86 protein-coding genes and 12 pseudogenes (1 of these 98 only partly in view) are annotated in these 115,343 nt (G+C 58.5%); 40 read left to right on the forward strand and 58 right to left on the reverse strand.

The features are described 5' to 3' along the window. The first annotated feature begins 441 nt into the window (after nucleotides 1-441). Nucleotides 442-924 (forward strand): MarR family winged helix-turn-helix transcriptional regulator, encoded by a 483-nt coding sequence (locus ABID59_RS20965; RefSeq protein WP_354084613.1) that lies wholly within the window; start codon nucleotides 442-444, stop codon nucleotides 922-924. A 23-nt stretch (nucleotides 925-947) separates the two neighbouring features. Here ABID59_RS20965 and ABID59_RS20970 read toward each other — a convergent pair whose 3' ends face one another. Beyond that, nucleotides 948-1,802, reverse strand: coding sequence for an alpha/beta hydrolase family protein (locus ABID59_RS20970; RefSeq protein ID WP_148774842.1), 855 nt, complete (start codon nucleotides 1,800-1,802; stop codon nucleotides 948-950). A 920-nt stretch (nucleotides 1,803-2,722) separates the two neighbouring features. On the opposite strand from ABID59_RS20970, the gene ABID59_RS20975 reads away from it, so the two are divergent. Then, the gene (locus tag ABID59_RS20975; protein WP_246207917.1) at nucleotides 2,723-3,442 is read left to right on the forward strand and encodes an aspartate/glutamate racemase family protein; all 720 of its coding nucleotides are present in this window, start codon (nucleotides 2,723-2,725) and stop codon (nucleotides 3,440-3,442) included. Nucleotides 3,443-3,587: 145 nt separating this feature from the next. Here ABID59_RS20975 and ABID59_RS20980 read toward each other — a convergent pair whose 3' ends face one another. The 5 genes and pseudogenes from ABID59_RS20980 to dapA all read right to left on the reverse strand — a co-directional run bounded on the left by ABID59_RS20980 (nucleotide 3,588) and on the right by dapA (nucleotide 8,473). Further along, nucleotides 3,588-3,845 (reverse strand): M20/M25/M40 family metallo-hydrolase, encoded by a 258-nt coding sequence (locus ABID59_RS20980; RefSeq protein WP_502916819.1) that lies wholly within the window; start codon nucleotides 3,843-3,845, stop codon nucleotides 3,588-3,590. A 57-nt stretch (nucleotides 3,846-3,902) separates the two neighbouring features. After that, a pseudogene (ltrA, locus tag ABID59_RS20985) lies at nucleotides 3,903-5,162 on the reverse strand (group II intron reverse transcriptase/maturase). A 539-nt stretch (nucleotides 5,163-5,701) separates the two neighbouring features. Then, nucleotides 5,702-6,604 (reverse strand): annotated as a pseudogene (locus ABID59_RS20990) (M20/M25/M40 family metallo-hydrolase); the annotation flags it as partial. Nucleotides 6,605-6,897: 293 nt separating this feature from the next. Continuing rightward, nucleotides 6,898-7,458 (reverse strand): cupin domain-containing protein, encoded by a 561-nt coding sequence (locus tag ABID59_RS20995; RefSeq protein ID WP_354084614.1) that lies wholly within the window; start codon nucleotides 7,456-7,458, stop codon nucleotides 6,898-6,900. 121 nt (nucleotides 7,459-7,579) lie between these two features. After that, entirely contained in the window at nucleotides 7,580-8,473 is an 894-nt protein-coding gene (dapA, locus tag ABID59_RS21000; RefSeq protein WP_354084615.1) for a 4-hydroxy-tetrahydrodipicolinate synthase, read from the reverse strand. A 681-nt stretch (nucleotides 8,474-9,154) separates the two neighbouring features. Here dapA and ABID59_RS21005 point away from each other — a divergent pair. Further along, the gene (locus ABID59_RS21005; protein WP_354084616.1) at nucleotides 9,155-10,576 is read left to right on the forward strand and encodes an FAD-binding oxidoreductase; all 1,422 of its coding nucleotides are present in this window, start codon (nucleotides 9,155-9,157) and stop codon (nucleotides 10,574-10,576) included. 266 nt (nucleotides 10,577-10,842) lie between these two features. Here ABID59_RS21005 and ABID59_RS21010 read toward each other — a convergent pair whose 3' ends face one another. From ABID59_RS21010 to ABID59_RS21060, 11 genes and pseudogenes are all read right to left on the reverse strand, one after another. Then, a complete protein-coding gene (locus ABID59_RS21010; protein WP_354084617.1) occupies nucleotides 10,843-13,023 on the reverse strand; it encodes a DUF6259 domain-containing protein in 2,181 nt (726 codons plus the stop codon). An 89-nt stretch (nucleotides 13,024-13,112) separates the two neighbouring features. After that, complete coding sequence (locus tag ABID59_RS21015; protein WP_354084618.1) at nucleotides 13,113-13,943, reverse strand: ABC transporter permease; 831 nt, start codon at nucleotides 13,941-13,943, stop codon at nucleotides 13,113-13,115. A gap of 5 nt (nucleotides 13,944-13,948) precedes the next feature. After that, on the reverse strand, nucleotides 13,949-15,199 hold the full coding sequence (locus tag ABID59_RS21020; RefSeq protein WP_354084619.1) for an ABC transporter permease: 1,251 nt from the start codon (nucleotides 15,197-15,199) through the stop codon (nucleotides 13,949-13,951). A 65-nt stretch (nucleotides 15,200-15,264) separates the two neighbouring features. Further along, nucleotides 15,265-16,329 carry an ABC transporter substrate-binding protein gene (locus tag ABID59_RS21025; protein ID WP_354084620.1) on the reverse strand — a complete coding sequence of 355 codons (1,065 nt, stop codon included), beginning with the start codon at nucleotides 16,327-16,329 and terminating at the stop codon, nucleotides 15,265-15,267. Between the two features lie 119 nt (nucleotides 16,330-16,448). Then, nucleotides 16,449-17,543, reverse strand: a complete 1,095-nt coding sequence (locus tag ABID59_RS21030) for an ABC transporter ATP-binding protein (protein ID WP_354084621.1) — start codon at nucleotides 17,541-17,543, stop codon at nucleotides 16,449-16,451. Between the two features lie 827 nt (nucleotides 17,544-18,370). Beyond that, nucleotides 18,371-19,223 (reverse strand): annotated as a pseudogene (locus tag ABID59_RS21035) (IS256 family transposase); the annotation flags it as partial. Nucleotides 19,224-19,758: 535 nt separating this feature from the next. Beyond that, nucleotides 19,759-21,903 carry an ADP-ribosylglycohydrolase family protein gene (locus tag ABID59_RS21040; RefSeq protein WP_354084622.1) on the reverse strand — a complete coding sequence of 715 codons (2,145 nt, stop codon included), beginning with the start codon at nucleotides 21,901-21,903 and terminating at the stop codon, nucleotides 19,759-19,761. A 388-nt stretch (nucleotides 21,904-22,291) separates the two neighbouring features. Further along, entirely contained in the window at nucleotides 22,292-23,209 is a 918-nt protein-coding gene (locus tag ABID59_RS21045) for a ribokinase (protein WP_354084802.1), read from the reverse strand. Nucleotides 23,210-23,614: 405 nt separating this feature from the next. Further along, on the reverse strand, nucleotides 23,615-24,676 hold the full coding sequence (locus ABID59_RS21050) for an ABC transporter substrate-binding protein (RefSeq protein ID WP_354084623.1): 1,062 nt from the start codon (nucleotides 24,674-24,676) through the stop codon (nucleotides 23,615-23,617). Between the two features lie 319 nt (nucleotides 24,677-24,995). Beyond that, the gene (locus tag ABID59_RS21055) at nucleotides 24,996-26,222 is read right to left on the reverse strand and encodes a RidA family protein (RefSeq protein ID WP_354084624.1); all 1,227 of its coding nucleotides are present in this window, start codon (nucleotides 26,220-26,222) and stop codon (nucleotides 24,996-24,998) included. A gap of 628 nt (nucleotides 26,223-26,850) precedes the next feature. Beyond that, nucleotides 26,851-27,876, reverse strand: a complete 1,026-nt coding sequence (locus ABID59_RS21060; protein WP_354084625.1) for an NAD(P)-dependent oxidoreductase — start codon at nucleotides 27,874-27,876, stop codon at nucleotides 26,851-26,853. 403 nt (nucleotides 27,877-28,279) lie between these two features. On the opposite strand from ABID59_RS21060, the gene ABID59_RS21065 reads away from it, so the two are divergent. The 5 genes and pseudogenes from ABID59_RS21065 to ABID59_RS21085 all read left to right on the forward strand — a co-directional run bounded on the left by ABID59_RS21065 (nucleotide 28,280) and on the right by ABID59_RS21085 (nucleotide 33,235). Further along, a complete protein-coding gene (locus tag ABID59_RS21065) occupies nucleotides 28,280-29,359 on the forward strand; it encodes an ABC transporter substrate-binding protein (RefSeq protein WP_354084626.1) in 1,080 nt (359 codons plus the stop codon). Between the two features lie 46 nt (nucleotides 29,360-29,405). Beyond that, nucleotides 29,406-30,254, forward strand: a complete 849-nt coding sequence (locus ABID59_RS21070; protein ID WP_354084627.1) for an ABC transporter permease — start codon at nucleotides 29,406-29,408, stop codon at nucleotides 30,252-30,254. 7 nt (nucleotides 30,255-30,261) lie between these two features. Further along, nucleotides 30,262-31,152, forward strand: a complete 891-nt coding sequence (locus tag ABID59_RS21075; RefSeq protein ID WP_354084628.1) for an ABC transporter permease — start codon at nucleotides 30,262-30,264, stop codon at nucleotides 31,150-31,152. A gap of 12 nt (nucleotides 31,153-31,164) precedes the next feature. Further along, nucleotides 31,165-32,247 carry an ABC transporter ATP-binding protein gene (locus ABID59_RS21080; protein ID WP_354084629.1) on the forward strand — a complete coding sequence of 361 codons (1,083 nt, stop codon included), beginning with the start codon at nucleotides 31,165-31,167 and terminating at the stop codon, nucleotides 32,245-32,247. Nucleotides 32,248-32,805: 558 nt separating this feature from the next. Then, nucleotides 32,806-33,235, forward strand: a pseudogene (locus ABID59_RS21085) (transposase). Here ABID59_RS21085 and ABID59_RS21090 read toward each other — a convergent pair. Continuing rightward, nucleotides 33,193-34,581: an aminotransferase gene (locus tag ABID59_RS21090; RefSeq protein WP_354084630.1), complete on the reverse strand. Its 1,389-nt coding sequence runs from the start codon at nucleotides 34,579-34,581 to the stop codon at nucleotides 33,193-33,195. The pseudogene ABID59_RS21085 and the gene ABID59_RS21090 overlap by 43 nt on opposite strands. Nucleotides 34,582-34,593: 12 nt before the next feature. Continuing rightward, nucleotides 34,594-36,102: an NAD-dependent succinate-semialdehyde dehydrogenase gene (locus tag ABID59_RS21095; protein ID WP_354084631.1), complete on the reverse strand. Its 1,509-nt coding sequence runs from the start codon at nucleotides 36,100-36,102 to the stop codon at nucleotides 34,594-34,596. Between the two features lie 158 nt (nucleotides 36,103-36,260). Between ABID59_RS21095 and ABID59_RS21100 the strand changes: the two genes are divergently transcribed. Beyond that, complete coding sequence (locus tag ABID59_RS21100; RefSeq protein WP_148774816.1) at nucleotides 36,261-36,737, forward strand: Lrp/AsnC family transcriptional regulator; 477 nt, start codon at nucleotides 36,261-36,263, stop codon at nucleotides 36,735-36,737. A gap of 587 nt (nucleotides 36,738-37,324) precedes the next feature. Then, a complete protein-coding gene (locus tag ABID59_RS21105; RefSeq protein WP_354084632.1) occupies nucleotides 37,325-39,004 on the forward strand; it encodes an MFS transporter in 1,680 nt (559 codons plus the stop codon). Between the two features lie 257 nt (nucleotides 39,005-39,261). Here the strand turns inward: ABID59_RS21105 and ald are convergent, their stop codons facing one another. The 6 genes from ald to ABID59_RS21135 form a co-directional block, all read right to left on the reverse strand. After that, nucleotides 39,262-40,374: an alanine dehydrogenase gene (gene ald, locus ABID59_RS21110; protein ID WP_354084803.1), complete on the reverse strand. Its 1,113-nt coding sequence runs from the start codon at nucleotides 40,372-40,374 to the stop codon at nucleotides 39,262-39,264. A gap of 813 nt (nucleotides 40,375-41,187) precedes the next feature. Further along, a complete protein-coding gene (locus tag ABID59_RS21115) occupies nucleotides 41,188-41,364 on the reverse strand; it encodes an amidase family protein (RefSeq protein ID WP_354084633.1) in 177 nt (58 codons plus the stop codon). A 310-nt stretch (nucleotides 41,365-41,674) separates the two neighbouring features. Further along, nucleotides 41,675-43,090 (reverse strand): amidase, encoded by a 1,416-nt coding sequence (locus tag ABID59_RS21120; protein WP_354084634.1) that lies wholly within the window; start codon nucleotides 43,088-43,090, stop codon nucleotides 41,675-41,677. A 965-nt stretch (nucleotides 43,091-44,055) separates the two neighbouring features. After that, complete coding sequence (locus tag ABID59_RS21125) at nucleotides 44,056-45,447, reverse strand: amidase (RefSeq protein WP_354084635.1); 1,392 nt, start codon at nucleotides 45,445-45,447, stop codon at nucleotides 44,056-44,058. 77 nt (nucleotides 45,448-45,524) lie between these two features. Then, nucleotides 45,525-47,060 (reverse strand): AMP-binding protein, encoded by a 1,536-nt coding sequence (locus ABID59_RS21130; RefSeq protein ID WP_354084636.1) that lies wholly within the window; start codon nucleotides 47,058-47,060, stop codon nucleotides 45,525-45,527. A gap of 504 nt (nucleotides 47,061-47,564) precedes the next feature. Next, nucleotides 47,565-48,239 (reverse strand): GntR family transcriptional regulator, encoded by a 675-nt coding sequence (locus ABID59_RS21135; RefSeq protein WP_354084637.1) that lies wholly within the window; start codon nucleotides 48,237-48,239, stop codon nucleotides 47,565-47,567. A gap of 12 nt (nucleotides 48,240-48,251) precedes the next feature. Here ABID59_RS21135 and ABID59_RS21140 point away from each other — a divergent pair, with 12 nt between their 5' ends. From ABID59_RS21140 to ABID59_RS21160, 5 genes and pseudogenes are all read left to right on the forward strand, one after another. Next, nucleotides 48,252-49,112: an enoyl-CoA hydratase/isomerase family protein gene (locus tag ABID59_RS21140; RefSeq protein ID WP_354084638.1), complete on the forward strand. Its 861-nt coding sequence runs from the start codon at nucleotides 48,252-48,254 to the stop codon at nucleotides 49,110-49,112. Nucleotides 49,113-49,527: 415 nt separating this feature from the next. After that, the gene (locus ABID59_RS21145; protein ID WP_354084639.1) at nucleotides 49,528-50,250 is read left to right on the forward strand and encodes a helix-turn-helix transcriptional regulator; all 723 of its coding nucleotides are present in this window, start codon (nucleotides 49,528-49,530) and stop codon (nucleotides 50,248-50,250) included. Between the two features lie 94 nt (nucleotides 50,251-50,344). Next, a pseudogene (locus ABID59_RS21150) lies at nucleotides 50,345-50,979 on the forward strand (acyl-homoserine-lactone synthase). A 69-nt stretch (nucleotides 50,980-51,048) separates the two neighbouring features. Further along, nucleotides 51,049-51,375 (forward strand): LysR family transcriptional regulator, encoded by a 327-nt coding sequence (locus ABID59_RS21155; RefSeq protein ID WP_354084640.1) that lies wholly within the window; start codon nucleotides 51,049-51,051, stop codon nucleotides 51,373-51,375. Nucleotides 51,376-51,410: 35 nt separating this feature from the next. Continuing rightward, on the forward strand, nucleotides 51,411-51,998 hold the full coding sequence (locus tag ABID59_RS21160; protein ID WP_354084804.1) for a LysR family substrate-binding domain-containing protein: 588 nt from the start codon (nucleotides 51,411-51,413) through the stop codon (nucleotides 51,996-51,998). Here the strand turns inward: ABID59_RS21160 and ABID59_RS21165 are convergent. From ABID59_RS21165 to ABID59_RS21190, 6 genes and pseudogenes are all read right to left on the reverse strand, one after another. Beyond that, a complete protein-coding gene (locus ABID59_RS21165) occupies nucleotides 51,974-52,213 on the reverse strand; it encodes a DUF2274 domain-containing protein (RefSeq protein ID WP_354084641.1) in 240 nt (79 codons plus the stop codon). The two genes, ABID59_RS21160 and ABID59_RS21165, sit on opposite strands and share 25 nt — an antisense overlap. Continuing rightward, nucleotides 52,213-53,097: pseudogene (locus ABID59_RS21170) on the reverse strand (TraB/TrbI/VirB10 family type IV secretion system protein); the annotation flags it as partial. The pseudogene ABID59_RS21170 and the gene ABID59_RS21165, both read right to left, overlap by 1 nt. Nucleotides 53,098-53,220: 123 nt before the next feature. Next, entirely contained in the window at nucleotides 53,221-53,901 is a 681-nt protein-coding gene (gene trbF, locus ABID59_RS21175; RefSeq protein ID WP_354084642.1) for a conjugal transfer protein TrbF, read from the reverse strand. Nucleotides 53,902-54,192: 291 nt separating this feature from the next. After that, a pseudogene (locus ABID59_RS21180) lies at nucleotides 54,193-54,552 on the reverse strand (SAM-dependent methyltransferase); the annotation flags it as partial. A 183-nt stretch (nucleotides 54,553-54,735) separates the two neighbouring features. Beyond that, nucleotides 54,736-56,853 (reverse strand): ParB/RepB/Spo0J family partition protein, encoded by a 2,118-nt coding sequence (locus tag ABID59_RS21185; RefSeq protein ID WP_354084643.1) that lies wholly within the window; start codon nucleotides 56,851-56,853, stop codon nucleotides 54,736-54,738. A 108-nt stretch (nucleotides 56,854-56,961) separates the two neighbouring features. Further along, nucleotides 56,962-57,102, reverse strand: a pseudogene (locus ABID59_RS21190) (antirestriction protein ArdC); the annotation flags it as partial. 144 nt (nucleotides 57,103-57,246) lie between these two features. Between ABID59_RS21190 and ABID59_RS21195 the strand changes: the two are divergent. The 3 genes from ABID59_RS21195 to ABID59_RS21205 are packed head-to-tail and all read left to right on the forward strand — an operon-like array spanning nucleotide 57,247 to nucleotide 60,826. Beyond that, nucleotides 57,247-58,473 (forward strand): site-specific integrase, encoded by a 1,227-nt coding sequence (locus ABID59_RS21195; protein ID WP_354084644.1) that lies wholly within the window; start codon nucleotides 57,247-57,249, stop codon nucleotides 58,471-58,473. Next, complete coding sequence (locus ABID59_RS21200) at nucleotides 58,470-59,825, forward strand: tyrosine-type recombinase/integrase (protein WP_354084645.1); 1,356 nt, start codon at nucleotides 58,470-58,472, stop codon at nucleotides 59,823-59,825. Before ABID59_RS21195 ends, ABID59_RS21200 begins: the two co-directional genes overlap by 4 nt. Further along, the gene (locus ABID59_RS21205; RefSeq protein ID WP_354084646.1) at nucleotides 59,822-60,826 is read left to right on the forward strand and encodes a tyrosine-type recombinase/integrase; all 1,005 of its coding nucleotides are present in this window, start codon (nucleotides 59,822-59,824) and stop codon (nucleotides 60,824-60,826) included. The genes ABID59_RS21200 and ABID59_RS21205 overlap by 4 nt, the downstream gene beginning before the upstream one ends. 115 nt (nucleotides 60,827-60,941) lie before the next feature. Here ABID59_RS21205 and ABID59_RS21210 read toward each other — a convergent pair. From ABID59_RS21210 to ABID59_RS21225, 4 genes and pseudogenes are all read right to left on the reverse strand, one after another. Continuing rightward, a pseudogene (locus tag ABID59_RS21210) lies at nucleotides 60,942-61,764 on the reverse strand (ArdC family protein). A gap of 715 nt (nucleotides 61,765-62,479) precedes the next feature. Beyond that, a complete protein-coding gene (locus tag ABID59_RS21215; protein ID WP_354084647.1) occupies nucleotides 62,480-63,526 on the reverse strand; it encodes an IS110 family RNA-guided transposase in 1,047 nt (348 codons plus the stop codon). A gap of 147 nt (nucleotides 63,527-63,673) precedes the next feature. Continuing rightward, nucleotides 63,674-63,865 carry a hypothetical protein gene (locus ABID59_RS21220; RefSeq protein WP_354084648.1) on the reverse strand — a complete coding sequence of 64 codons (192 nt, stop codon included), beginning with the start codon at nucleotides 63,863-63,865 and terminating at the stop codon, nucleotides 63,674-63,676. Between the two features lie 133 nt (nucleotides 63,866-63,998). Then, nucleotides 63,999-64,520: a thermonuclease family protein gene (locus ABID59_RS21225; RefSeq protein WP_354084649.1), complete on the reverse strand. Its 522-nt coding sequence runs from the start codon at nucleotides 64,518-64,520 to the stop codon at nucleotides 63,999-64,001. 500 nt (nucleotides 64,521-65,020) lie between these two features. Here ABID59_RS21225 and ABID59_RS21230 point away from each other — a divergent pair, with 500 nt between their 5' ends. Further along, nucleotides 65,021-65,287 (forward strand): hypothetical protein, encoded by a 267-nt coding sequence (locus ABID59_RS21230; protein WP_354084650.1) that lies wholly within the window; start codon nucleotides 65,021-65,023, stop codon nucleotides 65,285-65,287. 132 nt (nucleotides 65,288-65,419) lie between these two features. On the opposite strand, the gene ABID59_RS21235 is transcribed toward ABID59_RS21230, so the two are convergent. Next, nucleotides 65,420-65,608 (reverse strand): DUF3606 domain-containing protein, encoded by a 189-nt coding sequence (locus ABID59_RS21235; protein WP_354084651.1) that lies wholly within the window; start codon nucleotides 65,606-65,608, stop codon nucleotides 65,420-65,422. A 109-nt stretch (nucleotides 65,609-65,717) separates the two neighbouring features. On the opposite strand from ABID59_RS21235, the gene ligD (ABID59_RS21240) reads away from it, so the two are divergent. After that, the gene (gene ligD / locus ABID59_RS21240) at nucleotides 65,718-66,638 is read left to right on the forward strand and encodes a non-homologous end-joining DNA ligase (protein ID WP_354084652.1); all 921 of its coding nucleotides are present in this window, start codon (nucleotides 65,718-65,720) and stop codon (nucleotides 66,636-66,638) included. After that, nucleotides 66,638-66,805 (forward strand): hypothetical protein, encoded by a 168-nt coding sequence (locus ABID59_RS21245; RefSeq protein ID WP_354084653.1) that lies wholly within the window; start codon nucleotides 66,638-66,640, stop codon nucleotides 66,803-66,805. The genes ligD (ABID59_RS21240) and ABID59_RS21245 overlap by 1 nt, the downstream gene beginning before the upstream one ends. A 49-nt stretch (nucleotides 66,806-66,854) precedes the next feature. On the opposite strand, the gene ABID59_RS21250 is transcribed toward ABID59_RS21245, so the two are convergent. Continuing rightward, nucleotides 66,855-67,469: a cell envelope biogenesis protein TolA gene (locus tag ABID59_RS21250; protein WP_354084654.1), complete on the reverse strand. Its 615-nt coding sequence runs from the start codon at nucleotides 67,467-67,469 to the stop codon at nucleotides 66,855-66,857. 142 nt (nucleotides 67,470-67,611) lie between these two features. On the opposite strand from ABID59_RS21250, the gene ligD (ABID59_RS21255) reads away from it, so the two are divergent. After that, nucleotides 67,612-68,559, forward strand: a complete 948-nt coding sequence (gene ligD, locus ABID59_RS21255; protein WP_354084655.1) for a non-homologous end-joining DNA ligase — start codon at nucleotides 67,612-67,614, stop codon at nucleotides 68,557-68,559. 84 nt (nucleotides 68,560-68,643) lie between these two features. On the opposite strand, the gene ABID59_RS21260 is transcribed toward ligD (ABID59_RS21255), so the two are convergent. The 3 genes from ABID59_RS21260 to ku all read right to left on the reverse strand — a co-directional run bounded on the left by ABID59_RS21260 (nucleotide 68,644) and on the right by ku (nucleotide 70,608). Next, nucleotides 68,644-69,108, reverse strand: coding sequence for a metallophosphoesterase family protein (locus ABID59_RS21260; protein WP_354084805.1), 465 nt, complete (start codon nucleotides 69,106-69,108; stop codon nucleotides 68,644-68,646). After that, a complete protein-coding gene (locus tag ABID59_RS21265; RefSeq protein ID WP_354084656.1) occupies nucleotides 69,105-69,608 on the reverse strand; it encodes an NUDIX hydrolase in 504 nt (167 codons plus the stop codon). Before ABID59_RS21265 ends, ABID59_RS21260 begins: the two co-directional genes overlap by 4 nt. A gap of 67 nt (nucleotides 69,609-69,675) precedes the next feature. After that, nucleotides 69,676-70,608: a non-homologous end joining protein Ku gene (gene ku, locus ABID59_RS21270; protein WP_354084806.1), complete on the reverse strand. Its 933-nt coding sequence runs from the start codon at nucleotides 70,606-70,608 to the stop codon at nucleotides 69,676-69,678. 148 nt (nucleotides 70,609-70,756) lie between these two features. Between ku and ABID59_RS21275 the strand changes: the two genes are divergently transcribed. Together ABID59_RS21275 and ABID59_RS21280 are read left to right on the forward strand one after the other, a co-directional pair. Further along, on the forward strand, nucleotides 70,757-71,152 hold the full coding sequence (locus ABID59_RS21275) for a hypothetical protein (protein WP_354084657.1): 396 nt from the start codon (nucleotides 70,757-70,759) through the stop codon (nucleotides 71,150-71,152). Nucleotides 71,153-71,199: 47 nt separating this feature from the next. Further along, nucleotides 71,200-71,637 (forward strand): hypothetical protein, encoded by a 438-nt coding sequence (locus tag ABID59_RS21280; protein ID WP_354084807.1) that lies wholly within the window; start codon nucleotides 71,200-71,202, stop codon nucleotides 71,635-71,637. A gap of 111 nt (nucleotides 71,638-71,748) precedes the next feature. Here ABID59_RS21280 and ABID59_RS21285 read toward each other — a convergent pair whose 3' ends face one another. The 5 genes from ABID59_RS21285 to ABID59_RS21305 form a co-directional block, all read right to left on the reverse strand. Further along, nucleotides 71,749-72,738, reverse strand: coding sequence for a tyrosine-type recombinase/integrase (locus ABID59_RS21285; protein ID WP_354037788.1), 990 nt, complete (start codon nucleotides 72,736-72,738; stop codon nucleotides 71,749-71,751). Continuing rightward, complete coding sequence (locus ABID59_RS21290) at nucleotides 72,735-73,658, reverse strand: tyrosine-type recombinase/integrase (protein ID WP_354084658.1); 924 nt, start codon at nucleotides 73,656-73,658, stop codon at nucleotides 72,735-72,737. Before ABID59_RS21290 ends, ABID59_RS21285 begins: the two co-directional genes overlap by 4 nt. After that, complete coding sequence (locus ABID59_RS21295; RefSeq protein WP_354084659.1) at nucleotides 73,655-74,878, reverse strand: site-specific integrase; 1,224 nt, start codon at nucleotides 74,876-74,878, stop codon at nucleotides 73,655-73,657. The genes ABID59_RS21290 and ABID59_RS21295 overlap by 4 nt, the downstream gene beginning before the upstream one ends. A gap of 473 nt (nucleotides 74,879-75,351) precedes the next feature. Next, nucleotides 75,352-76,557, reverse strand: a complete 1,206-nt coding sequence (locus ABID59_RS21300; protein WP_354084660.1) for an IS91 family transposase — start codon at nucleotides 76,555-76,557, stop codon at nucleotides 75,352-75,354. An 11-nt stretch (nucleotides 76,558-76,568) separates the two neighbouring features. Continuing rightward, nucleotides 76,569-77,453: a tyrosine-type recombinase/integrase gene (locus tag ABID59_RS21305; protein ID WP_354084808.1), complete on the reverse strand. Its 885-nt coding sequence runs from the start codon at nucleotides 77,451-77,453 to the stop codon at nucleotides 76,569-76,571. Nucleotides 77,454-77,677: 224 nt separating this feature from the next. Between ABID59_RS21305 and ABID59_RS21310 the strand changes: the two are divergent. The 12 genes and pseudogenes from ABID59_RS21310 to queC all read left to right on the forward strand — a co-directional run. Beyond that, nucleotides 77,678-78,362 (forward strand): annotated as a pseudogene (locus ABID59_RS21310) (SOS response-associated peptidase); the annotation flags it as partial. A gap of 78 nt (nucleotides 78,363-78,440) precedes the next feature. Then, nucleotides 78,441-78,764, forward strand: a pseudogene (locus ABID59_RS21315) (Y-family DNA polymerase); the annotation flags it as partial. Nucleotides 78,765-79,118: 354 nt separating this feature from the next. Beyond that, nucleotides 79,119-80,051 (forward strand): HNH endonuclease, encoded by a 933-nt coding sequence (locus ABID59_RS21320; protein ID WP_354084661.1) that lies wholly within the window; start codon nucleotides 79,119-79,121, stop codon nucleotides 80,049-80,051. Continuing rightward, entirely contained in the window at nucleotides 80,044-81,237 is a 1,194-nt protein-coding gene (locus tag ABID59_RS21325; protein ID WP_354084662.1) for a DGQHR domain-containing protein, read from the forward strand. The genes ABID59_RS21320 and ABID59_RS21325 overlap by 8 nt, the downstream gene beginning before the upstream one ends. A 162-nt stretch (nucleotides 81,238-81,399) precedes the next feature. Then, complete coding sequence (locus ABID59_RS21330) at nucleotides 81,400-82,356, forward strand: hypothetical protein (protein WP_354084663.1); 957 nt, start codon at nucleotides 81,400-81,402, stop codon at nucleotides 82,354-82,356. Nucleotides 82,357-82,977: 621 nt separating this feature from the next. Beyond that, nucleotides 82,978-83,670 carry a hypothetical protein gene (locus tag ABID59_RS21335; RefSeq protein ID WP_354084664.1) on the forward strand — a complete coding sequence of 231 codons (693 nt, stop codon included), beginning with the start codon at nucleotides 82,978-82,980 and terminating at the stop codon, nucleotides 83,668-83,670. Further along, on the forward strand, nucleotides 83,670-84,809 hold the full coding sequence (dbpB, locus tag ABID59_RS21340; RefSeq protein ID WP_354084665.1) for a DGQHR domain-containing protein DpdB: 1,140 nt from the start codon (nucleotides 83,670-83,672) through the stop codon (nucleotides 84,807-84,809). The genes ABID59_RS21335 and dbpB (ABID59_RS21340) overlap by 1 nt, the downstream gene beginning before the upstream one ends. Further along, nucleotides 84,806-86,098 carry a tRNA-guanine transglycosylase DpdA gene (gene dpdA / locus ABID59_RS21345; protein ID WP_354084666.1) on the forward strand — a complete coding sequence of 431 codons (1,293 nt, stop codon included), beginning with the start codon at nucleotides 84,806-84,808 and terminating at the stop codon, nucleotides 86,096-86,098. The genes dbpB (ABID59_RS21340) and dpdA overlap by 4 nt, the downstream gene beginning before the upstream one ends. Further along, nucleotides 86,095-87,183: a DGQHR domain-containing protein DpdB gene (gene dbpB / locus ABID59_RS21350; RefSeq protein ID WP_354084667.1), complete on the forward strand. Its 1,089-nt coding sequence runs from the start codon at nucleotides 86,095-86,097 to the stop codon at nucleotides 87,181-87,183. The genes dpdA and dbpB (ABID59_RS21350) overlap by 4 nt, the downstream gene beginning before the upstream one ends. 4 nt (nucleotides 87,184-87,187) lie before the next feature. Further along, nucleotides 87,188-87,820, forward strand: a complete 633-nt coding sequence (gene queE, locus ABID59_RS21355; protein ID WP_354084668.1) for a 7-carboxy-7-deazaguanine synthase — start codon at nucleotides 87,188-87,190, stop codon at nucleotides 87,818-87,820. After that, nucleotides 87,817-88,191 carry a 6-carboxytetrahydropterin synthase gene (locus ABID59_RS21360; RefSeq protein ID WP_354084669.1) on the forward strand — a complete coding sequence of 125 codons (375 nt, stop codon included), beginning with the start codon at nucleotides 87,817-87,819 and terminating at the stop codon, nucleotides 88,189-88,191. The genes queE and ABID59_RS21360 overlap by 4 nt, the downstream gene beginning before the upstream one ends. Further along, a complete protein-coding gene (gene queC / locus ABID59_RS21365; protein WP_354084670.1) occupies nucleotides 88,191-88,889 on the forward strand; it encodes a 7-cyano-7-deazaguanine synthase QueC in 699 nt (232 codons plus the stop codon). Before ABID59_RS21360 ends, queC begins: the two co-directional genes overlap by 1 nt. A gap of 584 nt (nucleotides 88,890-89,473) precedes the next feature. Here queC and dpdD read toward each other — a convergent pair. From dpdD to ABID59_RS21410, 9 genes are all read right to left on the reverse strand, one after another. Beyond that, entirely contained in the window at nucleotides 89,474-91,648 is a 2,175-nt protein-coding gene (gene dpdD, locus ABID59_RS21370; protein WP_354084671.1) for a protein DpdD, read from the reverse strand. Then, entirely contained in the window at nucleotides 91,645-92,172 is a 528-nt protein-coding gene (gene dpdK, locus ABID59_RS21375; protein ID WP_354084672.1) for a phospholipase D-like domain-containing protein DpdK, read from the reverse strand. Before dpdK ends, dpdD begins: the two co-directional genes overlap by 4 nt. Further along, complete coding sequence (gene dpdJ / locus ABID59_RS21380; protein WP_354084673.1) at nucleotides 92,172-96,713, reverse strand: protein DpdJ; 4,542 nt, start codon at nucleotides 96,711-96,713, stop codon at nucleotides 92,172-92,174. Before dpdJ ends, dpdK begins: the two co-directional genes overlap by 1 nt. A gap of 8 nt (nucleotides 96,714-96,721) precedes the next feature. Continuing rightward, nucleotides 96,722-97,435 carry a hypothetical protein gene (locus ABID59_RS21385; protein WP_354084674.1) on the reverse strand — a complete coding sequence of 238 codons (714 nt, stop codon included), beginning with the start codon at nucleotides 97,433-97,435 and terminating at the stop codon, nucleotides 96,722-96,724. After that, on the reverse strand, nucleotides 97,425-100,487 hold the full coding sequence (dpdH, locus tag ABID59_RS21390) for a protein DpdH (RefSeq protein WP_354084675.1): 3,063 nt from the start codon (nucleotides 100,485-100,487) through the stop codon (nucleotides 97,425-97,427). The genes ABID59_RS21385 and dpdH overlap by 11 nt, the downstream gene beginning before the upstream one ends. A 2-nt stretch (nucleotides 100,488-100,489) precedes the next feature. After that, nucleotides 100,490-101,374 carry a protein DpdG gene (gene dpdG / locus ABID59_RS21395; protein WP_354084676.1) on the reverse strand — a complete coding sequence of 295 codons (885 nt, stop codon included), beginning with the start codon at nucleotides 101,372-101,374 and terminating at the stop codon, nucleotides 100,490-100,492. Further along, nucleotides 101,371-103,869 carry a protein DpdF gene (gene dpdF / locus ABID59_RS21400; protein ID WP_354084677.1) on the reverse strand — a complete coding sequence of 833 codons (2,499 nt, stop codon included), beginning with the start codon at nucleotides 103,867-103,869 and terminating at the stop codon, nucleotides 101,371-101,373. The genes dpdG and dpdF overlap by 4 nt, the downstream gene beginning before the upstream one ends. Next, a complete protein-coding gene (gene dpdE / locus ABID59_RS21405; protein ID WP_354084678.1) occupies nucleotides 103,856-107,017 on the reverse strand; it encodes a protein DpdE in 3,162 nt (1,053 codons plus the stop codon). The genes dpdF and dpdE overlap by 14 nt, the downstream gene beginning before the upstream one ends. 1,043 nt (nucleotides 107,018-108,060) lie before the next feature. Further along, nucleotides 108,061-108,897: a hypothetical protein gene (locus ABID59_RS21410; protein WP_354084679.1), complete on the reverse strand. Its 837-nt coding sequence runs from the start codon at nucleotides 108,895-108,897 to the stop codon at nucleotides 108,061-108,063. Between the two features lie 10 nt (nucleotides 108,898-108,907). Between ABID59_RS21410 and ABID59_RS21415 the strand changes: the two genes are divergently transcribed. Further along, entirely contained in the window at nucleotides 108,908-109,108 is a 201-nt protein-coding gene (locus ABID59_RS21415; RefSeq protein ID WP_354084680.1) for a hypothetical protein, read from the forward strand. Between the two features lie 13 nt (nucleotides 109,109-109,121). On the opposite strand, the gene ABID59_RS21420 is transcribed toward ABID59_RS21415, so the two are convergent. The 4 genes from ABID59_RS21420 to ABID59_RS37440 form a co-directional block, all read right to left on the reverse strand. Continuing rightward, entirely contained in the window at nucleotides 109,122-109,628 is a 507-nt protein-coding gene (locus ABID59_RS21420; protein ID WP_354084681.1) for a YbgC/FadM family acyl-CoA thioesterase, read from the reverse strand. A 219-nt stretch (nucleotides 109,629-109,847) separates the two neighbouring features. Then, nucleotides 109,848-111,437 carry a hypothetical protein gene (locus ABID59_RS21425; RefSeq protein ID WP_354084682.1) on the reverse strand — a complete coding sequence of 530 codons (1,590 nt, stop codon included), beginning with the start codon at nucleotides 111,435-111,437 and terminating at the stop codon, nucleotides 109,848-109,850. After that, a complete protein-coding gene (locus ABID59_RS21430) occupies nucleotides 111,434-112,657 on the reverse strand; it encodes a hypothetical protein (protein WP_354084683.1) in 1,224 nt (407 codons plus the stop codon). The genes ABID59_RS21425 and ABID59_RS21430 overlap by 4 nt, the downstream gene beginning before the upstream one ends. Before the next feature lie 147 nt (nucleotides 112,658-112,804). Further along, the gene (locus ABID59_RS37440; RefSeq protein WP_502916823.1) at nucleotides 112,805-112,981 is read right to left on the reverse strand and encodes a hypothetical protein; all 177 of its coding nucleotides are present in this window, start codon (nucleotides 112,979-112,981) and stop codon (nucleotides 112,805-112,807) included. Between the two features lie 1,389 nt (nucleotides 112,982-114,370). Here ABID59_RS37440 and ABID59_RS21440 point away from each other — a divergent pair. The 3 genes and pseudogenes from ABID59_RS21440 to ABID59_RS21450 form a co-directional block, all read left to right on the forward strand. Further along, nucleotides 114,371-114,670: a hypothetical protein gene (locus ABID59_RS21440; RefSeq protein ID WP_354084684.1), complete on the forward strand. Its 300-nt coding sequence runs from the start codon at nucleotides 114,371-114,373 to the stop codon at nucleotides 114,668-114,670. Further along, complete coding sequence (locus ABID59_RS21445; RefSeq protein ID WP_354084685.1) at nucleotides 114,670-115,092, forward strand: hypothetical protein; 423 nt, start codon at nucleotides 114,670-114,672, stop codon at nucleotides 115,090-115,092. Before ABID59_RS21440 ends, ABID59_RS21445 begins: the two co-directional genes overlap by 1 nt. 240 nt (nucleotides 115,093-115,332) lie before the next feature. After that, nucleotides 115,333-115,343, forward strand: a pseudogene (locus tag ABID59_RS21450) (PAS-domain containing protein); its annotated part runs 145 nt beyond the window's last position; the annotation flags it as partial.

Raw genomic sequence — 115,343 nt, forward strand, 5'->3', positions numbered from 1 at the left:
TCCGTCCTTCAAAGATCCGCCTCAGCCGGCCTCGCGTCTGGCGGGTGCTTGACGGACGACGTCGAGGCGCCCCCTCTCCGTCCGCTCTAGGGATAATTCTGATCATTAATTACTGCAATGAATTACTTTTAGTAAGCTATATTTGGACTCGAACATGTTGCGTGCGAGCAACACGGGCGACGGCGCAATCTCAGAATGTCAAAATAGGCAAAAGAAAAGCCCGTCAGGGGGCATCCCGACGGACTTTCTGGAGATTTGGTATGAAGCTTGAAGAGCCTTCCTCAATCGACTCGAAAAGGCCTACCGTAGTTGATTAAGTTCGTCAATTAATTTCATACATGGTACCTATGTTTTTGGGGACCTTCCCTGCCCCTTCCAAGACAGATACCGCTGTTAGGAAGATGGGCCGAACTGTCACCGGTCCTCTCGCGGGATAGCAGCATGGCTGAAGAACAAAAAACCGACAGATCCATCAGGGACTTCGTTTGGAACATCGTGGAAGTCCATTCTCAGCTGGAAGAGATACACAAAAGCTGGGCGCAACTGCTGGGATTGACTGAGCCGCAATGGCTGATCCTTATGGCCATCGACGAACTGGACGAAGGTCGCGGCGTTTCAGGGATAGGAGTGGCGGGAAAGCTCCGAATCCATCCGCCCTTCGTCACCAATCAAACAAAGCAACTCGAAGCGATGCAGTTGCTGGCCAGGAAGCCTTCTCCAGATGACGCACGATTCGTACAGATGTCATTGACTGAAAAAGCACGCGCGGAAATTTCGAAGCTTTCGAGGCTGAGAGAGGCGTTGAACGCGACTTTGATGGAAGGCCTTGATGAGGCTTCGTTCGAATACCTCAACAAACGACTGACTTCGATTGCCAAGAACTGCCGGCTGGCTTCGCAAAAACTTACGATTGGAGTCTTATAAGCGCCGCAGGGCAGCTAACGGCATCATCGCTTTAGTTTGCGGTCCAGCCAATCGAAAATGCAATCATCTGACATCACGAAGTTCTCGAAGTACTCACCGTGCTCCGCGGAGACAATTTCGGGTAGCATCAGATCCAAAGGGATGCCCTCTGCTGTACAATCGGCGTGAAGTTTGATGGCTTCGGAAACGCTAACGAGACCACGGCCGCCTGCAACTACGAGTGCTGGACAATCTAACCGCCGCGCCACTCGGGAACGCCGTGGCGATACCTCCTCTTCGGTTTCCTCACATGCCGCGCCGGTGATCCAACCGATAGAAGCCAGAGTTCGCGCGGAACTCCAAAGCCCGCCGTCACAAACCGCAGCGGCGACACGTTTATCGAACGCAGCGAAGTTTGTAGCTATCTCCGCTGATAACCCATCACCGTATACACCAATTCGTCTTCTATCGACTTCCGTGCGGGATGACAGATGGTCCAAACATAGAGATAGAAGGATCTTCGATTCACCGGGGGAGTATTTTACAAGCTCCTCGCGGGCGACGATGAGAACGGACATTCCATGCTTGATGGCTAAAGGCAGGAGCCTACCAAGTAGCATCGTCCTTTTGTCTTCATCGCTGCTGAGGCAAATGACAGCGGGGCAACATGATTTCGGAGCGCCTCCAGGCAAGTATAACGCGGACAATATCGTGTGATCGAATCCGACCTCTAAGTTCTCCGCTGCGCCGCCGAGGGATACGCCGAAGCGCTGGATGGCAGCCTCGACCTTACCTTCGACATCTAAGCGGTCTCGATCGTCTTCGAGCAGCCTCCTGGCGACCTCAAACGCAGTCAGCGCACAGAGCAACGCCTCCGTGGCCTCGTCGAAAGCTTGCACCTCTATGTCCAGATGGCTTTTGCGTTGATAATCATCTCCAGTCCTCACCCACGAGCTGGCCCAGTTCTGCCGCCGCGCTGGCGTGCAGTGCTCGAACGTTAGACCGCGGACAAACGAAGAGACGTCGCGCCGAGTAGATGCCAAATTGCTCCACCGGCGAAGCCGAGCACCAGACTCCATCGATTTGACCCCTTCGTGCAACTGAGAAAGCGCCCGATCTGATGCCGATTATGTGCCTTCGCAGCGCAATGGCTTCTCCCGACGAGTCGCCGCTTGTCGCAGCGCGAGACTCTAGGAGTTCCGAGCGCCGGATTCCCTCAATGGAGGTGCGGAAGGGCGCGAAATCCTTTGTCAGCGTCGGATTCTTGGAGTTTTTGTGCGAGCTGCGAGAGGATTAGCTCCAACATATGATTGGCGAGCGCGTTCGCGGTAGTTCATTGGTGCGAAGCGCAGGTCGTCCGGAGACTGCCTATGCAGGGCCGCGGCCCATCGCCGCGACACTTTCGTGAACGGCTTGCATGTTGCTGCCATATTTATTGGGGTCTCACGGGCAGCAACGCTTCGAAGCTGACCAAACGAAAAGGCGCACTCGTGTCTACCAGATTGCAGGACGCCCGTTATGCGTGATGGCCGTCAGTAGTCTCCCTAGCATGTGACTATTTTAGCGGTTGGAAGCCGGCGGAAAACTCCTGCGCTGCTGCCCGCGCGCAGGCCTCCGCTTCGTTTGAGAGATCCATCGCGCGCTTTTCCTTAGTTACCGTCCCGGTCCAGCAACGCCGAGCGAGAGCAGTTCTCGAGCACCTCGATTCATAAACGAGCGAGTCCTGCTCGGTCCGTATTCCTTCAATCGGCGCATATTTTCCAAGGTAAAGAGCGATTTTTTAGCGCGTTTCGGCTTCAAGGCGCGCTAGCATTCAAGCATGACAGCCGAAAATCAACCGTCTCTAGGCCTCCTGCTCCTCGAACGTGGGGCTCAGCCTGCTTCAACACGCCCGCCGCTTCCGGGCTCGCTTGCAAATCCGGCTACTTTCGACTTTCCGGTCATCTCCGAAACTGTTCAAGGAGCCTGGGTCGAGAACGTCGTACGCGGCGACCCAACTCTTGAGTCGCCCTACATCGCAGCCGCCCGACGATTAGTTGAACGAGGGGCGATCGCAGTAACTTCGAACTGCGGCTTCTCTGTTCGGCATCAGGCGGCGGTGGCCGCGTCGGTTGATGTTCCGGTCGTGATGTCGAGCCTGCTCTTGTTACCGGCCCTGCTTCGCCAGATGCCGCGGAATAGGAAGATGGCAGTTCTCACATACGATTCAACCCATTGCGGTGACGAGCTGCTGGGTGTTGAGGAGCCCTCGGAACGAGACAGAATCGTTATTGGAGGCATCGAAGGTGGCAAGTTCTGGCATGACGAATTGAAGCGACCCGCGCCACCGCTTGACGTTCCCGCAATCGAGGCCGATGTCACCGCTTGCATTGCGCGCCTTCGGGCTGCGCACCCTGAAATCGGTCTGCTGTTATTTGAATGCGCCGGATTTCCCGTGGTCGCCGCGGCAGTCCGCCGCTCTGCGAAATTGCCAGTTTACGACATCACCACCCTCTGCCAATTGACCATAGCTTCCGTCATGGCCGGACTAGTGCCTTGAAGCAGAATCCTCGCGCCTAAAGCGGATTGCCCCTACGTCCTTCTTCCAAGTTGGCCATGGCCACATTGGCTTGGACGAGCCGCTCTACGGCGAACAGCCTCATCTACAACAACGCCAAACTCATATCGGCTGGGCGAGGCTGGAGTCAGTCCAGCGTACCGAGCAGTCCCGCCATCAGACGGCCGCGCTCCGCCAGGCTGTTTACTTCGATAAACTCCTCGAGCGTGTGAGCGTTTCCGCCACGCGCGCCGAGGCCGTCGAGAGTCGGGATGCCCAAGGCCCCGGTGAAGTTGCCGTCCGAGCCGCCGCCGGCGCTCACATGCGGCAGATCACTTCCTAGGGACCAGGCAATGCCGCGCGCCTTTTCATAGAGCGCCATCGTTGGCGAGTAGGCCGGTGGAATCTCACCGCCGGCCTCTCATAGATCCCAGCGTGAGACTCTCGCCTCACTGGGCTCCCATCAGGGAAACGAGCCGCGTATGCCGATATTCCAGTGTGCGAACAACCCGGGACGTTCTCGAGATAGTCGTTCGAGAACGCGGCCGGCCTTGGCCTTGCGACCCATAAAGCGTTTGAACTTCCGCATCATCCAAGCCTCGATTGTCTGATTGACGTATCGAAGGATTGGCCCCAGAGCCGCCCGCGTGAATCGACCGTAATACTAAATCCACCCCCGCAGGAGTGGATTGAGCTGCCGAGCGATGTCAGCCATTGGCACATGGGTTCGTCTTCGGAGGTTCAAATCCCGGATTGCCGCCCGCATGGACTTCAGCGCCGAAGCGCTGACCCCAGGCAGAAAACTGCAGAACACCGAGGCGTCTTGCGAGTTCTTTGCCCGTCGGGGCCGGAAGCAGTAGCCAAGGAAGTCAAACTTGACGTTCGAATAGCTCCCCTTCCGCCGGCTGTCCTTACAGTAGACGATCCTGGTTTTGGTGGGGTGCATCTCAAGTCCGCACTCCACCAAGCGAGTTTGTAGCTCGGCCTTTACGGCTTCTGCTTCTTGCTCGCTCCGGCAGTGCACTAGACCATCGTCTGCATACCTACACCATGGGAGGTCAGGGTACGCCCGTCCCATCCAGAGGTCGAAAGTGTAGTGCAGGAAAAGGTTGGATAATATAGGGCTGATCACGCCACCCTGAGGGGTGCCGCGGGTTCGCTCGATAATTATTCCGTCCTTGTCCATAGGTGCCGTCAACCATCGTTCGATGTAGAGCAGCGCCCATTTGCACCTCACGTGCTTCCGGACAGCCCGAAGCAGAAGTTCGTGGTCGATGTTGTCAAACAGACCTTTGATGTCGAACTCGAGAACCCAGTCGTATTTCCAGCACCGCTTGCGCGTGACGCCGATAGCATCGAGTGCCGATTTTCTCGGCCGATAGCCATAGGAGTCTGCCAAAAATATTGGGTCCAAGTCCGGCTCAATGAGTTGTTTGACAACCATCTGGGCCACTCGATCCGCTACGGTTGGCACACCTAAAATCCGCTGGCCTCCAGTCTTTTTGGGAATGGAGACGGCGCGCACCGGTGGCGGAAAGTAGCTTCCTGAGCTCATCCGATTCCAAAGCTTGTAGAGATTGTTCTGCAAGTCGGAGTCGAACTGCTCGATCGTCTGTCGATCCACACCGGCCGAACCCGCATTGGATTTGACCGCTTTGTAAGCGTCGTACACACGTTTCTTATCGATATGAAACGGCTTGTTTGTCGTGATCGTCGTCGTCATCCTGTTTCCAGTTGGTACGTCAATACGATTTGTCCTGACCCGACCCCTTTGCTCCGGCCCGATTACGGGGCCTTCACCGCTAGTACGGGTCGGTCCGCCCCAGGCCCTGGCTTCGGTACTCTCGCCTCGCAGTTTTGGCCGCTTCAGCTTCTCCCTTGGCATCCAGGGACTGGTTCCTGCAGTTCCACACGAAAGCCTGCATCCGATTCACGCCCCCTATACGCCGACTGCTATCTGCCCAGTAGCCAGGTAACCGACAGATTTATCCCAGAGGATGCGAGCGCCTCCGGTTTTGGCAGTGTCTAAAGCCTTTCGGCGCGTCACCGAGGGTTTGCTCACGCTCGTCTCTCGAATGCTCACCTGCCCGAATTTCATTCGGACTTTTGATCCAACGCTCACCACCACGCCTTTTGAACGCAGCAGCTTGGACTGGTTTGGGACCTGCTCCTGAAAGCCGATCCCGAGGGGCCCGCCCTCATCTTTCGCGCAGCTTATCCCCACGGTCAGTTGTTCACTGCAAACCCCCTTCCGTGTGCATCTGCAGCACACCCCGCATCAGGCTCCCACACCGGCCGGGTTACCCCCCGTGTCACCTTGAAGGCGACATCATTCGTGGTGTCCGATAGCGCCAGCATTCTCTCGACGCCGCGGTCGAGATCGGGTTGGCGCTTCGCCATAGAAAGCGCTTCGCCGGTGGCCGTCGTGGCGACGCAATTCACCCACTGTCCCCCATGTACGACCCCGACGGAGAACGTGCAATCGTCCGTCGTCATGGCTTCGATCGCCAGGATCTGCCGCGCCATCTCACGGATCGCCGAGCGGCCCGAAGACAGCGTCGCGCCCGCATGGCTCGGCCGCCCCGTGGCTTCGAGATTGAAGCGCGCGATCGCATAGCGCCCATTGACCACACCGTTGTCGGTGCGTCCCGGCTCGGGTACCAGCACGTATTTGTTCCGGGCGGCCTCCGCCTCAATGATGTCCCGCGTGGAAGGCGTGCCCACTTCCTCGTCCGGAGTGAACAGCACCGTGATCGGCAGCGGTGTGGTGAATGATGCGCGGATCAACTGCCTGATCGCTTCCAGTGAGAGATAATTTCCGCCCTTCATGTCAAAAATGCCAGGCCCGTAGCACTTATTGCCCTCACGGCGCCATGCAAGCTTGTCGATAGTGCCGACGGGGTGCACGGTGTCCAAGTGTCCGGCAATCAAAATGCCCGGGCCGCCTTGCTTAGGATGCGGAAAGCGCGCACGGACAATGCCGCCAAAACCCTTGCGCCCGGCGATGCGCTCGATCGTCGCGCCGATTACGGCCATCTCCCGAGCTGCGAGATCGAGCATACGTTCGACTGCAGTTACGTCCCATGTCGGGCTTTCGCACTCCACCCAGGCGCGCAGCCCCTGCAGCATCACCTCAGAGTCAAAAGGAAGATTGGCTATGTTCACGAGACTATTTCCTTCCGTTGTTTGGGCGTCTGATCAAGACAGCATCCACAACTCATGTTTCGGTGCTATAGGCTATTGCGGGCATCGACCGGCTGAAGCCCTTTTCTCGTTCTAATAGTTCCTACTCTGCTGAGGACGCATCCATGCGCGCGAGCCCCACAACTGAAAACCCATAGATAGAAGAGCTCGTTTGATTCCGACCTCGGCTATTTGTATCCGCGACAATAGTTGCAGCATGATATTGCATTCGCGCATTCGTAGCACTACGGCCAGTTCAGACGATGCACGACCGGTCAGAACGATGGAGGCGAACAGGCGCTTACCACCACGCAGGGCTCGTCCCCGACGCACCTGAATCGATGGGGTAGACTGCTGGAGAAATAATACCCGTCGCCAGGGCTTAGCACACGGCACTGATCTTCGACTGTCACCTCTAAGCGCCCACTTATTACAATTCCCCCCTCCTCGCCGGCATGAACGAGCCGCACTTTTCCAGTATCCGATCCAGGACGGTATGTTTCCTTCAGAATCTGGATTGAACGTCCTACCTTATTCTTTCCAATCTGGAGGTAGGAAATTCCTCCCTTCCCGATCTCGGTGAATTCCTTCTTTCCAAAGAAGATCTGGTCCCTGCCCTGCTCCGTCAGGGAGAAAAATTCCGCCAAGCTGATCGGAATGGCATCTAAAATGCGTTTCAAGGCCCCCACCGAGGGATTAGAATGTCCAGCCTCTATCAACGAGATGGTTGAATTGACGACGCCCGCCTTTTTCGCCAATGCCCTCTGAGACATCCGATTGCGCTGCCTAATTTCACGCAAACGTGCCCCGACATTTTCGTTGACGCCTTCGGGCATATTTCCGGTCCGTCCACCTGCAAGGTGCCAGTTCCTCCTAACGCGCGGAAGACGTTCAATCAGTTGAGACTCGTTTGTAACTTCGTGTCGCTTCGAATCCATTCGATACTCACCGTGGCTGTCAACTTATCAGACTGACGTGCGCCATGGCCGCGACGATTTCAGCCTTCGTATCTCCTCCTACGGGCACCAACGGCAATCTCACAGTCGGTAAACACTTTCCGATCAGCGACAGCGCATGTTTGACCGGCGCTGGGTTGCTTTCAATGAATAGACTAGTGTGCAAAGGCGCGAGCCCGTCTTGTAGTTCGAGCGCTGTCCTGTAGTCACCAGCCAGGCACGCGTTTTGGAAGTCGGCACAAAGGCGCGGAGCGACGTTCGATGTCACGGAAATCCAACCGTGGCCACCATGAGCCATAAAGCCGAGAGCGGTGATATTTTCGCCAGAGAATTGAATAAAGTTTCGTCCCATTGCGGCCCGCTGCTGCGACACGCGCCCCATATCGTTGGTCGCATCTTTTACCCCAGCGATGTTCTTCAATTCGGAAAGCCGGGTCATTGTCTCCAGTGACATGTCGACAGCGCATCGACCGGGGATGTTGTAGATGATTATAGGGATTCCGATTGCATCATTGATCGCCTTGTAGTGCTGGAAAAGACCATCCTGAGTTGGTCTGTTATAGTAAGGAGTAACGATCAACACGGCGTCTGCGCCGACCCTCTCTGCGTGCCTGGCGAGGTCTATTGCTTCGGACGTGGAGTTAGAGCCGGCACCAGCGATTATGGGCACGCGCCCTCTCGCCTGGTCTACGCACCATTGAACGATCTGGTGGTGCTCATTGTGAGAGAGAGTAGGGCTCTCGCCAGTCGTGCCGACGGGCACCAAACCATGGATCCCCTGCGCAATCTGCCATTCTACAAGGTTCCGAAACCTCTCCTCGTCCAGAGCGCCGCTCTCAGCAAAAGGCGTAACCAGAGCAGTAAAGCATCCTCGAAAGCGCGCCTTTTCTATCATCTGCATCTCTTTTTCGCTGGCTATGCACCCGTCTTTCGCCGGACATCAAGAGTTTGCTCGAACTCCTACGGTGCCCGTCGATATGCTCTCCGCGCCGGGATCAACGTTCGACTGGCACAATAAAGAACGCGCCCATATCGATTCCACCGACAACGCCACCAAACGCGCTTAATTTCAGCGCTCCACGGCTTTCCATGAAGATTCTGATCGACGTTCACTTCTCACCGGCGCCCGGGATGAGTCAATGCGTTGCCCGCTGACCGATTGCGAACGAGCATACAGAGCTGCTCCCGGGTGCGGAGCCCGCCGGCTGGGACATCCACTTCATTCGAAATGCCTGCTCGGTTGTTGCAATTGGCTCCCGTTCACCGTTGCAGGAGCGAGGGATAGTTTACGCTGTGCCCCCACATGCGACGGTCCCGCAGGATTGGAACAAGGAATTGCAGGAATTCTGCGCGCAACACGCGTTTTCGCTCAGAACCGGCAGTGTGGCATTCGCTATTGTGTATTCTCGGGAGCGGGTTCGCGGCGGCGGCAGCCTTGGAGGAGGAAGATGACGGCAAAGGATTTGCTGCCATGTTGCCACCCTGCAGCCAGTCGAGTGGCATGTCGTCTCTCGTTGTACGGCAGGAAATGGGGGCTTTGCTCCGTTAGCCGCCATCGTTCCGCGGAGTGAAGACGATGAATCGGGCGAATGATGCAAAGCTTCTAGGCGCCTTACAGCAAGCGCTCGGCGATCAGCTCGTTCTGACCGGCGGGCGAATACCAGCGAAGGCAATGAGTGATCGAAGCCGCACGGGGCACCATCTGCCGATGATCTACATTCGCCCTCGCAGCGTCCAGGACGTGTCAAGCGCGTTGCGGATCTGCAATGCGCACCGCAGCTCGGTCGTCGTCCAGGGCGGCATGACGGGATTGGCAGGGGGCGCTAATCCCGAGTGCGAAGATGTTGTCATCGCGATGGATCTACTTGCCGGTGTTGAGGAGATCGACAGCAACGCCGCGACCATGACGGTACGAGCGGGAACTATTCTGGAGGATGCACAGAAAGCAGCAGAGGATTCCGGCTTTCTCCTTCCGATCGATCTCGGCGCGCGGGGTTCGTGCCAGATCGGCGGCAATCTTGCGACCAACGCGGGCGGTGTCCGTGTCATCAATCATGGTATGACGCGCGACAACGTATTAGGGCTTGAGGCGGTGCTAGCAGACGGAACGGTGATCTCCTCGCTTAATCGCATGCAGAAGAATAATACTGGGTATGACCTTAAGCAGCTTTTCATCGGGTCCGAGGGAACCCTCGGCATCATAACACGCGCAGTGTTGAAGCTGAAGTCACTGCCAGCTTGTCGAGCAACGGCGTTGTGCGGTTTGAGGAGGTATGAGGATGTACTACTCTTGCTCCGCAACGCGGGTAAGCTGATGGGTCTCTCGGCCTTCGAGTTGATGTGGGGAGCGTTCTTCCGCTTCAGCTCTAAGGCGGAGGAGTTCAGAGCGTTTGAGACTGAATACCCCTTTCTGATCATTATTGAGCAGTCTGGCGAGGCTGTAAATCTCGAAGAATTCCTTGCGACAATGTTTGAGGAAGGCCTGATAGCGGATGCGTTGATTGCCAAGTCCGAGAAGGAGCGCGAAAAGTTCTGGAAGGTGCGCGAAGGGCTCTCATTGGGTACCTTGCCAAAGCTGATCGAATACGATGTCAGCCTGCCGATCGGATCGCTCGACTTATATGCGCAGGAGGTGACCACAGCGTTGGCAGCTGAGTTTCCGGGTATTCACGTCTCCGTTTTCGGCCATATCGCAGACAGCAATATTCATCTTTGCGTTTCGGCCGTGCAAGTCGATGCGACCGAGAAGCACCGCATCAACACCATCGTGTATGATAGTGTACGCAACCATCGCGGCTCCATATCTGCCGAGCACGGCATTGGTCTACTTAAGCGCGAATACCTATCATATTCGCGCAGCCCGGAAGAGCTGAACTTGATGCGGCGCCTCAAGAAGACACTAGATCCCCACGGTATACTGAACCCGGAACGGATAATCTGCATCGCGCCAGCAGACTGCGAAAATGAGCAGCTCTCGGTCATGAGAACGTCCAGATGAATTAGCTCGTTACCGAATATAAGGTCAGTCGGCACGCCGCTCGGGCTGCAGTAACGGTCACGCGCACCCGCAGCGCTAATGCGGCTACCCAGAGCAAGGCTGAAACCCGAGCGTGCTCGTATTCAAAATCGTGGCAGTTCAGTTGCCAAAGGCTGACCGTTGGCGACAAGCGGGCCGAAAGGCAGTTCATCTCGGAAGATCCATTCAGAGCGCCCCAGCCGAGAGGATCAAGGTTCGGCGAGTAGCCGCGATCGTGGGTGACGGCATCAGTCGGCGAGGGCGACGGATGCGGTGATTGGGATGAGAACGGCAGCCGACCGCGGTGGGATGGCTAGGTTGCTGTCAACGCGGCGCCACCTGGGATCGTCGACAAGCCGGTACCGCAGGGGCGTAGGTTGACCGTCGACGATCACTGAGAGCTTATCGGTCTGCTGGCCGGAGAAGTTACTTACCACCACCGCAATCTGACCATCCCGGTGCCGAAAGGCGGAGTACGGATGGTGTCGGCTGCCGTCCGATCTACGCACGTCGACGCCCACTGTATCGATGAAGGTGGCATCCCACACCCATTCACGGAGTTCGGTCCGAAGCTGATCCATTCGTGCACCGTAAGCAACGGTATTCAACGCGTCAGAGAGACGGCCTTGGAAATTGAACGGCTCATAACTGATCACGTAGCGGTAGAGCAGGCATTGGTTGATCATGTTACGGTCGTCGAAGCCGGTAACTGCCGTCATCAAGATAGCGTCGGGCCTAAGATAGCGGCTCACGGGCGAATGGTTCGGATGTTCGCTCCTGTGATAACCGAGCTGGTATGCATCCAGCTGCCAGTCGTAGGGCGCCTCGCAGGCGAATAGGAAGTTATCGCCAACCCCGCATTCCTTGCGGAATCTAGTAACAATCTCGCGATCGTTCGCTGATACCGGCGCAGCACGCCGATGGTTGTGGGAACCGTCGAAGCATACAAGCGCCGGCACGTGACTCCACGCCTGGTCATGTAGGATGCCGTCGGCATTCAGAAGTACAATCTTGGCGAATTCCTCCTGACAAATCTTCAAGTACCGCTCGCTCAGGAAGCACATCGGGACTAGCCGTTTTGTGTTGATATCCAGCAATTGCGTGATCGTGTCGAAACGGTAACCCGGGTGCATGTAATAGTCGCCATACGGGTCCTTGACAGCCTCGTTAGCAAGTTCGCGGTGGAACCACTCTGTGGAGCGGTCTGCCTTGATGAATTCGGTAAATAGCACGATTTTCACCCCGAGTTGCTGACAGCGCGCAATCGCAGTGCGCAGCGCCTCACTCCCGCCGAGTTCCTGGTCAGGGTCGCATGAGGGGTAGCTCTGATCCATGCCGCCTTCCTGCCAGCCGCTGAGTTGGATCGCGGCGACTCCGTGCTTGGCGCACTCCGCGGCAATTTCGGGCAGCTGTGCGAAACTGACCCGACGACGATGCCCCTCTCCTGTTTTAAGACATAGTTGAAGCCAAGAATGCGGCTCGGAGGCCCAACTCGGCGGAAGCGCGGTATCCAAACCCCACGCGGCACGGCGCTGCTTGTAGCGGTCGACACCAGCATGCCAGTCGCCCTTATACGCCGCCATGGCAATTGGCGTCAGGGCACGGTGCTCACCGGGCCCAATGTAGGGTACGTGGACCGCTGCGAACCGCACCGCGACCGTATGCGCGGCGGTCTCGGCCGCACGTGCACCCGACGGTGTTTCCGCGTCGAGCGAGTCACCGTAACCTGGAGTGAGCTCGGCCAACCACGTCACCAGTTCGACGGACGGCTCGTCCACTCCGACGTAGACGCCCATCGCGCCATCCTCAAGGAGGATCCATGGGACCGTGGGAATACTGCCGCCGAGACTGAAGGGGTGGCTGTGACTCCAGTAGCCTATCCCGAGCGTCGTCCAGCGGTGCGCATCGCTTTTGAAATTTGGCCAGATGCTGGAGCGTCTTCCCGTGGCGTACGAGTATGCAAAATAATCTAAGTGGCCGCTTGGCGGCGGCTGGATGTCACCAAGTTCAGGGAAGTACACATTCTCGATAACGTGGTCGCTCTTGTTGTTCAGTTCGACAGCAAAGACAATCCGGTCTTCCTGCGCAGTGATCCTTGTCTGCACGTTAATAGGGTGTCTGTTGCCGTGGTCGTCCACGACGCCGTCCCACGAACAGATTACGGTATGACCGTCGTCGGTTATCGAGCTGGTGGGGTCGTCTTGCTGCCAGCCCTCGACATAATTTGAGCGTCGGTCGGGCAAGGGCACCAGCAAACGGAAGGATCGGCCGAGCTCGGTGCGGTCTAGCAGGCTCCATTCTCCGTGCCGCATTCCGGTCACGGCTCCGGTTTCGATGCTGATGGCTACCGCTAGATCTCCTGCTCGCAGCCAGTGGGCTGCCGCACATTCGCATCGTGTCATCGTTTTCAGCTCTCGTCCGGCGGGCATTGAATCTCAAGCTAAACGGATGAGCCGGGCTTTCCGACAACCTGAGGAGCACTGGAAGCACCAGCGCTTGGCTAGAAAATAGATAGATCTCAGCTGCTGCGAACGCCCCGAAGCCGCTCAGACCGCCTGCGCAGAAGTTCTGCTGCGGCAAGTACTACAATCGATATAAATGTCAAAACCGTAGCAGCGGCAATGATAGTCGGACTGATTTCCTCGCGTATGCCTGCGAACATAACTTTGGGCAAGGTACGCTGCTCTGCTCCGGCCACAAAAAGAGCGATCACTACCTCGTCAAAAGAGGAGAGAAAGGCGAAGAGCGCGCCCGAAATCATGCCGGGCATGATCAAGGGCAGCGTCACTTTGAAAAACACGGTCATTGGTGCAGCACCGAGGCTGGCTGCCGCGCGCGCCAGCGAGTAGTCGAAGCCGCTTAGAGTCGCGGTCACGATGATGACGACGAAGGGCGTAGCGATGCTCGTATGCGCCAGGATCAATCCGGCATAGCTGTTTAGCAGCCCGACGTCGGCATAAAAAAAATAGACCCCTACTGCGGTAATCACGGCCGGAACGATCATGGGCGAGATTAGCAGGCTCATTACCGTCGTGCGCCACGGAAAATTCGGTCGACTCAGACCGAGTGCGGCGACGGTTCCCAATGCGGTGGATAGCAAAGTTACTGTGACCGCGACGATCATCGAATTTTGCAGCGCGTACTGCCATCGGTCCGTCAGGAAAAATTCCTCATACCAGCGCAACGAAAAGCCGGGCATGGGATAGCTGAAGAACGGCACAGAATTAAACGACAACGGGAAGGTGACGAGTATCGGCGCAATGAGAAACAACAGCACTGCCCCGCAGAACAACCGGTGCAGATAGTACCAAGCCTTCTCCAGTGGAGAAGCATACGCAAGAGTAGACATCGTTCTCAACCTAATTTCATGCGGTCGGTGCCGACTAGCTTGTTGAAGACATAGTAGAGGATCAGGGTAGCCGTCAGAAGGATGGCGCCCAGGGCAGAGGCCATTCCCCAGTTGAGTTCCTCATTGGTGTAGTGGGCAACGAAATAACTGACCATCTGGTCCTTCGGGCCGCCGACAAGAGCGGGTGTGATGTAGTAGCCGAGGCAGAGGATAAACGTCAGTAGGCACCCAGCAGCAATCCCTGGCAGCGTCTGCGGGAAATAGACCTTCCAGAAGGCGTAGAATGGCCCCGCGCCAAGTGAGCGGGCGGCGCGAACGTAAGTCGGCGAGATCGTCTTCATCACGCTGTAGATTGGCAGAAGCGTGAACGGCAGCTGTATATGGGTCATTGCCACGATCGTTCCGACCCGGTTGAATATGAGCTCGGCAGGCTGAGAAAGGATGTGCAGCGCCATCAACGCCTCGTTGACAAGTCCATGCTGCTGCAGAAGCACGACCCAGGCGATAGTGCGTACCAGCACGGAGGTCCAGAACGGCAGCACGACCATGATCATTAGGAGATTGGTGTACTTGGCCGGTAATGACGCGAGAAGGTAGGCGACGGGAAAGCCTAGAACGAGGGTAGCGAACGTTACGCTGATGCTTATGCCGAGCGTAAGCAAAAAGATGTTACGGAAGATTGCGTTCTCTGGTGGCGAGGCGACGATCTGACTATCCGGCCCGTACTGCAAATCGACGGAGCGCAAGAGATAATACGCTGTGTAGGCGGAGCTTCCACGCTTCAGAAGACTCCAGACCTCGTGGCGTGCCCAGAGTGGGTCGATGTCGATCAGAGCGTCCTTATACGTGTCGGTGGGAAGGGTGCTGACCTTCCGTGCGCTTGAGGTAACCTTGCTGCGGGTGCCGGGCAGTTCGTAGTTCATACGCTTGCCGATCTCGGCCGCGGTCTTATCGGCCCAGGATTGCTTCAGGTCGGCCGCGAGCGCGGCATAGACGCCCTCCTGGGGTAAGTCTTTGCCGTCCCATCCTCTGAGCTCCGACATCGTGCGCGGCATCAGTCTCAGCAGCGTATCTTCGTGAACAGCGTTGAATATCATTCGTCCGATCGGCAGAACGAAGGTAGTCGAGATGAACAGCAGTAGCGGTAGGACCAGAAGGAAAGCTTTAAGCTTGCGACGACGTTCAACACGCTGAAGCTTGAGCCGCAGCGGTACGCGATCGGCACTACCGGTGATCTGGGCGGCCATCGTCGCCATCAGCTACTCTCTCTGAGTTATTCGTTGATGTGGGGAGGAGAGCGCAAGCCCTCCTAGCCGTTGTCTTACTTTACAAGCCAGGCCGTGAAACGCTGACGCAATTCGTCACCGTTCTCAGCCCAGAACGAGGTGTCTACCAGAAGGGCGTCTGCCATATGGTCAGGCGCACTTGGAAGGTCCGGAAGTATCGCTGGGTCGACATGCGCATTCGCTTCCTTGTTGGCCGGACCATACGCCATATAACGCGTCGGTTCCGCCTGTTGGGCCGGCGAGACGGCGAATGTCAGAAATTTATAAGCGGTGTCCACGTGTTGCCCGCCCTTTGGCATGACCCAGACGTTCAGGCCCAGCTCCTGCGCGCGCCACATGATCTGGAAGTGCTTGCCTGAATTCTTGACCGCGTCGTAAATCCGCCCGTTCCAGGCCGAAGTCATCACGACCTGGCGATCAGCGAGAAGCTGAGGCGCTTGGGCGCCCGTCTCCCACCAAACGACATTCTTCTTGATAGTATCAAGCTTGTTAAAGGCGCGCTCGATACCGGCGGGGGTACGCAGGACTTTGTAGACGTCCTTGATCGGCACGCCATCCGCGACGAGTGCCCATTCAATATTGCCGAAGGGCCTCTTATAAAGACCGCGCTTACCAGGAAAACGCTGCAGGTCAAACAAGTCCGCGATGGTAGTCGGCCCGGTCGGCAGCGTATCCTTGTCGTAGGCCAGAACCGTCGCATAGAGATTTTCTGGAACGCCGCAATCTTGCTGGTCTGCACCTACAAACTTCCCCCGGTCGAGACCGAGCTTGTTCCAGTCAATCCGCTCGATGATCCCTTCGGCGCACATCTGGGATGCCGCTGTTGCATCAGCGACAACCAAGTCCCAGCTCACGCTTTTGGATTCGACCATGGCGCGAATCTTCGAGATCTCGCCGCCGTACTCGTCCTCAGTGACCTTAACGCCGGTCTTCTTAGCGAAAGGCTCGATTTGCCCCTTTCGCGTCGCCATCTGTCCAGCACCGCCGAAGCTGGTGATGGTAAGCTGATCGCTGGCAAGGACGGGCTGCGCCCATGGAAGGGCCCCTGCTACGAGCGCCATCACAGACCAAGCGCCCGTGATCCTCAATGCCTTACTCATGGTTCACTCTCTCCTGCTATGCTGTCCCCGGGCGGATTGGGGAATGTGGTTCTGAGGCTCGGCCCATCCCGTTGTGATGGGCTGCTTTATACGTGTCGGGAGATGGGCGGGGTTTGACCTTACAGCCTGTCAAGCGCCCGACAGTCTTCAGTCTTCCAGCCGAGCCTGATCAGCTCTCCGGGCTCAACCTGCGCCACACCTTCGGAATTCGGCAGCTTGACGACGAAGTCGTCTTGTTGCGCAATCGAGGCCCGGATGCGCACATGGTCGCCAAGGTAGATCAGCTCCTTAACGTGCGCGCTTACGATGTTCGAATAGGACCCCGGCACCGGGTTCAGCTTTACGCGCTCCGGCCGCAGAGACAACGTGGTTGGCCGATCGACACCCTCAACATTGATCGGCAGCCCCTGAACATTGCCCAACCCCGGAATCTCCACCGTGCAGATCCCACCATCCATCGCAATGACTTTGCCGGTCAGTTGGTTGTTTTCGCCGATGAACTGAGCGACAAAGGCATTCTGCGGGCGCTCGTACAGTTCGGCGGGGGTGGCAAGCTGCTGGATGACGCCGTCGTTGAACACGGCTATGCGGTCCGACATCGTCAGGGCCTCGCTCTGGTCGTGCGTCACGTAGATTACAGTGACACCAAGATCCTCGTGGATATGCTTGATCTCCAGCTGCATCTGTTCCCGGAGCTGCTTGTCCAACGCCCCGAGCGGCTCGTCCATCAGCACGAGCTTGGGATCGAATACGAGCGCGCGGGCGAGTGCTACGCGCTGCTGCTGCCCACCCGATAGTTGAGCTGGCCGCCTCTTGGCGTAGGTACCGAGCCTGACCATGTCGAGCGCCCGCCGGATCTTACTTTCGATCTCAGCCCTGCCGAGCTTGCGAACCTTGAGCGGAAACGCGAGATTTTCTTCCACGGTCATGTGAGGAAAAAGCGCATAGTTCTGAAAAACCATACCGATGTTGCGCTTGTGCGGGGGCGTCGTCTCGATCGCGCGCCCCTCCAGAAGAATCCAACCTTGAGTGGGCATCTCGAAGCCGGCGAGCATCATCAGAGTTGTCGTCTTGCCGGAGCCAGACGGCCCCAGCATAGTCAAGAACTCGCCTTGCGCGATATCCAGGTTGAGGTTCTTGACGACTAACGTCTCACCATCATACGTCTTTTGCACCTCAGAAAACTTCACAAACGCAGCCTGAGTGCCTAGCATTACCCTCTCCTTGATCTCGCGCTATTAGCTGCCGCTACGCGCGCAGACCACCACGTGCTATTTGGCGATTTGCAATTTGAACGCCCGGTCGAACCGTGGAAAAGCCCCAGCCCACGGCATCTTCACGGTCAAGCAGTTGGTGTACAATTCCCCTCCCACGTGCGCCTTTGCGGAGTTGCGGCCGCATTGTGTTTATCTTTCAACAAAACATATTCGCTCGGAACGGGGAGATTCTTCGATCTTAAGCCGTATTGAGGAGAAATTCTGCGCAACTAATCGGACTAGCAATGTTTTGAGTCGCCAGCGGTTTGGTAGCAACAAGACACTCCGGTCCCAAAACAATATTGCCAGCAGACGCCGCAGGGGGATGTCGCACTCAGTCGTTCCCCGCCGGCCCAGCGATGTCTCCACTCGCTCGATTAAGCGACGATGGCGCACCGGTCTGGCCTGGATTGGTCTGGCCTAGTCTGATCTACACGACGAAGTCCCGGCCACTTCCAGTATTCTTGCCTGTGCTGATCTCGATCTCCGTTCATTACGGGAGGTGGCGCCGTTAGACGGGCCCAGAGATGGCGATCAATTTCAGTTCATCAATGACATACCCTGGTCGGACTCGATTGTTATCAGCGGTAATTGGTGAACGACTACATCTTGGGGTCTAAACGCTGGGGTTCGCTCATTACGCGCAGCCATTTTGCGCATAGACATTCTCTTGATGTCAAATCGCCGTGGCTGAAGCTATCGCCAAATTTTGGTCACGGCCTAAGCCGGTTAGGCGGCGGCGGTTGTGGGCTGGCGGTCGGTCGACTTGGTGATGACCTCGATCGGGCGGTCTTGTGCACCCAGCAGCGCTGCTCGCGCGTTTCGGCCAGACCTCACCGGCCGCCTTCCAGAACCCGAGTGTGCCATCGGCGATGACGAGCTGCGGGGCCACGTTGAGCCCGTGCCTCTTCAGATCGAGCAGCAGATCGCGCCAATCGTGCGCGCTCTCCCGGGCGCCATCGGTGAAGCCGACCAGTTCCTTGCGGCCTTCCGGCGTCGCGCCGATCAGCACGAGCATGCATTGCTTCCGTCTTCGAGGCGGGCTTAAAGATGGATGCCATCAGCCCAGATGTAGACGTAGTGCTTGGCCGACAGATCGCGCTTCTGCCACGCGGCATGCTCGTCGAGCCAGCAGTCCTTCAAGCGGCCGATCGCGGAGGCCGGCAACCCGGCAAGCATGCTTGCCAAGCAGCGCCGCCAGCGCGTCGGAGAAGTAGCCGGTCGAGATACCTTTCAGATACAAGACCGCCAGCAGCGTCTCGATCGACTTCGAACGGCGCTTGAAGGGCGGCGGGATCGAGGGCGAGAACCGGATGCGGCCAGGATCGGCAACGGCGTCGCGATCGCGTACACGCGGCTGACGGACGGCGACCGGACGGATACCGGTCATCACCTCGCGCTCCGGCAGGTGCCATGGCGGACGACGCGCTAGTGGCCGTCCGCGGTCTTCAAATCGGCATGCTGGCCGAGAAAGTCTGCAAGCTCGGCTTCGACCGCCTTGGCGAGAAGGGCAAGTGCCCCGTCACGCAAGACTTCTGTGAGTTGATCTTCGAAGATTCCTGGCTGAATCAGCTGGATGACGTTTTCGTTGGAGACGGCATATCGCTCCTTCGTTGGAGAAGTGGAGGCTTCAAGCACCCCCACGATATGCCGCCTTTCCGATTCCCGCCGTCACCAACTTTCGGCGATAGCTCCGGTGGCTGCCAAAAAGTGACTTTAACCTTTCGAGCGATGTCAAACCTCTCAAGTCCTCGAGGCCGCAGCGCAACACTTTCGCCGGACGATCAATCCATTGCTCGGGGCCACTGGAGATCTAAAGGAAGCTCTTCGCAGTTGCAGACTTTTCGAAATCCTGCGCAACTGCTGGGAAATCGGTCAAGCGCAAACAGCGCGGAAGCGTAGGAAAATGTTGCTAAAACTCGTTTGGAGAGGTGCTTATCGACGAATGCCGCGGAAGACCGCGCGCGCGCCAACCGACACTCGCGTGCGCACGGTCTTGACGTCGTGCGTGCAAAACGGATTCCACTTTCCGGGTCCAGACTGCCGTGAGAACAAGGTGGGCCGCCGACCACCTCGATATTGCCTGCTCGTCGCGGACTAGAATCAGCTTGGATAGTGGTCGCAAGCTAGGCTTGAACCGTTCTACTTCTTGCTGCGCATGTTTCCGATCACCTCAGAGAGGCCGAATGCGAACTTCGCGGTTTACGATCGAACCTGTGTTAATCAGTAGACCTATACCGCCGCCCGAAAATCTTTGGTCGGCGTCTTCAGCCTGAAGGACAAGCCTGTCGTCGACATAGCCGCGGAGTGTACTCCCGGTCGCCTCTAGCCTGCAGATGTAAGTCTGATCAAGGTTCCAGACGAACGGCACGCTAGCGATTTCCTCCATAATATGACAGCGCCTCGCAAGACGGATCTTCCCACCCTTATCGAACATCAGAGCGTAATATCTTTCCCGTCCCTGAACTCGGGCGGCGAGCCCCCATTGGTCTCCAATGAGAGGCTTGATATCCGCCTCCACGGAATAATCTTTCCAATCTCTAGATCCCTGAAAGATCGCACCTAAACCGCTTTTGTTGGAGATGCGAAGGCCGTCTTCCCACCTGATCTGAAAATGGCTCGCGTCATTTACCCACGCGTGCTTCCACATGACGCTGTCGTCGTCTGGACGGCGCAACGTTAGATCAGGTGCACCTTCCCAGCGAACGTAATCCAGATAAAGGGCTCCATCTACTCCAGTCGAATTCGTCGCTTCAAGCTCTAGGCCAACATTGTAAATCGGATAACCTCCCGTATCCGGAACTTTCCATTGCATGACACGTCCGTCCGAAGGTGCAAGCTCTATGGTTTCTCCGTAGATTCTCATAAGCTCGTCGGATTGATTGAATGCGCTGATGAATAGGCGAAGCGCGATTGCCGCTGTGTTATTCGAGTCAGCCGAAACACCGCATTCGATTGCCTGCCCAGAGTAAAGTGTAGGGCTCGCCATCAGCTCGTAGGTCCGCATGGCGAAAACATCCTTGCCGAAGAACGTCGCAGATCCCACTCGTGCAACGCGGCCGCGGGCGAGGCGCGAAAATTCGATCGCGAGACAGCGCGTGCCTTCCCGGCTATGACCCGAAACGTTCCTCAATTCAACAGGATGCACCAAAGCCGCTGAACCGGTCTCACACTGGAATCCTTGAAGGCTTCCAGGGAATTCAAAGCTAAATCGTGCACCGCTCTTCGAAGCAGGTGGCGGTTTGACGCCGGCAAGCACATAACCGGCTGAGACTAGGGCCCGCGTTTCGATCACTGCATCGGTGATGGCAGCGCCTCCATCAGCGGAGGAGATATAGATACGGTCGGCAATTGGCGTTCGCAAATCGGGGCCGGCATCTAGACCAGCAAGCCCGGTCCTAATTCCGAAAAGGCAACCGACATTTCCGGCGTTGCAATCAGTGTCCCAGCCTGCCGTATTCGCAATTCTCATCGCTTCCTGGAAGCTATGTTCTCCATAAAGGGTCGCAAGGATAATCAACGCGTGATTGGGGACAATATGGCAGCCGCCCGTGAACTTGTCATAGCCGTAACGCTGGGCAATAAGAGCCCGCGTGCGCTGCCAGTCGCGATGAGTGTCTGCGGCATGCCAGCTCCGGACATCTTCCACGACGCGGCGGATCAATGCGTCTCCGGGCAAGACGTCGAGCCCCACATCGATCAGTTTTTGCACGTCCGTCTCGACAAACGCTTGAGCTTCCATGGCTGCAAGCAACTTCGCGGCGTGTACAGCCTCACCGTCATGACTAACGCGCGCAGCCTGCTCAGCGAGAAAGGCCGCCTGCTCAGGATCGCCGGGACTGACCATCGCCCAGCCGTCAATGAAAATCTGCGCACCTATTTGTTCGGCAACGGTTCTGCCGTTCAGTTCGATTGAGCCGCTCTTTGGCGCGGGAATACCGGACTTCAGTCGAAGATAAGCGGTATGCTCGGTCGAATTCCCAATGCCGCCCCACCAAAGCGTAGAACGCTCTTCCACGATGTAGTTGAGCCAAGCCTGTCCGACCTGCTCCGATGTGAGGCGCTGCGGGAAGCCGTTGTCGGCAAGCGCACGAGGGAACGCGAAGGTTCCAGCCAAGTCATCGTCTGTGACGACTAGTTGGTGCGAAAGGAGGGCGACATCGCGCCTTTCATTCACATAGTAGTTGATGGGGCCCAACTGCTGCATAATTCGCTCGTAGGTCCAGCCCTCAAAGGGTCGCCCGAGGTAAACCCCAATCAGCTTGCCTATTACGCCCGCATATACGCGTTCAGCGTAATCGTGAGGAATGACGATCATTGTTTGTCCCTTTATTTTACTTGTACCAACGAGCGCTTCCGATGTGGTACTTGAATTATTCGCTGTTCTGCTTCGGTGTCGCCTGCCGCTTGGAGAATGTGCGCGCGGGTTGCTTCAGAAAAGGCCGGCGTCTTCTGCATGGCGCGCGGTTGGAGACTGCGAGTCAGTATCCTTGCTTCTTACCAATCTACTTATAACTCCTGCAGCAATTTTGATTACTAAGCGGTTCAATGCCCATTCACATTTTTCGACCGCTTCAGCCAACCTTCCAATGCAACTTGATAGATCCTCGACCGCACGTCGGCGACTGTACCACCGAGACAGGCGGAGAGACTGTTTGCGTGCCACGCTGGCCATGAGAGCTTCGACCTCAAGCGCGGTGACCTGATCAGCCGGCTGTGAGGACGGCAGCGACCTCTTTCGCAGTCGGCATCGACGGGCCTGCGCCCATCCTTTGCACCGAAATCGAGGCGGCGGCATTGGCGAACACCAGCGCCTCGCGCAACGGAACCGCATCGGCAAGCTGCGCGGCGAGCGTGCCGACGAAGCAGTCACCGGCGCCCGTCGTGTCGATCGCTTTCACGATACGCCCCTGCACGATCAACACCTCGCGCCCGGCGAGCGCGACGATACCGCGTCTGCCGAGTGTGACACAGATGATCTGCTCAGCGCCGACCTGGATACGGCGGGCCGCTTCAACGATCCCGGCGACCTCGATAGCGTCGGACAGCGCGGTTGCGGTCAGCAATCCAAGCTCAGTTTCGTTCAGCACGAGAATGTCGACGAGCTCAAGGAGTCCGCGGTCGAACGTCTGCGCCGGAGCAGGGTTGAGCAGCGTTGTTGCTTTCGCGATGCACGCACAGCGAAAGAACGCCGAAATTGTCGGCAGTGGGATCTCGAACTGACTGACGGCGACATCTCCCTTGACGAGAGGCACGCCGCCGACATCCTCGGGGCCGAGAAGCGCGTTCGCGCCGGGGATGACGACAATGGTGTTATCGGCTTCGGCGACCGTGATGATCGCGGTGCCGGTATGAGCCTCACTCGTCTGCTGCAAATATCCGAGGTCGATCCCCTGGTCGGCCAGAAAGGAAGCGAGCTCAGCGCCGAAGGCGTCCTTGCCGACGCGGCCCACCAGAGTGGTCCCGACGCCAAGACGCGCCGCCGCGACGGCCTGATTGGCTCCTTTACCGCCGGGGAAATACAACACCTGCTTGCCGGCGACGGTCTCACCGATTTTGGGATGCCGGTCGGCCCTCGCCACCACATCCATGTTGATGCTGCCGCCGACGAAGACGCCGCCCATGCGATACCCCGGAGAGGTTAGACCCTGATTGTTGATCTCGACGAGGGTGGGAAGGCCCGCCTCATTGCCGAGACGCTGGATCTTGAAGGTTGACGCCGCGCGCGCGAAGTCGAAATGCTCGCGCCAGCTTTTACCGGCATGTGCCAGATACGAATAGATGTAGGCGCCGTGAAACACAGCACCCCCCATTGGTGTCGAGCACGCGCTGGCGGGGCATGGCAATCCGCAGACCGGCGCCCCCGCACTTTGCACTGAAACGACGTGGAGCAAACGTCAAGAGCGGCCTACATTGAAGGCCGGGGCAGCGCGGTTGCGGCCACTCTGGTGTTCGGACGATTTTGAGCACCCCCGGATCTCCGCCTCTATACCGGCGAGGAGTGCGAATCTCTCCTCGCCGTCGGGATATCATTTCGCAAGCCATGCCGTGAAACGTTGACGCAACTCGTCTCCCCTTTCGCCCCAGAAGGCGGCGTCAATCAGAAGGGCATTAGTCATGTGGTCAGGTGCCGTCGGTAGGTGCGGCAGGACCGCAGGATCAACGTGCGCGATAGCATCCCTGTTAGCAGGTCCATAAGGGATGTACCGAGTTTGATCGGCCTGTACTGAGCCAGAGGTGACGAACGCGATGAACTTGTATGCTGCATCAACGCGCGGCCCCCCTTTGGGAATGACCCAGACATTCATCCCAAGTTCCTGGGCATCCCATAGTATTTCAAAGTGCTTACCCGAGTTCTTTACCGCGTCATAGATGCGGCCATTCCAGGCTGACGTCATCACGACCTGACCATCGGCGAGAAGCTGTGGTGCCTGTGCGCCAGTTTGCCACCAGACAACGTCCTTCTTTATGGTATCCAACTTCTTCAAAGCCCGGTCTACGCCGGCGGATGTCCCGAGTACGCTGTAAACGTCTTTGACCGCAACGCCATCGGCAATAAGGGCCCACTCCAAGTTTCCGAATGGACTCTTATACAGCCCGCGCTTGCCTGGGAATTTCTGAGTGTCGAATAAGTCGTTGAGAGTCTTTGGACCGTTCGGAAGTTTGTCCTTATCGTAGGCGAGAATCGTTGCGTAAAAGTCAGCCGGTACCACGCAATCGTTATCTGCGCCCGTAAACCTGCTTCTATCAAGGCCAAGCCGCTTCCAGTCTATCGTTTCAAGTGCCCCCTCGGCGCACAATTGCTCGCCCCCCACAGCATCCATGTCGACTGCGTCCCAGCTAACGCTTTTAGACTCCACCATGGCGCGGATCTTTGAAGTCTCGCTGTTGAACTCCTCCTCAGATATCTTCACGCCCGCCTTCTTGGCGTACGGCTCGAAATAGACCTTTCTCTGTGCCGCCTGATAGGCTCCGCCGAATGAAGCGATCGTAAGCTGATCGTCCGCAAACACCGGTTTCACTGAGCCCAACCCTCCTGCTGTCAGGCACGTTAGTAGCAAGATACTGAGAACCCTCTTTGATTTGTCCATTTTCTACTCCTCCTATTCCAACCCGTGATCGACTGGATCTTGCAGTTCGTTGTTCAAATTGCAGATAGTGGTGCATCCGCAAAAAGGCCGCGGTAGACGGACCGATGCGCGATCGTCTACAATCCTTGCGCGATGCTCGCTCGCGGTTGCTTAATTGAAGTTACCTCCCGGTGGATCAGCGCAGCTGTGCTAGCTTCACTGCGCAGGGAGGTATGCGGACTCGAATGGAAAGCGCTCTAAAGCTGGAAACGTCGGGAGCGGAGCCCGGACGGCCCGAGCGAACTCCGCACGGGTGTGTGATTATGGGAGTTGAGTGTGATCACCCTTGCGCGACCCCCCAGATCTCCACAGTGGTGCTGGGGCTGTGCAACATCGGCTTGGGCACGAAAGTAACGGGTGGGAGCGCACCACCCATGCAATCCGCAAGCGTCTTGGCGAAGGCCACCGTCTCGGCTTCCGTACCTGTAGAGGTGAAGTAGCACACCATGAGCTTCAAATCGGCAGGTGAGCGCCCGAAGGGGCGAAGAAGATCTTCGATGTAGCTCATCGTGAAGCGCGTCTGCGGCAGGAGCTGCCCCTCCATCACCGATCGGCCCTTGTTGTCGTACGGCTGTGCAGGCACCTGGCCCCCGAGCCAGATCATGTCTCGCAGTCTGATGGCCTGACGGTAAGGGGTGGCCCAAGTCCAGTCCCATACGCGCGCCGGCCAGTGGTCTTCTCGCGGAATGTACTTGTCGTAGCCGTTGCGCAACTCGCGCATTGCCATCACTTCGATCTTGGTCTGCGCGCCCTTTGGATTGAGGCGGTGGCAAGGAACCACCGTCGCGACAGGGCCCGGTTCTCGGTAGTGGCTCGCCCGGGCCTTGGACAACGGCATCCATTGCTCGCGCGTACTGCCAAAGTAATAACCTTCCAGCTTGATGGTATCTTGTAGGGAAGCTCCAAGCGCAGCCAATGTCTCCCCGTGTTTCTCCATGATCCAGTGGCTCTGGGTCACAGGGTCATCCGGCTGCTCTACGGAGCCTTCGGCAACTTCGGCGGCACGGTTCGCAACCGCGATGAACTCACCGGCGCGCAGACCCGCGGTAACCTCTCGGCCCCTGAACAGCGCCTTCCTTTGTTCTGGCACCGGGCGCGCTATTGCGCGCACATCGGCTAAGTCCCGCCAGCCCCGCTGCGCGATGGCCTGGATCTGGATGGTCTGCTCGGCAAAAGGCTGGAATGCCTCGGGCATGGTGCTAATTACCGGCATCGGATCCGACGGGAAGAACCGAGCTAACGCCGCGATCACCTCCCAATCATCGCGTTCGGCTGTAAAGTGTGCCTTCAGTCGGACGACGTCTTCAAGTGTGCAGGATTCGGTGGCGAGAGCTTCCGCCAAATTAGTCATCGCTCCTTCGATCTGCTGGTCGAACTCTCCCGGATTGCGTATCCGACCTGCGGAGTCGAAGTCACCCGCTCCGCCGACGAAGGTCATCGCACCAGCACTACCGGACAGGTGGTGAGTGTGGTCGATGGGGAGATTCCAGACTAAGGATGATTTCATTTCGGGCATTCCCCCACGTGCTCTGACCAGCACCGAATTTGTTGTGAAGCTTCAGGCTGGGCGCACCTTACGCTGCTCTGGTGTGTTGAAAAGGCGTTTTCTTCAGACTCGTAAATGACTGAAAAGTATAGGAGGTGTTTCATAAATCGAACACAACAGTGGTTGCCGGTGAGACTGTTAGGCGCTTATGTGCCTGCAAGGGTCTTCGGGTTGACGATCATGCCGCACAAGGGGGCCGATCAGTTCAATGTCGCCAATAGCAATGATCGGGACGCTTACCGCCTACCTGGAGCTTTGCCTTCTATCTTCGCCACCCAGCGGCAAAGCATTGGACGCTCGTCGCGAGCGCGTTTAATGCGCGAGAATTGCCGCTCGAGATCAGGCACAAGCAGCACTGCCCGCGCACTCTGTATGACGGATTCGAACTCCGTCTAGCAGCATGCAGGGATCACAGCGCTGACCGGAACGGAAACCCTACACCGATGGAGAGAACTAAGCCTCCTACGAACGCAGCAGCAAACTTCTTGTGAGAGTTTGCTGCCGGTAGACACGAAATCAAAGGCAAAAGCTCGCCGAGCGCTAGACGGCCTCGATGAGCGAGCAGTCGCTGGGGGGGGCGATGACTCAGTCAGTAACCCAGCTCCAGGCTAACCTCCCGCGTGAGCTGGCCGCCTTTGACAAATTCCAACAGGTTCTTGGTGCCCCATTCGATATTACGTTGCAGCACATCGTCGGCATTCGCAGCTTGATCGTCCGAGCCAATAACGCTCGGTAGCTTGTGGACCCCGAGGCGAGACCCTGAGCCAGCCGGAAACGCTCGCCCGAACCCATAACTCCACCAAACGTCTGCCGCGTAGCCGCGCAAACGGCCTGAGGTAAGTGCTTCATAGAGAGGCTTCTCTTGGATCACAGCTCCCCGCGAAATGTTGACCAGAAAGGCCGAGGGCTTCATAGCCGCGAGTTCCGCCGTTCCTATCAGCTGATTGGTTTCGGTGGTGTTAGGGGTCGCCACCACGACATAGTCGCATTTCGCTAATGCCGAGTGTAATTCGTCGATCCCGTAAACGGCATCGACGTAATCCACCGGTTTACCCTTGTTTCGCCGGACGCCAATCACCTGCATGTCAAAGCCCTTTGCGTGCTTCGCGACTCGACTGCCGATTTGGCCGAGGCCGATGATCCCGATCGTACGACCATGCAACATGGCCGAGCGATTCTCGTCGGCATAGACCGGAAACGGCTTCTGCCGCTCCTGCAGAGCGTTGTGCTTGAGCAGAGTCTTCTTCGCCAGAGCCAGCACAAACATCATTGCTTGCTCTGCAACTGCGACCGCGTTGGCACCCCGAATGTTCGTCAGTTTCACGCCGCGTTGCTTGAAGAGCGCTAGCGCTCCCATTTGCCGCAGGTCATCCACGCCGGAATGTAGCCAGGAGAAGATCTTTAGTTTTTGAGCGACTTCAAGAACGCCCTCGGGCACGCTCAGGGCTATGATCGCATCGGCGTCGACTGCGAGGTGCTTCACATCAGAGTATGCGCAGTCAAATCGGGAGAGATAGTCTCCCTTCGGGGCTACGACCTCTGTGCCAGCTGGCATTGCACCCTTAATGTAATCGATCTCGTCTTGCACCGCGTACCACAAGCAGAGCACCTTCATCTTTTAACCCCCTGATCTGTCCTACCGAGTGTTTGAATGCTTGATGGCCTCATTCCACCTTAGTCTACCGGCCGAATCGCAGCTGTTTGCTGCGCAATCCGCGTCGAACGTGGCGATTTTGTGCAATAAGTGAGCTTCTTATCGCGAAAATCTGTTTCCCCATTTTCTGGAAGGTTCAGGGCCGATGTGCAAGAATTAGCGGGGCACACGGCCCGATGGGAGCGTGTAGAGCGCGGCGGACAAGGCGGCCCACTCCCCCTGCGCCACATAAATCCATCACTTTGCACGTAGCCGCCGCCGAATTTATGCCCCTACGGTGCGCACTACGAAGAATTTATCGCTTGCTGAGGGTGGTATGCTCGCCCTGGAAGACGGCTAGGCGCCTTCACAGGGGGAGACGAGCATGTTTAGTACACGCCGCCAATTTCTGAAAAGTGCAACTTCGGCCGCGGCTATTGGCGCGAGCGGATCGCTCGCGACCACTGTCGGCGCCCGCGCCGAAGAGACAATCACTGCAGTCGATTGGGGCGGGAATTACGCGAACGAGATCAAGAAGCTCGCAGCAAAGCAATCCGACATCAAGGTCAATTGGCAGCTGCACGCTGGAGGGGCGATGGCCATCCTCCCGAAGATCAAGGCGAAATGGCCAAACCCCGGGATCGATCTCCTCACCGGATGGGATCCCTCATGGCAAATGATCGCCCGGGAAGGTTGGGCGGAGCCAGTCACGACGGAACGGGTCCCAAATCTGGTAGACATTCCGCACAAGCTGCTGGTTAAAGACGGCGGCGGAAACGTTATAAATATCCCGAGAACCATCTCAGCGATGATCTGGTACTACCGTGAGGACACCGCTCCGTTCCCGATTGCCAAACTCGACGATCTCCTCGATCCGCGTTTGAAGGGCAAGATCTGCTTCCCAGTCCCTTCGCTCGGATCTAATCTTCAGATGCTCTCGCTTGCGTTGCATAAAGGCGGCGACGAGAAAAATATGGAGCCAGCATGGGAATTCATGAAGAAGCTGGCGCGCAGTGGAAATATCGGCCGCGTCGCAAATGCGGATACTGACATCACCACGTCGATCACTTCGGGAGAGACCTGTCTTAGCATTCAAGGCGCATCAGCTCCAATGGAACGGGCACGAAACCTCAAAATTCGCTTTCTGAGCAAAATGGAGAAAGACTCCGGCTTTCGCACATTCATCTATCACGAGGGTTGGTGCGTCTTGAAAGGCGGTCATACTGATGCAGCGTTCAAGTTTGCGAACTTCGCAATTGCACCCGAGACGAATGCCGAATTCAATCGAGCCATTAGTGGCGTACCCGTCAACATCAAGTCGAAGGTATCCGACGAGATCAAGCCCATCACGTTCAATAACGAGCAGATGGAGAGATTTGCTTATATCCCCGACTGGGCGTTCCTCTCCACACAGACAGATGCTTGGATGAAGAGGTGGGAGCAGGAGATTGCGCCCCTTCTTTGAGCGTTTGGCCAGCTAATCGACAATAGGTGGGTTGGGTGGAAACAACATGAGCGCCGCCAGGTCTAAAGTGCTGCTGTTGCTACCCGCTGTGGCAGTCTTCGCGCTGTTATTAGTAGCGCCAATTTTGATGGTGCTCGACGAGAGCTTCCGCGTGTTCGAGCCCGGTCGCATCGGATCAGTGCAAGGAGCCTCGCTTACACTCGCAAACTATGCAGAGCTTCTTCTACCAGCTTACGTGCAATATTTTGCTCAAACGTATTTCTTGGCCTTCTGCGCTTCCGTCGTCGCGGTCTTCATTGCTTTTCCTATTTCCTATTGCATAGCAAGGACCGAGTCTCTTTCAGCACGGAAAGCTTCGCTTTCGGCGATCGTGGGCCTCATGTTCCTCAGCGCATTAGTGCGGGTTTATGCGCTTGAGCTGACCTTTGGCTCCGCGGGAGTTCTCTCTCCGGTGATGTCGTTCATGAACATCAACCCGAATGGTAGACAATACATCAATTTCGTCATCGTCGCCGGATTGCTTCACTACGCCATCCCCATGTCGATCCTGATCTTGTTCGGAGCCATTCAAAACCTAAACCCGCGCCTGATCGAAGCTGCTCAGTCTCTAGGCGCCTCGGCGCTATCGTCCCACATCACCGTGACAATCCCCTTGTGTACCCGGGGCATCTTCTCTGCATTTGTGGTCTCGATGACACTTGGAGTCAGCGCATTCATTATACCTTGGATCCTTGGGCGCGGTCGCGTGCTGTTCATCTCGAATTTAATTTATACCCGATTTAGCGAGGTCGCTGACTATCCGAGCGGCGCAGCCATTTCGATCGTCATGATGGCCCTTTCGCTGCTCATGATATTCAGCATGTCTAGACTGGCAACCTCGTTTGAACGGACGTGAGACTGCGATGCTGAAGACCGAAGAGGCGGCTGTGGTTCAGGTGGAGCACGGCATCAATGCGAATCTCGCCTTAAGGCTGGCGCTCCACAAGCGAACGGCGGACGCCGTCCTTCGCATCGGCGTCATCGCCGTGGTCACGATAACCTCGGTCTTCCTGCTGTTCCCGGTCATCGTGACGGTCTTCATGGCATTCGACGCTCGTGACTATATTGGTGCATTTCCTCCAACGAGCTTTTCAACCCAATGGTTCGTCCAGCTTGCTGGAAGTGACTTTCTTTGGTCAGCATTCAAGACAAGCCTGTTGCTTGCAACTGCCACCACTATCGCTTCGACCACGATCGGTGCTTGCGCTGCGCTCGCAATCAGCTGGATGACGCCGAAATGGAGCGACCTGGTGACTACGGCCTTTCTGTCGCCCCTAGTGCTACCCGGCGTGATCATTGGTTTCGGCCTGCTCATGTTCCTGTCCGTTCACGATGGGCTGCCGGTTTTTGCGAAATTGTTCGCTGGACACCTCATCATCGCGCTTCCATTCGCAGTAAGACTGACGCTGGTTGGTCTGGCCGGAATCAGCGGGACGCTTCGCGAGGCGGCATTGTCGCTCGGCGCAAACCAAATCCAAGCCTTTTTCACGATAACTCTCCCGCTCGCAAAGAATGGTATTGCTGCCGGAGCGGTATTTGGATTCGCGACCTCAATGGATGATGTGACGGTCAGTCTCTTTCTTAGTGACTTCAATACATTTACGCTGCCGGTGGCGCTTACAAGCTTAATCCGGTCCAGCTTCGATCTCACGATCGCCGCGGCCGCTGTCGCGCTGATGAGCGTTACATTGCTTCTCCTGATCGTATTGGACCGCGTGCTCGGGCTTGAGCGGGCGATTGGCCGTAAAACTTGAAGGGCTGCGTATATGAATGTTCTCGAGCTGAGGAATGTCACAAAAACGTATGGTGGTTTCACTGCAGTCGACGGTGTGACGCTGGAGGTCGAGCAGGGCAAGGTTTTGTCGCTTCTCGGGCCGAGTGGCTGTGGCAAGACAACAACGTTGCGCATCATTGCGGGATTCGTCTCGCCCGATGCCGGGAGCGTGCGGATCAGCGGCGACGATGTCGGCAAACTGAAGCCCTACGAGCGCAATGTAGGACTTCTGTTCCAGGATTATGCGCTGTTCCCCCACATGACGGTGTCGCAAAACGTCGCGTACGGAATGAGGTACCGAGGAACGCGCGCCGCCGCAGTACCATCTCGAGTCGCGCAGATGCTGTCGCTCGTTCAGCTGGCCGGGATGGAGACCAGATATCCAAATCAACTGAGTGGCGGACAACAGCAGCGTGTTGCACTAGCGCGAGCTCTCGCTACCGATCCGAAGGTCGTTCTTCTGGACGAGCCGCTGTCTGCGCTCGATGCTAAGCTTCGGCTTGAACTGCGTCTCGAGCTGAAGGAAATTCTGAGAATTGTGGGGGCGACCACCATCGTTGTCACGCACGACCAAGAGGAAGCCCTTAGTCTTGGGGACGAAGTCGTCGTTATGCACGCGGGTAGGATCGTCCAGCGTGGCACTCCGACGGAGATCTATCGAACGCCCGCGGACAAATTCGTTGCCGAATTTATAGGAAGGTCAAACTGGTTTCAGGCAGTTCCTGGCGGCGAAATGAATCGAAGCCTCAGCTCCTACATCACTGAGGAGGGATTTGAAATTCGGGCAAGAGCGGTGCAATCCAATCGTAGTGATGCGGCCCTTTGCGTGAGACCAGAACACATCGAACTTTTCGACGGCGCGGCCCCCGAACCGACTCACGATCCTGAACAGAATATTCTAGCCGGCATGGTTTTAGACGTTGCACCTCTCGGACCTGACGTGCATGTGGTCGTCGAGCTTCCCGGAAAACGGCGCCTATTGGCCATTAGGAAGAACGTCGGCCGAAATCCAGGAGTTGTATCCGGACAACCTGTGCGAGCCTATTTTCAAGCCTCGGATGTGCTTGTGTTCTAGCGAATATCTGAGGGCGCATCGGGCTCACTGCGATTAGTGCATGTTGTTGTTTTGTAGAATCGGGATTCCCAGCGGGACGGATTTCTGATTCAAGCTCCATGCTGGAGAACGGGGCCAGCATGGATGACGCGACCCTATTCGGAAGACCTTCGTGAACGCGCTCTGGCGCGGGCGGACGCAGGGGAGACGGTTCGTTCGATTGCCGAGGCGCTAGATTAGCCTGTCCTGTGTAACGAGGTGGAAGAATCTGAGGCGGGAGACTGGAGGCGTTTCGCCCGGCAAGATCGGTGGTCACAAGAAGCCGGTTTTGTCCGGTGCCAATGCTGACTGGCTGCGCAAGCGCGTTCTCTCGGGGCCGTTCACGTTGCGGAAGCCGACACGGGAACTGGCGGCGCGCGGGATCAAGACAGATATGCGGGCGGTGTGGACGTTTGTGCATGCCGAAGGGCTGAGCTTCAAAAAAAGGATCTGCCGGGCGAACAAGATCTCCGACGTCGCCCGTAAACGGACGCGCTGGAGGGCCCATCAAGGCAGGATCGACGCTTCACGCCTGATCTTATCGACGAGACCTGGCTCAGGACAAACATGGCACCACTGCGCGGCTGGGGTCCGAGTGGGCGCCGGCTCCAGGCATCTGCGCCTTTCGGCCACTGGGAGACCATGACTTTCATTGCGGCGCTGCGGCACGATCAGATCAGCGCACCATGGGTCATCGACGGTCTCATCAATGGTGAACTCTTCACCCTCTATGTCGAGAAGGTGTTGGCGCCAACTCTGGCAGGTCGTCATCCTCGACAATCTCGGCAGTCACAAGGGCAAGGCCGCCCGCAATACCATCCGCGCCACCGGAGCGCATCTGCTCTTCCTGCTTCCATACAGTCCCGATCTCAATCCGATCGAACAACAGGTCACTTCACCCTCTGCTCACAGGAAACAGCGCTCCGACTACTCTTTTGCGAGTTCGTCCATCACTTGTTTGGTGGCCTGATAAGCCAGGTCGACGATCTCGTCGATCTCAGCTTCTGATACTACCAGAGGGGGTGCAAATCCCAGAATGTCTCCATGCGGCATGGCTCGTGCAATCAGCCCACGATCACGGGCAGCTTTGGAGATCCGCGCGCCAACTTTTAGGTCGGGATCGAATCGCCGCTTGGTTTGGCGATCCGCAACATATTCGACGGCGCCGAGTAGGCCGACGCCTCGGACTTCTCCCACGATCTCCAATTGCGCGAAACGCTCTTTCAGGCGCTTCTGGAAGTGCTCCCCGACGGTTTTGGCCCGGTCGCGCAACCGCTCCTTCTCTACGATGTCGAGAACCGCGTTTGCAGCTGCGGCGGCGATCGGGTGACCCGAGTAGGTATAACCGTGTGAGAATGCCCCCACGCGATCGGAGGCCTCTTCCATGACTTTGTAAACTTTTTCGCTGACGATCGCTCCGGACAGCGGCATATAGCCGGAAGTAAGCCCTTTCGCGACCGTCACCAGATCCGGCTCAATCTCGTAAAGCGTGCAGCCGAAGTCTGCGCCGGTGCGGCCGAATCCACAGATTACCTCATCTGCAATCAGGAGGACGTCGTACCGCCTGAGCACCGCCTGGATTTCACGCCAATATCCCTCAGGCGGCGGCGTTATCCCCCCGGTGCCTAGCACCGGTTCAGCTATGAAGGCACCGATCGTTTCTGGCCCTTCCCTTAGGATCAGATCTTCCAGTTCCGCAGCACGGCGGCGGGAAAAGTCCGCTTCCGTTTCACCCGGGTGGGCGTGCCAGTAATGATGCGGCGCCCCAGTGTGCAGAACGCCCGGGAATGGCAAATCCATGTGGTCGTGGTAGAAGGACATGCCGGTCATCGAGCCGGAAACTACCGAGCAGCCATGATAACCTCGCTCACGCGAGATGATCTTCTTTTTCTTCGGTTGACCACGCAGGTTATTATAGTACCAAACAAGCTTGGCCTGGGTCTCATTGGCATCGGACCCTGACAGTCCAAAGAACACTTTGCTCGCTTTGCCTGGGGCCATGCGTACGAGACGATCCGATAGCGTAGCCAGCTGTTCGGTCGTGTGCGCCGCATACGTATGATAGTACGCCAAACTGTACGCCTGGCGCGCGATTGCCTCTGCAACTTCAGTTCGGCCGTATCCGATGTTCACACAGTAAAGCCCGGCAAAGGCATCGATATAAGTGCGACCTTGCGCATCTTTGATGCTAATTCCTTTTCCGCCCGTGACGATCGTAGGATCGCCCGCTTTTCCGGTAGCGAAGTCCTTCAGATGAGTGAAGGGATGCAAAACACTCGAACGATCACGTTCCGCAATGGTTTTGATATCGAGCATTTCATATTCTCCCTAAACCAGATCGCCGAAGCAGACGTATTTCAATTCCATGTACTCCGCCAATCCGTGCCGTGACCCTTCGCGACCCAGCCCCGATTGTTTCCAACCACCGAATGGTATAGGGGGCCCAGTAAACGAAGCGGTATTGACACCGACCATGCCGCACTCGATCTGCTCGGACACTCTGAGTGCTCGCCGGACACTGTCCGTGTACAGGTATCCGGCCAGCCCCAATTCATTGGCGTTAGCTCGGCCTATGACTTCTTCTTCGGTGTCGAACGGAAGCACAGCTGCTACGGGCCCAAACGTCTCTTGACGAGCGATGAGCATGTCTTCCGTGACATCACTGAGAAGCGTTGGAGGAACGAAGTTGGGGCCGAGAGTTCTTCCAATTTTCGACGAGAGAACGCGCGCCCCCCTTTGTCTCGCGTCGGAAATGTGTGCCCTACATTTCTCGGCAACAGAAAGCTTGGTCATTGGGCCGATATCGGTTGATGGCTCTAGTCCATGCCCGACTTCGAGTCGCCCGATCTTTGAGGCAAATGCGTCAACAAAGGCGGCATAAATCCCTCGTTGCACATAGATGCGGTTGGCGGCCAAGCAGTCTTGTCCCGAGGTGGCAAATTTTGCAGCCATAGCCCCTTCCACCGCTTTGGAGAGGTCGACGTCGTCAAAAATCACAAAAGGTGCATGGCCACCCAATTCCAACGACACCTTCTTCACGCTCTCGGCGGCTCCTTTGAGAAGAAGACGCCCGACATCGGTCGAACCGGTGAACGAAAGAGCTCGGACTCTGTGATCTTTCAATAGCGGGCGCGAAAGCTCGATTGAATCACCAACGAGCACTTGAAGCACGCCGGGTGGGAGACCTGCCTGTTCGCCTAACCTAGCGATCGCAAGCGCAGAAAGCGGGGTTTCAGGTGCGGGCTTGACGATGATCGGGCAACCGGCCGCAAGAGCGGCTCCTGCCTTTCTCGTGATCATGGCGATCGGGAAGTTCCAAGGAGTGATCGCGGCTGCGATACCTATGGGCTGCATCCGTACTTGAAGCAGACTGCCTACCTTGTGGCTGGGTATGGTCTCTCCGTACGCGCGCTCACCCTCGGCCGCAAACCAATCGAGGAATCCGGCCCCATAAGCTACTTCCTGTCGGGCCTCAGACAGAGGTTTACCCTGTTCACTCGTCACCAAGATCGCGAGCGCTTCGGCATGTTCGAGCATCAATGAGGCCCAAGACCTCAGAATGCCCCCTCTTCTGGCGGGAAGCAGTTCTCGCCAGCTTGGGAATGCGCGCTCTGCCGCCCCAATCGCCTCGTCCATATCTGAAGCGCTACAGCGACAAACATCCGCGATTTCTTCCCCCGTCGCGGGATCAATCACTTGATCTCGCTCTCCGTTCGCGACCCAGCGCCCGTCGAGCAGCGCCGCTCCCGAGAGGAAGTCACGCCGTTGCAGGCTTCTGAGGTACCGAGCAGCAAGATCCGCGGGAGAGGCAGTTTGGTTAAGGGTCGCCTGGTTCATCTGCGCATCACGCAAGGTCCGATATTGAAATCGTGCATGTATTCAGGATACTGATAGTGCGCAGAGATTTGCGTCACATTTCCCTATCGCAGGGCGGATTTCCTGCAACATCTGCACGCTCTGCGACGGAATGCACCTAAAGGCTGGAGGACGATGATATGCAATACGACCGGATCGATGCGCGCATTCTGGAGATCGTACAGAAGAACAATCGTCTGACGTCTGAAGTCATCGGTGAAATGGCCGGCCTTTCTGCTACGGCTTGCCAACGACGCTTGAAGAGGCTGCGCTCCGACGGGATCATCGAGGCCGACGTATCGATCGTTTCCGCCAGGGCGGTTGGTAGACCCATTCAGATGCTTGTCCTAGTGAGCCTGGAGCGGGAGCGCTCAGACATCATCGACAAGTTCAAGAAGGCCATCAAGTCGTCCGCGGAGGTCGTCAATGGGTTCTATGTCACCGGCGATGCCGATTTTGTTCTCTACATCACGGCCCGCAGCATGGAAGAGTACGAGCAGTTCACGCGGCGCTTCTTCTATGAGAATCCGGACATCAAGGGGTTCAAGACGATGGTCATAATGGATCGCGTGAAGGCCGGGTTTGCCGTTCCGATCGAACCGCCGTCAGAGGATTAGCTTGGCTACGTATCTCTTTATGATGCGAAGTTTTTCATCGTGCGTCCGCGCAGAAAGCCCGAAACCGTCGTTTGAGTGCACTATTGTTAGTCAATGAAGTGGCCGATACCGACTAAGGTGGCTTATGTCTGAAGCGGATCCTCGGATCATCCACTCGCTTGAGAGATGATGCATAAACTAGGAACTTGGCGGAAGCTCATCTGCCGCGCGGTTCGTCGACTGGCTCACCTTTGCTCGAGCAAGTGCAGCGGCGAATTCGCACTTCAGAATCAAGCAGGAATAGACTTGAGACGGCGGCAAACAGGATGCCCCGCGACCGAATTGAATTTGCTTGCACTCAGTGGCCTCAACCGCGACGAGATCGGTGCACTTTTCCTACGAATCTTTGCCCAATGGGTTCGCTCATCAGCGAGGGAAACCAAAGACGCGGGCCGTAGACGAACCTGGCGCGCAGCATCCACGGGCGCTAGATTGACTCGCAGGTACTATGTCGACCTCGGGCGTAGCGCGCGGCAACTGTCTTCGTTCTTGCTGCATATCAAGCACGGCCTTTCAATCGGGGCCTCCGGCGCAACACAGAACTTGAGGTGGGCCAGTCCTTGAAGACGCCGGTATTTAGCTCGGATGGCATCACAGCCCCGCTTCGCCAGCTCACTTTCCGAAGGATCTGGCTCACCAGTGTACTTGCGAATCTGGGGGCGCTGATCCGGAGCGTCGGCGCCGCGTGGGCCATGACGCAGATGACGTCGTCAGCCGATAAGGTCGCGCTCGTCCAGACCGCGCTGATGCTGCCCGTGATGCTAATTTCGATGCCCGCCGGCGCGATTGCGGACATGCACGACCGACGCATCGTGGCGCTGGTGTCCGTTACTATAGCGCTAACCGGAGCGGCCTCATTGACGACGCTCGCTTGGATGGGCCTGCTCACCCCAAATTTACTGCTGATTTCATGTTTTGTGGTGGGCACCGGAATGGCCCTGATGGATCCTGCTTGGCAATCTTCCGTCAGCGAGCAAGTGCCACCGGAGACACTTCCCGCCGCGGTCGCGCTCAATAGCATCAGCTATAACATTGCGCGCAGCGTCGGGCCGGCTATCGGCGGAGTCATCGTCGCAACCGCGGGGGCGGTCGCTTCGTTCGCGGTCAATACTTTGCTTTATCTCCCGCTGATTCTGGCGCTCTTTCTTTGGAAGCGCGTCTCAGAACCGGCTCGTCTACCACCCGAACGGCTAAGCCGGGCGATTGTTTCGGGAGTGCGCTACATCGCCAATTCGCCGTCGATCAAGATCGTACTGCTCCGATCAATGGTGATGGGCGTAATCGGCGGAGGAATCATCGCGCTGATGCCCTTAGTAGCTCGCGACCTGCTGCGGGGAAGCGCTCAAACATATGGCATCATCCTCAGCGCTTTCGGCCTTGGAGCAGTAGTAGGCGCCCTTAACATCACGATTATACGCAAACACATGAGCGGGGAAGCGGCGATCCGCGCCTGTGCTTTGTCGATGAGTGGAGCGATTACCGCAGTAGCGCTGAGCGACGTGCCGCTGTTGACGATAGTCGCATTATTCCTCGCCGGTGCTGTGTGGATGATCGCTTGGGCGCTCTTCAACATCGGAGTTCAGCTGTCGGCGCCTCGCTGGGTCGCTGGCCGTTCGCTGGCGGCGTACCAAGCGGCCGGATCTGGCGGGATCGCCGTCGGTAGCTGGGCTTGGGGGTATCTGGCGGACGTAATCGGCGTGCAAACGGCCCTTTTGATCTCGGCTGGGTTGATGATGGCATCACCAGTCCTCGGTGTGTGGCTACGCATGCCGCGCATAAGTGCTCGTGAAGAAGACGCCGAAATATTGGCCGACCCCGAGGTTCGGCTCGAACTTTCCGCTCGGAGCGGACCTTTGGTCGTCGAAATTGAGTATCGGGTAGAAAAGGTAAACGCACGAGCTTTCCACAAAGTGATGCAGGACGTGCAGCTGGTGCGCAAGCGCAACGGCGCGTATGGTTGGTCTATCGCGCGAGACATCGCTGACCCGGAGTTGTGGACCGAACGCTATCACTGTCCAACATGGTTAGATTATTTGCGACAGCGTAACCGCGCGACCCAATCAGAGCGGGACCTGGATAGACAGGCGGCCGCGTTTCACATGGGTCCAGTGCCCATCCGTGTGCGGCGCATGCTGGAGCGCCCCTTTGGATCGGTTCGCCGGAAAGAAGACCTACTCGATGCTGCCGCGAGGGATGCAATGCACGGTGAACGACTGCTTCGGAGTTGAACAAGAAGCAGAGCGGGAATTTGGAGGTGAGCGGACATAAGGGGCGGCCCGCGGAATGGCAGGGCGAAGCTCAACACGCGCAGGATGCTGACCCACCCGGAGAACCCTTTTTATAAGGTCGAAGCGCTGTGAACCGAACTCCGCAGGTGATCTGTCCGGAATCGGCCTGATGACAGACGTTGATAAAAAAGGGCCACTCCCGAAGGAGTGGCCCGCCAAGTCAGGGAGGAAATTGCCCCCTAGGGAGCCTCTGGGGATCAGGCCGCAGCCTGATCGATCGGAGAAAAAGGTAGGCCGAGACTTTCGGCGACAGCCTTATATGTGAGACGGCCCCGATAGACATTTAGGCCGGCACGAAGATGGCGATCTTCAAGAATCGCTGCAAAGCCCTTGTTGGCCAAAGAAAGACCGAAGGGCAACGTTGCATTGTTCAGAGCGTGGCTTGAGGTAAGCGGCACAGCCCCTGGCATGTTCGCGACGCAATAGTGAATTACGCCATCAACTTCGTATGTTGGATCAGCATGCGTGGTCGCATGCGACGTTTCGAAGCAGCCGCCCTGGTCGATGGCCACGTCCACGATGACAGAGCCTTTGCGCATCGAACTCAACATCTTGCGGCTCACCAACTTAGGTGCACTCGCTCCGGGCACAAGGACTGCACCAATGACGACGTCCGCGGAGAATACCTCTTCTTCAACGCTCTCGATCGTGGAGAACCTGGTGCGGACCCGCCCCTGGAAGAGTTCGTCCAACTCACGGAGGCGATTTATCGACCGGTCGACGACAGTGATTTCGGCACCAAGGCCGACCGCCATCCGCGCGGCATGCGTACCGACCACGCCTCCCCCGACTATAACGATCCGGGCGGCCTGGACGCCCGGAACGCCACCTATCAACAGTCCGCGGCCCCCTGCGTAGCGCTTCAACGCCGTACCGGCCGCCTCGATCGCGAGCCTCCCAGCAACTTCGCTCATCGGCGCGAGCAGCGGGAGACCGCCCTGCGCGTCCGTTACGGTTTCATACGCGACGGCCGTGCAGCCCGACTTCAACAGTCCCTTCGCTTGTTCCGGATCAGGCGCCAAATGCAGGTATGTAAAAAGTATCTGGTTCTCTCGAAGCTGTACCCATTCGGAGGGCTGCGGCTCCTTCACCTTGACGATCATCTCGCTCGATGCAAACACTTCGCGAGCAGATTCTGCAATCGTGGCGCCTGCCTTGCGATAGTCATCATCTGTCGAGCCGATGCCGGAGCCGGCATTGGTCTCGACCATGACCTTGTGACCAGCGCTCACATACTCGCGTACGGCTCCAGGCGTCAGACCAACACGATATTCATGTGTTTTGATCTCCTTGGGAACGCCGACCTTCATATCAATCTCCTCGTTCGATGTGCCCTTGTAATCAAAAATCGCGGTGTTCCAGCTTCGGAGAGAGTGGAACAGCGTAGAAATACAGCTTTGTTTTTCCGTTTGCGCAGGATTTCGAACAGCCCGAACGAGCCCGCCGCCGAGCATTCGCGAGACCACGTGCTCGGGCCCGTCCGAAACCAACCACCTCTCTCAAACGAAACTACCGGATTGGCATCCAACAAGGTACTGTGCCGTTCGACACTTCGGCGAGAATTGCTCGAGTCCACTCAGTGGGCGTCAGTAGAAGATCGCATTTTTCAATCATTCCCGCCATCATTCGCCCCGTCGTATGCAGCCGATTGGTCGCCGAAGCGTAGTCGGGTGCGCTCAAACTGCTGCCGAGATGGTAACCGTCCAGGATCGCCAGCTCGAGTTCGTCCGCCCTCGGGTGCCGCTGTTCCGATGCGAGCCTTGTGCGAGCAGACAAGGTGATATTCGCAGCCAATATCGTAGTGATGGCGCCGATCAATTTAGATTATTCGAAATCAGGAGGCTCGATCTCGACCACTTCATGGCCGATAGTTTCACACAACCTGGCCATCATCTGCTGTGCACTTGAGGCAGATTGGATCCACTCAAAGACCCCAGGGATCTCGCCAGACAGTTATTCGGAGCGGCCGACCGAACGGCGTGCCGAGGCATGCCTCGAAAACTGAGCCGCTCGGAGAAGCATAAGGCGCACCAGGCTCAAACCCGCCAATCAGATCGAGTGCCCGAGCAGTGTCTCGTACCGTGCGACTGATCACGCCGTCACTGGCCAGCCCTCCCCACCCGTCACCCTTGAATGCACCAGCCGGCTCCTTCCACGAGTAGGCTGGAAGCCAAACACGCTGCAACAAGATGCTGGAGTTCGAATGGATCGCCGCCATCGCTTCCGCGCGCGATCGGCACTACCCCGCACGCGACGGCAACTGCCGCGCCTCCCGACGAGCCGCCTGCGGTCCGCTGCAATGAAGCCAGCTTAACGGAAACGAATTGCCAGCGTGGAGTCGCTCTTCAAACGTCATCATCTCTCCCCAACACGCCTCTCGTCATCTGGTGCAATTCGAGCGGTGAAACTGTTGAAAGGCAGAAACATGATAAGTCAGCAGCGCCGTCCGCGAAGTGGTTCATCTCGAGCCAACGAGCAGCGGCAAATACATCGATGAACAGCGGTCTCATAACGCCGTCTCACCGGAGACTGCGAAGCGCGCGATCAGTCTGCTTAATCTACGAGACCTATATGCCGCAGCAAAAGCACCATCATCATACTGAGCCACAATCAAGTTGCTGGTCGTGGATCGATTGGCGTACTGCCCCGGAGGCCCAAGATATCCTCGAGCTCCTTAGCGCCCGCCAACAGCGCTCCGTCCGCGCGAGGAGCCGCGACCATCTGCAATCCAACCGGAAGACCCGAATCGGTGAAGCCGCAGGGCAGAGATAGCGCCGGGCAACACACGAGTGTGATCGCAAAAGCTATCGCGACCCACTCGATATAGTTATCGAACCTTTCGCCATTGCATTCCGAAACGTAGCGATCTCGCACTGGAAATGGCTCCACGATCGTTGCGGGCGATAGGAGTAGGTCGTATTCCTCGAAGAATTTGAGAACCCGCGCAGCCATCGCCACTCGCTGCGCCTCAGCGCGCTCGATCTGCTCCATGGATAGCTTCAGGCCTTCCTCGATGTTCCAGATAACCTCCGGCTTCAGAAGGTCGCGATGGTTTCGCAGAAGAGAAGCCTTGCTGACAGCAAAGTCGAACGCACGGAGGATCTGGAAGCACTCATGGGCTTCTCGCAGATCCGGATGAGCCTCATCAACAATCACGCCGGTCTCGGCGAAGCGCCGCGCAGCTCTTTCCGCCACTGCTGCGACTTGCGGGTCGACAGGCGTAATGCCCAGATTCGACGAAAACGCAACGCGCTTCGGTCTCTTACCGCTCCGCGTGGTCGCCAAAAAGGATTCAGATGGTGACGGAAGGGATAGCGGATCACCTGGGTGTTCCCCGCTCATCGCGTCCAACATTAGTGCGACATCTTCGACCGTCCGCGCCATGGGGCCCTGGATGCCAAGGTTGCGGTCGATCTTGAATTTCGGGGTTCGCGCCACGCGACCTAGGCTCGGCCGTAGGCCAACTACACCGCAGAAACTTGCCGGGTTTCGGAGCGAGCCGCCCATGTCAGAGCCGTGCGCGAGCCATGCCATCCCGGCGGCGAGGGCGGCCGCGGCGCCACCAGACGAACCAGCGGCTGAGCGCGAAGCGTTCCAAGGGTTGAGCGTAGCTCCGAAAAGTTCGTTGACAGTGTTCGCGCCTGCGCCGAACTCGGAGGTGTTCGATCTCGCATATATAACGCCCCCGCTCCGCTCGAGTCTGTCGACTAAAATGTCCGAACTGATCGGAGTATTATCCCTGAAGATGCGCGAACCTTGGGTGTTCCGTAAGCCGGCGACATCGACCAGGTCTTTTATTGCTACCGGCAAACCAGCTAGGCAACCTCGCTGACTAACGGGTTGATGCATCAGCGCGCAAGCATGGTCGCGCGCTCTGTCAAAACACAAGATAGGCAGTGCATTGACTTTACTATCGACTTCCGCGATTCGCTTTTCGAGCACATCCAGAAGATCGATGGGCGTGATCTCGCCCGCTATCAGCTTCTCGACGATACGGCAGGCTGTGTCACGGATCAACTCGTGCACTTCGAAAACTCCAGTTGTCTTATCGATTCCCGAAAGGTGGTCGAGTGAAGCAGAGTGCGGGGGCAAATAGGAACCGCTCCCGCGTCTCGAACTGCGACCGGTTTGAGCGACTGTGATCGAGTGCAGGCAAGATTGATCGTCGCGTGGATCGGATCACCTCGAATTTCTCATAAGACACCCTGTCGGCCTGCGGAACGAACTTACGGGGTCCTTGAGAAGAAAACGGCGAAGAACTTAAAGAGACACGCGAATATCCTGCCTATTTGGCGGACAATACGCAGGAAATCGTCTTTACATATCTCATCCCGCCATTTCGATGGGATGCCATCCGTTCGGCGGATGGAGGCCGTCTCTCCGGAGACCACCACGTGCACGGCCCAAGAACTCAAAATCAACGCCAGCCTGAAAACGCACGACCAGTGGCCATATTCGGAGCGGCGCAGAATTGGTAATGCTTAATATGAACCGATCGGTCGGATCGCGGCTCGATCCCATTGCCAACTGCCAGTTGAGGAGCTCAGATGCGAGCATTAGCACCAGTTGCGGTTTGGCGCTTGCATGCTACCGGCCTCCGCCGACTTCTAGATCGTCTTGTTCTTCATCCAATCCGGTGAACCGATGTTCAACTAATGTCTAGGGACTCTCATGGGGCACACCAACTCGCGAGCGAGGCACCGCTCCGGCCACCTGGGCGCGAGATAGTTGCGCGCTGCAGCCGTGTGTCGCCCAGCATGGACTGGCTTAAACCCACGGTCTTCTTGGTCCCGGGTCTCGGTTGGTAGCGTGACTACAGGGTCGACCTCATCCGATCTCGACGGGCGAGCGCAAGCTCTCCAAGCGCAAACGCCGTTTCGCGCTTCTTGTCCCGAGCTGGATGCACTGCGCATGAACTCCGGCAGCTCGCGCCTCGCGAACCGTCCACCGTGTTCTCGCCTGCTTAGCCGCCTTTTAAAGAGCATTGGAGCTCACACGGGCCGCTCGTGAATGGTCTGGCTTATCCATCGTGCAATTCCCGCTAGACCGTCGTCTGTATGCTGCTGCCCTATCACCTGAACCCCGACGGGAAGCTCATGGATAGCAAGGAGTGGCATTGTGATGGTTGGAGCACCAAGCACAGAGGTGACGGCATTGTAGTTAGGCAAGCCGGTCGTGTGTATGACACCGGAATCAACGCCCTTGTTGTTCAAAGTTGGCGCGGGACCGACGGAAGATGGAGAAATAATGGCATCGGCGACGTTCGAGATTTCCTGGTGGGCTGCTCTTGCCGCGTCACGTTTTGAGAGTACCAGACGGTAGTCATCGAGCGTCATCTTGCGTGCGATATCGAGACGCGACCTAAGGCTTTCGCTCAACCCTCCACCAAACTGTTCGAGAAGGTTCTCAAGTGACCAACGCATTTCGTATGCGCAAATGTCCCGGCTTATCGCCAGACTTTCGCTAATTGCCTGCTCAAAAGCCTCCACGAGTGGGTGATCTGTTCTGCCGATAATCTCTACGCCGGCGCGGTGGAGATCCGACAGAAGACTATCGAATGCTCCCTTAGTGGCTTCATCCAGCTCTGGCGCTCCTTCCGCTTCCATCACAATGAGCCTCGCTGGGCGCGCCGCGGCGTGGAGCACTGTTCCGCCGTAGAGGCCCGGAAAACCGGGGTCTCCTCCCGACCTCTTGGCGACTTCTATCGAAACTTGCCACATATCCTGAAGATCGCCAGCATGAATGCCTATATGGCTCTGGCTGAAACCCAGCCGCTCCCCGCGATTAAGAGCGCCGAGAGTGGGCTTAATCGCGTAGTTCGCACAAAAGCTCGCCGGCCTGATCACTGAGCCAACGACCTGTGTTCCGATCGCCGCAGGAACCATGCGGGCACCGACCACCGCTGCGGATCCGCTGGATGATCCCCCTGGGGTACGAAGCGGATCAAACGGGTTGGTGGTCGGTCCGGGGTGAGACATACCGAGCTCGGTTGTAACCGTCTTTCCGAGGACAATGGCGCCGGCTCTCCTGAGTGCTTGCACGCAAGCAGAATCTTGTTTGGTGTAATTGCCTTCGAATAGGGGCGAGCCCATGCGAGTAGGCATGTCTTTAGTCATCAGCATGTCTTTTATGCCGACTGGCATACCATCGATGTTCGATAGCTCACGTCCGGCCTGATACCGGTTCGTCGAGGCATCGGCAGCGGATCTCGCCGCCGGGATGTTCATCTCGACCCAGGCCCGGACAACCGGTTCGCGGGTCTCGATGGTTTCAAGACATCTCTCGAGGTATTTGCGGGGGTTGTCCGTACCGTCCTTAAAGGCCGGCACCGCATCGTGGAATGTGAGAGGCTGAAAGTCAGCGGGGCTATATTGGGCGGACAACGGATTATCCTCGGAGTTGAGTTGTTGGATGAGCTAAAGACAGGATTGCTCCAACCGCGCTGAACGATTGAAGTGTGTTATTGGGCCCCGGTGACGAGGCGTCGCGATGGCTCAGCGAGCGAGCTCCGAAGCTCTTTCTTCATAACCTTGCCCATCGTATTCCGCGGCAGTTCATTGACAACGATCACCTGCTTAGGGACCTTGTAGTTTGCGAGACGATCCTTGACACGCTGAATCACTTCGCCGGCGGCCGGCGGGAGCTCTTTGTCTGAAGGGATGACGAAAGCTACGACACACTCGCCGAAGTCGGGATGCGGAGCACCGACGACTGCTGACTCTTGAACAGAGGGCATTTCGTCGATCACTGCTTCTATCTCGGCGGGATAGACATTGTAGCCGCCGCTGATAATGAGATCCTTGGCTCGGCCGGTGATCGATACGTATCCTTGGTCATCGACAAATCCCAGATCGCCAGTGCGGAAGAAGCCGTCGGCTGTGAATTCCGCGCGGGTCTGGTCCGGCCTATTCCAGTAACCGGAAAACAGGCCTGGCCCTCGCGCTTGAATCATTCCGATAGTTCCCGCTTTCAAAACCTCATCGCTACTTCCACTGATGCGCAGATCGACTCCAGGAATCGGAAGCCCTACTGAACTTGGCTTGCGCTCGCCTTCCAAGGGATTCGAGCAGAGGATCATTGCTTCCGTCGAACCATAACGTTCCAGAATACGATGACCGGTGCGGGCTTCGAATTGGCCATGCACATCCGCGGAAAGAGGTGCGGACCCCGATACGAAAAGCCGCACTCGTCTGCACCGATCACTGTTTAGCAACGGGCTCGACAACAATCGATGGTAATAGGTCGGCACGCCCATGAATACGGTCGAACGGGGAAGGGCCTTGAGTACATCGGCAGCATCGAACTTGCTTTGAAGAAGCAGCCGCGCTCCGCTTGCCAGAGCTACGTTGAACGAAATGAAAAGTCCGTGGCTGTGGAAGATCGGCAGAGTGTGGAGGAGAACGTCCGATGCGGAGAAGCCCCAGAGTTCGCTCAAGGTCTGCGCAGAGTACGAGAGCGCACCATGGCTGATGAGAGCACCTTTAGGGCGTCCGGTGGTACCGGACGTATAGAGAAGCGCGGCCGGGGCGCCTTCAGTCAGCTCGATCGTCCGGTATGTTGGATCTACCAACTCAACGATGGCCGCGAACGTCCCTTCTCCTTGTGGACCGAAGGTGAAGGCCTTCGTTGTCGCTGGTACGATCTCCGCCGCAAGAGTTTCCGCGGTTAGTCCCGTGAAGAATACCGCCGGCTGAGCATCCTGCAGGAGATAAGCCAATTCGGCTGGCCGGTAGGCGGTGTTCATCGGCAAATAGCAAAATCCTGCACGCAAGCAGGCGAGGTACAAGGCGAACGCGTGCGCCGACTTTTCCAGTTGGACCGCGACGCGATCACCGGTTGCGCATCCGGATCGCCGCAATGCATTCGCATATCGTCCTGACAGGACGTGAAGCCATTCACGCGTGAGCGTCTGGCCGGTCTCGAGCTCGAAGACCGCGCCGGTTGGCTCCAGTTGCAGCCAGGTCTCGAACAACCGGTAGAAATTTGCATCAGTCATTGATTTGAGCCGTCTTCGTTTTGGGTCTCCGGGGCGCAACCCGCGCTCAGTGGTGGGGCAGCCCCTAAACTGCCTTCTCAACGAATTTTGACGTTTTAATACGAGTAAAAAAAATATCTTTCAAGAGGAAAAAAATATGACAGCTTTTGGTGGCAGCCTTGAGTGCGTCCTCAAAGGGAAGGGAATGAGCCTAATTTTCCGCAATGGATTTGTCAGAGATCGAGTCGGCCCTCTCCCGCCAGGAGGAGCTACACAACGGTTCGGGGCTTTTGCGGCGCGCGCGAGGCGCTTCATGCAGCTTTTCGTCGGTGCGTCCAGTTGCACTCAGCGTTGAGACGCCACGTTACGTAGCTGTGCGTCGAGAGGTGATGAAAGCTGGCCCACGCTTGATGTGTCCATCGGTGTTTTCCGATGTCATTCGCGTTTACTCGATTCAATGCAGCTCGGAGGTGACCCCATTCTAATCAGCGGGTTGAGCTGTTAGGCCTCCAGATCAGTCCTTGGTCAGGAGCGCCGTCCCATTTCGACAATTAGGTCTGCGAACACGCGGCCGCCAACGCTGATATGATCTCGCATCGCGCTCCCGGCCGTCTCCTCGTCGCCCCTCAATATGGCCTCGAGGATCTGGGCGTGATCAGCGAACGAGCGGCGGATGCGACCTGGCTTCTGAAAGGGGTACCTGCGATACACGCGTAAGCGACCGCGGACGTCCTTGATGCTCGTTTCGAGATAATCGTTGCACGAACAGCGATAGATCAGCTCGTGAAATTCCGTATTGATCGCGTCGTACTTCTCGAAATCCTGGGTCGGAATGAATGCCGCGCTGCGCCGGTGAATCTCGGCCAGCTCCTCCCGGAGGTCAGGCGAGATCCGCGACGCGGCGAGCCTGGCCGCCATGCTTTCGAGCTCGGTCATGACCTCGAACATCGAGATCACCTGCTCGACGCTAAGCAGCGTAACGATAGCGCCACGACGCTGACGCAACTCAACCAGGCCGATCGAAGAAAGCTGGATAAGGGCCTCGCGCACCGGCGTTTTCGAGACGCCGAACCGTTCTGAGAGTGGCCGCTCCTCCAAACGCGAGCCTGGCGGAAAGGCGCCTGACTCGATCTCGTGGCGAATCCACTGCGCGATCTCCTCTGTTCGGTATGGCTTCTTGGTCAGCAAAGCGGAATCCACGACCATCTCCCCATGAAAGCGACCCTTGCAGTAAGCCCAGACATTTCCATCTTGACAGATATTTTTTTTAAGAACAATAAAACACCTATGGATCAGGAGAAAGCACTTGAGCGGTCGGGGCTGCCGACGCTGCGTGTCTCTGAAACGAGCGCGTGGATCCTTTTGAACAGGCCGCAGCAGCACAATCGGTTCGAGCCGGCGGACATCGAAGCGCTTTCGGCGATGCTAAGAGAATTGGCGGGACACAAGGGGCTGCGGGTTCTAATCGTCACGGCCAGCGGGCCGAGCTTCAGCTCGGGATTTGACCTCGACACGCTGTCAAGCGAGCGAGCGGTGGAGTGCACGGCCACGTTTGCGGCTATGTGCGACTTGCTCGAAGCGTTGCCGATCCCGACGGTGTGCGGACTTAATGGGAATGTCTACGGGGGAGCCACTGACTTCGCGCTCGCGTGCGACTTCCGCATCGGGATCGAAGGTTGTCGTTTGCAGATGTCTCCTGCACGGCTAGGCATCCAGTACTACCATTCCGGTCTCCGCCGATACGTAGAGAGACTCGGCCTGCCCGAGGCCAAGCGGTTGTTTCTAATGGGGGAGCAGATTGACACCGCCACGATGTTGCGGATCGGCTTTCTCACCGAAACCTGTACGCCCGACAGTTTCGAAGCGCGATTGGAGGTCGTTGCCGGAATGCTCGCTCAGCGTTCTCCGGCTTCGCTCCGCGGCCTAAAGGCGTCGCTCAATTCAATTTGCCGAGGTACCGCCGATCCGGCAGAGATCAACGCGAGATTCTTTGAAAGTCTCTCTTGCGCCGATGCTCAGGAAGGGCTGAAGGCTTGGTCCGAGCGCCGCCTTCCTGGCTTCGCGGCCGTATGAAATCCTGCACGCTCTTGCCGCCGAGAGGGCCCCGGGGCGGTGATTCCCGGATCCAATTTCGCGTTATCCAAGAAGACGCATGGTTACTGAGTTGCGGCGTGACGATCAGATCGCAAGTGCCGTACAAACCTCCAACTTGGAACGCAAAGAACGCAGCAATCCGGCGATCTTCGGCGCCCTCTTGCAGGATTTCAAACAGACGACGGAGTTCGCGGACTTGGTCGCGATGATATCACAACTGAGCGCGAGGACTCGGCTGACCCGATACGCCTCAACCAACCGATGCAGGGTCTCGCGATCGAGATCGATCGAAGCCGGAATAGATGGGCTTCTTCGTTGTTTTGCCCCATTCGCAGTGATCCTCGATCTGCAATGCGAGTAGCGCTTGCGAGGGAGGCCCGCGGGTTCATCAACGATGGATCGGGTTTTTCAAAGATTTGCAGAGCAATTGACCGAAAGCACGCATCGAGACGCAGCTCAGCAGAGCATGGCCGAAGTCGCCGCTGCGCTCGAACTGTCGTGCTTCGCATATCTCGCTTTTCCCAGTAGGCCGGGCAGTGCTCCCAATCTGATCTCGACATATCCACCGTCATGGACCGCCATCTATCTGCAGCGCGGCTACGAATCCGTCGATCCGGTGGTACGTCGGGCAATGCGCCAGCCTAAGCCCTTCCAATGGGGACTTGGATTCGAAGCGCGAAATCGGTCTGAGGCAGAACGCGCTCTGTTCGAAAAAGCCGCCAAATTTGGGATTCGCTGCGGATTTACATTCCCTATCCACGATGACAGGGGCGCGCTCGCCGCGCTGAGCTTTGCAAGCGACGATAATCGAACTGGTTTCGAGCGCTCGCTGATCGAGCACGCCCAGAGCCTGCAGTTAATCGCAACGTTTTTCCATGCACATGCAAAACGCTTCTGGACGATAGATCGCATGGTCGGTGGGGTGGTGCTGTCTCCTCGAGAGTACCAGTGTCTCGAATGGTCCGCGCGCGGCAAATCAGCTGGGGAGATTGGGATCATTCTCAGCATCGCAGAGCGAACCGCGGGATTTCACCTGGATAACGCGCGCGCGAAGCTTGGCGTCAGCTCGCTTCGTCAAGCGATCGTGCTGTTGACCGAGTCAAAATGTCGAAAATAGATCAACCACAAGCTGCAAGCACCTGTGCACCTCCACAGGATGTGCTCTCCTGCCTTCTCTGCTTGCTTGCCCGAAGCAAGGCAAGGAGGCAAGAATGATGCAGCTCATCACGCCGGAGTACTACGGCGAATTCGTCGACGATCTCACCGAGATGCACCGGCTGCGGTATCGCGTTTTCAAACAGCGCCTGGACTGGAACGTCGAGGTCAGCGGCGAGATGGAAGTCGACGAGTTTGACGTCCTTCGACCCGTGCACCTCCTGAACCGCTCGAACGCTGGACGTCTTCAGGGTTGCGTCCGCCTTCTGGCCTCGACCGGCCCAACCATGCTGAGAGACACCTTCCCGATCCTTCTGGACGGCCAGGCGGCGCCACGAAGCCACCGGATTTGGGAGAGCAGTCGATTCGCGCTCGATGTTCCTCCGGATGCGCCGAAGGCAAATGGTGGACTTGCTGCTGCTACTTACGAGCTGTTTGCGGGCATGATTGAATTCGGCCTTTCGATTGAATTGACCGAAATCGTTACCGTCACTGACGCCCAGATGGAACGCATTCTTCGCCGCGCGGGCTGGCCGCTCCGCAAAATCGGAAACGCTCGTCCTCTCGGAAACACCACGGCCATTGTGCTGGATACTTGGAGGTCTCGCCCGATGCGTTGCATCGCATCCGCAAAGCGGGACACATCTCAGGTCCGGTGCTCTGGGCTCCGGTCATCCGAGCGGCCGCCTAGGATCTGGAAGCAAGTACAAACGGGGCATCGCTGCGCATTGGAGCGGTGCCCATCTGCTTAAGATTTACGATGCACAAACCACGTCGATCAACACCCTCCCCTCAGGCCGGCAAGGCAATCGAACTGAAACACCTGCGATCGGCCGTTGCTGCGGCCGATTGCGGCAGCTTCCGCGGAGCCGCGGAGTTGCTGAGGTCGCAACAATCGAGCCTCAGTCGAAGGATCGACGAGATCGAGCACCACTTGGGCATCGCCGTCTTCGAGCGCCACAGCGGAGGCGTGCGCCCGACGCAGGCCGGCCGCGACGTGCTTCGGCTGGCGAGGACCATTCTGGATGAGTTCGACGCGTCATCGCCACCGCGAGATCCGTTCATAACAGCGGAACCGGCCGTCTGACCGTCGGCTTCTGCACCTCGCTTTCGGCAGGCAATCTGCAAGCCTCGCTACTCGCGTTCAAAGAGAGGTTCCCGCAGATCGCACTTGCGACGGTCGAACGATCACGGACGCGTTTGGCAGCGGCACTTCGAAACGGCGCAATCGATGTCCTGATCGTGACAGGGAGCCTCCCATTGTTGGACACTGAAGAAATGCCGCTTTGGAGCGAGCGTGTTCTTCTAGCCTTGCCCCATGATCATCCGCTCGCCGGGCGCGAGACTGTGTGCTGGACTGACCTGCGCGGCGAGACAGTGCTGCTCAGCCATTATGACGCGGGAAAGGAGCTCGAAGATCTTCTGATTTCCAAGCTCTTCTCGCCCGAGGATCGCCCCAAGATCGAGCGCCACGACGTCAGTCGCGGAATCGTCAAAAGCCTCATCAGCATGCACACAGGGATAAGCCTGGTGCTTGAGTCCGATATGGGGGCAAATTTTGCGGGCCTGACGTACCGAGAACTGCGCGATGGCTCGGCTCCGAGCCGTTTCGACTTTTCGGCCCATTGGCGAGCCGAAAATAATAATCCAGCCCTGCAGGAGTTCCTGAAGCTGCTCTCTGAGCGCTATTCCCCGCCCGTCGGACGTTGACGCGCCCGTCGAGCTTTCCGGAAATTCCGGTCCGCTGCCATGAACCGCGCCAACATCGGAGCGATAAGCTTAGCTGGATCCCCGATCGGTTGGCCGGTCTCCTGCGCGAGGATTTCAGCATAGGCCACAAGATCCCGGTGGACACGCGCGGGTAGTTCGTGCGTGACCTTGACTGGCTTATCGTCCTCGATTGCACCGAGTTTGAGTTTGGCCATTATCGTCCCCTGTACGGCTCGAGCACCAGGTCGCGATTGACGATCACCCGCACCGGAAATCCCGGACGAATCGTCAAGGTCGGCTGGATGTTGAGATTGCGGCCGACCACCTGCTGGCCCGTCTGGTTCATCGAGTCCCCCGCCCCGCGGCGGAGCGCAGCGATGAGGTCGCTGTTGGTGCTCCCCGTATTCGATCCGGAATTCACCTCGGTGCCGACGGCGAGCAGCGTCGAAAGCGCAGCGGCCCCCAACAGCTCCTTCCAATGGTTGTCGACCTCATCCTCAAGCCCAGAGTAGCCCGCGATATCTGCGCCCGGCTGCCGCTCCAGGACGATCGACCGCCCATTTGGCATGATGAGGCGCGTCCACACCAGGAGGACGCGCGATTGGCCAAATGCGACTTGGCTATCATACGTCCCGATCAACCGGGCTCCTTGCGGGATAAGGCGAGCTCGCCCGGTAGGGGAATCGTATACCGCTTCTGTGACTTGGGCCGTGATCTGCCCAGGCAGGTCGGACCGAATCCCCGTGATGAGAGCAGCCGGAATGACCGTTCCCGCCTGGACTACAAATGGAGAGACCGGTCTTGCCAGGCGATCGGGACTGGTGGTTCGACGGTCAACGGAAGCACTGACGAATGCAAGTTTTCGATCCTGACCATTCTGGGCAAATGCTTCGTCGGATGATGGCGCTGCATTTGATGGGGCTTCACTTGGCGATGCGACAGAGGCCTGTGCGCGGACGTTCGTGCTGGCAAACACCTTGCTGGTGCGTGCCGCCTCGCTCTCCTGATTGACGCGCTGCTGTTCAGCGTCAACACCGAGCGGGCTGGACGTCGAAGAGCCCTGTGCTGCAACGATCGGCCGGCCAAGATCGCCGGGTATCGTAACTGATTTGCGGCGGCTTGAACGTGGTGCACCCGCCAAGCGTGGACACACCAATAACAAGAGCGAGAGCCAGGCGCGGGCGGCCCCTCTGTGACGCAATAACGAGACCTGACGGCATTGCTAGCCCAGCTCCTTTGACCAGTTGATGGCGTTGACGTAGATGCCAAGTGGATTCTTGCGCAGCCGATCCAGATCGCGCGGCATCTCCACGATGATGCTGACGATTGCGCTCCACCGCTCGGTTGCGGCAAGCTGACCGTTGTCGTAGCGGCGTTCGATCCAGGCCAGGCGAAAGCTCTCAGGGGAAGCCCGAATGACGCTCGAGACCTCGATCGCAATTTGCGTCTTGCCGAGTTTGGCGAATGGATCGTTGTTGCGGGCGTAGTCATTCAGTGCGGCCGCACCGCGATCGGTTGTAAAGTCGTAGGCGCGGAGCCAGTTTTCGCGAAGGACGATGGCGTCCATAGGCAGGCCACGCACATGCTCGATGAAGCGCGCCAGGTGAAAGGCTATTTGCGGATCGGTCGGTTGATAGCTGGCATTTGCCGGAGCAACGGCTTTCGCTTCCCCCAATTGATCGACCTCGACCACCCAGGGCGTGATTGTCCCGTGAGCGGATTGCCAGACCAGGGCGCCGGCAAAGCCGGCAGATAAGAAGAGGCAGCCAAAGGCCATCAGGCGCCAGTTCTTGGCCTGCACGCGCGCAGACCCAATGCGATCATCCCAGACCTGGGCTGCGCGTTGATAGGGAGTGACGGCTTCTGGCGTGCGGCCATAGTGAACAGCCGATCGTTTGAACATTGTTTGACCTCAAGTGACGGGTGAGAAAACGGAATTGGCCGATCAGAAGTCTCAGCGATCCTCTTGCGAGAGGTCGACAGATCCGCCGCCGCCGCCGTGATCACCTGAGCGGATCGCGTGGGTTGCCGCTGATGCGCCATGGCTGATCGTCTGCGTTCTCTTCATGCGCCGAACCCAGGCGGGCGCACTGTCGGAAGCTCTCGAGGAATCCCCTTCCCCCGTACCGGCATTGCTCGCCGTTCCACCAAGACCAGCTGCGACCGAGCGCAAGGGGCTTGCAGCACCGGACGCGCTCGCCTCGGAGCGCCGCGTGTGGGTGGGAAGAAGACTGGCGAGCCTCGTGAGCATCGGCAGCATCGCGACCGTCGAGGCAGCCTTGGTCCGGATGGCCGGGCCAAACTTGCGAAGGAACAGAACGGTCGCCGCCTCGCAGACATCGTAGGCGGTCTTCCAGTTCCAGGCGCCAGTGGCGTCGGAAGCGCCGAAGGCAGCTTCCATGGCGCCGCGCAGGACTGCGGCATCGATGCGCCGGCCGCGCTCGAGATCAATCACAAGCTGTCGCGCGGCCCCGACGGCGGCGGAGGTGAGACTTGCAGCGGCACGCATCGAGAGCGGCGCGGCGGCAGCGCCGCCGGCGAGAGATTCGGTCATGGCAGGGTTCTTTCGGAGAGCAGGAATGGGTCGAACCATCAGGCGCTCTCCTTAAGACCCGACGGCTCAAACCCTTCCCGGCCCGGCTCTCCCTCTCAGCCCTCGCCCATAAGAATGAGGACCGGCGCTATGCACCGGTCCCCAAGCAGCTGCGGAACGGCAGGAGCCATCCCGTTCTAGATGTCACTCAGCCGCGTCGAGCTGTTGCGGATCATCGTCGCTCGCCTTGTCCGGATCCTCGTCATCGGCGAGGAATTCGGGCAGCGCGCCCGCTTCACTCTCCTGCTCCACTGATGCCGCATTGGGATCGACAAGTCGCAGCGGCTCCGGCAACCAGCCCGAACCATCGAGCAGACGCTCGGCCTCTTTGGCCATGTCGGCCTTCTTCAGGTGGTCGATCAATTGCGCGGACGATTCGCCTCTTGCTTCCCGTACTGCCTCCAGAATGCGAGGCTTGGTGACCCGGCCGAGATAATTGTCGACGGTGGGCTTCCAACCCACTTGAACCATGTCGAGGCCGACGGCACCTGCCAGCACATCAGCTTGGTCGAGCCGGGTGCGGACGCCGTGGGCGGAGACGCGGCCCTGATTGTAGCGGTTGGCCGGCTCAAAGACGGCGTTGACCGCAAATGACACACAGTGAGCGAACAGGGATGCCTGTGCGGCGCCGTCTAGGGCGGTGAGCGCATTCCAGAGATCGTTCTCGCCCTTCGGCAACCGTGCTTTCCAGGATTCATGCCGCGCCTCAACGGCCTTCGCGGACGCGCTTTCCCTCAAGCCAGGCGCTTGAGCCGGAAAGGTCGGCGTGCGAAGGCCGATCTCAAGGCAGCTTCCAGTCGATGCGAACCGGTAAAAGGCCGTCAGCACGAAGTTGTGCAGCACCGCCTGGAACGCAATTGCAGGATTTTTTGCCAGCGCATCCCGCAACGCCAGCGTGCGATGCGCTGTCAGCTCGGTGATCAGCCGATCCGGCAGAGGTTTGGTCGCGTCCTCATCATCTTCTTCCGCGTCAGCAGAGCCGCCGGCGACCGCGATGACCGTGCGCTGGATGTAAGCACCAGCCGCCTTCCCGTCGATCGACTGCGCGTCGGCGCCCTGCCCGACATCAGGCTCGGCTGCCGACAAATCGTCCTCCGGCCGGACGTAACCACGATCAACCGAGAGGCGGCCTTCGGAATCGATGCTGACGAAGACGCCGGCGCGGGCAATCTCGGCCGGATCGTAAATCATCGGCCGGTCTTCGAACGCGACCAGTGCCGCCTCGATTTCGCCGAGACGCTGATCGACCTCATCGGGCAACTCGTCGGCATCCTGATAGTCGGATTCAAGCTTGGCTTGCTCGGCGTTGAGTGCGTCGATGGTGGCCTGCTCCTCCGGGGATAAATCGACGGGTTTGCCCTCGAGCTCGCGCAGGCCCCTGTTGTGATCGAAGGGGAAATCGACGGCGACCGAAATCCACTTCCACCCCTCCGCTGCAATCGCCTCGGCTTCGACCTTGAGCTTTTCCATCACGAGCCGGTCGAGCAACGCAACGTCCTGGAGCCAACCGCCATTATCGTGCTCGAACAGGTCGCGCAAAACGCTGCCACCTGCCAGCTCGTAAGCATCCAGCCCAACGAACTGAACGCGGCGATCGGACGCGCGCACGGTATTTTCCGTGAGCATTCGCCGGATCTGATAGGGCTCATCATAGCCGGATCGGCTGACGTTCTCCCAGACCTGCTCCTGCCTGGCGTGGTCGGCCGTAACAGAGAAAGCCATGAGCTGCTCGAGTGTCATGCCGTCTTCGGCATAGACGTCGTGGAGCTTTGGCGACACCGACGCCAGCCGGAGGCGTTGCTTCACGACGGCCGGTGTCACGAAATGCCGGGCAGCGATATCCTCGTCGGATAATCCGGAGCCACTCAAGGTCTGGAATGCTCGGAACTGATCGAGCGGATGAAGCCCAATTCGCTCGTCATTCTCCGCAAGCGAATCGTCCTCAGCGATGCCGCCCTCGCGCACGACACAAGGAACTGCCTGGGTCTTCGCCATGCGCTTCTGCTTTACCAGAAGTTCCAGCGCGCGATAGCGCCGGCCGCCTGCCGGCACCTCGAACATGCCGGTGTCATTGCCTTCGGTGTCCACAACCGCGCGCACATTGAGACTTTGCAGCAGCGTACGCTGCGCGATGCTTTCGGCGAGATGCTCGATGGAAATGCCCGCCTTCACGTGACGGACGTTGGACTGGCTGAGGACCAGTTTGTTGAACGGAATGTCACGTGAGGGGGATAGCGTGATCTTTTGGACAGCCTTGGTCATATCCATTCTCCACGACGGGCGGCCGGGAGCCTCTCTCTCGGCCTCCAACCCGTCGCGAAAACCGCCGCTCCCCTCTCACTCTCTTGTTCGAGGCAGCAGGTGAGAAACTCACGCCGCCTCCTGCTCCCCTCTCTCGGTCGTGATGTCGACAGTCCCTTCCGGCAGGAAATCAAGGAGATAATCCGCAACCTTGCTGGACTGCGAAGCAGCTCGCACGATCGCGCGATTATCCTCTCGCAGTACTTCAAGTAATCAGCAGCAGATCATAATGTGAAGGAAGATTCTTAGCGCGGCCGGCTTGTGGAGATCGGCGAAAAAGGCTTGCGATCTGCTGCGCATTATTTCGGGCATGAGACCCTCGGCTGTTGATCAAACACAGTTGAGGAGGCCTTCATGCCACATGGATACGGTACTCTTGTCGCGGAGCTTGACGATGCGCTCACGCGACAGCGATATAATCGAGTTGCAGTTCACAATTACTGCCGCAACGCCGGCGACTTTCTTGCGTACCTGGCGGCGCGTAAAGTTGCTCTTGAAGCGGTCACGCCGGCAGACGTAACGAATTATCTGCGCTTTGCGGTTCTACAATTTCGCAAACGTCATGGCCGCGCTCCAGCTCGTTATTGGACAGGCATTCCCAGATCAGGAATCCACGCGCTGCTGAAGCTCGCGTTGAAGCGCTGGCCACCCGAACCTGCGGCCGCCGCTGGCGAACTTATCTGTCGAGAGGTGTGCGAACAGTATCAGACGTGGCTACGAGAGGAACGCGGGCTCGCCACGGCTTCGGTCGACGCCTTGCTGTGGGAAGCACGAAATTTTTGTGCCTGGCTCATCAAGCATTCGAACGCCAGTTTTGCGGATCTGACCGTCCGCGACCTCGATATCTACATGGACACGCGGGCTCGCGGGCTGACGCGAAAATCCTTGAAGGATGTCGCCGAACGGCTCCGGTCACTGCTGAGGCATCTCCATAGGACAGGTCGCGTTGCAGTCGATCTCTCTCAGCACGTTATTGCCCCGCTGCTCTATGCGTATGAAGGCATCCCGTCAGCATTAAGCTCGGATCAGATCTCGACCGTCTTGGACTCTGTCCGAAAAGACCGGTCACCGATGGGCTTGCGCGACCATGCCATCCTCCAGCTTCTGGCGGTCTATGGCTTGCGTGCCGGTGAAATAATCCGGTTGCGACTGGAAGATGTTGATTGGCGCGGCGATGTTCTGCACATCCGCCGCTCCAAAACCGGTGATCATTCTCGGCTACCGTTGTTTGAGGCCGTCGGGGAAGCGCTGATCGAGTACCTCCGGCACGGCCGCCCTGAAACTGATGTGCGGGAAATCTTTGTTCGCACCCGCGCACCCTACGTTCCCATGGTGCGCATTTATAACGAAGTCAGCCGGCGGCTTGAGGCGGCAGGCATCACACCAAGCGGCAAGCGCGGCCCGCATATCTTCCGGCACGCACGTGCAGTCAGTCTGCTACGGGCGTCGGTCCCGCGAAAGTTGATCGGAGACGTATTGGGTCATCGTTCAACGGAATCGACGATCTCCTACCTGAAACTTGCCACGGAGGACCTGCGCGCAATCGCCCTAGAGATCCCGGGACAGGAGGTGCGCTCATGAACGCTTGGCCCGACACCGATGGCAGAACGATTGCCCGTTATCTTCGCCAGCTCCGGCTACGCTGCTCGACCACTCCGATCTATTACCGTCAGGCGCTCCGAACCTTCCAGGAAGTGGTTATCCGGGATCAAGGCAAACCCGGACAGCTTGGCCGAGAAGTGCTCGAAACGTGGTTGCGCGAATATGCCATGCTCTGGCCCATGGCGACGCTGCTGCATCGCGCTCGCATCGTCAATCGCTTTCTCGATTTCCTCGTGGGGGAAGCGCTGATCGTCAGCAATCCCATTGCTGATTTGCGTGCCGAGTACCATGCGAAAAGCGACAAGGCGATCGTGCGGTCGCTGCTCGCGCCGGATCCCGATCAGGCACTCGAAGAGCTACGGCAGTTCCCACCGTTCGGCAGTGTTCTCGGCGACCTCATGCGCAACCACATCGCGCTGATGCAGGCGAGAGGTTATCGCTATCAGACGCAGGCTCGCTGGTTCTGGCGGTTCGATCGCTTCTTGCAAGCGCATCCGGAGTTGGCGGGAGAGTCAGTATCGATCATGTTGCAGCACTGGGCGGCCGCGCGCTCAACCGCCAACCATGCCGCCGAATGCGAAAAGCTCGCTCGCGCCTTGGCCAAGGCACAGCATCATCTCGACCCCAGCACCAAACCAAGGCGTCCGGATCCCCGTCCTGCACAGCAGGTCGCGCGACAATGGCGTCGGCCTTATATTTACAGCCCGGCAGAGGTTCGCCGTCTCCTCGACATCGCTCTGACCTACCCCTCTCCACGCGCACCGTTACGGCCGATCAGCCTCTACACCATGCTGGTCCTGACCTATTGTGCGGGATTGCGGCTGGGAGAACTCGCACGCCTGAACCTTGCCGATGTCGATCTTCAGGTCGGCACGATCTTCAAATCGAGGATCCTGCCCTTGGCCGACAGCGCGCTGTCGGTGCTGCGGGAATATCTGGAGGCGAGGCGCAAGGCAAAGGTACCACAAAGCCCTGAATCTGGCCTGTTCTGGCACGATCAGGGCAATGCGCGCTACACGTCGCACGCTATCGCCGGTTGCCTTGTCGATATCCTGCGGCGCGCCGGACTCAAGCCGGCGAAAGGTAAGACGGGCCCTCGCATCCACGACCTGCGTCACTCGTTTGTCGTGAACCGCATTCTCGAATGGTACCGCGCCGGCATCAATCCACAGGACAAGCTTCCATTCCTCGCGACATATCTGGGGCACCGCGATATCCACTCGACGCTGGTTTACATCACGGTCACCCAGGAACTCCTTCAGCAAGCAAACGAACGCTTCCGGACGTACGCGTCGCATTGCCTGCACGCGTCAGAAGGGGTGCGGCCATGAAACCGGTCGACCCGTTCCCGAGGCTGCTTCATGCCTTCTTTTACGAGTGGATGGTTCAGCAGCGAAATGCCTCTGCGCACACCGTTCGGTCCTACCGTGACACATGGCGCCTGTTCCTCAGGTTCGTGGCTCAACGCCGACGCCGGCCGATAGCTCAGCTCACACTGGGGGACCTGACGGCCTCCGAGGTCAAGACCTTCCTGCAATACACCGAGCAGGAACGCGGAGATACGATCGGCACGCGCAACTGTCGCCTGTCCGCATTGCGCAGCTTCTTCAGCTTCGTTGCTGACCGCGAGCCGACCGCTATCGAGCAATGCACCCAGATTCTGCACGTGCCCATGAAGAAAGCGCCGATCCATGCGCCGTGCTATCTGGAGCCCGAGGAGGTGAAGGCCATTCTGGCGCAGCCAAACCGCTCGACGATTGAGGGGCAACGCGACCACGCGCTCTTCTCCTTCCTCTACAATACCGGCGCGCGCATCCAGGAGGCGCTCGATGTTTGCCCGCGGGCGATCCGGTTCGACTCGCCAACCTGCGTGCGTCTTTACGGCAAGGGACGAAAAGAACGGCTGAGCCCTCTTTGGCCAGAAACCGTGTCGTTGCTAAGGTCACAGCTCATGCGACAGCCGAGGGCCGACGACGAGCCCATCTTCGTCAATCGGTATGGTGTCCCGCTCGGCGCATCGGGTGTCCGCTTCAAACTGGCGCAATACGTCGAAGCGGCAGCGAAGATCACGCCGAGCCTGACCTCGAAGCATGTAACACCTCATAGCTTCCGTCATGCGACGGCGGTGCATCTGGTGGCAGCAGGTGTTGACGTCACGGTGATCCGAAGCTGGCTCGGCCATGTCAGCCTCGACACCACAAACCACTACGCTCAGGCAAATCTGGAAACAAAGCGCCTGGCGTTGGAACGCCTCGAAAGCCCGTCACGATCGGCAAGGCGACCATCGTGGAAACAGGACCAGAGCGTTCTCGCATGGCTCGATACCCTTTAGCGGCAAGGAAATAATGTGGAGGAGATCGCACACCATCCCCGCATAACACCGGAAACGTGGCGCTCCTTCACATTATGATCTGCTGCTGATTATTGGAGTAATGGCGAGCTCGCCATTATTTCAGCCACGAGCCAATATAGTCGGCGTGCCGCACCGTGGGCACAATGCCGAGAGAAGCGCAACTGAACGCGGACGAGATTTCGGCAATCAACTCCTCAAAGGCGTACTTCCTGGTACCATAGCTGCCTGACAGGTCGCGGTTGAGGCGTGACGGATGGCCGCTGGCATGCGCCAGCTCGTGCAAGGCCGTTCGATGCCAATTGATCGGTTCGAAATAGACTTGCGGCGGCGGCACCTGCATAATCTTCCGTCGGCACGTAAAAGGCGCGGTTGCCGCCGATGCGGAAGTCGATGCCGGTCGCCTTGATCAGAGCATCGACCGTCGGCTCGATCATGCCGGGTGGCGGTGGTGGCGCAGCGGTTACGATGTCCGAAGCCAGCCCGTCGCATTGATCGAGATTGAAAACGGTGAAGCGCTTCAAAAATGGAACAGCTTGTGCCTCTTCGCCGGTCTCATGTGCGCGGCGCTTTTCGTCGACCGGCACAAAGCGGTCGGCGTAGACGACGGTCGTGCCGCGCTCGCCCTTGCGGACGTGACCACCGAGCGATAGCGCCTGGCGGAATGTAAGCCAGCTCTGACCTGTGAATGCGCGCTCCGTTGCAGCCCCCCAGAGAATTAAAATGTTTATGCCGGTGTATCGACGGCCGGACGCTGCGCTTTTCGGGATCGCCAAAGGCGCCTTCGCCGCCGCGGTGCCCCATGGCTGCACCCACGGCACTCGGCCAGCCTCCAGCTCGGCGATGATATTGTTGGTGATGTCGTCATAAAGGCTTGCCCGGTCCTCACCGGTGCGCGCCTGAGCATAACGTCTGGACATCGCGGATCTCCGCGACGGGCGCCGCGAGCCTCTCTCGCAGCCTGTAACCCGTCACGGCAAAACCGCGCCGACACTCTGACTCTCAGGCCTCCAAATGAGAGAATGCGAAATCTGCGGGGCGGCCTGCTTCTCGTCCGATTCTGCATTGAGGGTTGGTATTGAGCTACCCAGGGCCGCAGGCCCGACCAGGCGTGCGCCAGGGCGCATCGCCTCAAGGGAAAATGGCACCCGGAGAGCGTGAGCATAGCGACCCGAAGGGGCACGCGGGTCCGAGTGCAGCGACGAGACCGGTTCAATAGCGGCACCCGGGAACGGGGCAGTGATAGCGATCGCCGCAGGCGAGCCCCTTTTCCGAGTGCCCCCGGCGAGGAGCTCCGCTTCCCTTTGCGCGAGGGATCGACGCCGCACGGCCGAGACGCAAAGCGGCTTGGTTCATATGTGGACGGCCCCCGACTTGCAAGGATTGGCTTGGGCAGCATGCTCGGATCGCTTGCGCTCATATGTCCGGCCTACGATTGGGTCTGCGACCACTGGCCAAGATGGGCTTCGCGAACAGTGAGATCCAAACACGAGAACGGCATTTGCTGCCGGTGAACCGAGCGGAAACTCTCCCTGTTCGGCTTGCGCCGATCACACCACCTCTTCCTATCCTGCAAGTTCCAGCCTTAGCGTCAGACCTGCGGTGCTGACGCCAAACTTTGCATTTCGTTCAGGCCTATATCGGTGTTGCCATTGGGACTGCGTTGCCAATGGGTCGATAGCGCTCCCCGCTGATCATCAATTTCCAAGCGATCCGAGCCATCTTGTTGGCCAATGCTACCGCGACGAGTTTTGGTGGCTTCCGCGCGATTAAAGCTTTAAACCAAGGCCACAACCTACTGCCGCCCCGGCGTAGGTCGCCGATGACCGCGGTAGCGCCCGCGACTAAGACGCTTCTTAGCATCTCATCACCGGCGCGCGTGATAACACCGAGCCGGTTCTTGCCTGCCGTCGAGTGGTTTTTTGGCGTCAAGCCGAGCCAGGCCGCAAAGTTTCTTGCCGACTTGAAGCCGCGCGCGTCTACGACCTTTATTGATAGCAACGTCGCGCCGATCGGACCAACTCCTGGAATAGCCGCCAGTCGTCGGCTCATCTCGTTACCCCGATGGAGTTGCATGAGCTTCTTGTCGAGCGTGACGATCTGATCATCAACACGTGCCAGTTCGGTCGCCAACGCCTCCACCAACTCCATTGCCAATTCGGGGACTGTCGCGTCGGCCCGAATATCGATCAGCAGTTGCTGAAGCCGCGAAAGCCCCTTGGGCGCGGTAAAACCGAACTCTGCGGCGTAACCGCGGATCGAATTGGCGAGCTGGGTGCGCCTACCGATGAACTGGGTACGCACGCGCGTCAGCATCTGTGCGCCCTGTTGCTCGGGACTCTTGATCGGCACAAAGTTCTTGCGCAGTTTGGGTCGACTGGCCGCCTCGCAAATCGCCTCGGCGTCCGCAGCGTCGGATTTCCCGCGCTGTACGTACGGTTTGACATATTGTGGCGGGATCCTCGCCACCTCATGCCCCAGCGATTGCAGCTCCCGCGCCCAATAGTGCGATGCTCCGCAAGCCTCCATCGCGACAAACGCAGGCGGCAAACGACCGAAGAACGCCAGAACCTGACTGCGCTTCAACTTACGTTGCAAGACCGGCTGCTCCATCCGGTCAACGCCATGCAACTGAAATACGCTCTTTGACGTGTCCAAACCGATGCGAACAATTGTTTCCACGGGCGGCTCCTTCCTTTGAGGTCATCGACGACCCCATCTTGCCACGCAGACCGGCGGAAGGGGGCCGTCCACCCCAACACGAGAGCCCGATGCGGCGAAAGCCGCACGCGCGCAAACGGAAGAACTCCGCTAAGGCTCGAGTCGGAATCAGCGGACCTGGATTTCCTCGCGCGCATTCGTCTGCGCGTCATAGATCCTGATCTGAAGCATGGGAAAGCGCTTCTTTAGTTCTTCGCCACCGGCCCTGGCGCCGTCCCTGGTTGTAAATTCGGCTTTGAGCCGGCCGTCCACTTCAAGCGCGTAACCAGAGGCCGGCAATTCACGGGTGGCTGCAACCATTTCATTCCCATTGTGCAGTGAGGCGATTGGGAATGATGGGTAGCGTGAGTCGCCCAAACCGCGCCAGAGCCACCTGCCCAAGTGCGGTCATTGGCCAACACACGTTGTGGATTGGCGCCTTGCTGGGATCGCATCAAGGATGGGCATTTGCATCGTCCGAACAGGCGGACGGCTTTCCACTTGCGCGGATGCATGCACGATAGAGCCACGGCTCGACGTAGCTGCCTTTCCAGAGTCCTCGGCCGGTGCGCTCAGCCTCGCGCTGAGCTTCGTGATATCCGCCCTTCGAGTATTGAGGCCAATCCAACGCAAGACCGTTACGTACAAGCCATTCCCCGAGATCCCTGCCTGCAACCGAGCAGGTCGCCACCGTGCGGCCATATGGGTCGAGGCTGACTGGAACACAATTGACAGGACGGCGGGCAATGAAGGCGTCAAGGTCGTTTGCGGCCTGCGCACCGCAACGATATTGCAGGCTGTCTTCGCCGCGGCACAACTGGCTGCTCTCCGGTGCATCGATGCCCCAAAGCCGGATGCGCACGCCATGCATTTCCAATGTGTCGCCGTCGATCACGCTGGCCTGTCCGACAAAATCATCGGCCCAGGCCCCGCTCGACAGAGTGGCGAGTATCAATGCGACAGCGGTTCGACGCATTCCAATGACCTTGTAGCTCCCGCAAATCTCGCGGATCGCGTTTTGGCCAATTCTCAAATGGCATCAATGCCGGCCGGTTCTCGGGCCGCTCGGGATCATGGAACTCCGTGCTGCCAGCCAGTGGCCCTCGAAGCGAGCCAGAACAGAATTACGTCGATCTGCCAAGTGTATTCATAACCCTTCCAGACGCCGTCATTCTTATATCTTGGCCGGTCGCGTCGAATGCCAGCCGCTCAGCCGGCAGAAGCGCGTAAATTTTCGTCCCGGCGCGCCCTGGGATGGGGCAAAGGCGCTGCAGCGCCCTTTACCAGGCGAGGCGCTGAAAGCCGTCATGCGCGGCGTGGACATGGAAGACAAGATTGCTGAGTGCCTGGTTTTGCACAGGGCGGCGGAACACGTGGACAAGCACCCGCCCCGACGATTTGGAATCCCTGCTCTGTGTTAGCAGCCGGAACGAATGGAGGGCTGCAAGGATTCGTCCTCGCGGAGGAGCGATCTTGATGCTGATGACCAAGGAGAGGCGGGCGGCGATCCGCACGGTACGGGGGTGGGCGATAGCCGTGCTGCAGGAGGCAGGCGCGATCCGCAAGTGCGAGTACCACGGCTGGATGCAGGACCGCGCAGATCCGCACGCACGTGAGCGGGCGTTGGAAATCGCCCGCCAGGATCCGCCGCCGGGCCTTTCGCCCGAGGCGGCCGCCGACGCGATGACGGAGGTCCTGGACTCCTTCGGCGATACCTGTCCCGAATGCCCGCCCGAGGTCTAGAGCCCTTTCCGTTCCGATGGAATCGGAACGGGGTCTCTAGAGTCATGTTTTGACGCGTTTTCTTTACGCGAACCGGTACCCACTTCGCTCGAAAACGCTCTAGGCAACGTGCCGGACAATCGACGCCAAAGATCAGCGCCCGAGACGCTTCTCGACCCGCTTCCGGCTGTTGCCGACCTTCTTGACAGCTTTCTTGACGGCTGATGCCGACCGTCCTGTCTTCTTGGACTCATACCCCACTTCATACTTTTGCCCGCCGGCCACACGGGCCCGGTCCTGCTTGCGCCCGCGGGCCGTCTTCTTCTTCTTCGCTGCCGCCATCGGCTCCTCCTGTCGGATTTGACGACAAACCAACGCAGCAAGGGATTCACGGGTTCCGGAACGATTCGAACTGTGTCAGTTTGAATCAGCTGTTGCGTGGAGTGCTTGAGTGGCGTTTCAGCGTAAAAGACCCGTGGCCATCGGCGTGAAGGCGCCGTTGCCCGGCTTCATCGAACCGGCCCTGGCAACCTCGATCGAGAGGGTGCCGTCCGGCAGGCGATGGATTCACGAAATCAAGTTTGACGGCTACCGGGTGCAGGTGCATCTGGCCAACGAGGTGGCCAGGATATTCACCCGGCGTGGCCACGACTGGACGCATCGCTTCAAGAAGGTCGCCCATGACGCCTGGCAGATCAAGGCGAGCTCGGCCGTCATCGACGGCGAGATTGTCGTTCCCGCCGCCGACGGCAGCACCGATTTCTCTGTGCTGCAGAACGAGCTCAAGGGTAGGTCGACCAAGATCGTGCTAGTGGCGTTCGATCTGCTCTATCTGAACGGCCGCGATCTCCGGAAGCTGCCGCTCATTCAGCGCAAAGCCGAACTCAAGAAGATCCTAATCGACATCGACGTCCAGTTCAGCGACGGCTTCGAGATCGAGGGACGCGAGATGTTCGCGCACGCCTGCAAACTCGGCCTGGAAGGTGTCGTCTCGAAGGTGCGAGACGGTCCCTATCCGAAGGGCCGTACAAGCGACTGGGTTAAGAAAACCTGCATCCAGCGCGAGACGCTGACCATCGCCGGGTTCGCGCTCGAGGAGGGAAAGTGGGACGGCATCTATGTCGGCCGCCTCAAGGGCGACGATCTGATCTATGCGGGCAAGGTCGACCACGGCTTTGACAAGACGTCCGCCGCTGACCTCCAGAAAAGACTGAAGCCGCTGATCCGCAAGACACAGCCGTACACGAAGCGGATCGCACACAAGGGCATCTGGGTCGAACCAAAACTGCTGGCCGAGATCGAGTATCGCGCGAAGTCAGCCGAGGGAAAGGTTCGGCACCCGTTCTTCCGGGGCCTTCGGGAGGATTTGTGATGGATGCATTCGATCGCTTCTGGCAGTGGGCCAACAAGCCCCTGGAAAGCCAACTGACGATTCCAGCCGAGCTACGTCGGGCCGCCATGGAGCTCGCTCCCGAGGACCGACGGGACCGCGCCGCCGTGAACCAGGCCGCAGCACGCGTCCAAGATCCCGAACGCTGAACGCTTGAAGGTGATCGCTGGCCTTCACGCGTGGGTGCCGCCACAGAAACTAACCCCGCGCGCGCCGCAGCGCGGCTTCCAATCGCGCCTTCTCCTTGTCCCAGCGGGCCCGTTCGGTTTGCGATTTCTTCTCGAGAGCCTCGGCTTCGGCCTGGATCGCCGCGGCCCGCTTCGCGTGCTCCTGCTCGGCCTTGTCCAACGCAGCCTGCGCCTTGTCGACCGCCTGCTGACGGCGTTCACGCTCCTTCTGCCTGGCCGCCTCTCCCTTCGCCTGTTCAAGCTCGCGGCGCCTCTGCTCCCGTTCGTAGGCGATAGCGGCCTTCCGCTCCGCCGCCTTGTCAAGGGGGCGAGAGGAAGACTTCTTCGCCTTTGGGCCTTTCGACTTGCGGGCGGCTTTCGTTGACCGGGCGCCATCAAGATCCGTGGGCAGATCGGCATGTTCACTGAAAGGCCGGTCGGTCCCAACCGGGCGCCTGAGAACGACACCGGGCTTTGCCAACGTCGCAGCGATAACGTCCGGATCGTGGCCCTCCTTCGCGGCCCCCTGATGGAAGAGATTGCTGTCGGCGCCCCACGCCTCCAGAGCTGCCTTCATGGATGGCGCCGCGATCGCCTGATCGAAAAAGCCCAGCGAGGTCTGATAAGTTTTCAGTTTCCTGGCCATCTGTCTGATCCGCCCTCCCCGATCGATCGTCAACGTCGCGCACGTCACGGCGCCTGCGGAACATGACGCGGCCTCGTAGCGTTCCCTAATCCTTGAAGGACGTCCATGCATTTCGCAACGCGCTGCCAAGGAATGGCCTTGAATGAGCCGGACGTCGACCCTGCCCAAGCGCTTACAGCCAATGCTCGCTACGCTCACCGACGCGCCGTTCGACGAACCTGGCTGGGTTTTCGAGGACAAGTATGACGGATTCCGGATGATCGCGGAAATCCGGCAGGGCAAGGTTGCACTCTACAGCCGCAACGGCAAGATCATCAGCCGCAGCTATATCGAGGTCGCCAAAGCACTGGAGGGTGTGAAGGGCGACGCCGTGATCGACGGCGAACTCGTCGCGATCGGAAAGGACGGCGTCTCACATTTCCAGCTGCTTCAAAACGCGTTGCGCCATGAAGCGAAGCTGCTGTATTGCGCCTTCGATCTCATGTTCGAGAACGCAGTGGACTTGCGCAAGCAGCCTCTCCTCGAGCGTAAGAAGCGGCTGAAGGCGATTCTGCCGCGCGACAAGCTGATCGGCTTCAGCGCTCACCGTAAAGGGAACGGCGCGAAATTCTTCGCTGAGGCCGAGCGCAAAGGTCTCGAAGGCATCATGGCGAAGCGCGCCGGCAGCGCGTATGCGTCCGGAAGCCGGACGGCGGATTGGCTGAAGATCAAGACGGCAAAGCGGCAGGAAGTGGTGATCGCGGGCTTCACGGCGCCTAAGCGCACCAGGCCGCTCTTCGGCGCCCTGGTCCTCGCCGTGCGGGAAGACGACACATGGCGCTATATCGGTCATGTCGGCACGGGCTTCAGCCACGAGGTCCTGGAAGACCTCCATGCCAAGCTCGTGAAGCTGACGGCCCAGAAGTCACCCTTCCCTGCCAAAGTGAAGGACGAGGCCGCCACGACCTGGGTCAAGCCCTCGCTGGTTGCCGAGGTCAAATTCGCGGAGTGGACGAGCAAGGGTGAACTGCGCCAGCCCGTCTACCTCGGGCTCAGGTCCGACAAGCGGGCGAAGGATGTCGTGCGCGAGCGAGAACGACCGCGCAAATAGCGCTTCCCTTCGGACGTAACCGGCAAACGGAACGAATTAACGCCTTCACCTCTCCCGCTGAGAATTCCGTCCGTAATGGTGCTCTCAGTCGCCTCCAAGGTCGTGGATTTCCGGTCGCACGCCCTCACGCGTGACTTCGAGCGTCGCAAGCGTGATCGGCAGCTTGAAGCGCCGCGGTCCCGCGCCGCCGGGATTCAGGTAGAGAACGCCACCGACCGTGTCGATCTTCGGCACGTGGGAATGCCCGGAGACGATGACGTCGATGCCGGCGTAGGGATCGACCTCCAGCGTCTTCAGGTCGTGCAGAACGTAGATCGACTTTCCCGCCAAGCGCACGAGTTTCGTGTCAGGATATTGACGGGCCCACTCGCCGCTGTCCACGTTTCCACGGATGGCCGTGACCGGCGCGATCCGGCGAAGCGCGTCGACGATCTCGGGGCGCCCGATGTCGCCGGCATGGATGATGTGATCGAGGCCCGTCAGGGCTCGTTCCGCCTCGGGCCTCAACAGGCCGTGGGTGTCCGAAATGATTCCAATCCTGAACATTATTTCCCGTCGCTCGCTCGCGCGATCGCCAAAAGACGATCGAGAAGCTCTACCTGAGCGGGCAGCATCTTCGTCCGCGCGAACTCGATATTGAACCATTCCGCGCGGTCGACTTCGGGAAAACTCTGCCTTTGGCCGCTTCGTGGCGGCCATTCGATATCGAAGGTATTGCTGGTCAGCGCCGCCGGGTCAAAATGGCCTTCTCCCGCGAATGCGATGACGCGCTTCCCTCCTCGCTGCCGGACCTCCCCCAGGGGCTGCAGTGGACTAATCGAAGCGCTCGGGCCGAGTTCTTCCGCAAACTCGCGCCGCGCGACCTGCTCCGGAGCATCCGCGGCATCGATTTCGCCCTTCGGAATGGACCAGGCGCCGTTATCCTTTGTGCGCCAGAACGGACCGCCGGGATGAACGAGCAGAACCTCGAGCCCGCCAGCGCCCTTGCGGTAGGCGAGAATGCCCGCGCTCAACATCGATCTCCTGGAAGTCTTTTTCAGCGCAGCCATATCGCTCCCTGCCGCGGACACGACGTAGCGGCCGTCTGGCGTCACTGGATGCTTGCTTAACGACGCGCTAGGCTGACTTCCGCTGCGGTTTTGCCGCCGGTTTCTTCGCCGCGGCCTCTTTCGCCGGTTTCTTGCCGGCAATCGGCATCAGCATTTCCTTCTGCCCGGCCGCCGCCTTGCGCGCCTTATTGGCTGGCTTCTTCTGCGATTCTGTCGCTGCCGCCGCGTCGGCTCCAATGCTCTTGCGCAGCGCGTCCATAAGGTCCACCACGTTCTCGCCGCGGGGACGGACTTTCGCGGTGATCGGCTTGCCGGCGCGCTTCTGATTGATGAGATCGATGAGGGCAGTTTCGTACTGGTCTTCGAATTTGTCCGGCTCGAATTGGCCCGCCTTCTGGTTGACGATGTGCTTGGCGAGATCGAGCATGTCCTTGGTCACTTTGACGTCTTGGATTTCGTCGAAGTACTCGTCTGCGGAACGGACCTCGTAGGGATAGCGCAGCAGCGTCCCCATCAGCCCCTTGTCGAGCGGCTCCAGCGCGATGATGTGTTCGCGATTGGTCAGCACCACCCGACCGATCGCGACCTTGTTCATTTCCCGGATCGTTTCGCGAATGACGGCGAAAGCGTCGTGTCCCACCTTGCCGTCGGGACGCAGATAGTAGGGGCGGATCAGATATCGCGGATCGATCTCGCTGCGGTCAACGAACTCGTCGATCTCGATGGTTCGCGTCGACTCCAGCGCGACGTTCTCGAGCTCCTCCTTCGTCACCTCGATGAAGGTATCGGTGTCGACTTTGTAACCCTTGACGATGTCCTCGTTGTCGACCTCCTCGCCGGTGTCGGGATCCACCTTGGCATATTTGATGCGGTGACCCGTCTTCCGGTTGAGCTGGTTGAAGGAGACTTTTTCGGATTCCGACGTGGCCGGATAGAGCGCTACCGGACAGGTGACGAGGGAAAGACGCAGAAAGCCTTTCCAGTTCGCGCGGGGGGCCATGGCGGGTGGAACTCCGATACTGATGCTGGATTCAAGACGAACGGCCCGGCTTGGTTCCGACATCGCGACCCGTCTAACGGAATGGTTTATTCTTGCCGCGGGCTTGAAGCGGACTCGACTTTTGTTCTCTTTATGTTCTAATTCCGGCATGACTGATCGACCCGCGAGCTGGCGCATGCCGACCCCAAAGCAGATGGAAAAACTGGCCGCTGAAGCGGCCCGCAGGCCGACTGCTCCGGCTGCGGCTCCGGATGCGCCCCTCCCGGCCGAATATTGGGAATCGGTCCTCAAAGACCCTCGCGCCGGCGCGACCGGGGCCCAGATGCGGCAGCGACGTCTGTCGGAAATTCAGCGCCACGTGCTGTGCGTCTCCTGCCGCCGCTGCGAAAGGAGCGTGGAAATCCAGACCGCGGATGCCGTCCGATTGTACGGCGGCAACGCTGTCTGGAAGGACGTCGCGCAGCGGCTGCTAGACAATACCTGCCAGCAACGCACCGGCAGGCATGAAGAAGACGGGTGCTGGCCGGCTTTCGAGACGCCGTAGCCCGCGTCCATATCGCCGATCCGATCTCTTTGCGCCTGGATGTCTGGATGGCCCCGAAGTATCACCCCACGCCTCTGTCGGGCGGCGATCGCAAGGCTCTGGCGAAGGAGCTCGGCAAGGCACGCGCAATGGCCAACATCTTGGCTGCCCAATCGGTGGAGTTGCGGGCAAAGGGCGAAGCGATGATTCAGCAAGCTGACAGGCTGCTTTGCGAAAGCTGGAACGAGCGGATGTGGTCAGACGGCGAACCGATCGATCCGTCGCCCACCATCGACCAGGCCGTGAATGGAGGCTTCCCTTGGCTTGAGATCAGGTGCGCGCGTTGCAAGACGCCGAGTGATGTCGACCTCGCGGCAATGAAGCACCCGCCGACTACCTTCGTGCACGATCTCGCCAGCCGGCTGCGCTGCCGCAAGTGCACCAAGGCCGGCCGGCGTCCATCCGCGACTCTGTTACAATTGGCCTGGCAGCCGCGCCACCCTTGAACCGAAGCCTGACCGATGTGCAACCTGTACTATGCCGACCTCGGGATTATGCCGACCATTGCCTCTGAACGGGCTCTGGCGGCGGCGATCGCTGCGTTGGGGTCGGCATAATCACAGTGCCTCCAGAAATGCGAGAAGCTTGTCGTTCGGTCGAAAACGACCGGGGGTGGCTACCGCTGGAGCTGTCGCGGCCAGTGCGCGTTCCTTGATTCCCATATCAGCGTGTAGGTAGATGTGGGTGGTTTCGACCTGCTCATGGCCGAGCCAAAGTGCTATCACCGAGGTTTCAATTCCTGCCCGCAGCAGTCGCATCGCGGCGCTATGACGCAACACATGCATGCTGATGGATTTGTGTCCCAACGACGGACAGGCGCGGGCGGCGATCTGAACGTATTTGGCGAGCCGATGTTCGAGGGCGTCACGGCTGAGTGACGTTCCCGATCGAGTGACGAAAAGTGGCTCCGTCGGTTGACCCGAGCGCTCGGCGAGCCAAACACGCAGGAGGGCGACCATACCCGCGGTAATCGGTGTGATCCGCAACTTCCGTCCTTTCCCCATGCAACTGATATGGGCGCCAGTGCCGAGATGAACATCGCTGATGCGAAGGCCGATCAATTCTGACGCACGCAGGCCCGTTTGGGCCGCGAGCGTAAGCAGGGTATGGTCGCGCCGCCCGGTCCAGGTCGAGCGGTCGGGTGCGCGGAACAGCGCATCGAGTTCAGGTTCGATCAGAAAAGTGACGAGCCTTCGGTCGAAACGCTTGCGTGGAATGGCAAGCACCCGCTCGATTACGGCGGCATGCTCGGGATGTCGAAGCGCTGCGTACCGGAACAGCGAACGGACGGCGGCAAGTCGAGCGTTGCGAGTGCGCGCACTATTCTCGCGCTGCTTCTCAAGATGGTCGAGGAAGGCGCCGATGAGCGGCGCATCAAGATCGTGGATGTCCAGCTTCGATGGTTCGACGTCCTTCCTCGCGGACGCGAAAACCAGCAGCAGCCGCAGCGTGTCCCGGTAGGCTGCAAGTGTATGGGGACTAGCCTGGCGCTGGCGGATGAGGCGTTCCGTGAAGAACGCTTGCAGGGTTGGGGCAAGTGCGGTCATGCGGCACCTCCGAGGTGCCGCTCCAAACGATCACCAACCAGCGTCAGCAACTCCGGCGCAGCTGAAAGATACCAGTATGTGCTGACAGGATCGACGTGGCCGAGGTAGGTCGACAACAACGCGATCCGGTTCCCCGGCTCCCTGCCATCTCGATATCCGTCAAGGATGGTATTGACGGCAAATCCATGCCGCAGGTCATGGAGCCTCGGACGGCATGAGCCCGCGCGCGGCTTGAGGCCGGCACGGTCGACAATTTGACGAAAGACGGGCTGGATACCCATGTAGTGGAATCTGGTGCCAACCGTAGTGACCAGCAGTGCCGGCGTATTCGACGAGTTTGTCGGACGGTCTTCTCGACGCAGATAATCAACCAGTGCAGCCACCGTGCTCGGATGCAGCGGTAATTGGCGAGACTTGCCGAACTTTGCGTTCCGAATGGTGAGTAGTCCAATGACGGAGTCAAAATCGTCGCGGTCGAGGCCGATCGCTTCCCCAACCCGCATTCCGGTCACTGCAAGCAAGGCGATCAATGTCCGAAATGTCGCCACTCGGTGCGGTGTCCGCAGCGTCCCGGCCGCGGCGATGAGGGCCGCGATATCCGACTCCGAATATAGGTAGGGCGTTGCTCGGCCCTTTTGCTGCACCAGCAAGTGGGTCGGGGGCACCTCGGTCGCGGGGTCGATCCCGCGCAGGTGTTTAGCGAAGCGGCGAACAACGGAAAGCCGGGCAAATGCCCAGGTTCGACCGCGCTTAGGAAGCGTCGCCCAAGCGAGCGCCGCCTCGGTTGTCAGATGATCTTCGCCGCGATCCTCGACGAAGGTGAGAAACTGACCGAGGAGCTTCTCGGCTCGATAGAGCTTAAAGCCGAGGGCGCGGCGAACCACAAAGTAGTCTGCGAGAGCCTTGCGGAGAGCGTTCATGCGACGACACCCGGCCAGGGGCGAGCGATCGACCGCAGAGCATCGCGATCGACCTTGGCATAGATCGATGTCGTAATGGCGTTGCGGTGGCGCAGGAGTTGTCCGATCTCGGGCAGCGATGCACCGCCGCGTAGCATCAGAGTCGCTGCGGTGTGACGCAGCCGGTGAGCATGGATCGGTTCAAAGCCGCACCGTTCGCCAGCGTGGCGAACAATCTGCGTTACCGCGCCAGTGGTGAGAGCGTGATGCGGAGCTGTGATCCGTGCAAACACCATTCGGCCTTGCGTGCTTGCGGGACGGCTGTGATGCAAGTAAGCCGCGATTGCTTCGCCGACGTCTGCAGGCAATGGCAGTCGTTCGGCGCGATTGCCTTTGCTGTGGGCAATCACGATCTCGCCGCCTCGCCAATCGATATGCTCAAGCTGCAGTTTGGCGACTTCGCCTGCCCGCAAGCCCAGGCGAACAAGCATGGTCAGGACCGCGAAGTCACGACAGCCACTTCGGGTGCTGGTGTCGCAGGACGCCAGAAGGCGCTGCACTTGGTCAGCGGCCAATCCCTTCGGCAATCCGGTTAATCGCCGACCGGGAACGGTCGGTACCGCAGACACGAGTGACCGATCGATAACGCCGTCGACGTAAAGAAAACCGAGTAGTGATCGAAGGGCCGACACTGTCAACCCGGCCGTCCCAGGGCTCAGGCGAGGGCAGTTTGTCACCACGAAAGAAACGACGTCAACCGCCGTCAGGCTTCGAAGGTCTAGAGTATGGCCGTCCGCCAAGACCTTGGTTTGAAGGAAGGGACGCATCAGTTCAATATACCGGGACGCTGACGCATTCCTAATGCCACGTTCAAGTATCAAGTAACCTCGGTATCGCGCCAGGGCCGCTTCAAGCACTCCGCTGACCGGAGGTGACGAAGCCGGCGGTGCGATCCCAAGACCGCGCAGGTAACCGAGGATCGGCTGCATCGCTCTGATAGAGCGAAGAAAGCTGTAACCCGCTTCATCACGGCTGAGCTGAAACCGCTCTACTTCCTTTGCGCGCAGTTCCCCTACAACGAGCCCCTCGCTCGCAAGCCAATTGCTCAGGTGGTTTAGCAGCAATAAGTGCAGGCGGGTCTGGTGTGGGTTATAGCCTTGTCGTGTCATGTGGTCGGCAAACCCAGTCGCGAATGCCGAAAGCGGACCCGAAACCCCAACTCGTGACAGATCAATCAACATGAAAGCCTCCCTTCAATTGGCAAGAGGGAGACTGTACGCTGTGAGACCAATCGGATTATGCCGACTCTAACGCAGCAATCGCCGCCGCCAGAGCCCGTTCAGAGCCAATGGTCGGCATAATCCCGAGGTCGGCATAGTAGAGAGCGTTTTTAGATTGGCGGCGCGGCACTGAGCTTCAAAGTGCGCAGCTGCGAGTGCGCCGGTAATCTAAAAACGTGTTGGACGAAGCCGCCTAGCGCGCCTGTGCCGCTATGGAAATTGGATGCTGCTTCCTAGCGGACAGCGCCGTCGCTCAGGCGTCGGGGACATGCTGGATGCGGTCTTGATGCCGAAACATTTAAGTTCTCCCGGTCGAAAAGACCGTCGACACCCGCGCTTGGAGGGCTTGATTTCGGAAGTGCGACAATAGGATGCCTGCTGTCTATCCTGGCAGATAGAAAGAACGATGATCAATGATTGAAAGATCGTGACAGTCATGAGGTGTCCAGAAAAGGTGGGTCTTGTGACGCAGCGGGCGCGAGCACCTCGATGCACATCATCTGCCCTTGACGGCAAAAGGGACATTCCCGCAGGGAAACTCCAGTCAGCTCCTCGAGCTTGTCGCGATAGTCGCGCTCTTCCTTCGGTTTTACCGCCGTGTCGGACTGCTGCATTCCGAGCAGTTCGCGGCAGCGGGCGAGTTTTTGCTTGCGGTAGCGGTTGCCCATGAAACCGTAGTAGCGGATGCGCTGAAATCCTTCGGGCAAGACATGGACGAGGAAACGCCGGATGAACTCCCCGGCCTCGAGCGTCATTACCTTTTGCCGGTTCTCGTTGCGATAGTCCTTCCACTGGAAGCGTACCTTGCCATCCTCGATATCGACGATCCGGTTGTTGGCGATTGCCACCCGGTGTGTGTAGCGTCCGACATATTCCAGAACCCGTTCAGCGCCCGCGAAGGGTGGCTTGGCATAGACCACCCAGTTGACCTGGCGGGCGGGATCCAGATAGCGCCGGAATGCGACGGGATCGTGCAGCTGTTCCAATGACGAAAAGAATCGCAACTCGCCGGCATCGAATGCCTTTTGCAGGCCTTCGAGAAACAATCGTCGGAACAGTCGGGACAGCACGGCGACTGGTAGGAAGAAGCCGGGACGGCACGCGATCCAGCGGCTCCCGTCCGGCGACAGCCCGCCGCCAGGCACGACGCAGTGGAGATGGGGATGATGGCTGAGGTTCTGACCCCAGGTGTGAAGCACCGCGAAAAACCCGATCTCCGCGCCGAGATGTCGCCGATCGGCAGCGATGGTGCGCAACGTCTCGGCGGCTGCGTGGAACAGGATCTTGTAGACCGTGCTGGCATTCTGGAAGGCAATCGCGGCGATCTCATTGGGAACGGTGAAGACGACATGGAAATACTGCGTATCGAGTAGCTCTTCCCGCCGAGCCTCGATCCATTCCGCTCGGGCGAGCCACTGGCACTTGGGGCAACTGCGGGAACGGCAGCTGTTGTACGCGATCCGTCGTTCGCCACAGCGGTCGCACTGTTCGACATGGCCTCCAAGCGCCGACGTTCGGCAGCGCTCGATGGCAGTCATCGCTGCGCGTCGTTCGGTCGATAGCAAAGCCCAGTGCTGCTCTCGCCAAGCAGCACCGTAGCGACGGAATATATCCGCCACTTCCGGACCGGAGCGGCCCATGGGGCTGGCCGTCAGAAATGTTCGGGCGCGGGCGGTGAGGAGGCCTTGGGGATCGGACGCGGCAGCAGTTCAAGCGGGCTCGTCGCCGCGCAGACCTTGTTGGTAGCGATCCGCAGATATTGAGCGGTCGTTGACAAGCTGCGATGGCCGAGCAGGAGCTGGATGGTGCGGAGATCGGTTCCGGCTTCGAGCAGGTGCACCGCAAATGCGTGCCGCAGCGAATGCGGTGTCACCGGCTTGGAGAGTTTCGACACCCGATGTGCCTTACGGCAGGTGGCATCCACGGCGCTTGTCGATATCGGTTCTCCAACAACGGCGCCGGGAAACATCCATGCTCCGGTGGGTCGCACGGCGCGCCAATAGTTCGTCAGCACCTCCAGCAACCTGGCCGACAGCATGACATAGCGGTCTTTCTGTCCCTTGCCCTGCTCGACGCGCAGCACCATGCGCTGGCGGTCGATAGCCTCAGGCTTCAGGCGGGTGGCCTCAGAAATGCGCAGGCCGGCGGCGTAGCATGTCGTCAGAATCGCTCGGTGTTTGAGGCTCTCGATACAGCCGAGGAAGTGCAGCACCTCCTCGGGGCTGAGAATGACGGCAAGTGTCTTTGGCGCCTTTGGGCACGGAATGATCTGCTCGAAATCCCAATTGAGGCCGAGCGTGACGCGGTAGAGGAATCGAAGCGCCGCGACGGTCACGTGCACCGAACGTGGCGCCAGCTTCTTCTCGTTCGTCAAATAGACCTGGTAGGCGCGGATATCCTCCGGGCCGAGCAAAGCCGGTGATTTAGCGAAATGCCGGGCGAACTGCGAAACCTGCAGCAAATAGGAATCCTGGGTGTGTCGCGACAGGTTGCGGATCTGCATGTCTTCCATCATGCGTAACCGAAGCGAGGTCATAGCGAACTCCTTGACAAGAGGGACGCTGCGCGCGGGCAGCAACACCATCTTGCCAAGGGCAAGCGCTTCTGAAATGCAGTGGATTGCGTCGCTGTGCGGGTGGTGCTGGGGTCAGAGACACGGGCTGGCTTCAAGGGGGATACCCCACGCTCAACGCGGATACCCTCCCGCGGAGCGGGTTCGTCCAATACAAATTATGCCGACGTCGGCATAACCTTTACTCGATCACGACAAACCAGGCCGCGATCAGCGCGCTGTTTCGCGTCGTCAACCGATATGTTGGCAATCTGGCGCCGATGCCGGGTGTGTTTCCGGATTACAAGGCGCCGATCGTTCGCAACGGAGCCGAAGGTCGCGAGCTCGTCACTGCGCGCTGGGGGATGCCATCGTCGTCAAAGGCACTGATGGACGCCACCAAGAAACGCGCCGAAAAACTGCGGGCCAAGGGCAGCCCGTCGATCTCAAGGAGTTGCTGCGGAGGAGCCGGACGGCGGCACGACTAACATCCGAAACGTAGAGAGCAAGCACTGGACGAGATGGCTGGGAGCCGAAAACCGCTGCGTGGTGCCGTTCAACTCGTTCAGCGAGTTCAACAAGGCAGAAGGCGGCGATATCTGGTTCGCACGCGATGAGACCCGCCCCCTTGCCTGCTTCGCCGGAATTTGGACCAACTGGACGTCCGTTCGCAAGGTCAAGGAAGGCGAGACCACCAACGACCTCTACGCGTTCCTCACGACCGAGCCAAACGCGGAGGTCGGCGCCATCCACCCCAAGGCGATGCCGGTGATCCTGACGACGCCGGACGAAGTCGAGACCTGGATGACCGCTCCTCTGGACGAGGCCCTGAAGTTGCAGCGGCCGCTTGCCGATGGAACGCTCCGGATCGTAGCCCGCGGCGTCAAGGAAGATGGTCGAGTTAGCGACGTGACCATCGAGGACGACCAGGCGGCTTCCCCGGGGCGCCAACGCAAGATCATCCACATCGACATGGACGCCTTCTATGCATCCGTCGAGCAGCGGGACAATCCGGATCTTCGCGGCAAGCCGGTCGCCGTCGGCGGATCGCGCGAGCGCGGCGTCGTGGCGGCGGCCAGCTACGAAGCGCGCAAGTTCGGCGTCAGGTCGGCCATGCCATCGGTTACCGCGAAGCGGCAATGCCCAGACCTGATCTTCGTCAAGCCGCGTTTCGAGGTGTACAAGACGGTCTCCTTGCAAATCCGTGAAATCTTCGCAGAGCACACACCGATCATCGAGCCGCTGTCGCTCGACGAGGCCTACCTCGACGTGACCGAAAATCTGCAGAGCATCCCTCCTGAGCCTTCCGCAGGCGCGTCAACAAATGCCACCAATGCGAAAACCCAAGCCAGCGTATCCGCTCTATCGCGAGGTAGGTCTCCAGCGCAGATTTGGCCGGTCAATCGGTCGAAGTAAATGTCCTTCCCGAAACCGGAGCATCTCACGCGCGCCCGCATAATATCCGGGGGCGAATTCAACGCATGTTGACCTCCGGCGTTGGTCGATTTACAACTGAAGCGTGTTTTCGAGCCGGAAGTACATCTATTGAATCGGGATGATGATCAGAAGGTCATGTTGTTTAACAATTGCGTGGTACGAAATGGCGGGATGGGGAATCCCAGTTGAGTTCATTTGCGGAACAGACTGGCCATGAAGCCAAGCTCGATTACACTCGATAGGAAGTATGCCTTTAGAGATTTCTCCGATGAAAAATCCGAGGAATGGGGAGAGCGGCTCTGGAAGCTCCTTCGCATGCATGTCGCTGTCGATATTGCTCCAGTGCTTCGCGATCGAGACCGTTACGAGTACATTAACGACCGATTGGTGAACTTCATCCTGGCACGGCTTGTCACGAGAGGTGTCCAGATACACAAGGCAACCAGCGCGCTACCCGAAGAGGTCCGTTTGGAGCAATGGGCCGAAGCGGTCTCCGACGTACTCAACGTCGCCCAAGAGGTCTGCGATGACATGGCGTGGCATCTGTCGAAGATTTGTCCTCGCATCGTCTCTGGAGGCGCCAAGCTGTCCAACTATCAGAAGCGGACCATAAAGCGCTTTGCAAGAGCAAATTCCCATCGGTGCTACATTTGCGGCCAGCATCTGGAATATGCCGACGCAAAGCCGGAGGCGGTCGAAAAAGAAGACGAAGGGGAAGCAACCAAGGAAGTCGATAAGGTCGAGAAAGCATTCGCACCACGCCGCGGATTCGAGATCGATCATATCTTTGCGCAAAAGCGCGGCGGCGGCCGAAGTTCAGCCAACGTCGCGGCTTGCTGCGAGGACTGCAATAAATACAAGGATGTACTACTCAGCTACGCCGACTTTCCCCTCGAGAACGCAATAACGAGTTCGGTAGGAAAAAACGTTAAAGCAGCATTTGGCGGTCGCAACAAATTTGCGCTTTTATGGCGCCAGTCTGGATCGTGCGCAATTTGTGGAACCAAGTTTCACGACACAGAGGATGAGCGACTATTTCTTGTAAGACGAAATCGGCAAGATAGCTACCATTCCATGAATGTCGACATTGCTTGCGGACAGTGCGGTGCAGACCAGTCGCTAGAGGGGGTTCAACTCCGTGAATAAGTATGAGGGGTTTCTGGTGGAGCAACAGCCTGGGACTGGCACTCCTTTTCTTGTCTTCGTCGCTGGAGCAAAAGACATCGTACGTTGGGCACACGCCGACAGCATCAAACTGGATCGTGGAAACGTGCAGCGCGAATTGATTGCTGCCAGGTGGCGTCAGATCAAGAAGTTCTTCAAAGCCCATAAGAACAATGTCATTCCGACGAGTGTAACGATCGCATTCGACGAGTCCGTCACCAAGGTGAAGAATACCGCAGCCTTGAAGAAGGGCGTGGTGGGCTATGTTCTGGAGCAGGATCCGGGCACAGGAACAACGCGCGTCATTTTCCCAGACGAAGTGCAGCCTGCAACGTTCATCATCGACGGCCAGCACCGTCTAAAGGGCATGTCGGAACTTGATTTCGACCCGATGGTGCCCGTGTGCCTATTTCTCTCCATGACCAAACTTGAACGGGCATTCCAGTTCGTTACGATCAACAATAAAGCCCATAAACTTGCCACTGATAACCTCAAAGCACTCTATGCGAATTTTGATCTTCTCAAAGGCGATCTTCGCGATCGACTGACGCACGCGTCGATAACAGGGTCCATCTTTGCGACCGCCGTCGACGTTCTGAATGAGGATCAGGACAGCCCTTTCCACAAAATGGTCGACTGGGTTAACAATCGCTTCGAAGACGGCAATCCACTCGTGCCACCAGCCGCCCTGGAGAACTCTCTCAAGGCTGTCAATCGTGCTTTTCCCGAAACCAAGTCGGATGAAAGCGACGCTCTAGCGGTCTTATATGCAATTTGGAAGGCGATCTTCGCAGAATACAGCATCACGCACGAGAACGCCGGAGACTTTCCAAACTTGATCTTGAAGGCGACGATACAATCGCTTTCGGAAATGGTGGTGGACCGAATCAAGTCGGATTTCGATCCTGCCTTCTCTCAATCGGCTGTGATGGACGACGGCGGCGCCGAGGCCGGCAAGAAGGCAGCAGCGCTCATCTCCGGAATACCTGCCGAGTTCTGGACTGAGGAGTGGACGCTCAAGAGTCTCGATACTTCCGGAGGGCGCGACATCATCAAGAAAGATATTAGGATTCTCAAAGCAAACATGCATGCGAATCCGGATGACGCGACGGCGTGGCGCAAGGATCTCAATGTTTTCAGCACGGGAGAAGACGAGGACGAAGACTAGGGGCATCGCCCGAGCATCCCCGCCCGTCATTTCCGCCGAATACCTGCACTTCAAGACGAACTATCGATTAAGGGCAGGCCCGCTTTGTGGAACATGTGCACCGCGATCCGACGTTTCGAATTGTAGCGGGACGCGCGACTCGCTAGTGTCGGAGAGTCGATCATGATCTCGTTGATCGTCCCGATTAAAGACATCGCCGTTGCTTTTCTCAGTTGCATTTGGGGAAAACCAAATATGGACCGATCGGGCGCCGCCGATATCCCTCGGGAGCTTCTTTGGATAAATGATGCCCCCATCTTCATCGACGCCTTGAACGTCGCTCGTTTCTACGATGCGGCGGTGAGGCCGCCGTTCGACGAAGCGTCTCCGATAAAATTGAAGATCACGGATACGACCAAAAAGGATCTAGAAGCGAAGTTCGGCCTGAAGGCGAGCGTCGGATTGGCAAATTGGCTGACGGCAATCGCATCAAGTTCGGCAGAAGTAAATGCGGAAGGAAAAGGCGTTCGATCGACCACATCAGGATCAGAGAGCGAGATTCTTCTCGCGCCCATTAGCACTCCCCATCGGCAACTAGTCCAACTTGCTATCTTCTATCTGCTCGAGCGTCGTCAGCAGTTGCTTTTTGGCGACCCTGGTGGCGTCCTCGAATGGCAGCGTACGGGTGCGACCCTTTCCGTGCCCCGTCCGCTGGCTTTCATTGACCTGCCGAAAGGCACGAAGTTCATCCCGATGGCCGTAGAGTTCACGAACGGTAAAGTCGTGACTCTCTTCGACCGGTTGCTAGCAGATTCCGGCGAGCGCCCCCCTCCATATGAGAACGAAAAAAAAGCCGACTATTGGAGGTGGCTCTCGACGAATTTCAATCAGGAGCGCGCGCTTGGCGTCCTCGAATCGGCAGCCACGGAAAATGGCACGAGAATTGAGTGGATTGATTTCCGCGTGCCCCTGAACGATCTGGTGAACACGATGCATCTTCATATCGAGGTGGCTGGACAATACAGCGCCGGAACATTCGCATATCGCATGATCCGGCGCGGCTTCGGTCATGGAATGCGGGTCGTGGGAGCATTGCGCGACGGCCCCGACGTGAACGTGCTGGGAATGTATGAGAAATAGCCCGTTGCGCCCTTATAAGCCCCAATGCCGATGGCGCCGGGAAATCAAGATCGAAATACGTCGCTCGTGCGATTCGGTCGTTTAGACGCGACCGTGGCAACGACCTTAGACGGCCGCAGTTAAACGGAATTCAATTTGTCTGAACAGGCCCATAACTGCGTACCGTGAGAATGCAGTTGATGACCAATGCCGTCCGTGATTCACAATTTGCATTTTTCCGGATGATGGCCTAGCTAATCTGCAGAAAAGAAGTTATGTGCGATCTGCACGGGCCTTTCAGTCGCTTTGAGCGCCAGAAGGCTTGCTGGTCGCAGGTTCGATGGGTCATCGAGCGCAAGGTGGGACGCAGTTAAAATGCCGAGCGGTTCAAAAAACGGCGAAAGTGAGAGAGGTACTATAATACCCATAGACGTGGTGCTGACAACCTGTTCGCACCGCAAAAGTGCGCAACCAAAGCGGGTGGCGACCCCGTCTTCGTTGTCGCGAGGCACCCAGAGCGCGGTGGCCAAGCAATGGTTGGCGAAGATTCGCGATCTCCCGTCATCAGTGACTGCGGAAGCTCTTTACGCTGGACGAGGGTTCGGATTGGCGGCGGAAACCGCGAATCTAGCGGGCGCGCGCATGTTCGTGCTCTCCGCCGGTCTTGGCATCGTACCAGCTTCTCGATCAATTCCTGTCTACGGCCTGACAGTTTCGCTCGGTCACCAACAATCCATCTCCCGAAAGATCCTCGGCAAATTCGATCCGGCGGCATGGTTTGCAGCCCTTCTGCGGGGAGCCCACTCGGACGATTGGAAAGACGTAGGGGGGCGGAAGTCGGGGCGCATTCTGGTCGCCCTCTCTCGTCCATATGCTGAAATGGTGGGCGCCAGCCTCGCTATGGCCTCACCGAAGATGCTCGGTAGACTTAGAATTTTCGGTGCTTCGCTAGAAGGCGCCCTACCAGCTTCCCTGCACTCCGCCATTGCGCCCTACGATGAACGGCTCAATGCGATCTTTCCGGGCGCGCGTTCGGACTTCGCCCAACGTGCGATGCTTCACTTTGCGCGCTCGGTGGCCGTCAAGGCCAGCCGCGGGCGCGAAGACGATTTCGCCGCCGTGAAATCCGCGCTGCGAAGCCTTCGATTGCCCGAAGTGGTTCATCGTCCGCGACAAACGGATGAGGAACTCCTGGCGATTATCAAGAGACGTCTGCGGATGCAGTCAGGCTCGGCACACATGCTCGCAGCCCTGCGTCACGAGGAGGGCGTCGCGTGCGAGCAGTCGCGGTTCGGCAGGCTCTACCGCATCGCCTCCGGCAAGGGTGGGACGTAATGACCAGACCGAAGAAGACCGGCGAACCGGTGCTCGCGGTACGCGCCGTACGGACCCAACAGGCGGACAAACCGGTCTACGCCTTCTTCATGGCGGGAGCGGACATCCTCAAGATCGCCGAAATCAGCCGCGTCCACCGGGACGGCGACGGTTCCCTGCACGGCTTCCAGCGCAAAGGCATAAAGAGCCACGTTCAAGCCATCACGGATTTTCTCGACCAGGGCCCCGTGATCTTTCCTAATGCGATCATTCTCGCGATCGCGCCTTCGGCCCGATTCGTTCAATCGCGCGGAGAACGGCCGGAGGGCGATCTACGGATCTGCGAAGCCGGTACGCTGCGTATTCCGATGCCAACGGACGGCGCGAAATGCGCGTGGATCGTGGACGGGCAGCAGCGGTCGCTCGCGCTTTCCCAGGCCCAGAACAAAGCCTATCCGGTGCCCGTGGTGGCTTTCGTCTCGGAGGAGTTGTCCGTGCACCGCGAGCAATTCATCCTCGTCAATAAGGCCAGACCTCTCGACCCTCGCCTGATCAACGAACTTCTTCCGGAACTCGACGTGGTATTTCCGCGCGATCTTTCGTTGCGCAAAATTCCAAGCCAATTGGTGCATCTACTGCAGAGTTCTCACGACTCCCCCTTCAAGGGACTGATCAAGCGAATCTCGGAGGACTCCTCCGAAGCGGTCGTCACCGACACCACGCTGCTGAAGGCTATCCGCGGCAGCATCAACAGCACTCTCGGCGCATTGGCGCCCTACAAAGCGTCCCGCGGCACACCGGCCGACGTCGACGCGATGTTCCGGGTCCTCGTCGGTTTCTGGTGCGCGGCGCGGGACGTTTTTCCTGACGCATGGGGTCGCCCGCCAACCGACAGCCGGTTGATGCATTCCGCCGGTATCGCCGCCATGAGCGTGCTGATGGATCGGGTGATGTCCCGGGCGGCTCCGGGTGTCGATCTTCGGCAGCATGCTGCCGAAGCGCTCATGCGGATCGCTCCCCACTGCCGCTGGACTGCGGGACGTTGGAACGAGCTTCAACGGGACTGGAACGATATTCAGAACGTCAGCAAGGACGTCAGGATGCTGGCCGGTCAACTCATCCGCCTCGACCATGCGCACGCCTTTTCGAAGGTGGCATGATGCGCTTCGTATTCGCCGATAGCATCGACACCATCGATCCTCTGTACGACTTCCTCGCGGACCGCAACCGTCTCGGTCGACTAGTACATCGAGATGACCAGTATCCGCACGAATTCCTGGAAAAGGCGCCCTACGACGGGATTCTAATTTCGCGCGCCATCGTTGGCGACGCCGTCTATCCGGGAAAATATTCCGAAGCTCAGATGATGCGTTTCCGACGCGAGGGCGCACGGAGCTTTCTCAGATATCCGCTCAAGAAGTTCCCGGGCAGCATGCTTGTGGGCGACTGCGGCGCGTTCAACTACAAGAATCTTCCCGAGCCCCCCTATCATGCGCACGATACCGCCGAATTCTACGCCGATGCCGGCTTCACTCACGGTTGCTCGCCCGATCACCTCATCTTCGACTTCGACGAAGCAGGACTTGCGCGTTCCTTCCGCGATGTCTCGGACGACGTGCGCCGCCGCTACGAAATCACGCTGCAGAACGCAAGCGAATTCCGGCGAGAATCGAAGTCGATCGGCAAGTCGTTCACCCCTATGGGCGTGATCCAAGGATGGTCGACAGAAAGCATGGCAAAGGCGGCGCTCAAACTCGTCGGCATGGGATACGACTATCTGGCGATCGGAGGCACCGTTCCTCTCAAGATCGATCAGATCCGCCGGATCCTGTCCGCTTTACGAAGTGCCCTGCCGTCCCGGATCCGGTTGCACCTGCTCGGGTTCGGAAAGATCGAAGATCTCGCCGCCCTCGAGCAAAGCAACGTGACCAGCTTCGACACTACCTCTCCGCTTCTACGCGCCTTCAAGGACGGCAAGAAGAACTACTGGGTGCGAACCTCCAGCGGCGAACTTTCCTACTACACGGCGATCCGCATTCCTCAGGCGACCGAGAACAACAAGTTGAAGAACAAGGCGCGTGAGGGCAGCCTCAACCAGGAACTCGCGCGAAGGCTCGAAACGGCAGCCCTAGACGGCGTCCGCGGGTACGCGGCCGGCAAAGCCGGCATCGAGGAGTGCCTTGACGCGGTAATGGACTATTGGGCAGCCCTCAACTGGGACGCCGATCCTTCGCTGACGCGACGTTCCGAAGCGGCGCTGCGGCAGCGCGCCGTGTACTCGCGCACCCTTTCCGACCGCCCTTGGGAACATTGCGACTGCCGCGTTTGCCGTGAGGCCGGGGTCGAGGCGGTGATATTCCGCACATCGAACCGGAACAAGCGCCGCGGCATCCACAACCTTCACGTCTTCCATACTCACCTCAACGAGTTTCGCGCGGAGATCGCATGAACAAGCAACGGTTCTTCCACTTCGACGCCCTATCACCGGTCCAAAGTCCGAAGCTTACTGTCTTCACATTTGTAGCGAAAGCGGACGAGATCGCCAAGATCGCCCGAATAGAACGGGCCGGCCGGGACTGCAGCGGCACCCTGCAGGGCTTTCAGAGGCCGCAGATCGCGGGCCATATCCGTGAGATCCGTGACTATCTTGAAAAGCCGACTTCCATTCTTCCGAATCCTATCGTCGTCGCGTTCATGGGGAGCGCCAAACTAAAGCGCGCAGGTTCGGCCGCCGACCGGCGTCGCGAACTGATTGTAGATACCAAAGATGGGCCGCCTGGATGGATCGTGGACGGCCAACAGCGATTCACTGCGCTCTCCGAACTTCGCGGCCGCGATTTCGAAGTCCTGGTGTCGGGCTTCCTTTGCGAGACCGAGGAGGAACTTCAAAAGCAGTTCATCCTCGTCAATAATACGCGTCCGCTGCCGAAGGCCTTGGTCTACGAATTGCTGCCGAAGGTAGGCGATCTGCCGCCGCGTATGTCCGGCCGCTCGCAGGCAGCCCTCGTCACCGAGGCCCTCAACTACCGGGCAGGTTCCTCGCTGAAAGGGTTGATCAAACAGCAGACCAACCCGAAGGGCTCTATCCGGGACACGGTCCTTCAGCGTGTGATCATGAATTCGCTCAGCGACGGCGCGCTGAGGCTTTACGCCGGCGAGGATCAGATGCTCCTCAAGCACGGCGTTAATTTGATGAGCGAATATTATCATGCCGTGCAGCACGTGTTCGCCGACGACTGGGTAGGCAAGACGCCCAAGACATCGCGGTTGGTCCACGGCACTGGCATCATCGCGCTGGGATACGTCATGGACTTCCTGAACGGCCAAATCGGAGCCGAGTCTCGCGACGAATTCGCCCGCGGACTTAAACTGCTGAAGGGGCGCACAGCCTGGAGTTCGGGTGAATGGGAGTTCGGAAGCGAACGCCGCCGCTGGAACGGGCTTCAGAACGTGCCGGCGGATGTGCGTCAACTTACGCTGTACCTCACTCAAGTGCTTAAGCGGCGCTTGGCCGGATCAGCCAAGGCTGCGTGACAGAATGAAATACGCCGTCAAAGAGATGTTCTACTCACTGCAGGGCGAAGGGCGTCACGCCGGGAGACCGGCCGTATTCTGCCGCTTTGCGGGCTGCAATCTTTGGAGCGGCCGGGAGACGGATCGGGCGACTGCAGCCTGCAACTTCTGTGACACGGACTTCGTCGGCGTCGATGGCCTGGGCGGCGGCCGATTCGACGGCGCCGACACGCTCGCCGGTGCCGTAGAGAGAATGTGGGGAGGCGTCGGGGGCAAGCGCTTCGTCGTTCTGACGGGCGGTGAGCCCCTGCTGCAGGTCGATGATGTTCTGGTAGCCGCCCTGCACGCAGCGGATTTCGAAATTGCAATCGAAACCAATGGTACGCTTCCGGTCGAAACGCCGATCGACTGGATCACCGTGAGCCCGAAGGGGGCGACGACGCTTGTCCAAAAATCGGGGAACGAACTCAAGCTCGTATATCCGCAGGCGAATGTAGATCCTTCATCGTTTGAGTATCTCCAATTCGACCACTTTCTCCTTCAACCGATGGACGGTCCGCACCGGGACACCAACATGGCGAGCGCGATCGCGTACTGCCTCGATCACCCGCAGTGGAAACTTTCGCTGCAGACTCATAAATACATGAGCATCCGATGATCTACGAACTAAGCAAGGAGTTCCGCTTCGATGCGGCTCACACGCTCAACCGCACGATCGAGGTTGAACCGAGCCGACGCATCCACGGTCACTCATACAGGGCCGAAGTCGTGGTTCGCGGAGAGCCCGATCCTGAAACTGGAATGCTGATCGACCTCTCCCTCCTGGAGAAGAGTCTGGAAGACGCGAGGGATGGGCTCGACCATCGCTTTCTCGACGAGATAAACGATCTGGGTCCGGCGACAATGGAGAATCTGGCGGCCTGGATTTGGCGAAAAGTCGAAGGTGTGTGCCCGAACCTTTGGCGCGTCACCGTGAGACGCGACAGCGATGCAGGCGCCTGCAGCGTCTTCGGAAAGGAAACAGTCTGATGCCAGAAAACTCCGCATTGGTGCTCTTTTCAGGTGGCCAGGATTCCGCAACTTGTCTGGTTTGGGCGCTCGACCGCTTCGACCATGTAGAGACGATTGGATTTGACTATCGGCAACGGCACCTCGTTGAACTCCAGGCGCGCACCGAATTTCGCGAAGGTCTGGTCGCTTCTTTTCCTGCGTGGGCGGCTAAGCTCGGAGAAGACCGAGTTCTCGACCTCGGCGTCCTCGGCGACATAAGCGAGACGGCTTTGACGCGCGATGTCGAGATCAAGACGGCTCCGTCCGGGCTGCCCAATACGTTCGTTCCGGGCCGGAACATCATTTTCCTAACTTTCGCGGCAGCGATAGCCTTCCGGCGCGGCCTCAAGCATGTCGTCACCGGTGTGTGCGAGACCGACTTTTCCGGCTATCCCGACTGCCGCGACGACACTATCAAGGCCCTCCAGGTTGCCCTCAACCTCGGAATGGAAAGCCGTTTTGTGCTTGAGACCCCACTGATGTGGATCGACAAAGCGCAAACTTGGCGCCTCGCTCGACAACTCGGCGGTGAGCGCCTCGTCGGATTGATACGAGACCGGACGATGACTTGCTATCAGGGGGACACGCTTACAAAGAACGACTGGGGTCGCGGTTGCGCAAGATGCCCCGCCTGCGATCTGAGGCGGAGCGGGTTTCAAGCCTTCTCGGCAAGTTGAGTGCGAGATGGCCGACCGGGACTTGGTGTCGACGACCGCGTTGATCTCAGGCCGTGCGGCCGGACCATATCTCGCGGGGCTCTTCACTGTCCGGTCGGAGCGGCCGGCGGGCAATTTTTGTGAGCTAAGCACCGGACACATTGGATTGCCCACGATTTTATGAGGTCTGAGGTAGGCTGCCGGACTATTATTCCAGAAATGCTTACGTTTCTTCCACGATCTGCGCTCTCCAGGCCTCTTGCCATCACAGGCAGGTGGCACCGTTACAGTTCGGCCAGCCGAGGAAATCGAAGGAGCCCCATATCTCCCATTATTCTGACGAACATTATCGACCGTGATTGAACTGATCGAACGATTCTGAATGATTGTGCCCTCTGGTGCCGCGTAAGTGACAGACCCGCTAGGTCATTTCGCCGTATTCGGGGAGAAAACCCAACTATATCGCCTGCCGGGCAGGTAATCTCCCCAGACTGCGTAAATTGTTGAGGTGCACCGCGATGTCTGTTGGTGACGACTTTGCCGACATCATTCTAGGTCAAATCAGACGGCGACCGACCATCCTGAATTGATGGGATACGTACGTCCTAGTTCGGCCCAAGACCGGTGTTACTGGCGCCGCCCTGAACGTGGTCCTCAATCGCGCGCAGTATGCTTGTGAAGCCCCGGCCTTGCGCGAACAGGAGTGGTCGTTCACCGCGATGGCTTCGAATGAATTCCGTCGCGGCGTGCTTGGCGGACGTGGTCGTTACGACAAAAATGTCCGCGTTCTCCGCCATCGCCTTCAGCCTCGGGTTCCCACCATGGTCGGCGGAACAATCGACAACGACGGAAGGAAAAGTGCTCTCCAGGGCGGTCTTCGCCTGCCTGCCCGCTGACTCCGTCAAGGTGTAGATGGCGATCTTGAGACCTGACTGCAGCTCCTGTTGGCTATCTGCCGTTCCGCCCGAAATCACCGATTCAAGCGTATCGTCGTTCCATCCGACGCTCTGGGCCAACCCAGCGATGGAAGCGCGCTGCAAACCTGTCAGACGACTGCGCAACGGTTGAATCTTGACCAGCGTGTTGAGCCAGAAGGACTCCCTGATTCCGGACGATGGCGCCGGAAAGCTCACGGTATCCTCCAGCACATCGAGCAACCAGTACAGCGACTCCGTCCCAATACCCGCACCCAGCAATTCGTCGATGTCACCCAACAGGTCCCGGTATGTCTTTTCGGAGAGACCGGTGGCCAAGAGCGCGCCGATGAGAAGTCCGCTCGATTCGTAGATCCGGCGGCCACGGCGGTGGCTGAGTGCGAAGAGCGTCAGAAGCACGGAATAGACCGCCGAGAACGCCGGGCGCGGATATTCCGGATCCCGGCGGAGCCAAGCGACGAGTAAAGGAAGAGCGTCTGCGGCCCGCTCGCCGGCAAGCGAGTCTGCCTGGACATGCTCGAGCGCCACCTCGAGTTGCCTAACTGAACCCGGATCGGCTTCGCGATCGCCGATGGGCCATTCGTCCTTCCCCCGCCTGGCGATCTCGAGCGCGTCATCGAAGCTGGGATCGCCGGCACGCTGGAACCACTCGACCCAGTTTCCCGGACCCGCGACCGGAGTCCTATCGTCTGCCGCGAGTTCGCGCAGGGCCGACTTGAACGGTTCTGCAGTTCTGAGTTTCTGAAGATCTTCCGCGGAAAGACCCGACAGCTTTGCAAGCGCGGCATTGATCGCCGACAGCGAATTTATCTCGTCGGCCTCGACTACGGCGGTGCGAGCAGCATCCAACGCCGTTGCCGGGACGACTGGTGGCCTGACGATGTCGGCTTCGGCGCCAGCGACGTGCGCCGCCAGCCATCCGATCAAGCTCTCGTGACTCTTCAATGCGGTGACAATGTCCGGCCTGTCGCCGTCCACGATCGCCTCCATCGCATAGATGGTCCAACCGCCGGAAGTTGTTGCGGGTGGCGGCGGAAGAACAAGCAGCGGTTGAACGAGGGCTCGACAGGTCTCCTCATACCTCAGCTTTGACTTCTCCAGATTGCCGCCCGAAACGATATCGCGCAGCTGAACCGCATAAATGGCTTGCAGAAGGGTAGCCGTGACGGACGGAGGGCGCCGCGCCGCGCACAGTTGGGACAGTCGCGGCATGGAAACGATCGCGGCCCAGTCGGAAAAGGCCGCGAATAGCTGGATTTCAAGGAACTGAATATTGAGCGCATCGAGTCTCAACTCGGCCCTAAGCCGGTCGATGACAGCGGCGGCGGCCTCCCTTCGGCCGACGTTGATCTGGTCCTGGAATTCGGCCAGTAACCATCCCGTGGGCTCGGTCGGCCTACCATCCAGTTTCGGCGCGCGTGCCCAAGTGTCCTGAAGCCGTGAGAGCGCGCGGAGCGCCTGCGCCCTGACGTTTCCGTCAAAAGGCAAACCTAGCACCCCGACCTTCGCCGGTCGCGTTTCGCTGATCGTCTCTTCGACGACGTGGCCGGTCCTGAGTTGCGCCGGGATACCTGTAAACGAAGTAAGAGTCGGACCAGCAAACGACAGGAGAAGAGGACTCAGTTGCCGCCACTCCCTGTCGTTCGACGTCACCGCGTAGACACGCAGGTCGCCCGAAGGCTCCACGACAGGAACAAGCCCGCCGGGAAATTCAGCGTTGATGGCCGAGCTTGCGATGGAGATACAGAGTTTCCGGATCTCCTCGTCGCCGAGGCTGCCGCAACCGGAGATTAGATCGAGCTTCGCGTGTAACTCTGCCGACCTTTCGGAAGTATCGCAGATCATCTCATCCGCCCTTCCCATTGGCTCTCAAGCTGCACCGATTGTTCGGCTACCGCGGCAGGATCGCAACGGAGCAGGAGATGCTCGTCGTTTATGGTAATCCCGCTGACCGTCAGGTTCATGGATCCGCTGAGGAAGTAATCTGAGCCGAGAAGCCCTTTCGCATGGAAGTCCCTCTCAACGACCCACTTGAGCTTGTCACCATGAGCGGATCGCAGATCCCGCAATCTCGATATGAAGAAATTATTGTGCCCATGTTCCCTAATGACAAGTCGAATCTGGACGCCGCGAGCCAAGAGAGCACCCAGCACCCTCGACAGCCGGATCTGTGTCGCAGGCCAGTCCGGCTCCAGCGAAGCAAATTGTCGCGCCGAATTGTCCAGCAACTCGATGTCGGTGATCCAGGCAAAGAACAGCCAGAGTTTCGTACTAGGATAGATCAATTCAGCGGCAAAGAGACTTTGCAGAAGATCGCGGACGGCGCGCGATTGCGCCGGTCCATGCAGGTCGCGTGACGGGGCGGCCATCAGACTTGCTCCCTCAACACGAGTGATACCGATATGTTGCCGCTGATCCTCTCGACCCGTTCGACCGTCGGAAAAAACTGCAGAAAGCCGACGTCGACCGGCGTAGCTGCCAAATCGATCAGCGCGGATCGCAGACGGGGCGCAGCCGAACCGGATGCGACCAGGCGAACGCTTCCAAATTTCTCAAGAGCAGCGTTGAGCGCGGATTTCCATGAAGTTTCCGAGAAATCGACTTGCGGGGACGTCTCGCTCAAAAGCAGGCTTCGGACCAGCGCAGGATCCGTGGCGCGGGCGCCCCGATATGGATTGTAGGACTGAAGCGATTGCAGCCTTACCTCGGCGGCCCGCGGCCAAAGAAGATTGCTGACTGCTGCGATGACGGAGACACGGGCGGCACCCGGACCCGGAAGTTTTGCAAGAAACTTCCTTACCTCAGCGGAAATCGCCAGGTCCTTGGCGCAGATATAGCTGAATTCGCGGAGTCCAATCGTGATACCGAAGCCGCTTTCGACGGCGTCCCAGCGTTCCAGCAGATGCAACAGCAACGCATCGAGGGCGGGTCCACTGCCAGACCGGAGGAGCCTGCTCGTAAGTGAGACGGTGAGGGCGTGACTCAAGTCCACGGCACCCCGGCCAGCAAGCGCACCGGCGAACACTCTCCAGCGTTCGCCAAACTCCTTGTGACCTTCTGCGGCGCGGAGGCTGGTCAACCGCTCTGCGAATTCGGCGTCGCTTAACGACAGTTCGACCACTCGCCTCAGACCGTCATCGACCAATTCGAGATCGGTCGCCGACAGGGCAGCCTCAAGCGCGTTGAAAAGCACTCTCGGTTCGGACGCGAAACGGTCCGCAAACGCCTGTATGACACCCGCGCCTCCGAGCGTCGTCTCGGTCAACCAGATTCTCGACGTGCCGCTGTCGCTGTCGTCCTGTATGTCCACGAGCAGGCCTTCCACCGCGGCGTGCCGCGGCGCCGCTGTCATGCACGCCTGAAGAAGGGCCTCCCCGAGAGTATCCAATACCGTCCGTCTCAGCCAATGGCCGTAGGCTTCGTCCTCCCTTTCGTCGAAACGTCTGGCCAAGGCTCGCAAGCACGCGCGCACCTCCGGTCTGGCGATCTGGTCCGACAGACCTCTCTGCAAACGCGTGATTCCGTGCTGGCCCTGATGGTGATTTCCGTTCGGAAGCCCATCAACCGGATCATCGTCATCCCCCGCGTTTTCGTCGTCGGCCTGAAGCGGCGGCACCGCGTCGAACAGTTCCGACATGACTTCATGAAGAACCGCCTGAAGACGATCCTCGGCAAGAATTTCTGAGGCGGCTTCGGACAAGCTGCGCTGCTCGCCTGCCCTACCGCAAATTGCGGAAAGGAAGATCTGAAAAAGCCAATCGCGCTGGAAGTCGTTCAGATCAACGGGAAGATTCTCGTCGGATCGGAAGGATTCTTTCAGGAACCCCGTCCACGCGCTGGAGGCCAACTGCGCCGGAAGCTTGATCTTCACTAGTTCCGCGACGCTCGGGAGCGACAAATCAACGTAGAACCCATCGACCTCTAGCGCGAAGCCAACCGCTGCCGGACCCTCTGCGTCTTGAAATCCGACAGTGACGGCGAAGTCGTCTTGACGTGTGCGAACGTTGGCATGGCTTGCCGCGGCGAACCGCCTTACCGTGACGCTCGCGCGAAATCGGTGGAGATGGAATGAGACCGATCTAGCGTATGTGCGCCAGGATGACCGGGGAGGCACTGGAACAACCATGGGATCGCCATTGGTTGAAAGTTCACTCCGCCAAGAGAGGAAAGCGTTACTGCTGGGCAGCACGCTCTTCGGAACAGGCTGCATGCGTACAGTCCAAGGCCGATAGACCCGGATCGCGTCTTTCTCCGCCGGACTGTTGCAATTTGCCCGGAAAGAGCCGACGTACTCGAATTCTTCCGCGAAGTCCGATATTTGCAACAACTGAAACGGAGTGGCCGGATCCACGGGCACCCAGTGCGAGAGCCCGGCACGTTCGAAGGCAAACCTACGGGTAACCCTCCCGGGGGCGAACTGCCTGAGCGCCTGAAGGATCGGCATCGTCTCCATGCGCTCGTCCAGACCGCGTTGCGCGGCCGGCAACGACACCTGGACCTCCGGTAGACTGAGATCGCTGAACAGATTTCGCGGAACGAAGTCGGGCAGCGGATGATAGTCCACCTGATGATCGTGGCGATTGCCCTCGCCGGAAAACGCCAATTCCCATTGCCGGAAAAGTCGGCGCGCGAGCGTAGGCGCCGCCTCAAGCAAGATCGACCTGGGCGCCCGCCAGAGAACGATGTCCATCGTCGGTTCGTCGATGCACAGCGCTTCCGAAATGAAAGACCGGAGGTCCGCGATTACGACCTGCTTCCCGTTCAAGACATCCAGCAGAAGTGCCCTCACGCGCACCAGCACCTGATTCATCGCCGCGGACGGTTGCGGATGCGGCCTGCTCAATATGTCCCAGAGCCAAGCCTTCTCAGGGCCGACCGTTCTATCCGCCAGCCAATCGATGAATGAAAAGACGGCCTGCATCTTGAGAACGTAGAGATTTTTGACGGGAAGATGTTGCGGCTGAAGCGACGGATCGAACAAGTGCTCATACGCCTGATACAGCGCACGGTCGCGCCCGTAATCCGACAAAACGGTTATAGTGATGGGGCGCATCGTCGATTGACGGCCCGCACGACCCTTGCGCTGCAGGAAGGAAGCCATGCCGCGCGGCGCCTTGTGTTGGATAACGGCGCCGACGTGCGGATCGTTATACCCGACCTCCAGTGCAGCCGTTGCAACGACGATATTGGACTGCATGTTAACGCCGCTATCTTGCGAGGTGGTTCGCCCAACGATGAGGCGCTGATCCAGCGGATGGCCGATATCCTCGCACATTCGCCATCTTTGGCCTTCGAGGTCGCGCAACACAGCGTCGACACCTCCCGCACGCAGACTGGCCAGTGGAAGGACGTTCGCCTTGGGTTTTCCCCACCAGTCGTAGCCCTCAGCATCCCGGATGTCGTCGTACAGACGGTTGGTCACGTCCAGATCGTCGGTGAATAAAAAAGCCCTTCTTCCGAACAGGCCATGTGAAAGGGCCCTCTGCGGAGGGTCGAGCGAACGGGCGACCAACATGGCAGCCTGAATCGATGTCGAAAGGAGAGAGGCACGCGAAGCCGGGTCGCCCCTCAGGAGCAATTGATAGTCCGCACCGCGTTCCTCGATTTCATCTTCGCGAGGCGTGATCTCCACCACGCCCTCAACCGCCACGCCTGTCAGGTCAGCGAAAAAGGTTGGAGCCTCCGCGAGCGTGGCCGAAAGTCCCGCCCATGTGACGGGCGCTCCGAGCAGATGACGCCAGCGACGCAGCGTCAGGGCGATCTGCGCGCCGGTAGCGCCCTCGTAGGTGTGAACCTCGTCGAGAAGCGCCATGAAAGGTTTTTTTGAAAATGGAAGTCCGATTCCGAACAAATGCCGGGTCCAGTGGTCCGACATCCGCTGATTCAGCATCTCGGTTGTCGTGAACAGGATGTCCGGCGGCCGTTTTTGTATCGTCTCGCGGGTAAGGGCGATATGACTTTCGGGAACACGCCTCGCGCACACCCCGTTTGCGCAACGAAGTTCCTCACGCTGTGCCTCGACGTCCGATCCGCGCCACAGCAGTTCGCCATCGCACGCCGGACATCTCAGCCACGGACAAACGAAATCCGCGCCTCTGCGCTGCCATTTCTTGTCCACCTCGGCGGTGCTTGGCCCGTTCGGCGTCGCCCCGAAGAGAGCGCCAATTCGGACGGGCCGCAACCTTTTCGCCATGAGCACGGCATCGATCGATCGCGCATTCCGGTACGCTTCGGCAAACTGATCCTTCAGAAGCTCTGTCCGCGGATATACGGCGAGGACCTTGACCCAATGATCCGCCCCGATCGCTTCGCCGATGCGTATCAACGCCGGCAGATAGACCGCCAGCGTCTTGCCGCTGCCGGTCCCGGCCGTGACGATTGTCCCTGTATCGGCAGCCGGTCCCAAAAGTCGCGCGGTGGTCCTTTCCTGGAACGACGACAGCAAAAATCCCCCCCGCGACGAGGTAAGTGCCGTCCACAATTCCTGCCGCACACCGGTCGCGCCGAGAACCCCAGCATTATCTTTCAATACCGCTTGCGGCGCCCGGTCGCGACAGGGAAAACGACGCGGTCTTCGGTCTACCCTGAAATCCGCCACGAGGCGTGGCGCACTCTGCCAAGGCTTTCCCACGAACAGTTGCCTAGACGCCGCCAAAAGCCGCACCATCTCAGCGAACCTGGATCTATAGCGCTCGTTCGATCCGCCGCTTCGGTGTTCGAACATCACCTTTGCATCGAGCAACTCCTCGATGAGATCTTCCGGAACGCCGCCGCCATCGGCGACCTTGCCGGCCAACTCGAAGAGTTCGTCCTCCGACAGGGAGCCGTCCGTGAAGCCCCAGGCGAGCGACTGTATCTCGATTTTTTCGATCGCGTCGAGAAGTCGGAGAGCGGCCGAAGAAACTGTCACCTGCGGTCCTATCTAATCTTGATGCTGAAAAGATGTGTCAGGTTGCGTTCAACCAGCCACGCCCTGACTTCGTCCCCATAAGTACCAAGCCCCGCTCCGTCGAGACTGCAGGCTCGCAGAAAAGCGATCACTGCCCGCGGAATGCCGCCAGCGGTCATCTCGTTCCAGGCGGCACGGTGTTCAGCGACCAACAGTCGGAGTTCTTCGATAGCGGCCTTCGGATCGTGCGGCGCTGAATTCGAAAGCAACAAAATTCGATTCTGTATCGTCTTGATCCGCAAAACCGTGCCCTGATACGCAGGCACGGCAGAAAGTGCTGCAAGGATTTCCTCGCCAGCTGGGTCGCTATTCTCGCTGACATATTTCTTCCAGCCCGCCAGAGCGGCATTTTCCGCCGCCGAAGCGAGCGACATCAGGCGGTCGACGAACTGGTATTTGAGATCGACTTCGGGACTAGCGAGACTGTTGGGATCCGACCTGAAGCCCGCCAGAAGGTCAGCGGCACGCTTGCCGAGCAGGTCGCCCTCCTTAGGAACGAAATCTATCGAAATTCCGACGGCACGAATATTATTCATGGTCTTCGCCGCTTCCGACAGCTTATCCGCCACCGGAGAGAATTGCTTGGCGCGTGCTTCGAGCGCTTGGGCTTCCTTGGCAGACTCCCTCAGCTTTTCGAACTGCTCGATCTCGGCGACGAGTTCCGAAGCCCGATCAAGCAACATGAGGAATGTCCTTCGCCGCGGGTTTCAGGCTCGCCAAGCTCGTCTGAATCGTCGTCACTGATCGGTCAACAGACCTGATGCTCTCTTCGACCGCACCGTATTCAGACCGAAACTGTTGAGTGAACGATCTCAGATTGTGGTCGACATTCTGCACGAACATGTTCGCCGTCTTTTTCAACTCTCTGCCTGCGGATACGGCGCCATGCCTCCCGCGTCCCAATTGCGGAAGGATTTCGGAAGGAGCCTGAAGGTCGACCAGAGCGCGCGCCGCGCCAATAGCGTCGTCAAAATTGGTCGCTGAAAAGGTCTCGATGGCGCTCGCAAACGCATTGGCGTTTCCGCCGCCGGCGAGTCCGGCGCTGGTCGCAGTATCCTTCAGCGCACGGGCCGCGGCGACGATCGCGGACTTGGCTTGTGAGTTGCCGAATGCCTCCTCCATTTCCAGGAGCCATTCCTGCCGCACAGCAAGCTCCGCGGTTATGGCCGGCTCCAGCGCCGCCTTTGCCTCCAGGTAGGCCTTCGCCAGGATCGCATAGTCGCCCTTTTCGTCGGATGGTGGAACCATGGTGAGACGCCATTGCCGCTGTCGAAACCCGCGAATGGCGGAGACTGCCTTTCGGGGATCGAGCATTGCGCCGACCTGGCCGCCTTTCATCGACGAAATTTGAGATCGGGCCATGTCCGAGAATTTCTCACGTTTGGCCACCAGGCGCTGATAGAGCGTGCGCATTTCGGGCGCCTCGCTCGCACAGTCGGCCGCCCATTGACCGAACGCGGCGTTGATTGTGTCGCCGGCGCGCGAGTCTTGTTTGATCCTCCCGCCGATCGCCGCGCCTATGCACAACAACTCTATTGCCGCAGCAGGAGGATCCCAGTTTGCTGTGGGACCGCTGATCTCCTTCAGTTGTCTTTCCACGTCGCCAGTCCACACTTCAAGGCACTCGAGAAACGCGGAGAGCATTTCCGAGCCTTGATCGAAGTTCCAGTTGAACTGCTGCTTGCTGGCGCGAAGAAGTCCGATCAACGCCTGCCCGGCTTTGTCGGGATCAACCGAACCGGGGATCGTCAACTGCAATCGAACGTACGACGCCGGCGCGATCATTTGCCGTTCAAAAACGATGCTGGTGCGTTGGGAAAATACCTTCGATTGCCCGAGAAACGTCGATCTCGCCAGTCCCAGCATGTCCCAATCAATATTCTCGGCCACAGCCGTAAAAATCGCTTCGCGCAACGATTGCGCTACAGTTTGATCAAGAACTTCGCCTCGGATCCACTTGTTGATCGCGCTCGATTGATCGTCTTCCCGCGTCGGCTTTTGTTCAGGCTCTTCTAAGGGTGGTTCACCCGGGCGTTCGACAGTTTGCTCCACGGCTGCCGGGATCCCCGGTACGCCGAAGGCGTTTCGCAGAGGCGCCGGCAAGTCTCTGATCGATCCCGACCCGTCGTACAATTCCAGAAACGGGATCAACCTCTCGGCCGCTTCCGGGTTTGCCGTTTTCAGCCGATTTCTTGCCGATACGTCGAGCGTGCTGAGCGACGGGTCTCCTCCGAGTTTGTCAACGAATTGGCTGGTCGGAAAGCGCCCGGTTTTGATTGCCGGTTCACTGACGTCCAGAACCTCCGCCAGCACCTCGTTCTGCAGAATGCGGGGGTTCAGGTTTTCTGGCCGGCCACGGTGCACGCGCTCGGACGCGTTCCAAAGCGCGGTCAATGTGAACGGATAGAGTCCGTATCCCTCGATCTCGCCGAACGTCGGGTGGCACTGGGAACGATAGGTGCATGTGGAACACTTACTGGGTGCCGCATCGCCAGTTTCGGCGGTTGCGCTCCAGGATTCAATTTCGGCGCGTCCGAGTCGCACGGCATTGAGGTATCTCACGGTGAATTCGCCCAAAGCTTCCCTCGTCGGGCGGCCACCCTGTTGACGCCCCGTAGAGCGGTCCATGTCGATGATATGCGTGGTCCTCATATACGCTGTTTCCGCGACGCTCTCGAAAAAGCCGGTAGTGACCGCTATGGCCGATCGCATCTTGCAATAGCTGCCGTCGCCTTGATTTGTGATTGCTTGAAGCAAGGCTCGGTCGATGCCTTGGAGGCGCGCAAATTCCTCCACCAGCAGCACCAGCTCCTTTCCCTGCTTCATTAGATGGGTCCGCAAGCGGCCCATGAGTTCCTCGACGCGGTCACCGGAAAAGCTGAGCGTCCTAGACGTCGCCCGGTCCAAGTTGCGGTTGATGATCCGGACAGTCATCGCCCGCGTAACGTCGGGTTCAAGGTCGACGACCTGTAGTGCATCACGGGCGTTCTTCGAAGCCTTCGCGAAGTCCAGGCCGCCCAGGGGCAGATCTTCCTCCTTGAACGTACGGCGACTCTCAGGTCGGTCACTTGCATTCGAGGGAGCAAAGATATGATCCACGATGTCAGCGATCACCGTACCGTCCGACAGGAAATGGGCCTCCCGCATGTGCGGGTCCTGAAAAATGTGCGGCAGAAGCTTGATCAATTCAGCTTCAGTTTCCGCAGTAGACTCGGACTCTGAGACTTTGTCCTCGCGTATGGCGACCGCGATGTCGTTGAGCAACTGCTGCTTCTGTCCGTTCCGTGTCGCGGTTCCCTCGCCCGCTCGGTTCAATGTGTCACGGAAGCCCTGACGTTCCTCTTCCGGCAGCCGTCCGATTATCATCTCGACGATGGCTCTTAGACTGGTGCCGGACTTACGGACCACCAGGATCATGCGCTTTTTGTCCTCCTTCAGATGAAGACGCATCCAGTGAATAAGATGCGATTTTCCCGAACCCGTCGTTCCCAAGGCGACGGCCAGAGCGTGAGGACGGTCCTCCCGCATGAAATCCTCGAGGAACTCCGTGGGCGCCGTCTCAACGTAGGAAGACGGGGAGGCGACTAGATCCTGAAACGAGGTTCCCACAGGTGCGCTGACCTTGAGATTCCAGTCCGTGTGAACAGCCTGGAACAGCGCATCCGGCATGTGCTCCGCAAATGGATTGATGATCTGACGAACTTCACGGGGATCCCAACAGACGACGTTTCGCATGCTCAGTTTGCCTTCTTCGCGACATGACTGACGCGGCGTGGTGATCCGCCGAAGTCGAATATGACCGCGGGAGCGTCTGCCCGGATTGTCAGCGACAGGAGCCTTTGCAGCGCCAGGCTGGTCGCGGGCGAAAGACGCCTACTGTTCGCGTCCACATCCGGCGACAGCGCGAGTTGCTCAATCGTCAACCGCGAGACGCCTCCCTCGAACACCGGATAGATACGCGCAAGGCCGGCGATTAAGATATTGATCGGCAACTCGCTGGCTTCGGCAAACAGGCCCGGCAGTACTTCACGGATGGCAGAGAATGGATCAGGAATAGTCCATCGGGTTTCCTTTGTTCCCAACAAGGTCGCAAAGCCAAGATAGCGGGCCCAATATATAAAATTTTGGAAACTGTTAAGGTTCGTCAACTCGGTGAGCGCTACATCATCGCCGAGTTCATTTCTGAGTTCGTTTCTCGGGTCATCGCCAAAACCCATCGGTTCGAGCGGATTACGCCTCAAGAACCAGGCGAGTGCCATCGCGAATCCTGTCTGCCCGGCAGCTTCAGCCCGCAGAGGGTCAAAAAGCACTTTTACTAGATGAGATTTGAAACGAACCTCCGGGGATGTCTTTCCACTCTTCCCTCGAGCCTCTTCTGTCACCTTGATCCGTTCATCATCCTCTTCGATCAAACCGAGCTTTTTTGCTTCCCGAAGTGCGCTGCTGAACAGCTCGGTCGGGCGCTCGCCAGCGTCGTCACTGGCACCGCGCGTGCGAATGGAAGGCGGCGTTGCCCAACTTTCGAACCTGTCTTTCAGCTCCCCGGCGGCGCTCGGGAGAAGTGCAGAATAGAGCGCGAAGAGCCTGCTTGGTACCGCGGGTGCAGTCGTGATGATGCTCATTCCAATACCCTTGCGAAGAAATGTTCCAGAGCGAAAACTCGCCCTCCGAAGACGTCCGTCAATCGACGGCCGTCAAAGGAGCGCTGCTCGTCGGGAACGATGAAGATCCGCGCGGCGTCTGGCTTCGGGATCAGATTGACTTCCTCAAGACGAGAGCCGGGACCAACCAGTACAATTTCCGGCCCGCGTGGAAGCCTAGAATAAACAAGGCCGGCGACTTCGCTCACGAAGAAGGGAATTCGCTCGGCGAACGCGAGCACCCGGACCATATCGAATGGGGACTTTCCAAGACAAAGAAGCTTCGAGACGCCGAGCAAATTCAGCCGCCCGATGCAGTCGGCCAGATGCCTTGAGGCCTTGCGGTTAACTGATTCAGGATCGTAGGTCACCAAAAGGCGACCATCCTTTCCAAGAATCCGGGCAAGGTCCGGATTGACTGACGGTGCCCGCCACCCCGACCGTGGCTCTCCCACATTGCGCGTATGGCGGCGGAGGCTGAGATCGGACCGGCAAACCGAGCAGCGGCTGCACTCCACGCCAACTCTGTCGGCGCCGTAAAGAGCCTCGAGAACCGAAGCAGGACACTCTACGTCTGCGAGAAAGCGCTCCATCAGCGCGAGGTTTCGACCGCTTGCAGCGGCGCTTGCCGCGCGCACAGGTTCCACCAATTCTGCCCAAGTCGCCTGTTCAAGATGCCCCTCCTCCAGAATGTCGACTTCCAACCAATCACCAGGCGCAGTCAAGCGCGGAGAGGGAGATCCCCTCATTCGGATCAGCTTCGCCCTGGACATCAGCGCCAGCGTTCGCAGATTCCAGTCGGTGTTGCGATCGCCGCGCATATCGATGTCACCATCGCCGAAACCCGGCCGGCCATCGATCCTGACCGCGTAGCGGCCGCTTGGCACGGAAACTTTGCCGCCAAACATGGCACTCCATCTTTCGAGTCCGCGGGCGATGCCGATGATCTTGTCCCTGTTGATGCCTTGAGCGCTCGAGTGATCTCTTTTCGTCGGCACTATTAATGACAGGGAGGCCCGTCCATCGCGTCCGCCTCGTCCGACCTCTTGGTAAAAGCGGTCGAGAGTCTCGGGTACGCATGCGTGAACCACGCTGCGGGCATGCTGGTAGTCGATACCGAGGCCGAACGCGGACGTGCCGACGACGATATCGAGAGCGCCGCTGCGCCATTTCCCTACGATCTCTTCCCGTTCAGTTCTTCTGGTGTCCCCGTGCAGCTTTGCGATTCGACGGAATCCGGCTGCGAGAAGTCGTGCCGTCCAAGCTTCCGCATCGGCGACCTCGGTCACGTAGAGAACACACGGCCTCGGAACACGATGCATGGCTTCCAGAACCCTGTTGACGCGTTCCTGTTCGGACGATTCTCCAGCCACCCAATAGTCCGGCTCCGGCCGAAGCTGGACAGCGGAGAAGCTTTCGAAATTCTCCTCGCCTCCGAAGAATGATTTGAGCGTTTCCAATGAACTGTCGGTCAGCGTGGCGGACAGCAGGAGAGTCCGCATCTGGCTTTCCGGCGGCGCAGCCGCCAAGAGTTCGCGCCTCAGCCCACTCAGTTCTTGGAATTCCGTTCGAAATCCCGTTCCCCACTGATCGACGAGATGCGCCTCATCGACAACCAGGGCCCGAAGATAGCCGCCCTCGGCGGCCTTCCGGAGCGAACTCCTCAACGCACCGCAAGCAGCTTCCGGAGAAGCGAAGCACAGGCCTTGTGATCCGTCGGCGGTCTTCTGGATAATCTGCGCGTTCGATACGTCGTTTCCGCCCTGATAAGCAAGCGGCGGTGAGAGACCGCAAATGTCGACTGCTTCTATTTGATGATTCACTCCCAACGCGACTGTAGGAACGATGACCAATGTCACGCTTCGTCCGTCCGACGGCTTTGAATTCGTGAAGCCGACCGAATGCGCCAACTGGAATATTAGACTTTTACCCTCGCCTGTCGGAAGCGCCACTACTGTGGTCCCGCCCGGCGGCGTCGAAAGCGCGGCGCGTACGGCGGCCCGCTGGCCGACGCTCCTGTAGAACGTGCGATTGACAGACTTGAGCAAGGGATCGCCTTCGACCTGCTGTCCTTCGAAGAACCTGCACCTGACTTCGGCCGCCGCGCGGGCATCTACCCCCTGAGTATCTCCTGAGTCCAGCCACGCTGGCGACCAGGGCAAGGCCGAGACGAAAAGACCGGCTGAGGACGAACGGACTTGCGTTCCGACATCGGCCCATCCGCTGAAATCCATCAGGCGAGGATGCTTGACCAGAACGGCCGGAGCGACAGTAAAGTCGCGTCGAGCATGCTCGTGACGCAGCGCCTGCCGGAGAAGAACGGCAATGTCTAGGGCGCTCGCGCGTTGTGGCTCTTCCCAAAGGGCGACCCTGAGCCGTTCGACGGCCTGTGCCTCGGTACTCCAATCCGTGTGGTCCGGGTCCGACAGAAGGCGCTCGAGCGCAGCAAACGCGACTCCTCCCTCAAGAGCGCTCATGTGACGGCTCCGCCGGTCTGCGATTCGAAATTATGAAGCACCCCATCGCGTCAAGCCGCACCATTGGATTCTCGATGCTTCGGACGATTGCTTCCGCTGTCTCGAGGTCTTCTCGCGCGGAGAAGTCACCGGCGGCAGATCGACGAAGAAATCCCGACCGGCGTCTGTCTAGGTCGGCGCGGGCTGCCATGCGCGCGGCTTCTGTGCGGTCCTGGTAATCAGCATTGCTGGCGATAAATCTCCTCGCGGAATCTCGCACGTGTCGACATGAATGCTCAAAGGATGCGGCATCTATGAAATCCGCGAGGATGCCGGATCGGCCTCCAAGATTGATGTCGGTCCGCGCGTCTTCTCGCGCAGAGGCATCGTATGGCCGAGAAAGAATGCCGACCAGCCCTTGATCCGTAATCGGAGTGCCGTCCGCGTCCACATGCATTGTGACGGCAAATGGAGGAAGATAGTTTTGAGCGCGTCGGGCCAGGGCGCGCTCGGCAAGTGTCGGCGAGGCAAAGTTCTCGAAGTGGACATCAGCTTCTATGACGAAGCAAAGCCTGAAACCAAACCATGGATCTCCGCGCCATTCAGGCTCCACCCGCCACGTCACGAAGGCCGTGCCGCGATCGTCCCATTTCGTGTAGCGCTCCATCGCGTCCATCAAGGGGGTACCAGGACGGAGCAACGTCACGTCGTTATTGCCTGCCGCTAGGCGGCGGCGCCAAGTAAGGGGCCCTGTCTCGTCGATTTTAAACGTTTTTAGCCAAGGCGTGGGCGGCACGAGGGTTTCGGAATCCGCGCCCAGGCTGAACGGATCGTCTTCCGAGCCTGCAATACGGCGCTTGTTTAGTTGCAGGACGCCTACAAACCATTTTTCGATGCCGCGACCGAGCGCATCCTCGTCTTCTTCCGCTGCGTCCAGTCCTTCCACGAAATGCTCGACCGACTCTTCCGCCAGCGCGATTCTGTCAAGCGCCGACTGCTCGTCCTGAGCGAGACGCTCTCCCTCAATTCGCTTTCTTACATCAGCAACGACCGCCTTTGCAGCACCCGGACCGTTTCGAAGCATGGCAATAAAAAAATCGGTCTCGATATCGTCCAAGAGAAATTGTACGTCACTGATCGACTGGTTAAATACCAGCATCCCTTGCGTGAGGACGTCGAACCACTCCTGCCACGGGCAGCCGTCATCATCAGAGGGAAGCAGCACCCGGTGCCTGATGATGCTCTGCCTACGTCCAAATCGGTCCAGGCGGCCGATTCGCTGCTCGATGCGGGCTGCCGAAAATGGAAGGTCAAGGTGGACGATCGCATCCGCCACGCTCAGATTCAGTCCCTCCTCTCCATGACGGTCCAGGACAAGCACCGCCGCTTTTCGGAGAGCAGAAAAACCGTCGACTGGGCCCGCGGCCCGGGTCGGCTCATCGGAGCCTTCAGCCAGGAGGAAGACGGAGACGTCGTGCAACCGGCCCGCAAGGGCCCTCTGGAATTCTTCCGCAATCATTGTAGAGGAGGAAAAAACTACGATCTTGGGACTGTGCGCAGCGGTGGTAAGTGTCTTGAGCAGCCTCGCGGTACTTTCGACCATGACTTCGATTCTATTGTGAGCCGGGCCATCACCAAGTGCGATCGAGAGGAGTCCATCCATCAAGTCTAGCTCGCCCTCGAAGACCGGATCTGAAGATCGGACAACGGCAGCGAATTCCGGCAGGCTGATACCAAGGGCTTCGACCCAGCTTCGATACCTCTCCGCGAGTTGAACCAGTCGCGATCGGTCCGAGGCCGGCACGGTATCCATCGCCGCAAAACGCCATTCCTCAAGAGCGGCCAAAAGACCATTGATCCGATCATCATCGTCGATTTCCTGCCGCACGTGCGACAATTCGGGCTCCTGACCCACCGCCGGTCCGCGCGGCATGAATTCCCAGCCTTTCGCATCCGCGCGACGGGAGCGAATCAGTCTTTGATGGATGCGGTAGGTGTCGGCGACATGGGTGCGAAGGGCCGTACACAGTGAAGCGACCCGCTCGGGTTCGGTGCGACTGGCTTCGATCAGCAGCGGCGCCAGTTCGACGACTACTGGATCGTCCGGAAACAGCTTCGCAGCTTCTGCGGCCCGCTGCCGCAAGACCAACGCCGGACCGGTCGGATCCAGACTCAGAAGCAACCGTCCGAACTCCCTCCTGTTTTGTAGCTTGACTGCGAAACCGTCGACGTCGTTCAGCGGATGGCTAAGCGGATCCAAAAGGTTGAGAAGCGCGAGAAAACGACGATGGTCGCTAAGCGCCGGCGTCGCGGAGAGCAGCAGCAGTACCCTGCTTTCACGGGAGAGTTGCTGCAATCTGGAAGCGGCGTCGGCGAGCGGACCTTCCGTCGCTCCGACCACATGGTGGGCCTCGTCTATGATCAGGACATCGGGAATTTCGGTGATCGAAGCGATCTCTTCATGCGCGCGCAGATCGAAAGCATCTTCGAACTGGTCGAAGCGCAGTTTTTGCGTCAGCTCTTTCTTCCATTGCACCCGCAAATGTTCTGGGACTGCAATCACCACTCTGACCGCGGGATTGTCGATCAAGTGCTGCCGCGCGACCAGACCGGCTTCGATCGTCTTGCCAAGGCCGACCTCGTCGGCGAGCAGATAGCGTTGGAGCGGATCGGCAAGGATTCTCCGTACCGCAGCGATCTGATGAGGGACGAACTCAACGCCGGCCGACAAGAGCGCCGACATTCCCTGTGCCGCGCCGCGCATCGCTGTTAGCGGGCCAATGGCGGCCTGCCTCCGGTCATGCAGGAATTGGCTTTCTGCTCCTCCGACGGCCAGGATTTCGGCGGGGTCATCCGGGGCATGCCATGGTCGGACATGCAGGAGCGTCTCGTCCAGGTCCGCCATCCGTCCATTCGGAAACCGAACTTCGTACTCGACAAGGCCATCGTCGCGTCGGAGGTACTTTACAACACGGCCGATCCGATACCCATCGCTTCCGCCGACATAGACGCGAGTTTGTCGGCTCAGATATCCCCGTTTGAGGTCATTCGACGATATCTCGACACGCTCCGAACGAGAGACGGAATGAAACACGGAAACGATGCAGCGCCCCTCGAACGCGGATATGAGCTTGCCGATTCCTTGCCGGAATGGCAACTCGACAAGCATTCCCCTAATATGCATACGCCTCCGGGGCGGGCATTCTCCCGCCTTTCCGTTCGACTCGGCCGCCACTCGATGACGGCTGCAAATAATAGTGCATCCTGGCCCTCTTTGAACCGGGAATTGATTCTCTTTGGTAGCATTCAACCGATACTTGGTGAAAAATTCTCTCAGATCTGGCCATGCCAAGTTGGCCGAAAAGCCGGTAACAGTGGGAAACCGATTCGTCTGAATTCCCCGCCCTTGTAAATAGACGGCAGTCACCCGGATCGATATCCCTGCAGAAGGCCCCGTGATAATGCAGAAATTCGTTGGCCTTGGCCGCACCTTTCTGTTCATCGAGCGAAAGGAGCAGAACGGCAAATCCTTCCCGATAGGAGATTCCTTTTTCACGGATCCGCCAACCAGATAAGTACGCCGCGCCAAGGCCAAATTGACCAATCATTGCATGCGCTACAGATCGAGCCTTGGAAATTGCTAAAAGGCGACTAGGTGCCACGTCCCGGAAGATGGCATTTTTCGTCAACGTCCGGAAATCTTGCACCTCACCGCAAACTCCAGCCTCCAAACCCACGCTCAGAAGCTGCGATTTGCGCGGTGACTAGGGGAAATTTCGCGGACCCAAGCGCGCACTGATGCGAGCAGCTCATGACGCAGCTACTCGGGTTGGGAGCGAAAAACACGATGACGCGGTGGATGCGCCTGTGTACTTGATACTTGGGTTAGTCGGCGAGGGGATCGAGGAGCAGAAGGTCCACTACGTTTGCGTGCTCCTATCTTCTTTTCCCTGCTCGGCAAGCGGCACAGTCCATAGGCGTGCCAAACGGGGGAATGGCGTATTCACCTGTGTTTGGATCACGGCCGTAACGTAAGCAGGGTGCCGGTGGAGGACCAGTTGGCACACAAATATACGCTGGCGGCCCCATAGAGGCCGCTGTTCGAGCAGCCATCAGATGCGCATCGGCCTCAGCTATTGAGCGCGTTCGATTGAAGTTAGCCGGCAAAGCACGTGCTGCTCTTTTTGGTGCCCGAGCCATAGAATCCCCCTATCAACGTAATCCGCTAAACACTGCAGTATTTATTCCGTTTGTAATCGAAGCGGACAGATGTAAGTCCGCCGCTCGTCTATCCGGCTCTCTGCCAGCAGTAGCAACCAACTTTCCATTTCGGGAGGCAGATACGACCGACGGGACCGCTGGTCCTAACGTAATAAGAAGGTCATTGGTCCTGGTACGGTCTGCACTTAGGAAGGTGCCGCCTGGATTGACGGTCACCAGCTTGAACTTCCAAGTAGGAGTTGCATTACCGCTTGTATCGATTACGAACTTCACCTCGTGTTGAAGTATGCTGTCCTTTACCCCTAGAGCCGTATTTTTGAAGTTTACAGTGTTCGTCAAGGACGCGCTCACCGCGGTGAACAGCCACTCAGATAGCTTCAGATCACTTTGGAGGAGGAATAAGCCGTTTGGACGAGCGGCCTCCGAACATCGCGCATTTTCCAGATCACGCACTAGGTAGTATCCGTCTATGACGTTCTTCCGGGTGGCATCCGCAGATAGGTTAAGGCCGGCCCCGATATTGAAGACTGCAGTCACCGGACTTGGCGGGAACCAATTCACGCTCGGTCCTAACGTGCTCTTCTCTTCGTATGTCAAAGTGAGAGTTGTTTGAATCCCGAAGTCGTCTATGAAGGTCCCTTGGGGGTAAGCCGCACGCAGGTCGCTCACCGCATCACGCAGCTCGCAAGTAATGTTGATCAGAATAGCTTGGACGAGTTGCTGACCTTCTACTCTGCTACCAGACTCTGCGATTTCAGGAACACGCAACCCGCATCCTGTTGAGAATCCCACTATCAAAATTGGCAATACAAAGCGCATGGCGGACATGAGAGCCCCCGTGACAAAAACCGATTATGCAAAATGCAAACAGCGTTTCTTAAATTCCACCCGCAGGAAACACTACCCCTTTAAGTTGCACAAGGACCTCAGTAGAACGGTGAAAAAATCCAACCTGGGTGTGGCCAACGGGACACAATATGCGCCTCCGATCGGCGGCGCGACGCACCTCTTCGTTTGTCGCCGGGCGGCCAAGGCTTGAATGGGGAGCAGATTCATTTATGCCCCTCCATAGCAAGCCGCAGCGCCTTCGGGATACGCTGCGCTTTTCCGCCTGAGATAAACGCCACACGTACACGCGCCGTGACCAAGAGATCCTCTGCGCGCCTGCATTCCTGCAGTAAGGTAATTGACGCGCCTCTCACCTCTTGCGGGAGAGTAACGACGTCAAGCACGTCGTCCAAGACCGCTGGCTTTAGAAAATCGATTGTCATCGACCGGACGACAAAGGTAAAGCCGGGCGCACCGTTCTGCGCCTCTGGGAGCAGCGCGTGCTGACTCGTTCCGAGCAGGCGCAAGTAATTCGTCCTGCCGCGTTCCATGAAGCGCAAAAAATTCGCGTGATACACAATTTGGCCGGACACTGATTTGACGATGTCGCAACAGAGGCCCAGCGGATTACTTTCATTGGGTCGCTGGACGGCTAAGGCGTGAATGAGGAGCAGATTATCTATACTCGTCCGTACCACACCATGACTAAGAGACCTGGCTTGAATCGGCATGGGGACCGGGCGCCGATCGGCGTCATAAGTGATTGATCGATATTGATTCTGTGGGGTCAATGTTCGGCGCCGTTTCACAGCCGATGGGAGATGCGGGGGTGAAACGCTTGGCTACACTAGACCATTGAAGAAGCCCTACAGGTCCGTTTGACGCTGCGCTGTGTTGGAGACGTAAAAAGGCAATGACGCGGCAATGATGTGTGAGCCGCAAAAAATCTCCTAGTCGGATGTCAGTCCAGGAAGAAGATAGATGCTGGCACGCGCGGCCGAATTCTTTCTGTCTCCGTCCGGCCCTCGCGGACCTGGTTGACCTGATACCCCAATGTGACCCGGGTTGCCGGCTCGACACAAACCCAAGGGATCGGCCTTGCGACCGCGACCACCAGGGGCACCCTCCCCCCCGGTCCCGCCTTCGCCGCCCTTCCCGGGGTTCGCTTCAGGAGACGGCTGGCTCACTGGCGTGTCATTGATCCAGTGGAAGTGACCACCGAACTGCGTCTCGGTTTCGGGGTTTGGTTTGAACCCGTATATCGAGAGATGCCCGGCATCTCCAGGGCTTCCTCCTTTTCCTCCCTGTCCACCGGTCAGTCCGGGGCTGCCGTTGTCGCCTTCTCCGATCGACTCCCAGTCCGTGTCCACGCAAAACTCGAGATTGCATCGTCCCTTCTGTTCGGCACATCCCTGAAGAAAGGATTTTAAATTGCTGAGCTTTAGAATGTACTCGGGCCCTAAATTGCCGCTTATCTCCTTCACCTTGCAATTTTCGGTGTAGTGATTTTGGCACTCTAAAACTTCATCGATCGTCGTGATTCGAGATTTTATCTGATCAGAAGACCTTTCGCCGAATTTCCAATCCGGGCGACCGCGAGCTTCGTCTTTATCCTTCGGTGAAGCCTCCGGACCCGGCTGCAATCCTCGAGAACCTTGGCCTCCGCTCTGACCACGAACATCGATCATTAGGGGCGGTCCGTCGACAAATTTACTCAAAACCACAATGGTAACCGTACCTGCCGAAGCACCGTTCTGGCCAGCGCCATTAATGGAAACCGCGGGGACATCGTCCGAGCGATAAGCAAAGATCGCGGCGCCGCTCGCGGGTTTTGCCTTGACCTCGATCTCGCCCGCGATGATCAGAAGATTGGTTCGCGCGAGTTGGATCACGCTCTGTGTGTCAAAGACAACCTTCCGAGCGGCGATAACTGCCGTGTGCCGCATTCCGCGCAAGTCGAGGTTCGTAACGACGAACTGCGAATGCAGCGACATCATTCGTAGTAGCTTACGCAGATCGACGATGTGGTTATCTTCAAAAATCGCGCCCGGATCACTGACGTCAGTGACGGCGTCGCCTCCATCACGGTCCGCGAGCGGTATCCTATGAAAAAAATCGTCAACCGTAATTATACCTGCCCGCAACTCCTGATATGCAATCTCAAATCGCAATGAAGGCCATATCGGATTGATAACGTTCACCACATAGAGGCTGATGAACAGGCCCAATAGAATTAAGACGAGTATTCCTCCTCGCGCGCTCTGACGGATCCGCCCCATCGGGCTCGTGTTTTTTGTCCCTTGATCAAGAGGCCACACCGCTACGGTGGTCGTTACGACCAAAAGGCTAATGTAGATGAAGCAAATTTCGATACCAAGAACTTCGAGTGCGGCAGCAATCCCAGAAAATGCCTTCAAGATGAAGGTGCCGATCAGAACCAATCCAACAACGACCAGGAGCGCCTGACGAACGAGCGGGTTCTCGATATTCTTTCGCAACCACGCGGCCAGACCGGTATCGTTCATTGGCGCGTCGTTCATGGCAAGGCTTCACCAGCGAAATCACGACTATTGAACTTGCCGTCTTCCCCCGGATTTCCGTTCGCTCCCGGTTGCCCCATCGGCCCGGGCGGCCCCGGCGGCCCAGCTTGCCCGCCACCGCAGTAACCTCCCCCATGCCCTCCTGGCCCCCCACTGCCACCCAAGCCGCCAGGACCCGGACCGCCGCCAGGGCCGCCTCTGCCTCCCTGCTTCATGAAGTCGATTTTCGAAATCGCTTGGGATGGATCAGTTGCTACGATCGTCAGAGCACCGCCGTCGCCGCCGGGATAGCCCTGACCGCCGTCACCGCCCTTTCCCCCCGGTGCTCCGGCGCCACCGGGGCCGCCGCCATGGCGACAATCGAAAAGACTTTGTGCCGAATTCTCGCCCGGGCCACCGTTCGCACCATTGATGCCCGCAGGGCCCCTACTGCCCTGCCCTCCCGGCCCCCCTCGCAGATCGACCTTGAGTTGGCCTAGAATGCGGTCATAAACGATGATCTTGAGATTACCGCCGGCTACGCCCGGTCCATTGCGCGCCGGAGCAGTCGCGGATGCCGACTGGATTGCACTATTGCCTACGGCCTCGATCCTGAGGGCCTCGATATCTATCTTCGGACCGTCGAATATCAGGCTGGCATCTTCCAAGCGAACGACGTTGAAATGCATTTCGGGCCCACTGATGTGCAGCACAGTGCCGCTAACCGTGACAGAAGGCCTTTTCGAGAGTTCAGCCGCACGATCAAAACGATCGCCCCTTGTCGAAAGTGGCTCCGATACGATTGCGGGAAGCGTGGCTTTGTCGTCACGAATGACTACGCCGCCGTTCTTAGCCGTCCCCACGGCAAGCAATTCTTGTCCCAAGAACCTAGCAACAATAATTTTTGCAGGCTCAGGCCAGCCAAAGATGGATGCCGATACGAAGGAAGCCAGCGATACGACGATCGTCGCCAAAATCGCCCACAGCAAAACACGAGCAGCGAGGAGTTTTTGGTTAGTCAGAGCCCGCGTTAGAAGCGACGCCACAACCGTGAGGACGACGAGCAGGATGGCGACCTCAATCAGCGATCTCGGAGCCACTTTCCAAGAGACGATCGCGGCAGCCATCGCCAAAACAACGTAGCCGCCGTAAAATATTCGCGTTGTTGTCGGATTCACCATACGAGCAGTGTTGATGACGGAATCCGGAGAGGGTGGATTCCCATCGGTGGAAACCGGCATCGAACTCTCCTGCTTAGCTCTAGCCTCAACCTGTACTTGACCATAATCAAGACACCGGCTGCGCGCCATCGCCCTACTTCTTGCGCAAACTCTACCACAGAGCTCATGGCCGAACACTACCTTGGGTCGACGATCTTGGTTTTTCCCCTACCCGAGATCGATAGCGGCCAGCCAGACAAAGTGCCAGGAAGCGTTGGTGCGCAGGGAGGGAATCATACGCAAACCACCGACATGGCGATCGTTCTCGATCCGATACGCGGTTGACGGACTGAACGACGCCTTGGCAGCGGCCACTGGCGGGCTATTGGTCTGACGGTATTTCATGCAGAGCCCCATCTGGTGATCATTGATGTGTCGGCCGGGCGCGCGAGTGATTGCTCCTGGCGAAAGTTGCATAAGCAGCCGGCCGCGATCACCAGATGGCGCGGTCCGCTGTGGATCGCGCCGTCTCATCCTGATTGGCGCTCCACTTCCATCCTAATTGCCGCGCCGCAGCGCAAATGCACCGGCGCAAGATCAGCAAGAAGATACGGCGAATCCGACCGATTCTCAGTCGTAGATCTTCCGACGCTACTCGATCTCTATAGTGTTTGGGCAAATGCCGCCCGAGCGAGAACTAACGCCCGAATGCTCGCGAGCACCTGGGAGGAAATCCTTCAGGAACTTTTCGCCGTGACCTAAAGCTTGGGGGGCGGCGATCGGGGGGCCGTCGCCGAATGGCTTTGGTGATCTGATTTAGACAATAGATGCCCCAAATCACAATCATGTCGGCGACCGCACTCTCTCTCGAAATAGGGAAATTGCCGGAGGGCGCATCGACGGGCGGCATCGAGGCACTCGGACCCAACACGAACCGCCCCGCTGGCCGCGCACTGTCAAGATAGTTTCGGAGGCGATAAAGGGAGACCGACGCATACCGCGCCCCTTGTCCAGAAGCTGTATCGCGATTGTCGAGCGGCTCACATCGGGGCGTTTGATTGCACAGCTCTGAATTCCCGAGCAAAGCTCTGGCCTACTCAGCGTCAGAGGGGGCGCGATCCGTTTGCAGGCGCCACGGCACTAAACGAGATTGCCCGCCGGAACGCGGCGAACTGTCCATTGATCTTGCTGGAAAAGTGCGACTCAGCGCGGGACCAGCAGGAATTGTGCGCCTCATTTGAATTAATAATCTCGAGGTTGGCTGGAAAGGGAATGAAGCGGCGACTGCCGATCTCTATTCCTCGCCGCAGAGGTCGTTCATGGGCAGTCATGATCTTGTCTCCAGCAGTTTCCTAGGGCTGACCGCAGTCGGAATTGCGCTACTCTGCTCGAGCCTGCTTGTCTTCGTCCTCACATGAAGTGAGCCGTCGCTCGTGTGGCCCCTCTAAGCTCATCCAGTTCATCGGCTGGACGAACTGCTTCCCTGGGATTGGAGGCTGGCATCAGCGATCGCCGCTTGAGCTGTCTAACCATGCACGTCAGCGGTTCGTCACGTTGCCAGCATCAAGCGTGTTGCCGAGGAACCTGGCGAAGATGAAGACTGGCTGCGAGAAGACGCCAATGACAATGAGCCCGCGGCCTACGCGGGGATGCGTACGCCCAAGTCTCCCCCCGAAGACGTGCTCTCCGACGCCGGCCGATCCTCAACGCTCCTTGCGCCCCGTAAACGGGCGCAACCTTTAAAGTTGGACAATCGGATAGTTTTATGTTGCGCAGGTTTAGGCTGGGTGTGTCATGAATGCTGCGATAGCCGGCTTTGGAGCCGGGCCCGTCGTGCGGCTTTTGAAAAAATATGTCCGCTTTGCGCGCGGGGTCGACGACCTGACAGTAGCCGAGAAAGTCTATGCGATCGCCGGGCTTTTGGGAATTGTTACGACCTTTCTTCTGGTCATGTCTGTCCAGACGGTGCGACTGCAGAATTCCTATCGTAATACGCAAGCCTCCTCCGCCGCAGCGGCGATTAATTCCGGACTGGTCAACGCATCCATCTATGCGATTGTGATGGACTCGCGCGGCATCTACTTGCGGAGGTGATGAACGGCTGGGAGCCTACGGTCCGTTCGGAAGACTTCGAACAGTTCGCATCCCTCAAACGGCGGATTGCCCAATTCATCGATTTCCGCCAGGAGTTGGTGCGCCGGGCGGTGGAGATTAGCCCCGCAGCTGCCCGCGGGTTTGGGGACACCGAAGCCAGCAGCACGGTTCGCAGCAGGTTGAATGCGGATCTGGAAGCGTTGCAGCGCGGCTACAACGAACGCACTCGCGAAGCAGATGGGCTCGCCGAACAGAATCGCTGTGCGGCAGGGTACCTGCTCATGCTGGGTTTGGTGGCGCTGGTGCTTGCCGCGCTCAATGTTCTCGTGATCCGCGATTCAGTGCTGGCGCGGCTCTCAGACATTGCCCAGGCAACCGATCGTATCAGAACCGGGGACATCGGAAGCGAGGTGCCACATTAGCGAGGGCACGACGAAATCGGCCACTTGGCGCGCGGCGTGCAGAACTTCCGCGCTGCTGTCGCTCAAGTTTTTGAACTCGAACAGCTTGAATTGGACCTCAGCAAGCAGCGCGACGCCGCGATGGCCGAGCGCGACGCGTTCAACGAGAAGTACCAGGCCAAAAAGTGGCAGCTCTCCGCCGCGATCAACAGCATGCCGCAAGGCCTCATCATGCTCGACGGCAAGGCACGTGTGATTGCAATGAACAGCAA

This window comes from Bradyrhizobium sp. S3.3.6 (assembly GCF_040546905.1).
Classification (GTDB): domain Bacteria; phylum Pseudomonadota; class Alphaproteobacteria; order Rhizobiales; family Xanthobacteraceae; genus Bradyrhizobium; species Bradyrhizobium cytisi.

Coding starts and splice junctions, on each gene's coding strand:
- ABID59_RS37440 (WP_502916823.1), bottom strand. CDS start 112,981: ATGAAATACCGTCAGACCAATAGCCCGCCAGTGGCCGCTGCCAAGGCG.
- ABID59_RS21075 (WP_354084628.1), top strand. CDS start 30,262: ATGCTGAAGACCGAAGAGGCGGCTGTGGTTCAGGTGGAGCACGGCATC.
- ABID59_RS21140 (WP_354084638.1), top strand. CDS start 48,252: ATGAAAGCGACCCTTGCAGTAAGCCCAGACATTTCCATCTTGACAGAT.
- ABID59_RS21230 (WP_354084650.1), top strand. CDS start 65,021: ATGCTGATGACCAAGGAGAGGCGGGCGGCGATCCGCACGGTACGGGGG.
- ABID59_RS21285 (WP_354037788.1), bottom strand. CDS start 72,738: ATGACCGCACTTGCCCCAACCCTGCAAGCGTTCTTCACGGAACGCCTC.
- ABID59_RS21300 (WP_354084660.1), bottom strand. CDS start 76,557: ATGGGCCGCTCCGGTCCGGAAGTGGCGGATATATTCCGTCGCTACGGT.
- ABID59_RS21265 (WP_354084656.1), bottom strand. CDS start 69,608: ATGGCTGCGCTGAAAAAGACTTCCAGGAGATCGATGTTGAGCGCGGGC.
- ABID59_RS21235 (WP_354084651.1), bottom strand. CDS start 65,608: ATGGCGGCAGCGAAGAAGAAGAAGACGGCCCGCGGGCGCAAGCAGGAC.
- ABID59_RS21280 (WP_354084807.1), top strand. CDS start 71,200: ATGGCCCCGAAGTATCACCCCACGCCTCTGTCGGGCGGCGATCGCAAG.
- ABID59_RS21330 (WP_354084663.1), top strand. CDS start 81,400: ATGATCTCGTTGATCGTCCCGATTAAAGACATCGCCGTTGCTTTTCTC.
- ABID59_RS21200 (WP_354084645.1), top strand. CDS start 58,470: ATGAACGCTTGGCCCGACACCGATGGCAGAACGATTGCCCGTTATCTT.
- dbpB (WP_354084665.1), top strand. CDS start 83,670: ATGACCAGACCGAAGAAGACCGGCGAACCGGTGCTCGCGGTACGCGCC.
- trbF (WP_354084642.1), bottom strand. CDS start 53,901: ATGTTCAAACGATCGGCTGTTCACTATGGCCGCACGCCAGAAGCCGTC.
- ABID59_RS21420 (WP_354084681.1), bottom strand. CDS start 109,628: ATGCCGATTCAAGCCAGGTCTCTTAGTCATGGTGTGGTACGGACGAGT.
- ABID59_RS20965 (WP_354084613.1), top strand. CDS start 442: ATGGCTGAAGAACAAAAAACCGACAGATCCATCAGGGACTTCGTTTGG.
- dpdF (WP_354084677.1), bottom strand. CDS start 103,869: ATGAGCGCTCTTGAGGGAGGAGTCGCGTTTGCTGCGCTCGAGCGCCTT.
- ABID59_RS21335 (WP_354084664.1), top strand. CDS start 82,978: ATGTTCGTGCTCTCCGCCGGTCTTGGCATCGTACCAGCTTCTCGATCA.
- ABID59_RS21090 (WP_354084630.1), bottom strand. CDS start 34,581: ATGCTCGATATCAAAACCATTGCGGAACGTGATCGTTCGAGTGTTTTG.
- ABID59_RS21165 (WP_354084641.1), bottom strand. CDS start 52,213: ATGGCCAAACTCAAACTCGGTGCAATCGAGGACGATAAGCCAGTCAAG.
- ABID59_RS21005 (WP_354084616.1), top strand. CDS start 9,155: ATGAATCGGGCGAATGATGCAAAGCTTCTAGGCGCCTTACAGCAAGCG.
- queC (WP_354084670.1), top strand. CDS start 88,191: ATGCCAGAAAACTCCGCATTGGTGCTCTTTTCAGGTGGCCAGGATTCC.
- ku (WP_354084806.1), bottom strand. CDS start 70,608: ATGGCCCCCCGCGCGAACTGGAAAGGCTTTCTGCGTCTTTCCCTCGTC.
- ABID59_RS21095 (WP_354084631.1), bottom strand. CDS start 36,102: ATGAACCAGGCGACCCTTAACCAAACTGCCTCTCCCGCGGATCTTGCT.
- ABID59_RS21065 (WP_354084626.1), top strand. CDS start 28,280: ATGTTTAGTACACGCCGCCAATTTCTGAAAAGTGCAACTTCGGCCGCG.
- ABID59_RS21060 (WP_354084625.1), bottom strand. CDS start 27,876: ATGAAGGTGCTCTGCTTGTGGTACGCGGTGCAAGACGAGATCGATTAC.
- ABID59_RS21055 (WP_354084624.1), bottom strand. CDS start 26,222: ATGAAATCATCCTTAGTCTGGAATCTCCCCATCGACCACACTCACCAC.
- ABID59_RS21250 (WP_354084654.1), bottom strand. CDS start 67,469: ATGGCCAGGAAACTGAAAACTTATCAGACCTCGCTGGGCTTTTTCGAT.
- ABID59_RS21050 (WP_354084623.1), bottom strand. CDS start 24,676: ATGGACAAATCAAAGAGGGTTCTCAGTATCTTGCTACTAACGTGCCTG.
- dpdA (WP_354084666.1), top strand. CDS start 84,806: ATGATGCGCTTCGTATTCGCCGATAGCATCGACACCATCGATCCTCTG.
- ABID59_RS21185 (WP_354084643.1), bottom strand. CDS start 56,853: ATGACCAAGGCTGTCCAAAAGATCACGCTATCCCCCTCACGTGACATT.
- ABID59_RS21305 (WP_354084808.1), bottom strand. CDS start 77,453: ATGACCTCGCTTCGGTTACGCATGATGGAAGACATGCAGATCCGCAAC.
- ABID59_RS20995 (WP_354084614.1), bottom strand. CDS start 7,458: ATGCCCGAAGGCGTCAACGAAAATGTCGGGGCACGTTTGCGTGAAATT.
- ABID59_RS21015 (WP_354084618.1), bottom strand. CDS start 13,943: ATGTCTACTCTTGCGTATGCTTCTCCACTGGAGAAGGCTTGGTACTAT.
- ABID59_RS21445 (WP_354084685.1), top strand. CDS start 114,670: ATGAACGGCTGGGAGCCTACGGTCCGTTCGGAAGACTTCGAACAGTTC.
- dbpB (WP_354084667.1), top strand. CDS start 86,095: ATGAACAAGCAACGGTTCTTCCACTTCGACGCCCTATCACCGGTCCAA.
- ABID59_RS21225 (WP_354084649.1), bottom strand. CDS start 64,520: ATGCGTCGAACCGCTGTCGCATTGATACTCGCCACTCTGTCGAGCGGG.
- ald (WP_354084803.1), bottom strand. CDS start 40,374: ATGAAGGTCGGCGTTCCCAAGGAGATCAAAACACATGAATATCGTGTT.
- dapA (WP_354084615.1), bottom strand. CDS start 8,473: ATGATAGAAAAGGCGCGCTTTCGAGGATGCTTTACTGCTCTGGTTACG.
- ABID59_RS21205 (WP_354084646.1), top strand. CDS start 59,822: ATGAAACCGGTCGACCCGTTCCCGAGGCTGCTTCATGCCTTCTTTTAC.
- ABID59_RS21360 (WP_354084669.1), top strand. CDS start 87,817: ATGATCTACGAACTAAGCAAGGAGTTCCGCTTCGATGCGGCTCACACG.
- dpdD (WP_354084671.1), bottom strand. CDS start 91,648: ATGATCTGCGATACTTCCGAAAGGTCGGCAGAGTTACACGCGAAGCTC.
- ABID59_RS21100 (WP_148774816.1), top strand. CDS start 36,261: ATGCAATACGACCGGATCGATGCGCGCATTCTGGAGATCGTACAGAAG.
- ABID59_RS21195 (WP_354084644.1), top strand. CDS start 57,247: ATGCCACATGGATACGGTACTCTTGTCGCGGAGCTTGACGATGCGCTC.
- ABID59_RS21290 (WP_354084658.1), bottom strand. CDS start 73,658: ATGAACGCTCTCCGCAAGGCTCTCGCAGACTACTTTGTGGTTCGCCGC.
- ABID59_RS21010 (WP_354084617.1), bottom strand. CDS start 13,023: ATGCCCGCCGGACGAGAGCTGAAAACGATGACACGATGCGAATGTGCG.
- ligD (WP_354084655.1), top strand. CDS start 67,612: ATGAGCCGGACGTCGACCCTGCCCAAGCGCTTACAGCCAATGCTCGCT.
- ABID59_RS21425 (WP_354084682.1), bottom strand. CDS start 111,437: ATGAACGACGCGCCAATGAACGATACCGGTCTGGCCGCGTGGTTGCGA.
- ABID59_RS21295 (WP_354084659.1), bottom strand. CDS start 74,878: ATGTTGATTGATCTGTCACGAGTTGGGGTTTCGGGTCCGCTTTCGGCA.
- ABID59_RS21155 (WP_354084640.1), top strand. CDS start 51,049: ATGCACAAACCACGTCGATCAACACCCTCCCCTCAGGCCGGCAAGGCA.
- ABID59_RS21070 (WP_354084627.1), top strand. CDS start 29,406: ATGAGCGCCGCCAGGTCTAAAGTGCTGCTGTTGCTACCCGCTGTGGCA.
- ABID59_RS21045 (WP_354084802.1), bottom strand. CDS start 23,209: ATGGGCGGCGTCTTCGTCGGCGGCAGCATCAACATGGATGTGGTGGCG.
- dpdK (WP_354084672.1), bottom strand. CDS start 92,172: ATGGCCGCCCCGTCACGCGACCTGCATGGACCGGCGCAATCGCGCGCC.
- dpdE (WP_354084678.1), bottom strand. CDS start 107,017: ATGCTTGTCGAGTTGCCATTCCGGCAAGGAATCGGCAAGCTCATATCC.
- ABID59_RS21145 (WP_354084639.1), top strand. CDS start 49,528: ATGGATCGGGTTTTTCAAAGATTTGCAGAGCAATTGACCGAAAGCACG.
- ABID59_RS21275 (WP_354084657.1), top strand. CDS start 70,757: ATGACTGATCGACCCGCGAGCTGGCGCATGCCGACCCCAAAGCAGATG.
- ABID59_RS21025 (WP_354084620.1), bottom strand. CDS start 16,329: ATGAGTAAGGCATTGAGGATCACGGGCGCTTGGTCTGTGATGGCGCTC.
- queE (WP_354084668.1), top strand. CDS start 87,188: ATGAAATACGCCGTCAAAGAGATGTTCTACTCACTGCAGGGCGAAGGG.
- ABID59_RS21020 (WP_354084619.1), bottom strand. CDS start 15,199: ATGGCGACGATGGCCGCCCAGATCACCGGTAGTGCCGATCGCGTACCG.
- ABID59_RS21320 (WP_354084661.1), top strand. CDS start 79,119: ATGAAGCCAAGCTCGATTACACTCGATAGGAAGTATGCCTTTAGAGAT.
- ABID59_RS21030 (WP_354084621.1), bottom strand. CDS start 17,543: ATGCTAGGCACTCAGGCTGCGTTTGTGAAGTTTTCTGAGGTGCAAAAG.
- dpdH (WP_354084675.1), bottom strand. CDS start 100,487: ATGCGAAACGTCGTCTGTTGGGATCCCCGTGAAGTTCGTCAGATCATC.
- ABID59_RS20975 (WP_246207917.1), top strand. CDS start 2,723: ATGACAGCCGAAAATCAACCGTCTCTAGGCCTCCTGCTCCTCGAACGT.
- ABID59_RS21130 (WP_354084636.1), bottom strand. CDS start 47,060: ATGACTGATGCAAATTTCTACCGGTTGTTCGAGACCTGGCTGCAACTG.
- dpdG (WP_354084676.1), bottom strand. CDS start 101,374: ATGAGCATCATCACGACTGCACCCGCGGTACCAAGCAGGCTCTTCGCG.
- ABID59_RS21220 (WP_354084648.1), bottom strand. CDS start 63,865: ATGGTTGCAGCCACCCGTGAATTGCCGGCCTCTGGTTACGCGCTTGAA.
- ABID59_RS21385 (WP_354084674.1), bottom strand. CDS start 97,435: ATGTTGCTTGATCGGGCTTCGGAACTCGTCGCCGAGATCGAGCAGTTC.
- ABID59_RS21245 (WP_354084653.1), top strand. CDS start 66,638: ATGGATGCATTCGATCGCTTCTGGCAGTGGGCCAACAAGCCCCTGGAA.
- ABID59_RS21440 (WP_354084684.1), top strand. CDS start 114,371: ATGAATGCTGCGATAGCCGGCTTTGGAGCCGGGCCCGTCGTGCGGCTT.
- ABID59_RS21080 (WP_354084629.1), top strand. CDS start 31,165: ATGAATGTTCTCGAGCTGAGGAATGTCACAAAAACGTATGGTGGTTTC.
- ABID59_RS21410 (WP_354084679.1), bottom strand. CDS start 108,897: ATGTCCGCCATGCGCTTTGTATTGCCAATTTTGATAGTGGGATTCTCA.
- ABID59_RS21040 (WP_354084622.1), bottom strand. CDS start 21,903: ATGATCGTCATTCCTCACGATTACGCTGAACGCGTATATGCGGGCGTA.
- ABID59_RS21430 (WP_354084683.1), bottom strand. CDS start 112,657: ATGCCGGTTTCCACCGATGGGAATCCACCCTCTCCGGATTCCGTCATC.